The following is a 113,203-nucleotide window of genomic DNA, read 5'->3' on the forward strand; positions in this document are numbered from 1 at the left end:
GCCCCGGGCCTGGAGTCACCTGTTGGCCGTGGCCACCGGTGACCCGATCGACCCGGCCACGCTCACCCCACCCGCGTGGCGGGACCTGGTCGCCTCCCGACGTCTGGGCCGGGAGATACCGCTGCGGATGACCGACGACGCCGACCCGTCGTACGAGCCGTGGCAGCCGACTGGCGAGCCGAACGCGGTGGACCGGGCGATCGCGGCGACCCGCAAGACTGTCTTCCCGCTGCTCGGGCTCGACCCGCACGATCCCCGGGACTGAGCCGGGCGGGGGGAGGGCGTTCCGGTGACGACCGTGGACCAGCCGGTCGACGTGCTGCTCAGTGATGGCAGCACCGTCCAGTTGCGACCGATCGACCCGGCTGACGCGCCGGGCATCGTGGCGATGCACAGCCGGTTCTCCGAGCGCACCCGCTACCTGCGGTACTTCTCGCCGTACCCGCGCATCCCGGAACGGGATCTGATCCGTTTCGTCACAGTGGACCACCACGACCGGGAGGCGTTCGTGGTGCTGGCCGCCGACCAGATCGTCGCGGTCGGCCGGTACGAGCGGCTCGGCCCGCAGGCCCCCGAGGCGGAGGTGGCCTTCGTGGTGGAGGACGCCTACCAGGGGCGGGGCATCGGCTCGGTGCTGATGGAGCACCTGGCCGACGCGGCCCGCCGCAACGACATCATGAGCTTCGTCGCGGAGGTGCTGCCGGCCAACGGGACGATGCTGCGGGTCTTCGCCGACTTCGGCTACCAGGTCCAGCGCGAGTACGCCGACGGCGTGGTCCACCTGAGCTTCCCGATCGCGCCCACGGAGGCCAGCCTGGAGGTGCAGCGCGGCCGGGAGCACCGGACCGAGGCCCGCTCGATCGCCCGGCTGCTCGCCCCGCGGGGCATCGTCGTCTACGGAGCCAGCGCCACCGGCCAGGGCGTCGGCGCGGCGGTGCTCGGGCACCTGCGCGACGGCGGGTTCACCGGCGCGGTGGTGCCGGTGCATCCGAGCGCGTCGACAGTGGCGGGCCTCCCCGCGTACCCGTCGGCGGTTGACGCCGGAGCGCCGGTGGACCTGGCGGTGGTGGCGGTCCCACCGGAGGCGGCGACCGCCGTGGTGGCCGACGCCGCCGCCGCGGGGGTGCACGGCCTGGTGGTCATCTCGGCCGGCTTCGCCGAGGCCGGCGGCGAGGGCGCGGCCAGGCAGCGGGCGCTGGTCCGCGCGGCGCACGCGGCCGGGATGCGGGTCGTCGGCCCGAATTGTCTGGGCGTGGCCAACACCGATCCGACGGTACGCCTCAACGCCACCCTCGCCCCCGCGTTGCCGCCGGCCGGCAGGGTCGGCATCTTCAGTCAGTCCGGTGCGTTCGGAGTGGCGCTGCTCGCCGAGGCGGACCGGCGGGGCCTCGGGTTGTCCAGCTTCGTCTCGGCCGGCAACCGGGCCGACGTCTCCGGCAACGACCTGCTGCAGTACTGGCAGGACGACCCCGGCACCGACGTGATCATGCTCTACCTGGAGACCTTCGGGAACCCGCGCAAGTTCGCCCGGCTGGCCCGGCGGATCGGCCGCGCCAAGCCGGTCGTCGCGCTCGCCTCGCCGGCCCGCCCGCCCGGGGTCGGTGACGCCGCCGGGCCGGACGAGGTGGCGGTGGCGGCGCTCTTCGCCCAGTCCGGGGTGATCCGGGTGGACACCGTGCCGGAGCTGCTCGACGTGGGTGTGCTGCTGGCCAACCAGCCGTTGCCGGCCGGCGGCCGGGTCGGTGTGGTGGGCAACTCCTCGGCGCTCACCGGGCTCGCCGCGACCGCCTGCCTCGGGCACGGCCTGAGCGTGGCCGACGGTTATCCCCGCGACGTCGGGCCGAGCGCCGGTGCCGCCGAGTTCGCCGCCGCGCTCGCCGAGACGGCCGCCGACGAACGGGTGGACGCCCTGGTGGTGGTCTTCGCCCCGCCGCTACCCGGCCAGCTGACCGAGGTGGACGCCGACGTGACCGCCGCGCTGCCGGCCGCCCTCGCGTTGGGCAAGCCGACAGTGGCGACGTTCCTGGTCGGGCGGCTGCCGCCGGGGGTACCGGCGTACGGCGGTGTGGAGGAGGCGGTCCGCGCGCTCGCCCGCGCGCACCGGTACGCCGAGTGGCTTCGCCGCCCGCCCGGGGTGGCACCGGAGCTGCCCCGGCTCGATCGGGCTGCCGCGCAGGCCGCGCTCCGGGCCGACGCCACCGACCCGGATGCGCTGCTGGCCGCGTACGGCATCGACGTGGTGGCCTCGGCGTCCGTCGATTCGGCCGACGCGGCGGTCGACGCGGCGGCGCGGTTGGGCTTCCCGGTGGCGCTCAAGGCGGCTGCCCCCGGGCTGCGGCACCGGCTCGACCTCGGCGCGGTCCGGCTGGACCTGCCCGACGAGCCGACCCTCCGCCGGGCGTACGCCGACCTGGCGGCGACCTTCGGCGCGGACGCGCTGGTCCAGCCGATGGTCCCGCCCGGGGTGGCCTGCGTGGTGGAGGTGGTGGAGGACCCCGCGTTCGGGCCGGTGGTCGGCTTCGGCCTGGGCGGGGTCGCCACCGAGCTGCTCGGCGATCGGGCCTGGCGGGCGGTGCCGCTGACCGACCGGGACGCGGCCGAGCTGGTCGACGAGCCTCGGGCGGCGCCGCTGCTGCGCGGGCACCGGGGGGCCGCGCCGGTCGACCGGGCGGCCCTGGCCGATCTGCTGCTGCGGGTGGGTCAGCTCGCCGACGAACAGCCCCGGGTGCGATCCCTGACCCTCAACCCGGTGCTCGCCCGCCCGGACGGCATCTCGGTCCTGCACGCCCAGGTGGGGACGGGTGGCATCGTCGCCCGCCCGGACACCGGCCCCCGCCGCCTGTGAGCGTGCCCGGTCAGGCGCGGCTGGAGATCTGCTGGACGCCCCAGGTGTTGCCGTCCGGGTCGGCGAAGAAGACGAAGCCGACGTTGTCCAGCGGATCCGGCACCGGCCGGGGGTTCTGACCCACCACCTGGATCTCGCTGACCTCCACACCCCGCCCGACCAACTCCTCGTGGGCCCGCTTCAGATCGGGCACCACCAGTTGCAGGCCCCTGAGTGAGCCGGGCGGCATCTCCGGCACGACGCCTTTGCCGATCACGATCGAGCATCCCGAGCCGGGCGGCGTCAGCTGGACGATGCGCGCCTCGTCGTTGATCACGGTGTCGTGGTCCACAGTGAAGCCGAGCTGGTCGGCGTAGAACTTCTTGGCCCGGTCCACATCGGAGACCGGCACGATCACCACTTCCAACGTCCAGTTCATTGTTGTTCTCCTCCTGTCGTCGCTGTCGCGCGCAGCAGCTCGGCGAGCCGCGTGAAGCTCTGCCCGGCGCCCCGGGCCATCGGGTACCGCAGCACGGTGTCCCGCCCTCCTGCGGTGGCGTAGAGCAGGGTGGTGGTGACTGTCGTTCGCCCGGCCACCTCGGAGAACTCGTGGCTGACCAGCGTCTCGCCTGGATAGGACTGGTCGTCGAAGAGTTCGGTGTAGACCAGCCGGCGCGTTGGCTCGACGTGCCGGTAGACCCCAGCCTGGACCATCCGGGCGCCCTCCGGGCCCAGCGACACGAACCGCCACCGTCCCTCGACCCGCAGGTCGATGTCGCACTCTGCCAGCCTCCAGCCGCGCGCGCCGTACCACCGGACCAGCAGGTCGGGTTGGGTGAAGGCGCCGAACACCAACTGCGCCGGTGCCTCGAACAGCCGACTCAACACGATCCCCCGGTCGCCCGAGGTGTGGACGACGAGCGGATCCTCGACGCCGGTCACCCTCCCGTCCCGTCCGGTCGGTCGGGCCGACGCTCGACGTCGGTGCGGTCACCGGCGTGGAGTTCGTCGAGAAGCGCGTCGAGGCGTTGGTAGCTCTCCGCCCAGTAGTCGCGGTAGTCGGCGAGCCAGGCCGTCGCCTCGCGCAGTGGTCGGGCCTCCAACCGGCACGGCCGGCGCTGGGCGTCCCGCCCCCGGCTGACGAGGCCAGCGCGTTCCAGCACCCTGAGGTGCTTGGAGATGGCCGGCTGGCTCATGTCGAAGGGCTCCGCCAACTCCGTCACTGTGGCCTCGCTGCGCGCGAGCCGGGCGAGGATGGCCCGCCGGGTCGGGTGGGCCAGCGCAGCGAAGGTCGCGTCCAGCAGCTCCGCACCCATCGCTCATAACCTCCTGGTTAAATAACCACTTGGTTCTATCAGGGCTCGAAGGTCGCCGTCAAGCACCGCACAGCACGGAAGGCCCCGGCGAACCGTCGGGGCCTTCCGTGGGAACCGGGTGCGTCAGCAGGCGTACGCCTCGAGGCGCTGAGCCCGCTCCGGGGCGCGCAGCTTCAGTAGCGTCACCTTCTCGATCTGCCGGATCCGCTCCCGGGACAGGCCGAACTCCCGGCCGACCTCGTCCAGGGTGCGCTGGCGGCCGTCGTCGAGGCCGAACCGGAGGCGGATGACCGCCTGCTCCCGCTGGGACAGGGTGGAGAGCACGACGCTGACCTCGTTGCGCAGCTCACCCTGGGCGGCGGCGTCGCCCGGCTCGGTGCGCGGGTCCACCGAGGCCACGAAGTCGCCGAGGGCACTCTCACCGTCGTCGCCGACGGCCTGGTCCAGGCTGACCGGTTCCCGGTCGTAGGAGATCAGCTCGATGACCTGGATCTCGGGGATCTCCAGTGCGCGGGCCACCTCGGCGACAGTCGGTTCGCGGCCCAGCGTCACCGACAGTTCGCGGCGGGCCCGGACCATCCGGTTGACCTGCTCGACCATGTGCACCGGGATGCGAATGGTGCGGGCCTGATCGGCCATGGCGCGGGTGATGGCCTGCCGGATCCACCAGGTGGCGTACGTGGAGAACTTGTAGCCCTTGGCGTAGTCGAACTTCTCCACGGCCCGGATCAGACCGAGGTTGCCCTCCTGGATCAGGTCGAGAAACGCCATGCCACGGCCGGTGTAGCGCTTGGCGATGCTGACCACCAGCCGCAGGTTCGCCTCCAACAGGTGGTCCTTCGCCGCCCGACCCTGGGCGACGATCAGCTCCAGGTCGGCTCGCAGCTCCGCGGAGACCGGGGTGCAGGTGGCCAGCTTCTCGTCGGCGAAAAGGCCGGCCTCGATGCGCCGGGCCAGGTCGACCTCCTGCGCGGCGGTCAGCAGCTTCGTCCGGCCGATCCCGTTGAGGTAGGCCCGGACCAGGTCGGTGGAGATGCCGCGCTCGTCGGTGGCGTCCAGGTCGACGAGGGCTTCGGGGGCCCCGTCAGTGTCGGTCGTGGTGGCCGGGCGCGTCCGGTGTTCCGTCATCTGCAGGACCATCTCTGTCTCTCCCCGTTTCCACGTCGGTGCCGTGTTCCCGGCCCAGTGGTGCCGGTGTGACAACAGCTTGGCGGGCGGGGCGTAAAACGGGAGTGAGGCGATCGGGCACCCGACAGGAATTGCGTCGGATCGCTGGTGCGGTGTGTCGTCGGAGTGTGTGGTTGCCCGCCCCGGCTACCTTGCGGACGGCCGGCCACCTCTGGTCGGCCGAAACGACAGATGGAGGACGGTGTGGTCTTCAAGCGGCTCATGAAGGCGATGGGCGTCGGCGGCCCGTCGGTGGAGACGGTGCTGGCCAACCCGAACTGCCGCCCGGGCGGCCAGGTGGAGGGCCGCATTCAGGTGATGGGCGGCGACCACCAGGTCGACATCGACCACGTCGCCCTCGGCCTGGTCACCCGGGTCGAGGTCGAGAGTGGTGACAATGACTACGACACCACTCAGGAGTTCCACCGCCAGCAGGTCACCGGCGCGTTCCGGCTGGAGCCGGGGCAGCGCTACGACCTCCCGTTCCGCTTCGACGTGCCGTGGGAGACGCCGGTCACCGAGCTGTACGGGCAGCACCTGCACGGGATGACGATGGGCCTGCGTACCGAGTTGGAGGTCGCCCGCGCGGTTGACAAGGGGGACCTGGACGCCGTGTCGGTGCACCCACTGCCGGCGCAGGAGCGACTGCTGGACGCGTTGCTGCGGCTGGGCTTCCGGTTCGCACGCGCCGATGTGGAGCGTGGTCACATCTACGGCGTACGCCAGACGTTGCCGTTCTACCAGGAGATCGAGTTCAGCCCGGCGCCGCAGTACGCCCGCTCGATCAACCAGTTGGAGGTCACCTTCATCGCCGACGCGCAGCAGATGCAGGTGGTGCTGGAGGTCGACAAGCGCGGCGGTGTCTTCACCGAGGGCCGGGACGCCTTCGGCCGCTTCACTGTCGACCACGCCACCGCCGACCGCACCGACTGGACCGCCGAACTCGACAACTGGCTCCGCCAGTCCCTGTCCCGCCGAGGCCTCTTCTCCTGACCCACCCCGCACCCCTGGGCCGGCCTCCGCTGATCATGGGGTTGGCCGGCGATTCGATCTTCCAAAGGCCCGTCAACCTCATGATCAACCGGGCTGGGCGGGGGTGGGGGTGGGTGGGTCAGAGGTCCAGGAGGAGGGTTTGGGGGCCGATGTTGATGCTCTCGACCAGCATGTGGGTGCGGAAGCGGCCGGTCTCGACCTTCGCTCCTCGTTCGCGGAGGGCGTCGACCACAGCTGTCACCAGTGGCTCGGCGACCTCGGCGGGGGCGGCGGCGGTCCAGCTCGGTCGGCGGCCCTTGCGAACATCGCCGTAGAGGGTGAACTGGCTGACCACCAGGATCGGCGCGCCGGTGTCGGCGGCGGACCGCTCACCGTCCAGGATGCGTACCTCGTGCACCTTGCGGGCCATCGTCTGAGCGGTCTGCGCGGTGTCGGTGTGGGTCACCCCGAGCAGCACCAGCAGGCCGTTGTCGATGGCACCGACCACCTCGCCGTCCACAGTCACGCTGGCCCGGCCGACGGTCTGCACCACCGCCCGCATCAGGCGCTCACCGGCTCGATGAAGCCGCGCTCCACCAGATGCGCGACGATCGGGCCGGCGGCCTCGGCCATCTCGTCGGGCTCGACGTCGTGCGCGGCGGCGAGCAGGGCGAGCTGGTCACGCAGCGGCAGCCGGCCGTCGGCGCCACCGACAAGCGCCAGCACCAGCGGATCGATCTCCTCGGTCCAGCGCAGGCCGTGCGGCATCGCCAGGACCTGCCGGTCCACCCCCCAGCCCTCGTCGCCCATGGTGGCCTCCTGTCGCAGCTGAAGGCCCTCGGCGGCCCGGTAGCGCTCGGCGAGCAACGCCTCGGTGTCGCGTACCCGGAGGAAGTCCTGGCGGTCGAACCAGGCGGCGACCTGGTCGCCCAGCGGTGGCTGCACCCGCTGGCGCAGGTCCTCCACCCGGACCACCGGGTCGGCGTGCCCCCCTCGACGCAGTGACACGATGCCGAAGCCGATGCCCTCCACCTTGTGCGCGTCGAACCAGTCCAGCCAGGCGGCCATCCGCTGCGGGTCGGCGGTCTCGCCGACGTCGGTGAGCCACAGGTCGACGTACGCCATCGGGTCGGCCACCTCGCGCTGGATCACCCAGGCGTCCAGGCCGGTCCCGGCGAACCAGCCGGCGACCCGCTCGTCCCACTCCTCGCCGGCGACGTGCACCCAGTTCGCCAGGTACTGCATGGTGCCGCCCTCGGTGAGCAGGCCCGGGGCGGCGGCGGCCAGTTCGGCGCCGATCGCGTCACCGACCCGGCCGGAGTCGCGGTACACGTGCGTGGTCGTGCCCGGGCCGACCACGAACGGTGGGTTGCTCACCACCAGGTCGAACCGCCGACCGGCCACCGGGGCGACCAGGTCGCCGCGGAGCAGTTCCCAGTCCTGACCGTTGAGGGCGGCGGTGGTCGCGGCGAAGCGCAGCGCCCGCTCGGAGAGGTCGGTGGCGGTCACGGACCTGGCGTGGGTGCCCAGGTGCAGGGCCTGGATGCCGGAGCCGGTGCCCAGGTCCAGTGCGGTGTCGACCGGCCGGCGCATGGTCGCGCCGATCAATGTGTGGGTCGCCCCGCCGACGCCGAGGACGTGCTCGGCGTGCAACGGGCGGCCCGGGCGGGCGCTGGCCGGCACGTCGGCGAGCACCCACCAGTCCTCGCCGTACGGCTCCAGGTCGACGCCGGCACGCAGGCCGTCGCCGTACCGCTCGACCAGCCCGCCGGCGAGGGCCTCGTCCAGGCTCAGCGGTGCCAGCGCGGCGGCCACCGCCGCCTCCGACTCGGTCTGGGCGCAGATGAACACCCGGATCAGGGTGCCGAGCGGGTCGCCGTCCTCGGTGGCGCGCAGCGCGGCCCGGTAGTCGTTGCGGGCGACCGCCGCAGTCGCCTGGGCGCCCAGCCGATCGGCGATGCCGTGGCTGGTGAAACCGGTCCCGGTCAGCGCGGCCCGCAGCGCGTCGACACCGGCGGGGGAGAGCAGCAGGTCGTGTTCGTCCACCCCGACATCCTGCCTGCCGTCGCGTCCCGGGTCAGCGTCACCCGCCGGTTGGTGTCGGAGCGTCGGTGTCCGTCCCGTTCGGTACGCCAGGCAGGATGGTCCGCATGACGCTTGTGCTGCCCATCGACCCGGAGGCCAACCGGCTGCTGGAGCGGAGCCCGCTGGCCCTGTTGGTCGGCATGGTTCTTGATCAACAAGTGCCGATGGAGAAGGCGTTCTCGTCGCCGTACGTGCTCCAGCAGCGGCTCGGCCATGAGCTGGACGCGGCGGAGCTGGCCGGGTACGACCCGGAGGCACTGGTAGCGCTTTTTGCCCAGCCGCCCGCGCTGCACCGGTTCCCGAAGGCCATGGCGGCCCGGGTGCAGGAGGTCTGCCAGGTGCTGGTGGAGCGGTACGACGGGAACGCGGCGCTGCTCTGGGCCGAGGTCGCCGACGGGCCGGAGCTGCTGCGCCGGGTCTCCGCGCTGCCCGGCTTCGGCAAGCAGAAGGCACAGATCTTCGTGGCCCTGCTCGGCAAGCGGTTCGGGGTGACCCCGCAGGACTGGCGGAAGGTGGCCGGAGACTACGGCGACCCGGGCGCGTACCGGTCGGTGGCCGACGTCACCGACGCCGACTCGCTGCGCCGGGTGCGGGAGTTCAAGCAGCAGATGAAGGCGGCGGCCAAGGCGAAGACCGCCGGCGGCTGAGCCGCCCGCTGGCGAAGGGACGGTCTGCTCAGGCGGCGGTGGGGTGCGCCAGTGAGGCCAGCGCGCGCCGGACGTCGGCCAGCGAGACGGTGGCCGAGTCGTCCAGGTCGGCCAGGCCGGTCTCGATCCACTGGCGCATCAGCGTGGTGACCCCGATGCCCCGGGCGTCGGCGGCGGCGCGGACCCGCTCGTAGGTGTCCAGTGGCAGCCGCACCGAGCGGCTCACCATCGGCACGTCGCTGTCGGGGGTGGGCAGCTCGGCCGCCGGGCTCTCGTCGATCAGCTCGGCGATCCGGTCGCCGCCGTCGTGGAACTGCTTGGTCGCGTCGTTACGGTGCATCGTCACGGCCTCCTCATCTACCGAGATCTCCGCACGGCCTCGTCGTAGCGCTTGGACTCGACGTCGCTCAACTCGCGGGCGGAGAGAATGTCCCAGTCGTTGTCGGTGCCATCGGCCTCGGCGAGCAGCACCGCCAGCCGGCGGCCCCGACGGGCGGCGGCGTAGACCACCATCACGTCGTCACCCAGATGGCGGATGACCCGTCGGGCGCTGTGCAGCGCCTCCCAGACTTCCCCAGGTGTGACGTCGTAGACCCTCAGGTTGGCCAACGCCTCGTCGGTGAAGCTGAACCTGCTGCCCACATCGCGGAGCGTACCACGGGCGTAACACGCGGCGGGATGAGTCGAAGTTCGCTGATCACGGACCTGCGGTGACAGGATGAGGCGTAACCCCCTCGAGGAGGTCCATGGTGAAGCGTCAGGCGTACCAGCCGATTCTGATCACCGACGCCTCGCGCAGCCAGGACGATCAGCTCAACAGTCGCCAGCGCCGCTATGTCCTGATGATGGGCATCCGAGTGTTGTGCATCATCGTCGGCGCGATCCTGGTCGGTGCGAACGCCCCACTGCTCTGGCTCTGGCTGCCACTGTGCGGCCTCGGCATGGTGCTCATCCCCTGGCTGGCCGTGCTGCTGGCCAACGACCGGCCGCCGAAGGAAGAGCACCGGCTGGCCAACCGGTTCCACCCCCGCCAACAGGACGACACCCCGCCGATGAGCCTCACCGCCGAGGAGCGCCCACACAAGGTCATCGACGTCGAACCCTGACCCGCGAACGGGCCAGGGTTCGAGCAGTCGGGGCTGCGGCCGTGTGACGGCCGCTACGCCTGTGGCCGAGCCCCGGCGGTGGAGACGGCCAGCGCGCCCAGGTCGGTGGCGCGGCTCAGCGCCGCGGTCGGAGTGGTGCCGGCGAGCCACGCGGTGAGCAGACCGGCAGCGAAGGCGTCGCCGGCGCCCGTGACGTCCACCACCGCCACCCGGCGGGCCGGAGCCACGCAGACCGGCGTGGTGCGGTCGACCCAGACCGCGCCCGCCGCGCCGCGCTTCACCACCACCCGCCGAGCCGTCGCCGACAGCGCCCGCCCCTGCGCCGCCGGGTCCAGCCCGCCGGCCAGCACCGTGGCCTCGTCCGCGTTGACCAGGAGCAGGTCGATGCCGCGTACCCAACTCAGGAACGCCGCCGCGCCGACCCGCCGCAGCGGCGCCGCGGAGGCCGCGTCGACGCTGATGGTGAGCCCGCGCTCGCGGGCGGCGGCCAACGCCCGCAGCCCCGCGCCGCGCGACTCCGCGTCCAACAGGGTGTACGCGGACAGGTGCAGATGCCCAGCGTCGGGCGCCGCCGCGAGGGCCTGCTCGACGTGCGCGGCGCTCAGCCGCAGGTTCGCGCCCCGCTGGCTGACCATGGTGCGCTCGTCGTCGGCGGCCAGCACGATGACAGTGCCGGTCGGTGCGCCCTCGACCCGCTCGATGGCGCAGTCGACGCCGGCCCGGTCCAGCTCGGCCACCCGGTCCCGTCCGGCGTCGTCGTCACCGACGGCCCCGACGAGCGTGACGTCCACCCGCTGCGCGGCGATCCAGGCGGCGGTGTTGGCCGCCTGACCGCCGCCGCCGAGACTGATCGCGGCCCCGGTGTCCGAGCCGGCCGCGAGCGGCCCGGACAGCACGGCGACCACGTCGGTGATCACGTCCCCGACGACGACCACCCGGGCCGGTCGGGTCATGCCGGGACGGCGGTGCCGCGGGCCACCGAGGCGACAGCGATCCGCGCGGCCAGGTCGGCGTTGCGCAGGATGATCCGCACGTTCACCGCCAGGCTGGCGCCCTCGGTGGCCGAGTGGAAGTGCGCGAGCAGGTACGGGGTGACGGCCTTTCCGGTGATTCCGTCCCGCTCCAGCAGGGCCAGGCCCTCGGTGAGCGTCCGGTCGTGCAGCTGCGGGTCGAGCTGCTCGTCGACCGGCAGCGGGTTGGCGATGAGCAGCCCGCCGGTGTGCACGGCGTGCTCGTCCCGGGCGGCGAGCACCGCGGCGACCTGCTCCGGCGAGTCCACCGACCAGTCCAGGTCGAAGCCGGCGTCGGTCAGGTAGAAGCCGGGGAACCGGCGGGTGCGGTAACCGACCACGGCGACCCCGAGGGTCTCCAGGCGTTCCAGCGTCGCGCCCACGTCGAGGATCGACTTGACCCCGGCGCAGACCACGGCGATCGGGGTCTGCGCCAGAGTCACCAGGTCCGCCGACTCGTCGAAGGTGTGCGCGGCCTCCCGGTGCACCCCACCCAGCCCGCCGGTGGCGAACACACCGATCCCGGCGGCGGCGGCCACCGCGCTGGTAGCGGCCACCGTTGTCGCACCGTCCGCGCCGGTCGCGGCGGCCACAGCGAGGTCGCGGACGGAGAGCTTCGTCACGCCGTCGACGGTGGCCAGCCGGGTCAGCTGCGCGTCGTCCAGGCCGACCACCAGCTCACCCGCGATCATGCCGATCGTCGCCGGAACGGCGCCGGCGTCCCGAACCGTCCGCTCGATCTCCCTGGCCACGCGCAGGTTCTCCGGCCGGGGTAGACCGTGCGAGACGATGGTGCTCTCCAGGGCGACGACGGGCCGGCCGTCGCGCTGGGCTTCGGCCACCTCGGTGCCGTAGCTGATGCGAAAGTCATTCACACGGGCACCGTACGGGGTGGGGCCTCGGCCGGCCTCAAGTGGACCCGGCCGTGATGACCTGCCAAACTTGTCGGTTGGAGGTGCAGACGTGAGCACAGAGGTTCTCGAGCGTCCGGAGCTGAAGGACGCCGATACCGGTCCCGAGATGTTCCACTACGTCCGCAAGGAGAAGATCGCCGAGAGCGCCGTCATGGGCACTTTCGTCGTCGCTCTCTGCGGCGAGACCTTCCCGGTCACCAAGGCGGCCAAGCCGGGTTCACCGGTCTGCCCCAAGTGCAAGGAGATCTACGACTCGTACCGTGAGTGAACCTCGGCCGGTGCTTCGGCCGGCGACGTAGCCTGCGGCGGTGACCACCTCCACCGCCCTGCTCCTCGCTGACCTGACCGGGGTGGCGGTCTTCGCCGCGTCCGGGGCCTCGGCGGCGGTGGCCAAGCGACTGGACCTGTTCGGCGTCGCGTTCGTCGGCTTCGTGGCCGCCCTCGGCGGTGGGATCTTCCGGGACCTGGTCATCGACGAGGTGCCGCCGCTGGCCTTCGCCGACTGGCGGTACGTCGCCACCGCCGCGATCACCGCCCTCGCCGTCTTCTGGCTGCACCCGCAACTGGCCCGACTGCGCACCACGGTGCTGGTGCTGGACGCGGCCGGTCTGGCGCTGTTCACCGTCACCGGCACGCTCAAGGCGCTCGACGCCCGGGTGCCGGCCGTCGGGGCCTGCCTGATCGGCATGCTCACCGCGATCGGCGGCGGGCTCGGCCGAGACCTGCTCACCGCCGAGATCCCCGTCGTACTGCGCCGGGAGATCTACGCGCTGGCCGCACTGGCCGGTTCGGTCCTGGTGGTGCTGCTGTACGTCACCGGGCAGACCGGGCCCGCACCGCTCACCGCCGCCGCCGTCCTGGTCTTCGGGCTGCGCCTGATCGCGCTACGGCGACGCTGGTCCGCGCCGGTGGCCACGCTGCGCCCGCCGCGCGCCGACGGGGCGGATCCACGCACCGACCGGGAGTGGTGAGACGGTCGGGCCGCTGTTCGGTTGAGTGCGGGATTGTGACCAGCGTGGCGTCGCCTGGGCCCGCCGGCCCGCGCTGGTTATGCTGAGTCGGCCTTCGCGGCAGCTTCTGCGCGGAGGCGTTTTCATGGGCGGCGGATCCTCGTGGCCCTCGCCCGGGGTCCGCCATCGTGCGGTCGGAGAGGAGCTTCGCGTGGCAGCCCGGACGCCGGTGCTCGAGACGTTCCCGGCACTACGCGCCTGGCAGCGCAAGGCCCTGGTGGAGTACCTGCGTCGCCGTACCGACGACTTCACCGCGGTCGCCACGCCCGGTGCCGGCAAGACCACCTTCGCCCTGCGGATCGCGGCGGAACTGCTCGGTGACGGCACCATCGAGGCGGTCACAGTGGTCGCACCGACCGAGCACCTGAAGAACCAGTGGTCCGACGCCGCGGCCCGGGTGGGCATCCAGCTCGACGCCGCGTTCCGCAACGCCGACCTGCACTCCGCTGCCGACTTCCACGGCGCGGTGGTCACCTACGCGCAGGTGGGGATGGCCCCGCAGGTGCACCGGCGGCGCACCATGACCCGACGCACACTGGTCATCCTCGACGAGATCCACCACGCCGGCGACTCCCGATCCTGGGGCGACGGGGTGAAGAACGCATTCGAACCCGCCGTACGCCGACTGATGCTCACCGGGACGCCGTTCCGCTCCGACGACAACCCGATCCCGTTCGTCAGCTACGAGCGGGGCGGTGACGGCCTGCTGCGTTCCCGCGCCGACTCGGTGTACGGCTACTCCGACGCGCTGCGCGACGGCGTGGTCCGGCCGGTGCTCTTCCTGGCGTACTCCGGGGAGACCCGCTGGCGTACCAACGCGGGGGAGGAACTGGCGGCCCGGCTGGGCGAGCCGATGACCCAGGACCTGGTGGCCCAGGCGTGGCGTACCGCCCTGGACCCGGCCGGCGACTGGATGCCACAGGTGCTGCGGGCCGCCGACGCCCGACTGACAGTGCTGCGCAACGCGGGCATGGCCGACGCCGGTGGTCTGATCATCGCCACCGACCAGCAGACCGCCCGCTCGTACGCCAAGCTGATCGAGCAGGTGACCGGTGAGAAGGCCGCCGTGGTGCTCTCCGACGACCAGGGCGCGTCCGCCCGGATCGCGACGTTCGCGGCGTCCGAGCAGCGGTGGCTGGTAGCGGTGCGGATGGTGTCCGAGGGGGTCGACATCCCGCGACTGGCGGTCGGGGTCTACGCCACCAGCGCCAGCACGCCGCTCTACTTCGCCCAGGCGATCGGCCGGTTCGTGCGGGCCCGCCGGCCCGGGGAGACCGCGTCGGTCTTCCTGCCCAGCGTGCCGCACCTGCTCGGGTTGGCAAGCGAGATGGAGACCGAGCGCGACCACGTACTCGGCAAACCCAAGGAAGCCGACGGTTTCGACGACGACCTGCTGGAACGCGCGCAGCGCGACGACCAGGCCAGCGGTGAGCTGGAGAAGCGCTTCGCGGCGCTCTCGGCCACCGCCGAGCTGGACCAGGTGATCTTCGACGGTGCGTCGTTCGGCACTGCGGCGCAGGCCGGCACCCCCGAGGAAGAGGAATACCTCGGCCTGCCCGGCCTGCTCACCGCCGACCAGGTTTCACTGCTGCTGACCAAGCGGCAGGCCGCACAGCTGGCCGCCCAACGCCGTCGTACGGCCGACGGGGCCGCTCAGCCGGCCGCTGCGGCCACAGCAGCGCCACCCGCACCCATGAGCGCCGCCCAGCGTCGCGTGGCGCTCCGACGCCAACTGAACGCTCTGGTGGCCGCCCGACACCACCGCACCGGCCAGCCGCACGGCAAGATTCATGCCGAGCTGCGCCGGCTCTGCGGTGGCCCGCCCAGCGCCCAGGCCACCATCGAGCAGCTTGAGGAACGCATCGCCACCGTGCAGACCCTCTAGACCGCCCAGCTCTGAACCCGCCCAACCGGCATTGCGCCCGACCAAGCGGGCTGACCGGTCCGGACCAGGCCTTGGGGCGTGGGGTGCGCCCGTGCTTGAGGCGCGATCGGGTTCGTGCCTATGTGCGTGGCCTGTGGTCGGTGTCCGTACCCGCCCGGAACGGCCGCGGGATGCCCTATCCGGGCGTCCCGACCTCAAGATCGCGCAATAACCAGGATGCAGTGGTATCGGCGCGTCGGTGATGCCACTACATCCTGGTTCGAGCGTGACCTTGGCGGCGGTGCGCGCCCCGAACCTCGCGCTCGGTCGGTTATGCAGGGGGTTCGTCGTCAAGATCCGCGCAGTACCGGGGATGTTGCTGTCTCTGGCGTGTCGGAGGCAGCAACTTCGGGGAAGTTGCGGTGATCTTGGCGCGGGGCGCGGGGCGCGGGGCGCGGGGCGCGGGGCGCGGGGCGCGGGGCGCGGGGCAGCGGGGCAGCGGGGCAGCGGGGCGCGGGGCGTTTGGGCAAAAAGCTGGCCGGAGGCACCCTCGGGGTGCCTCCGGCCAGCTATGTCGGTTTGCGGATTTAGTTCGCCATCAGATCGGCGCCACGCCAGCTGAAATCGGGCTCCGTTGCGAACCGCTCGGTGATCTTCACGAGATCCTCCGCGTACTTGTTCGCGTGATGCCCGCAGAACACCAGCTCGCTCCCACCCACCAGAGTGATTCGGAGCTTCCCGGCAGCATTGCAGCGGTCGCACCGTTCATCGGCGGCTGGGGGCGCCACCGTCTCGGGCGGCGGCGTGAGGGTCGAGTTCATCGCCTTCCTCCTCTGGTCGTCACCGATGAACAATCTCTTCGGTCGTTGCTCACCTATCGTGCAACACCCTTGCTAGGCACTGCCTTCCCTGTGTGCCCGCGGGGGACCGAGGTCACACATGGCAGGGACAGTGTGCCGTGTACCAAGGGTGCCACGTCAACGATCACATTCGTGCAACCGGACGATCACCATCTGGCGTTGCACCCCAGGTGATCAAAACGACACGTTCGGTTGACGAAACCCGCTCAGTCCAGGTAATCCCGGAGGACCTGCGACCGGGACGGGTGACGCAGCTTGGACATCGTCTTGGACTCGATCTGCCGGATTCGCTCCCGGGTCACCCCGTAGACCTGACCGATCTCGTCGAGCGTCCGAGGTTGGCCGTCGGTCAGGCCGAAGCGCAGGCGTACCACACCCGCCTCACGCTCGGAGAGCGTCTGGAGCACCTGCTGGAGCTGGTCCTGCAGGAGCGAGAACGACACCGCGTCGACAGCGACAACGGCCTCGGAATCCTCGATGAAGTCGCCGAGCTGGCTGTCGCCCTCGTCGCCGATGGTCTGGTCCAGTGAGATGGGCTCCCGAGCGTACTGCTGGATCTCCAGCACCTTCTCGGGTGTGATGTCCATCTCCTTGGCCAGCTCCTCCGGAGTGGGCTCGCGGCCCAGGTCCTGGAGCAGCTCACGCTGTATGCGGCCGAGCTTGTTGATGACCTCGACCATGTGCACCGGGATGCGGATGGTGCGGGCCTGGTCGGCCATGGCGCGGGTGATGGCCTGCCGGATCCACCAGGTGGCGTACGTGGAGAACTTGTAGCCCTTGGTGTAGTCGAACTTCTCCACGGCCCGGATCAGGCCGAGGTTGCCCTCCTGGATCAGGTCGAGGAAGGCCATGCCGCGGCCGGTGTAGCGCTTGGCCAGCGACACCACCAGTCGGAGGTTCGCCTCCAGGAGGTGGTTCTTGGCCCGCTCGCCGTCCCGGGAGATCCAGCCCAGGTCACGGACCATGTCCCGGACGAGCTTCTCTTCGCCCTCGTCGGCAGCCCGCAGTCGCTCGGCGGCGTAGAGCCCGGCCTCGATCCGCTTGGCCAGCTCCACTTCCTGCTCGGCGTTGAGCAGCGGAACCTTGCCGATCTGCTTCAGGTACGCCCGGACGGAGTCGGCGGAGGCGGTCAGCTCGGCGTCACGTCGCGCCTGCTTGAGGGCCTCGGACTCCTCGTCGTCCCACTCGAAGTCGTTGTCGGTCGCCGAGGCGGCGGCGTCGGTCTCGGCGGCCTGGGCCAGCTCGGCCGGCTCCTCGACCACCACGTCCTCGATCGCGGCGGCCAGCTCCTCCGGGTCGATCTCGCCCTCGGCGCCCTCGCCCTTTGCCTTGCCGCCAGCCTTGGTCGGCTTGGCTCCGGCAGCTGCGGCCACCGTCGCCTTGGTGGCTCGGGTCGACCGGGTCGCCTTCGCGGGCGTCACACCGGCAGCCTCGGCGGCGGTGCCGGTCGCCTTGCGAGCGGCCACCTTGCGCGGGGCCGACGTCGCCGCGGCGTCGTCGGCGGCGGGCGCCTGCTTCGGGGCCGGCGCGGCGGCCTTCTTGGTGGTCTTGGCGGTGGTGGCCCGGGACGCTGGCGTGGTCGAGCGGGCCGCGGCGACGCGGCGACGGGTGCTCGCCGAGCCGTCCACCACGACGGTCACTCCCGCCTCGGAGAGCGCCCGCAGGATCTTCTTGGCCTGGGCCGGAGTCACCTCGGCGGACTCGACGGTGCGCGCGAGCTGAGCCGACGTGAGCTGACCACCGGCGCTCTGCGCGTGGGCGATCAGGGTGTCGGTGAGCGAGCGAACGTCGGCGCCGGGCTGGCGGGGTTCTGTCACGAATGACCTTCCGGAGGCGAAGAGCGGGCACGGCGGGTTCGTCCAGCGCAGCGAGGGTTACCGTGCCGGGCGATGTGGTTGAGGGACCCTCGTGTCACGGTCCGGCCGGTGGTCGGCGGTCCGTGCCGCGTGGGCAGGGGTGAATTGTAACGCCGTCTGCGGCGATCATCCTGCTCCGCACCGCGTACCGCCGGTGGGGACCGTCGGTGGGGCGGGGATATGGGCTTCGCGGTAATGATAGCCGCGCGGCCGGCGAACTGCTTCCGTCGTCGAGCCCGTTGGCGCGTAGATCGTGTCCGAACTGCCGTTTGAGCAGGCAGTACGAGGTCAACGTGGCGGTTGCGAGGGTGCGCGTGTGGATCACCGAGGTCGCTGTTGGTGCGGCCGGTGACGTCCCGACCAGGTCGCGGTTGGGCAACGGTTGTGAGCCGAGCATGGGTGGGGCGGTAGGCACTTAAGCGACATTACCAACCTAAAGGGGCATCTTGTCGAAGGTCGGCCGCTCAAGCCGTGCGGACGGCGCGGGTGCACCCGCTCGCAGCGGCAGGCCAGGCACCAAAGATCCCGGTCTGGTGCCGTTGCGCGGCGTCGGGAACGATGATCTTCGGAGGCCGGGTCGGTAGTTTCACCCACCCACATGCACTCGAACTGCGGAAAGAGGCGAATCATGACCAACTCGGCTACGGCACCGTCGGAGCTGCTGACCATCGCGGTGCAGGTGGCTCGGGACGCGGCCGACACCGCGTACCGGATGCGCGCCGAGGGAGTCGTCGTCGCCGCCACCAAGAGCACCGTCACCGACGTGGTCACCGCCGCCGACCGGGCGGTCGAGCGGCAGATCCTCGGCGCGTTGGCCGCGCTGCGCCCGGACGACTCGGTGTTGGGCGAGGAGTACGGCGAGGGGACTTCCGGCGCGGCGCCCAGCGGGGTGCGCTGGATCGTCGACCCGATCGACGGCACTGTGAACTACCTGTACGGGCTGCCGTACTCGGCGGTCTCGCTGGCGGCCGAGGTGGACGGGGTGGTGGTTGCCGGCGTCGTGCGCAACGTGAGCACCGGCGAGGAATGGACCGCCACGGCCGGCGGCGGGGCCTGGCGCGACGGTGTCCGGCTGCGCTGCTCCGGCGAGGTCGATCTGGGGCAGGCGCTGGTCGGCACCGGCTTCGGCTACGACGCCGGCCGTCGGGCGCACCAGGCGCAGGTGGTGGCGGGGCTGATCGCACACGTACGGGACATCCGCCGGCTCGGCGCCGCGGCGCTGGACCTCTGCCTGGTCGCCGAGGGGCGGCTCGACGCGTACTTCGAGAAGGGTCTTGCGGCCTGGGACCTGGCGGCGGGCGGGCTGGTGGCCACCGAGGCGGGGGTTCGGGTCGCCGGTCTGGCCGGTCGGCCGCCGGGACCGGACCTGGTGGTCGCGGCCCCGCCCGCGCTCTTCGCGCCGCTGCACGACCGGTTGGCCGCGCTGGACGCCTCCGGCGGTCCCTGACCGGCGGAACCTGACCGGTGGAACAGGCCGGCCGGCCCTGGCCGGCAGGGCGGGTCGGTGCCGGCTTCGCCGACCTGGCGTCGCGTGGGCCCGGTTACGCCGTCACTTGGCGGGTGGGGACGGGCAGGAGCCCTTGGGAGCCTCCGGCGGGCCCGAGTCGCCGAGTGACTGGTTGACCTCGGTCGTGGTGGCGAGCTGCTGGAAGTTGTTGCCCAGCACGACGTCCACGGTGTCGTCGGTGCGCTTCTCGTCGTAGCCCGGGGTGGCGTTGTTGAGGAAGTACGCCTGGAGCAGGTGCGCGGACCCGACGCCCTTCGGGCCGTACCGCAGCACCGCGACGCTGTTGATCTTCTTCTCGTTCCCGGTCTTCTTGACCTGGAACTGTCGATTGCTGAACTCGTCGGCGACGGTGTGGGCGAGCCCGGGCTGATCCGTGGCATTGAACACGTTGATCTTGACGTCTTTGCGCTCGCGCAGGGTCAGATCCGCCAGCGGCCAACCCTCGGGGCAACCCGCCGCGGTGCCCACGTTGCCCTGGCTGTCGCGGACCACGGCCACGACGACGAAGACCAGGGCGATGATCGCCAGCAGGCCGACGACGACGAGTGCTCGCACGCGCGCAAAACTCATCAGGGCACTCCCCGGACCTCAGTGGGTGGTGGCGGCCAGAAACGATCGCTCAGGCCGCCGGCCGTCGAATACGCCGCTGAGGTTAACGGTTGTCCGGCCGTCGCGTGGAAACAGCCCGACATGCCGGCGCGCCGACCGCGAACCGGGTACTACTACCCCTATCTTCGTGTCGCCTGAATCACATTGGGAACAACTTCGCGTGCGGGGGCGTACATCTCAGCCGCAAGGGCGGTATACATGCCTCGCCCAAGGGGGGGTAAGGTTCCGCGCTCGCAGGGGAGTCGCCCCGGCGAGCTCGACCCGTTCGGTCCTCGGGTCGGGTGCCCGACACAAGTGGTGGCCGGCCAGCGGAACCGAAACAGCGTCGTCCGGCGTTACAACCGGAAGCGACAACATCGATATGGGAGAGTGAAACCGATGGCCACCGACTACGACGCCCCGCGTCGCGACGAGGTCGACCTCGGCGAGGACAGCCTGGAAGAGCTCAAGGCACGGCGCGTCGACTCACAGTCGGGCGCGGTGGACGTCGACGAGGCCGAGGTGGCCGAGAGCTTTGAGCTGCCCGGTGCCGATCTGGCCGACGAGGAGCTCACGGTCAAGGTGCTTCCGATGCAGCAGGACGAGTTCCGGTGCGCCCGCTGCTTCCTGGTCCACCACCGTAGCCAGCTGGCGGTCGAGCGTAACGGCGAGCTGATCTGTCGCGAGTGCGTCTGACAACCACAACAACACCGGCGGCGGCCTCCTGAACGGGGTCGCCGCTGCCGGTGTAGGCATGCGGCAGCGGTGGGTACCTGCTTGACTCGTAGCGGGTAGCCACAGCACCGGGAGGTCCGATGAGCGATCGAGGCGGCACCACCGATGGCGGCACGGACGGCCTCGGCGCCACCCGTGACACGGACGACCTCGGTGCCACAGTCGCGGCGCTGACCGCTGACGACATCGCGCCGGCCCGACGCCGTCAACTGCTGACCCGGATGGTCGGGCAGGCCCGTGCGCGAGGTATCTCCGACCTGTTCAAGCCGCGCGCCGCCGTGCGGTGGATGGTCGACGCCGTCGCCGAGATCGCCCCGCACGTGCCGGTACGGGACCTGGACACGCTGCGCCAGCACTTCCCCGGCCTGGACGACGCCGCCCTGGCCGACCGGCTCATCCGCAACGCGTCGAGGACCACCGCCGCGATCGGCGCGGCCGGTGGGGGCGTCGCCGCCGTCGAGTGGACGGTGGCCCCGACCCTGCTCTCCGCGCCGGTGCTGCTCGCCGCCGAAACCGTGGCCGTGGTGGCGGTGGAGCTGAAACTCGTCGGCGAGCTGCACGAGATCCACGGCGTGGCGCTACCCGCCGCCGGCAGCCAACGGGCGGTCGCGCTGGTGCACTCCTGGGCCACTCAACGCGGCGTCAACCCGATGGTCCCCGGCGTGGGAGTGGGAGCGGTGCTCGGCACCGCCGCCCGCAAGGAGTTGCGGGACATGCTGCTGCGGCGCTTCGGTCGCAACCTCACCACGCTCGGGCCGTTCCTGACGGGAGCGGCGGTGGCCAGCTTCCTCAACCGCCGGGCCACCCAGCAGATGGCCGACCAACTCCAGGTCGACCTGCGTCGGCGGGGCATCGCCCGGCCCGCGCCACCGGCGGCCCTCCCGGGCCCACCAACCGGCACCTGAGCGGGCCCTCGCCGTCGGATCAGCCCGGCTCGCCCGCCGTCGGGTGGGTAGCCGCCAGGGCGTCCCGTGCGGTCAGCACCGCCTCGGCCAGCTCGACCGGGTGGCGGGTGCTCACCACCCAGAACGGGGTCGGATCCGCGGGATCGTCGAGGATCACCTGCACGGCGCCGCCGATCCACGGTCGCTGCACCACGAAGGCGAGCGGGTCCGCGCCGACGCCGAGCACCTCACGTCGGCCGGCCACGTCCAGCGGCACCACGTCGGCCACGAAACGGACCGGCAGGCGGGCGTCGTCCACCCGCAGCTCGGCGTCGGTCACCCCGACCCGGATCCGGCCCAGCCACCACAGCCCGACAGCGGTCAACGGCACCAGCACGGCGAACGGCAGCCAGGCGCGGACGCCGGAGGCGCCCATCCAGATCTCGACGGCCAGCAACGCGGCGGCCACCAGCCCGGCCAGCCACAGCCACCAGGGCAGATTCAGTCGCTCGGCGTACGCCGAGCGGGCGGCGACCGGCGGCTGATCGGCGGACGGGGAGGGCGACATGCTCACTCCTGCGAGGGTACGGCGCACGGCGGCTCGACGAACCGGCAGGATGGCAGGGTCACCCCGCGAACCGGACGGAAGAGGGGACCCGTGACCGACGTCGTACCCGTGCCTGTGCAGCTGCTCGACCCGGAGCTGCCGCTGCCCACGTACGCCCATCCCGGCGACGCCGGGGCCGACCTGGTGGCGGCCGCGGACGTGGAGCTGCCACCCGGCGGCCGTGCCCTGGTGCCCACCGGCGTGGCCATCGCGCTGCCGGAGGGGTACGTGGGCCTGGTCCATCCTCGCTCCGGTCTGGCGGCCAGGCTCGGCGTGACGGTGCTCAACGCGCCCGGTACGGTCGACGCCGGCTACCGGGGTGAGATCCTGGTCAACCTGATCAATCATGATCGGGATGTGCCGGCGAAGATCTCCCGCGGCGACCGGATCGCGCAGCTCGTGGTCCAGCAGGTCGCGCGGGCGCGGTTCGAGCCGGTGGTCGAGCTGCCCGCGTCCCGGCGCGGGACCGGTGGGCACGGGTCCACCGGTGGGCACGCCGGGCTGGTGCCGTCGCCGACGGGCCAGGACCGGGTCGAGCGGCGGCCGAGTGAGCCGGGCCGCGGGCAGACGGAAGAGGTGGCAGGGTGAGTGTGAACAGCGGAGGGCAGGCGCAGTGATCTTCTCCCGAAAGCGGGCCGATGCGGAGCGGCAGACCCGTGACGAGCGGGCTACCCAGGTCCCGGACCAGGGCGATGCGACGCCGACGCTGGAGCGCGGCCCGTACGACATCTCCGAGAGCTACGACGACGTGCAGCGACTCGACCTGGGCAGCCTGCACATCCCGGCGATCGCCGACGTCGAGGTACGGGTGCAGGCCGACCCGCAGGGTGTGATCCAGCAGGTGGTCCTGGTGCACGGTGACAACGCGCTCCAGTTGGGCGTCTTCGCCGCCCCCCGGTCCGAGGGGATCTGGGACGAGGTGCGCGAGGAGATCCGGCAGTCGCTGCTCCGCGACGGTGCGAGCGCGCAGGAGGTCGCCGGCGAGTACGGCCCGGAGCTGCACGCCCAGGTGACCACCCCGGACGGCCCGACGAACCTGCGGTTCGTCGGAATCGACGGGCCGCGCTGGATGGTCCGGGGTGTGTTCCAGGGCCCGGTGGCCACCGACCCGGCCATGGCCGGTCCGCTCGTCGAGTGCCTGGACGGCCTGGTGGTCGACCGTGGTCAGGAGGCGAAGCCGGTCCGCGAGCCGCTGCCGCTGCGGCTGCCCCGGGAGATCGCCGACCAGGCCGAGGCCGAGGCGGGCGACGCCACGGCCGCGCCGCGTCAGGTCTGACCCGCGCGCACCGGCCCGCCGGAACCAGCCCCGTCGGCGTACGCTGGCGGCACGGTTCCGGCGCCGCCGGGGCCGGCCGGGGACGGCGAGCGTGGAGAGGGTGACGCGGAGGTCATGACGACCGACGAGGGCCGGGTGTCGCTACGGCGCATCCTGCAGAGGTTCACCGCCAGCGAGGCCGAGATCGACGCGCAGGAGCTGCGTCGGGAGAGCGCCCAGTGCGGCGGGATCCCTGCCCAGCAGTGCTCCCGGGGTCAGCTGGTCTCGGTCGCCGGTCGGCTGCGCACAGTGGTCTACACGCCGCGCACCAATCTGCCCACCCTTGAGGCCGACCTGTACGACGGCAGTGACGTGGTCACCCTGGTCTGGCTGGGGCGACGGCACATCGCCGGGATCGAGCCGGGCCGGCATCTGACCGCCCGTGGCCGGGTGGCCGTGCGGGACGACCGCAAGGTCATCTACAACCCCTACTACGAGCTGGACTCGCCCAAGTGACTGCACTGCGGACGGAAGGCCGGCGATGACGACGGGACAGGACCGGGCGGCACAGCCGGATACCGACCCTCAGGACGAGGAGCCGCTGCCGACGATCGCCGAGCAGATGGCCGACCAGCTCGGCGGCTGGCGCGGGCTGGTCGAGTCCAGCATCCCGGTCGTGGTGTTCGTCGTCGCCAACATCATCGGCGAGCTGCGGCCGGCGGTGATCGCGTCGATCACTGTCGCCGTGCTGATCGCCGGGCTGCGGCTGGCCCAGCGTCGGCCGATCCGGCACGCCGTCAACGGGCTCTTCGGCGTCGGCGTCGGCGCGGCCATCGCGTGGCGTACCGGCGACGAGCGTGACTTCTACCTTCCCGGCATCCTCTACGGCATCGGCTACGGCATCGCCCTGCTGGTCTCGGCCGCGATCCGGCAGCCGCTGGTGGGCTGGATCTGGTCGGTGTTGGTGGCCAAGGGCCGTTCGGAGTGGCGGTCCGACCCGAAGCTGGTGCGCACCTTCACCCAGCTGACAGTGCTCTGGGGCGTGGTCTGGCTGGCCAAGGTGGGCGTGCAGGCCGGGCTCTACCTGGCCCACCAGGACACCGCCCTGGGCGTGGCCCGGCTGGCGCTCGGCTACCCGCCGTACGCGCTGCTGTTGCTGATCACGGTCTGGACGGTGCGCCGGGTCACCCGGGAGTCGCCGCCGGCCCCGCTGCCCAGCGCCTGAGCGACGCCGGGTCACCCGGCCCGTTCAGCGCGCCCGTCGGGGTCAGCGTGAGCCGCGGGTCCGTTCGACGCTGTCCGGCCCGAGGATCACCGCGCGGACCTCGTCCTCCACCTCGGCCGTGCAGACGAAGATCAGCTCGTCGCCGGCCTCGATCGGGTCGTCCGGGCTGGGCACCAGGACCCGCTTGCCGCGCAGGATCGCCACCAGGGCGGAGTCGCGGGGCAGCGGCACGGCGTGGATCGGCTGACCGACGTAGGGGGCGGTCGGCGGCAGGGTGATCTCGACGAGGTTCGCCTCGCCCTGTCGGAAGGTCATCAGCCGGACCAGGTCGCCGACGGTGACAGCCTCCTCGACGAGCGCGGCCATCACCCGCGGCTTGCTCACCGCGACGTCCACGCCCCACTGCTCGGTGAACAACCACTCGTTCTCGGCCCGGTTGACCCGGGCGACCACCCGGGGCACCGCGAACTCGGTCTTGGCCAGCAGCGACAGCACCAGGTTGGTCTTGTCGTCGCCGGTCGCCGCGACCACCACGTCACACCCGGCGATGTTCGCCTCCTCCAGGCTGGCCACTTCGCACGCGTCGGCCAGCACCCAATCGGCGGCCGGCACCCGGTCCGGGCGCAGCATCTTGGGCTGGCGCTCGATCAGCATCACCTGGTGGCCGTTGTCGATCAACTCCTGGGCGATCGAACGGCCCACGTTGCCCGCGCCCGCGATGGCGACCCGCATGGCTCAGTGCCCTCCTTCCGGCGGCGTCGCCGCCACCGACGTGACAGTCGCCACGATGTCATCGCTGACCAGCATGAACACCTGGTCGCCCTCCTGAATGACGGCGGAGCCGGTGGGCAGTGTGCCGATGCCGAAGCGGATCAGGTAGGCCACCCGCGCCCCGGTCGCGTCCTCCAGCGTCCGCACCGGTCGGCCGATCCAGTCCTTGTGTACGGGCACCTCGACGATCGACACAGTGCTCGTGGGGTCGCGGAAGATCTCCACGTTGCCCTCCGGCACCAGGTGTCGCAGCATCCGGTCCGCCGTCCACCGCACTGTCGCCACGGTGGGGATGCCCAGCCGCTCGTAGACCTGCGCCCGGCGCTGGTCGTAGATGCGGGCGGCGACCCGGGACACGCCGAACGTCTCGCGGGCCAGCCGGGCCGAGATGATGTTGGAGTTGTCGCCGCTCGACACCGCCGCGAAAGCGTCCGCGCGCTCGATGCCGGCCTGTCGGAGCACCTCGCCGTCGAAACCGGCCCCGGTCACCGTGATCCCGGCGAAGTCGGGGCCGAGCCGGCGGAAGGCGTCGGCGTCCTGGTCGATCACCGCCACCGAGTGCCCTCGGGACTCCAGGCTGTGGGCGAGGGTCGATCCGACCCGACCACATCCCATGATCACGACGTGCACGCTGTCCCTCCCAAGGTGCGTCCCGCTCCCGCTGCCGGTGGCCTTCGAGTGCGAGCCTGCCACGTCCCGGTCACGAGCGGGGACCGACCGTACCCCGCCGCCGTGAGCAGCGGTGATCGCCCACCCCCGCGCTCCCGCTGAGGTGGTCGTACTCTTGGCGTTCGTGGCCAGTCCCACCTCGCTGCTGAAGCGGCTCCTTCTCGGTCGACCGTTCCGGTCCGACCGGCTTCAGCACACCCTCCTGCCGAAGCGCATCGCGCTGCCCGTGTTCGCCTCCGACGCGCTGTCCAGCGTCGCGTACGCGCCCGACGAGATCCTGCTGACCCTCTCCATCGCCGGTGCGTCCGCGTACTTCTTCTCGCCGTGGATCGCGCTGGCCGTGGTCGTGGTCATGCTCACCGTGGTGGCGAGCTACCGGCAGAACGTGCACGCCTACCCGTCCGGTGGCGGCGACTACGAGGTGGCCACTGTCAACCTGGGGCCGAAGTTCGGCGTCGGGGTGGCCAGCGCCCTGCTGGTCGACTACGTGCTCACGGTGGCGGTGTCGGTCTCCTCGGGAGTGGCCAACCTGGGCTCCGTTGTGCCGTTCGTGGCCACCCACAAGGTCCTGATCGCGGTGAGCGCGGTGGTCCTGCTCACCGCCGTCAACCTGCGTGGGCTGCGTGAGTCGGGCACGGCGTTCGCCATCCCCACCTACGGCTTCGTGATCGTGATGCTCGGGATGCTGCTCACCGGGCTGTTCCGGGTCTTCGTGCTGGGCGACGAGCTGCGCGCGCCGAGCGCCGACTTGGTGATCCAGGCCGAGCACAGCGTGACCGGTTTCGCGCTCGTCTTCCTGCTGCTGCGGACGTTCAGCTCGGGCGCCGCCGCGCTCACCGGCGTGGAGGCGATCTCCAACGGGGTTCCGGCGTTCAAGGCGCCGAAGAGCCGCAACGCCGCCACCACCCTGCTGCTGCTCGGCACCATCTCGGTGAGCATGCTGGTCGGGATCATCTGGCTGGCCCGGCTGACCCACCTCCAGTTCGTCGAGGATCCGAACCTCCAGATCGTCTCCGGCCCCGAGGGGTACGTGCAGAAGACGGTCACCACCCAGCTCGGGGAGACGGTCTTCGGTTCCGGGTCGATCCTGCTCTACGTGCTGGCCGGGGTGACCGCCCTGATCCTGTTCCTGGCCGCGAACACCGCGTTCAACGGTTTCCCGGTGCTCGGCTCGATCCTGGCCCAGGACCGCTACCTGCCCCGCCAGTTCCACACCCGGGGCGACCGGCTGGCCTTCTCCAACGGCATCACCTTCCTGGCCCTCTTCGCGATCGTGCTGATCGTCGGCTTCCAGGCCGAGGTGACGAAGCTGATCCAGCTCTACATCGTCGGGGTCTTCGTCTCGTTCACCGTCTCCCAGGTCGGCATGATCCGGCACTGGAACCGGCACCTGCGCACCGAGCGGGACCCGGAGGCACGTCGCCGGATGCACCGCTCTCGGGCGATCAACACGTTCGGCGCGGGCCTGACCGGCGCGGTACTGGTGATCGTCCTCATCACCAAGTTCCTGCTCGGCGCGTGGATCGCGATCGCCGCGATGGCGGTGATCTACGTGCTGATGCTGGCCATCCGGCGGCACTACGACCGGATCGCCGTCGAGCTGACCCCGCCGGACGAGGGCCGGGCCGTGCTGCCCGCCCGCAACCACGCGATCGTGCTGGTCAGCAAGGTGCACCAGCCGACGCTGCGGGCCATCGCCTACGCCCGCGCCACCCGGCCGGACACACTCACCGCGGTGACCGTCAACGTGGACGAGAAGGACACCCGGGACCTGCAGGCCGACTGGGAGCGCCGGGAGATGGCCATCCCGCTCACCGTGATCGACTCGCCGTACCGGGAGATCACCCGCCCGATCCTGGACTTCGTCGCCTCCACCCGCCGCAAGTCGCCCCGGGACGTGGTCACCGTGTTCATCCCGGAGTACGTGGTCGGCCGTTGGTGGGAGAACCTGCTGCACAACCAGAGCGCCCTGCGCCTCAAGGGCCGGCTGCTCTTCGAACCGGGGGTGATGGTGGTCAGCGTGCCGTGGCAGCTCGCGTCGACAGCGAGCAAGAACCTCGACCGGCTGGACGCCACGCTGTCCCGGACCCCGGCGCGGGGGCCACGCAGCGCCGCCCCGCCGCTGGTCGCCACCCCGCCGGTGGCCCCCGCGCCGCCCGGCGAGGGCGGGCCCGAGAACAGCGAAACGATGGGAAACACTCGTGACTGAGCCGGGCGGTCAGCGGACCGCGACACCTGGGACGCCGTCGGCGACGCCGGCATTCGAGCGGGGCCTGGCCGAGGCGGACCGGGTCGAGCTGACCGTCGACGCGGTCGCCCCCGGCGGGCACTGCGTCGCCCGGGTGGACGGGCAGGTGGTCTTCGTCCGGCACGCGCTGCCCGGCGAACGGGTCATCGCCGAGGTCACCGAGGTGCACCGGGGGTTCGTCCGAGCCGACGCGGTGACCGTGCTGGAACCCTCACCGGACCGGGTCGAGCCGCCCTGCCCGTACGCGAAGCCGGGTGCCTGCGGGGGCTGCGACCTCCAGCACGTCGCTCCGGCCGCGCAGCTGGCCTGGAAGACCGCCGTGATCCGCGAGCAACTGGTCCGCCTCGGCGGGCTGACCGACGTCGAGCTGGACCGGCTCGGCGTCCGGGTCGAGGCGTTGCCCGGTGGGCTGCTCGGCTGGCGCTCCCGGGTCCGTTACGCGGTCGACGCCGCGGACCGGGCCGGCCTGCTCAAGCACCGCTCGCACGAGGTGGTGCCGATCGACCGCTGCCGGATCGCCCACCCGGCCATCCAGCAGCTGCCGGTGCTCACCCCCACCGGTGCGCGCTGGCCGGCCGCCGACGCGGTGGAAACCGTCGCCAGCACCGGCGGGGACGTGACCGTCACGGAGATCCGCGACGGGGTGCCCACCCCGGTCAGTGGTCCTACCGAGGTCCGCGAGGTCGCCGCCGGACGGGACTGGACGCTGCCCGCGTCCGCGTTCTGGCAGGTGCACCCGGCCGCGGCGGACACCCTCTCCACGGCGGTGCTGGAGTTGCTGGACCCGCAGCCCGGCGAGATCGCCTGGGACCTCTACGGCGGCGCTGGGCTGTTCGCCGCCGGGTTGGCCGAACGGGTCGGCGCGACCGGCCGGGTGACAGTGGTCGAAGCGGCGGCGCAGGGTGTCGCCGCCGCCCGGGAGAACCTCGCCGACCTGCCCAGCGTCGAGGTGGTGTCGGCCCGGGTGGAGACCGCGCTAGCCCGCCGACGGATCACCGGCCCGGTCGACGTGGTGGTGCTCGACCCGCCGCGCTCCGGGGCCGGCGCCCCGGTGGTCCGCGCGCTGGCTGCCGCCGGCCCGCGGGCGGTCGCGTACGTGGCCTGTGACCCGGCCGCCTTCGCCCGGGACGTGCGTACCTTCGCCGAGCTCGGTTGGCGGCTGGCGGCGCTACGGGGCTTCGACCTCTTCCCGATGACGCAGCACGTCGAGCAGGTCGGGCTGCTGCTTCCGCCGGACGCGCGGTAGCACACCACGCGTCAGCGCCTGACCGGGTGCTCAGCTGCCCACTTCCCGCCCGGCCCGGGTGCGTGGGGCTCGGGCCGGGCTGCGGAGTACCGGGGGGCCGATAGACTCTCCGGTCATGAGTGTTGAAGAGGACACGGCCAACCACGGCCGGCTGCTGGGGACGGTTCGCGGTCCGCAGGACGTCAAGCGGATGTCCGGCGAGGAACTGGACGTCCTCGCCGCCGAGATCCGGGACTTCCTGATCACCAAGGTCTCCCGTACCGGCGGGCACGTCGGGCCCAACCTCGGTGTGGTCGAGCTGACGCTCGCCATGCATCGCGTCTTCGACTCCCCCCGGGACCGGCTCCTGTTCGACACCGGCCACCAGGCGTACGTACACAAGATCCTTACCGGGCGTCAGGCCGGCTTCGACAAGCTCCGCCAGCGCGGTGGCCTCTCCGGCTACCCCAGCCAGGCAGAGAGCGAGCACGACCTCATCGAGAACTCGCACGCCTCCACCGCGCTGTCCTACGCCGACGGCCTCGCCAAGGCGTACGCCCTCCGGGGCGAGGCACGCAGCGTCGTGGCCGTTGTCGGTGACGGCGCGCTGACCGGCGGCATGTGCTGGGAGGCGCTGAACAACATCGCCACCGCCGGCAACTCCCTCGTGATCGTGGTCAACGACAACGGCCGGTCCTACTCGCCGACCATCGGCGGTCTGGCCGACCACCTCTCCTCGCTGCGGCTCAACCCCGGCTACGAGAAGGTCCTCGACACCGTCAAGGACGCCCTCGGCTCCACGCCGCTGGTCGGCAAGCCGATGTACGAGGTGCTGCACGCGGTCAAGAAGGGCATCAAGGACGCTGTCGCCCCGCAGGCCATGTTCGAGGACCTCGGCATCAAGTACGTGGGCCCGGTGGACGGGCACGACGTGACGGCGGTCGAGGCGGCGCTGCGCGCGGCCAAGAACTTCGGCGGCCCGGTCATCGTGCACGCCGTCACTCGCAAGGGCTACGGCTACCGTCCGGCCGAGGAGGACGAGGCGGACTGCCTGCACGGCCCCGGCAGCGCCTTCGACGTGGAGACCGGCGCCCTGCTGGCCGCCCCGTCGGTGAAGTGGACGCACGTCTTCGCCGACGAGCTGCTGGCCATCGCCGACGAGCGCCCGGACGTGGTGGGAATCACCGCCGCCATGGCCGAGCCGACCGGCATCGCCAAGCTGGCCCGCAAGTACCCCGAGCGGGTGTACGACGTGGGCATCGCCGAGCAGCACGCGGCCACCTCGGCCGCCGGGTTGGCGCTCGGTGGGCTACACCCGGTGGTCGCGGTCTACGCCACCTTCCTCAACCGTGCCTTCGACCAGGTCCTGCTGGACGTGGCGATGCACAAGCTGCCGGTGACCTTCGTGCTGGACCGGGCGGGCATCACCGGCCCGGACGGGCCGAGCCATTACGGCATCTGGGACATGTCGGTCTTCGGGGTGGTGCCGGGGCTGCGGATCGCCGCTCCCCGCGACGCCGCCACCCTGCGGGAGGAACTGCGCGAGGCGATGGCCGTCGACAACGGCCCGACAGTGGTGCGGTTCCCGACCGGTGCTGTCGCCGCGGACCTGCCGGCGCTGCGCCGGGTCGGCACTGTCGACGTGCTGGCCGAGTCCGCCCGTACCGACGTGCTGCTCGTCGCCGTCGGCTCCTTCGGCCAGTTGGGCATGGAGGTGGCCGCCCGAGTCGCCGAGCAGGGCTACGGGGTCACCGTCGTCGACCCTCGCTGGGTGCGTCCGGTCCCGGCGGAGCTGGTCGACCTGGCCGCCCGCCACCGGCTCGTGGTCAGCGTCGAGGACGGCGTCCGCGTCGGCGGGGTGGGCGACGCGCTCGCCCAGGCGATGCGCGACGCCGACGTCCGGGTGCCGCTCAAGGACCTGGGTGTGCCGGCCGAATGGCACCCGCACGGCACCCGCGCGCAGATCCTCGCCGACCTGGGCCTGACCGCTCAGGACGTGGCTCGCAACGTCACCGGCTGGATCTCCGGCCTGGACGCCGCCCCGGACCGCCTCACCGCCAGCGACGCGGCCGCACAGAACTGACGAGAACGAACAACGGCGGGCGTCCCGAGGGACGCCCGCCGTCGTCTAGCCCCGCCCACCCTCCCTCGTCGATCAAGGACTTATGGTGGGCGGTGAATGGTGGTTCGCGCCTTTTGCGAGGCACCACAACTCCATGATCGACCAAATCAAGGTGCGGGGGTCAGCGGGGGGAGATTGAGCGGTAGTGGGTCTTGTCGGTGTTGGCGAGGCTGTAGGTCTGGGAGCGGGACGGGGTGGGGATGACCGCCAGGCCGGGGCGCTCGACCAGCAGGGGAGTGCCCGGCGGGACGGACAGGGAGCTGTCCCGGGTGGGCCGCCAGCTCAGCACCACCAGCGGCTGACCGGGCACCGGCAGTTGGTACGCCTGCAACGGGGTGGCCCGGTCGGCGGGTGAGACGACGGGTGCGCTCCCGTCGGCCGGTCGGTAGATCACCGCCGTCATCGCTCCGGCGTCGGTGTCCCAGCTGAGCTGCTGCAACTCGGCCGGCTCGCCGCCGCCGAGGGCGACTTCGCCGAGCGAGCGCACGGTGAGCTTCGCCATCGGCCAGGACGTCGGCACCGAGCGTGGGGCGTCCCGGTCCCCGATCCGGCGCGGGATGCTGCCGAACGGGCCCCGGTCGCCGGACAGCACGCAGGTGTCCAGGCCGGTGAGCGCCCGCCGACCCGTGCCGGACTCGTCGCGGACCAGCGGATAGCGCGGGTCGACGGTGCCGGTGCCCAGGTCGAGCAGCCGGTCGGCGGCCCGCCCACGGGGCAGCGACTCCGTGGTCCGCAGGGTCGCGGTCACGCCGACGGCCGAGCAGGACGGCACGTCGACAGGTGCGCTGAGACCGTCCGCGATGGTCAGCGTCCGGTCCTGTGGCCCGAGGAGGCTCTGCACCCGGGCCGAGACCAGGTAACGCCGGCCGCCGGCCGTCTGCACCGGCAGCACGTCGGAGTAGACGAGGTAACCCGGATCGGTGTACTCGGTGGCGCGGGTCACCGCGTACCGGTCGCCGTCGCGGGTCAGTTGCAGCAGCCAGGACGCGCTTTCGCCGGGTACGTCGGCGGCCACCAGCGCCACCGGTGCGCCGTCGACCCGACCGGAGAAGAGGATGCCGGACGAGGGCAGGTGCGCGCGGTCGTCGGCCGGCGACCGCCAGCCCCGGACGGCCACGGTGACCGCTGCCGTCGCGGTGGCGTCCCCGGAGAGGTCACCGCGGGGCGGCCACACAGCGAGGGTGCCGTCCAGGCTGTCGTACCCGACCTGGAGGTTCTGGGGCTTCCGCTCGGCTACCGGGCCGCAGGCCGTGCCGGCCAGCAGCGCGCTCAGCAGGACGGGAAGCGCCCTGCCGTACCGACGGCCTGGAGTCACCTGGCCCGCCCCCGATCGCCTCGCCGTCGCTGTCGGAAAGCGCCATAGTACGAGATGTCCGGTGCGGAGCCTCAGCTGGCCGGCACTCGAACCACCACAATGGACACCACCGGGGGTTTAGGGCGTTTTGGTTGCTCCGGTAGACTCCGCCGACTGTGACGCCTGCCGAGTCCCGCGCCCTGCCCGCGCCGCACCCGGAGGCGGCAGCCGACTCCGCCGAGCTGGTGAGTTACCGCACACCGGCCGGCCTCTTCGCCGGCCCGCCCGCGCTGACGGCCCCCACCACAGAACCGGCCGGCCCCGAAGCGCCAACGGAGCCCGGAGCGCCGGCCGAGCCCGAAGCACCGGCGGAGAGCACGGTGCCGACGCGGGCGCGGTGGCGTCGGTGGACTCGGCGGCGGCAGCACCTGGCGGTGGGCGGGCTGTTCCTGCTCGCCGCACTATGGGTGACCAGCCGGATCTGGCTGGACCCGTCCGGCCGGGTGGCCTCGCTCTACACCGGTGACCCGGCGCAGGTGCAGTTCTTCCTCGCCCACTCGGTCCGCGTGGTGCTGCACGGCGAGTACCCGTTCTACACCGAGCAGTTCAACTACCCGGACGGCGTCAACCTGATGGCCAACACGGCCGTGCTGGCGCTGGGCATCCCGATGGTCCCGGTGACGCTGCTCTTCGGGCCGGCGGTCTCCTTCGTGGTGCTGGTCACGCTCGGCCTCGCCGGCACTGCCATGGCCTGGTACCTGATGCTCTCCCGCCACCTGGTGCGTACGCCGCTCGCGGCGGCGGTCGGCGGCTGGTTCTGCGGGTTCTCGCCCGCGATGCTCTCGCACGCCAGTTGGCACCCGAACATCATCAGCCAGTTCCTGCTGCCGTTCATCGTGTGGCGGGTGCTGGTGCTCACCCGCTCCGGAAAGCCGGTTCGGGACGGGGCCCTGCTCGCCCTGCTGGTCGCCGCGCAGGCATTCATCAACGAGGAGATCCTGCTCTTCACGGCGATGGCCTGCGGCGTCTTCCTGCTGGCGGTGCTCGCTCAGGAGCCGGCCCGGTGGCGGGCGGCGTGGCGACCCCTGGGCGTCGGCGTGGCGACCTGCGCGCTGCTGGCCGGGGCGCTGCTGGCGTACCCGCTGTACGTCCAGTTCGCCGGGCCGATGGCCTACCACGGGCTCAGTGACGCGGTGCAGGACTACGGCAACGACATCGCCGCCTTCTTCGCGCCCGGCTCGCCCACCCTCGGCGGCAACCAGCGGGCCAACATCAACCTGGCGCCGAACTACTCCGAGGAGAACGCCTTCTTCGGCTGGAGCCTGTCCATGCTGGCCATCGGCATCGTGGTCTGGCTTCGCCGGGAGCTGATCGTCCGGGCGCTCGCGGTGACCGGCCTGTTCTTCGCCGTGCTCTCCCTCGGCGAGCGGGTCTCCTGGTGGGACCGCGAGCTGATCACCGGGCCGTGGCAGTGGTTGGTCCACCTGCCGCTGCTGGACGCGGTGGTGCCGACCCGGTTCGGGCTGATCACCAGCGTGGTGGTGGGCCTTCTGCTCGCGCTCGCCGTCGAGCGGGCCTGGGCGCTGCGCCCGGCCGACCGCCGTACCGTCCACGTGCTCACCGCCGCGGGCCTGGCCTTCGCGCTGTTGCCGATCGCGCCGATGCCGCTGCGGATGGTCTCCCGGCCGCCGGTGCCGGACTTCATCACTGCGGACCGTTGGCGGGCGTACGTCGGGCCGGATCAGACGCTGGTGCCGATCCCGGTGCCCAGCATGGGCAACACGCACGGCATGCGCTGGGCGGCGACCACCAACCTCGACTTCAAGATCCCCGGCGGTTACTTCCTCGCGCCCCGCAACGGCAACACCGGTGACGCGGGCCGGTTCGGCGGTCGTCCCAGCGGGGTGGGCCAGATGCTGGAGGAGGTGGCGACCACCGGCCGTACGCCCAAGCTGGACGACCGGCAGCGTCGGCGCTTCACCGACGAACTGCGGCACTGGCGGGCGGCGATCCTGGTGCTGCCGGTGCGGCAGCAGAACGCCGAGCCACTGCGACGTACGGTCGAGGAGCTGGTCGGCCCGGGCCGCCAGGAGTTGGATGTCTGGGTCTGGGACGTCCGGACGCTCACCGACCGTTCGGTCTGATGACCACCGGGACGACGTCCCCGAACATTTCGCCCCCGGTGACGGTCGGCGCGTCCCGTCCGGCCTGGCTGCGGGACGCGCTGGTGGTGGCCGGCTATCTGGGCCTCGCCGTGCTGGTGACCAGCGGGCAGTGGGGCCGCCCGGGGCGGTTGTTCCACCAGGCCGGTGACCAGATCCTCTTCGAGTGGATGTTGGCCCACGCGGCGCATGCGGTGGTCGAGGGAAAGAACCCGCTCTTCAGCACCGCGTTGAACGCGCCCGACGGGGTCAACCTGATGGCGAACACCTCGGTGCTCGGCCTGGGTGTCCCGCTCACCCCGGTCACAGTGCTCTTCGGCTCGCAGGTGGCGTTCTGCGTGGCGGTCGTCTGCTGCCTCGCCGGGACCGCCGTCGCCTGGTACGTGCTGCTGCGCCGCCGGCTGGTCGGCACCCGGGCCGCGGCCGCGGTGGGTGGGCTGATCTGTGGCTTCGCCCCGGGCATGATCGCTCAGGCGGGCGCCCACCTGCACATCGCCGCCCAGTTCCTGGTGCCCGCGATCCTCGCCCTGGTGTTCCGGCCCGCCTCGGGGACGACGCGTCACGGGGTGTGGCGGCCCGGCGTCGGCCTGGGGCTGCTGCTCGTCTGGCAGGTCTTCATCGGCGAGGAGGTGCTGGTCTTCCTGGCGCTCGCGGCCGGGGTCTTCGCGCTGGGTTACGCGCTCGCCGACCGGGTGGCCGCACGGCGGCTCGCGCCGGCTCTCTTCGGCCGGCTGGCGGTGGCGGCCGGCGTGGCGGTGGTGCCGCTGGCGTACCCGCTGTGGTTCCAGTTCCACGGCCCGCAGCACTACTCCGGGATGGCGTTCGCCACGCAGGGCTTCCAACTGGACGTCGCCTCGTTCACCGCGTCGGCCCGGCAGACCGTGCTGGGCGACGACTGGCTGCCGGGGCTGCTCTCGCCGAACCCGACCGAGGAGAACTCGTTCTTCGGCCCGGGTCTGCTGGTGCTCGCCGTGGTGATCGTGATCTGGCAGTGGCGACGACCACTGGTTCGGGCACTGGCCGCCTGCGGCGTCGTCTTCGCCCTGCTTTCGCTCGGCGACGAGCTGCGGCTGGACGGTGAGGCCACCGGCATTCCGGGGCCGTACCGGCTGGTCGGCGGGCTGCCGTTGCTCGATCTCGCGGTGCCGGCCCGGTTCGCGCTGGTCTGCGTGCCGGTGCTGGGTGTGCTGGTCGCGCTGTCCCTGGACCGGGTGCGGGCCGCGCGCGGGCCGAACGTGGCGCCGGGTCTACCGGTGCGGCTGCTGTGGGCCGGAGCGGTCGCCGCCGCGTTGCTGCCCCTGATGCCGACGCCGATCCGCGTGGTGCCGGTCGCGCCGGTGCCGGCGTTCCTCGCCGCCGCTGGTTGGCGTCCGCTGGTGCCGCCCGGCCGGACGGTGGTCGCGGTACCCCCGGTCACCGGTGCCGGGCGCAGCCCGGTGATGCTCTGGTCCGCCCGTACCGGTCTGGCGTTCGCCGCGCCGGGCGGTTACTTCATCGGCCCCAGCGGCCCGGACGACCCGGCGGCCCGCTGGGGCGCGCCGGACCGGCCCACGTCGGTGCTGCTGCGGCAGGTGGCCGACACCGGGGCGGTGCCGGTGCTCACCGACGCCGACCGCCGCCGGGCCGTCGAGGACCTGCGGCACTGGCGGGCCGCCGTGGTCGTACTCGGGCAACTGGAGCACGGTGACCCGGTCCGCCGCACCGTCGACGACCTGCTCGGCCCGGGCCGGCCGGTCGACGGCGGATGGTTGTGGGACGTCCGGGACCGCGTCGGCTGAGCCGACCGACGGACTAACCCACCAGGGTGCGCACGTCCCAGACCCAGACGTCGTCGACCCGCTGCGGTGGCCCGATCAGGGCGGTGACCAGCTCACGGAGCACCGCCTCGCGGGGGTGCGCCCCGAGCACCACCACCGACGCCCGCCAGAACCGCAGGTCCTCGACGGCCTGGCGGCGGTTCTCGTCGGTCAGCGCCGGAACCGTGCCGCTGTCCATTGTGGAGTAGATGAGGGAGCTGGTCGGTCGGTTCGGCGCGCCGAAGACCCCCTCACCCAGCTCGTTCGGGCCGATGAAGTAGCCGCCCGGAACGGGGAACTCCTGCTCGGTCAGCGCACTCCACCGCAGCGTCGGCAGACCGTGCACGTTGCTCGGGATCGGCACCGGCACCAGGGTTCGACCCGCCGGCACGTACGGTCGCCAGCCGCCAGCGGTGATGAAGTGCGGCGGCGGGTCGATCTGCTGGGAGGGAAGCGGGCGGGGGAAGAGCGGCAGCACGGCGAGGGCGACCGCCGCGTACCCCACCGGGCGCAGCCACCGACGGCGCGACGCGACCGGCGCGGCGGGCTTTTCGTCGGACGTCGCCGGGGTGGCCTCGGCCACCCGCTGGGCCGGCACCCGCGGCCGGTCGGCCACCGGGCGCCCCTGGCGGTGCGCGGCGTCCCAGGTCAACGCGAGCAGTACGCCCACAGCGGCGGCGACCACCAGCGTCAACCGGGTCGGCATCATCATCTCGACCAGCGGCAGGTCGTCCGACACGTAGGACCAGGGTCCCTTCACGCCGGTCTCGACCCCGTTGAAACGCACCCACGGACCGATCGCGGCGACGCTGAACACCACGATGAGCACCGCGGCGATCCGGGCGGCCAGCGAGCGGCGTACGAGCAGTACCAGAGCCACCACCGAGAGCAGCACCAGCGGCCAACCGAACCAGGTGTTCTGCTCGGTCAGGCCGATCGTCTTCTCCACGGCCGGGTCACCGGCCCAGGTGTCCCTGGCGAAGGTGACGAAGGCGACCAGGTCCTCGCCCCAGTTGTGGAACACGCCGCCCTGCAGGCCCCGGTAGGACTGTGGGCCGTTGAACTGGAACCAGATCGGGTATGCGGTGAGCACCAGGGCCAGCCCGCCGGCGACGCCGAGTCCGGCCAGGAAAGTGCCGGCGGCGGCCCGAGTTGCCCGCGGCCGCTGCACGGCGTAGGCCAGCACGATGACCAGGCAGGCCAGCGCGGTGAGTAGCAGCATCTCCTCGTTGATGAAGATCTGGTACGCCACCAGCGCGCCGAGCACGAGACCGTTGCGTCGCCAACGGCCCGGCTCACCCAGGGTCAGCACCCGCACCACGATCAGCGGCAGCAGGAAGTTGGACACGAAGTTCGGTTGGCCGTTGGCGTGGTGGATGATTCCCGGCGCGAAGCCGAGGAACGCGCCGCCGACGAACGCCGCCGCCCGGGAGCGCACCAGGTGGCGGGAGAGCATCCAGTAGCCGGTGCCGGCGGTGGCCGCCAGCGCCGCGCCCAGGTAGAGCGCGTACATCACCTGGGGGCCGAGCAGCATGGTCAGCGGGGCCAGCGGCAGGGTCACGCCGAGCAGCGAGGTGTTGGCCATCATGTTCACCCCGTCCGGGGCGTTCTGACGGGCCGTGAACAGCGGGTTCTCCAGGTGCCGCACCGAGAACGCGCCGTGCGCGAACAGCCACTCGAACCAGCTGTGATCGGTGGGCAGGTGCGAGGAGACCCGGCCGTTGACGTCACCCCAGTAGTTGAGGCAGACGAAGACGCCCAGCAGCACATAGGCTCCGAGGGCCAACAGGTCGGCTCGAGCCGGACGGCGTCGAGGCCGCCGTGTCGACTCGGCCTCGGCCGGGTCGGCGTCGGTCACGGGTTTCAGCGAAGGGTCTACCACCGGCACAGCCACGACGCGCCATCGTACAGGCGGGGTTCCGTCGCTTTTGCCGGGCCGGTGCGCCGACGGTCGGTTTGCCGGACGGTGACCCGTCGGCCAGCCTTACCTGGTGACGGAAGGACGGTCGTTGTCGATCATCGAGCTGGGCGAGATTCGGGACGAGCCCACGTCGGCGCCTCCGGTTCGCCGCCCGCGCGCCGCCGGTCGCCGGCTGCGCAGCGCGACGGTGCTGTTGCTCAGCCTGGTGGTGCTTTCCGGTGCGACGCCGCCACCGCAGCGAGCGGTGAGCGTGGTGCCGGCGTCGAGAACGGCCACCGCCTACCTGGCCGGGGACGGCGTCTTCGTTGTCGATCCGCCTACTCCCGACGGGGCCCGGTACCTGACCGCGTACGCCCAGCCGGCACCGACCGGCGCCGGGGTGCGGCGGCGGTGGCAGGCGCCGCTGGCCCGCACCGGTGACTACCTCGACGTCCGGGTCGAGCAGGGGTTGGTGCTGGCGATGGCGGTCAACGCCCCGAACAGGCTGTTCCAGACCACCGCCTTCGACGCCGCGACGGGCCGGCAACGCTGGCAGCATCCCGGTGCCCCCCAGCCGACAACCGGCGGTGGCCTGCTGGTGACCGACGGCCGGGAGGACGGGTCGGGCGCGATGAGCGGGGTCGAGCCCGACACCGGCCGAATGCTCTGGTCGGTGCCGATCCCGCCGGCCGCCAGCCCCACCTACCACCTCACCCCCGAGGGTCAGGTCGACCGGTTCGTGCTCCTGCAACCGACCGGCGAGGTGCAGGTGTACGACGCCGGCGCCGGCCAGCTGCTGCGCAGCATCGACACGCTGACCGGTGACCGGTCGGCGTACCAGCGGGTGCAGGTCGTCGACGACCTGCTGCTGCTCGTCCCGCCGGGCAGCACCCGGCTGGTGAGCTTCGGGCTGGCCGAGTTGGAGCCACGGTGGACGGCGGAGGTGACGCTGGTGTCGCATGTGCTCGAGTGCGGCGGTCTGCTCTGCGCGGTACCGCAGACCGGTGGCCTTCAGGTGCTCGACCCGGCCACCGGCGCGGTGCGGTGGTCGGAACCGGGTCAGGACAACCTGGCCGACGTCCGGTACGGCCGGCTGCTGATGGCCAGGCCCGGCCAGGGGTACACGGTGCGGGACGCGGCCACCGGGCAGGTACGGACCGAACTGGGCGCGTGGAGCCTGCTGCCGGTGCTCCGGGCGGACGACCCGCTGGTCGGTGTGCGGCGGGGCGACGACGGTCGGATGGTCGTCGCCGAACTGGACCTGGCCGCCGGCCTACCGCGGATCGTGGACGTGCTGCCGGGCATCGCCGGCAGCTGCCAGGCGTCCCTGCCGGTCCTGCTCTGCCAACGCCTCGACGGCACTACTGCTCTGTGGAGGTTGACGCGGTGACCGACTCGGTGATCGACCTCGGCGAGCTGCGGCACGATCCGGACCCGGACCCGCAGGCCCGCCCACCTCGCGCTCACGGTCGCCCGCTGCGCTGCGCGCTGGTCGTGGTGCTCGCGCTGGTCACGCTCGCCGCCTCCGCCGTCGCACCACCCCGGCGAGCCCCGGTGACGCTCCCGGCCCGGCCCGGGTCCGACGTCATGATCGATGGTGACCTTCTCCTGGTCGTCGAGCAGACGAACCCGACGCGGCAGGGGCGGCTGGCCGCGTATCGGCTGCCCGGTGGCGAGCCGGTCTGGCAGGCGCCGCTGTCGGCCGAGGCCCGGTACTGGGGAATCACTCCGCTGGCCGGGATGCTGATGGCCACCGGTTACGAGATCGGCCCGGAGGGTCGGGACACACTCACCATCGCACTGGACCGGGCGACCGGGGCGTACCGGTGGCAGCAGCCGGGCACCGCCTCCCCGCTGACCGACGGTAACCTGCTGCTGCGCAGCGGCGGCGATTCCTTACCGTCCAGTCTGCGGGCGGTCGATCCGTGCTGCGGCACCGTGCGCTGGCAGCTCTCCGGCATCAGCGCCGACGTGTTCGTGCGGGGGGACGAGCTCGGGGTGGACCGGGTGGTGCTCAACCAGTTGAAGGGCCCGGCAGAGGTACGCGACGCGATCACCGGCGCGGTGCTGGCGCGCGCCGACCTGCGTCCGCCCGACGGTGGTCCGATCAGCGTGGACCTGACAAAGGACCTGCTGCTGGCCATCGACAGAGGCTCAGGCACTGTCACCGCGTACGAGCTGGACCAGCTCGAGCCCCGCTGGACCCGCGCCAGGGTGCACATCGATTTCGCGCTGGACTGCGGCCCCGTCCTGTGTGTGCGCACCGGCAACAACGAACTACAGGCGCTCGACCCGGCAACCGGGGAGGTGCGCTGGCGCAGCAGCCAGTGGGGGTGGGCCTGGCCGGCCGACGGCCGGCTGATGGCCAACCTCAGCGGTGTCGGTCCGTTGGAGCAGTACCTCGTGCTCGATGCGCTGACCGGCCGGCAGTTGGCCGACCTGGGCCGGTGGGAGCTGTACCAACTCGGTGCCGGCGGCCGGCTGGTCGGCATACGCCGGCATCCCGACGGAGGGGTGATCGTCGGCGAGTTGGACATCGCCGCCGGAAAGGTGCGCATCGTGGACGTGCTGCCCGATGCCACCGGGGAGTGTCAGGCGATCACCGGCTACCTGGTGTGCAGTGACACCCCGGCCGGCTCGTACCAGCTCTGGAAACTGACCGACTGATCACCAGTTCGCCTGGGCGGGCGGCGGGGGCAGCGGCACCGACGCGGGTCGCAGCACGTACGCCACCCCGCCGCTGCCGCGTTGCCAGACCGCCTCGAACCCCTGCCGGGGCACTGTGCGACGGACCGCGTCGTCGTCCGGGGCGTACGGGTCGTTGAGCACCGGGTCGCCGTCAGCGGTGAAGCCGACAAGCACCATCAGGTGCCCTCCGGTGTCGTACCCGAGCCCCGGCACCTCATCGGCCCGGAACGCGGCGGAGACGATCAGGGGGATGCCGGCGGCGACGAACGCCTCCGCCTCGACCAGCGACCGCAGCCGGGTGACGAACGCGTCCACCCCGTGCAGACCGGCGTACGCGGTGTTGAACGGCCAGTTGCCGGCCCCGGCGTACGCGTGGTCGTAGCAGTGCCGGGCGGCGTGCACCACCACCGGACGCGGCCCGGACGGCTCCACCCAGGCGTAGCGGTCCGGAGTCGGCTCGGCGCCCCAGTAGGCGAGCACCATCGAGGTGCAGGTGGGGCTGCACCAGGAGTCGCCCCCACCACCCCATTGCGGGTACTGGCCGGCGTGCAGACGCTGCGAGTAGCGGGGCACGTCCAGCACCCGGCCCCGGGCAGCGGACGAGGCGGGCTCCCACGCGTACACCTGATCAGCGGTCGTGGGCCCGGTGGCGACCGCACCGATGCTGCGCAGCACCGGGCCGCTCGGGCTGCCGGCGGGCCGACACAAGGTCACCCGCGCCTGCCAACCGGTGACCGTCGCTCCGGTCACGATCAGGGTGTCGGTGTCGACCCGGGCGGCACTGTCGCGCTGTCCGGGCAGCGAGGTGCGCCGTACCGTCTGGTCGCCGGCGGCCCAGCGGGCCAGCCGGTACCAGTCGGTGCTGGGCTTGTCGTCGTGCCAGCCGCGCAGGTCGACCTCGATCCAGCAGCCGTCCGGGGTGTCGGCCGTCCAGGACGGCACCACCTCGGCGACGGCGAAGCCGACAGGTACCGGCGGCGACGTCCAGGTGCCCCGCAGGGCGACGCCGTCGAGGGCGAGCCCCGGACCGCTGGCGAGCAGGCCGTCGCCGCTGCCGCTGGTCGTGTCGGCCGGCAGGTGGAAACCCCGGTAGGCGATGTCTCGCCGGGTGGGTGGTGCCGCAGTGGTCATGCCAGGTCCGTCCGTCGCTCGATACCGCCGGCCAGCATCGCGTACGCCGCGGTGGCCCGCAACGCCGGCCGGCGCGGACGGCGAGGGACGATGGTTGCCGGCCGGCACTAGGTTGTCGGTGGTCAGCAGCGAGGAGGCCGGGATGCGGGTACTGGTGGTCGAGGACGAGCGCAACCTCGCCGACGCGATCGCACGAGGGTTGCGCAAGCGGGGGATGGCTGTCGACGTGGCGTACGACGGCGACGCCGGACACGAGGCGGCGTTCGTCACCCGGTACGACGTGGTGGTGCTCGACCGCGACCTGCCGGGTGTGCACGGCGACCAGATCTGCGCCGACCTGGCTGCCTCCGGCGCGTTGACCCGGGTGCTGATGCTCACCGCCAGCGGCACAGTCGCCGACCGGGTGGAGGGGTTGCAGCTCGGAGCGGACGACTATCTGCCCAAACCGTTCGCCTTCGACGAGCTGGTCGCCCGGGTGCAGGCGCTGGGCCGGCGGGCCACCCCGGCCGCGCCGCCGGTGCTCGAACTGGCCGACCTGGTGCTCGACCCGGCCCGCCGGGTGGCCACCCGCGCCGGGGTGCCGGTGGACCTCACCAACAAGGAGTTCGGGGTGCTCAGCGAACTGCTCAAGGCGCGTGGCGCTGTGGTCTCCAGCGAGGAGCTGCTGGAACGGGTCTGGGACGCGAACACCGACCCGTTCACCACCATCGTCCGGGTCACCGTGATGACGCTACGCAAGAAGCTCGGTGACCCGCCGTTGATCGAGACGGTGGTCGGTGCGGGCTACCGCACCGCCGAGGTGGGCGCATGAGCCGGCGGCTGCGACCCACCCTGCGGCTGCGGCTGACACTGCTCAACGGGGTGCTGCTGATCGGGGCCGGGGCGATCCTGGTGTTGCTGGCCTGGCTGCTGGTCCGCGACGCGTTGCGACCCACCGACGAGTTGGTGCCCGGCACGATCGTGCTGCTCTCCGACGGCCGGCAGATGGACGCCGCCCAGTGGCAGCGGCAGTTGGTCGATGCCGCCTCCGGGGAGCTGCTGGCCAAGGGCCTGGTCGCGCTGTTGGCGATCAGCGTGGTCGGGGTGGCCGGCGCGTACGCGGTGGCCGGTCGGGCGCTGCGCCCACTGCACCAGGTCACGGCGACCGCCCAGCGGCTCGGTGAGGCGACCCTGGACCAGCGGATCGGCTACTCGGGCGCCGACGACGAGGTGGCCGAGCTGGCCAAGACGTTCGACGCCATGCTGGACCGGATCGCGTCCGCGTTCGAAGCCCAGAAGCGTTTCGTGGCGAACGCCTCGCACGAGCTGCGTACCCCGCTCGCGGTGATGCGCACGGAGATCGACGTGACGCTCAGCGACGACGACGCGGACGCCGCCGAGTACCGACGGATGGCGACGGTGGTCCGCGACGCCTCCGAGCGGGCCAACGGCCTGGTGGACGCGCTGCTGGTACTGGCCCGCAGCGAGGCGCAGACCGGTCGGCAGCTGGGCCGGCGGACCGAGTGTGACCTCGCCGCGGGCACCGTGAACGCGCTGTCGGCAATGCGCCGCGAGGTGGAACGGATCGGCCTGCGGGTGCAGACGTCGCTGGAGTCCGCGCCGGTCGTCGGTGACCCGGGGTTGCTCGACCGGCTGGCCGGAAACCTGATCGAGAACGCGGTCCGCTACAACCACCTGCACGGCCGGCTCTGGGTGCGTACCGGCACCGACGGTGAGCGGTCCTGGCTGGTGGTGGGGAACACCGGTTTCGAGGTGGACCAGGCCGACGTACCGGGGTTGTTCGAGCCGTTCCGCCGTGGTGGCCGGGAACGCACCGGCGCTCGTGGCTCCGGCCTGGGGCTGTCCATCGTCCGGGCGGTCTGCAACGCGCACGGCGGCGCCGTACGGGTGGTCGCGCAGCCCGGCGGCGGCCTGGAGGTGACGGTCACCCTGCCGTCGGCGGACGCTCCAGCGGTGCCCGGATCGGTGGTGCCCGCCGGCTGATCGGGGTTGCGCGCCCCGCTCGGCCGGTGGCAAGATCGCCGGGTCAGCTCGGAGTGAAGGGGGGTGCGTCGATGTCCATCAGTCAGGGCTCCGCACCCCGGGTCTTCGCAGGCTGACCCCCGGCGGCGGAGCGTCCCCATCCGAAGGTAGAGGGACCACCCGTGTATCCACGGATCCGCAACATCAGTTTCGACTGCCACGACACGTACACCCTGGCCGGCTTCTGGTCGGCGGTGCTCGGCTACGCCCGGCTCCCGGAGGACGTTCCGGGTGACCCGGAAGCTGCCCTGCTGCCGCCGGACGGTGCCACGCCGAACATGTTCTTCCAAGCGGTGCCCGAGGACAAGGTGACCAAGAACCGGGTCCACATCTGCCTGGAACCGGTCGACCGGACCCGCGACGAGGAAGTCGAGCGGGTGCTCGGCCTCGGCGCCACCATGGTCACCGACCGGCGGCGCACCGACGGGACGGGCTGGGCGGTTCTCGCCGACCCGGAGGGGAACGAGTTCTGCGTGCTCCGCAGCGCCGGGGAGCGGGCCGACACCACAGTGGAGGACCAAGCATGAGTTCGACGATCCACAACATCAGCATCGACTGTCACGACACGTACGCACTCGCCGGCTTCTGGGCACAGGTCTTCGACTGCCCCCGGCAGCCCGACGACTTCCCCGGCGACCCGGAGGCGATGCTCCTGCCGCCGGGTGGCCCGGAGGTGCTGTTCATCGCGGTGCCCGAGGGCAAGACGGTGAAGAACCGGCTGCACCTTGATCTGCAACCCGCTGATCGGACCCGGGCCGAGGAGGTCGAGCGACTGCTCGGCATCGGCGCGACGCTCGTCGCCGACCATGTCGGACCGACCGGCGGTGGCTGGGTGCTGCTCGCCGACCCGGAGGGCAACGAGTTCTGCGTGCTCGGCAACGCCGCCCAGCGGGCGGCCGCGGCAGCGGCGCGGGCCGCCGCAGCGGTTGCCGAACCGGCCTGACCCGTCGACGTACGGCACGGGGCCCCGGCCACCCTCGGGTGGCCGGGGCCCCGGTCGCGTACGGATCAGGACTGCTGCTCGACCTGGCCCCGGATCGTGGTGAACTCAGCCTTCGCCTGGTCGGCGGACTTGAAGTACATCACCACCATGCCCAGGCTGCCCCGGTCGGCCCAGACGCAGATGCCCAGCGGCACGGTCTCGGCCTTGCCGTCGCCGCAGCGCGCCTCGCCGCCGAGCGGGCCGGCGTCGACCGCCGTCATCTTGTCCACGGTCAGCTGCTTGGACAGGCCGTCCACATAGGCGTCGAGCTCCTTCTTCGGGTCCGACAGCAGCCCGGACACGCCCGTGATCATGACGAGGTCCTGCTTGGCCGGGTCGCCGTAGAAGGCGGCGACAGTGCTCGTCTCGTTCCCCGCCGCCGTCTTCATCCCGCTGACCGCCTGGTCGGCGGCCGATTGGAGCTCCGGGGTGGTGAGCTTCGGCCGGCCGGCGAGGGTGGTCGGCGCGGTCACCCGGGTCTTGCTGGCGTCCACGACGGCGCCCACGTCGTCCTTGACGACGAACCAGGTGATCGCCACGCCGCCGAGGCAGAGCACCAGCACCACTGCCAACACGATCAGCACGATCTTGCCGACGCTCGACTTCTTCGCCGGGGGCGGGCCGCCGGCCAGGTTCGGGTCACCGTACGGCTGGGCGGGCGGGAAGCCCTGCTGCGCGGACGGGAAGCCCTGCTGCGCGGACGGGAAGCCCTGCTGCGCGGACGGGAAGCCCTGCTGCGCGGGCGGGAAGCCACCGGGCTGCTGCGGCTGCCCCTGCTGCTGCGGCGGCGGCCAGCCGCCAGGCTGCTGGCCCGGCTGCTGCGACGGGTCGGGGGAATCGTGCGGCGGGCCGTAGGGATTGGCCGGCGGCTGGGACATCAGTCAGCTCCAAGATGGGGGTGCAAAACGCGTGATCCTAACCCGGCGAGGAGCCCGCCGTTGTCCCTGCGGAATCCGCAACCGGCGATCGTCTGATCACAAACGGTCGCGGTGGCCGGCCCGTCCACCGGGGACGGTCCGACCACCGCGATGGTGGTGCTGCTATTCCTCAGGCCGGCAGGCTCGCCGCGCCGGGCGGCAGGAACCGCTGGCCGGTGACCCGCTCGGAGGTGCCGGTCCGGTCCAGGTACGGCGTGACGCCGCCCAGGTGGAACGGCCAGCCGGCGCCCAGGATCATGCACAGGTCGATGTCCTGCGCCTCGGCGACCACACCCTCGTCCAGCATCAGCCGGATCTCCTGCGCGAGCGCGTCGAGCGCGTTCTGGCGTACCTGCTCGGCGGTCAACGGCTGGTCACCCACCACCAGCAGCTTGGCGACCTCCTCGTTGACCTGGTCGTCGACCACGATCGGCTGGCCCGAGTCGGCGATCCGCTTGAGGTTCTCGCTGACGCCGAACCGGTCCGGGTACGCGGCGTGCAGGGTGCCGCCCACGTGGTACGCGACGGCCGGCCCGACCAACTGGAGCAGGGCCAGCGGGCGCATCGGCAGGCCCAGCGGGTCCAGTGCGCTGTTCGCCACGTCCAGCGGGGTGCCGGCGTCGACGGCGGCGAAGACGGTGCCCAGGAAGCGGGTGAGCAGCCGGTTCACCACGAACGCCGGAGCGTCCTTGACCAGCACGCTCGACTTCTTGAGCTGCTTGCCGACCGCGAACGCGGTCGCCAGGGTGACGTCGTCGGTGCGCTCGCCCCGGACGATCTCCAGCAGCGGCAGCACCGCCACCGGGTTGAAGAAGTGGAAGCCGACCACCCGCTCCGGGTGCTCCAACTCGGCGGCCATCTCGGTGATCGACAGCGAGCTGGTGTTGGTGGCGAGCACCGCCTCCGGAGAGACGATCTTCTCCAACTCGGCCCAGACCTGCTTCTTGACGCTCAGGTCCTCGAAGACCGCCTCGATGACGAAGTCCGCGTCCGCGAACGCGCTCTTGTCGACAGTGCCGCTGACCAGGCCGTACAGCTTGGCGGCGGTGCCCTTGTCCATCCGGCCCTTGATGACGGCCTTCTCGATCTGGGTGTGCACGTAGCCGACGCCCTTGTCCACCCGGGACTGGTCGAGGTCGGTCATCACCACCGGCACCTGGAGGCGGCGGGCGAACAGCAGCGCCAGCTGGCTGGCCATCAGACCCGCGCCGACGATGCCGACCTTGGTGATCGTGCGGGCCAGGCCCTTGTCCGGTGCGCCGGCCGGGCGCTTGGCCCGCCGCTGCACCAGGTCGAACGCGTACAGGCCGCTGCGCAGCTCCTCGGAGAAGACCAGGTCCGCGAGGGCCTCGTCCTCGGCGGCGGTGCCGGCGGCGAAGTCGCCGTCCTTCGCCGTCTCCAGCAGGTCGAGCGCCTTGTACGCGGCCGGGACCGCGCCGTGCAGCCGCTGGTTCAGCGTCTCCCGGGCGAAGTAGAGCACGCCCGCCCACATGTCCTTGTCGACCTCGGGCCGGGTCACTGTGACCTGACCCCGGACCACGCCGGCAGCCCACTCCAGGGACCGCTCCAGGAAGTCCGCCGGCTCCAACAGGATGTCCGCGATGCCCAGCTCGGCTGCCTGCTTCGGCTTGAGCATCTTGTTCTGCATCAGCGGGTTCTGGATGATCACCTGGGTCGCGGCGGGGATGCCGATCAGGTTCGGCAGCAGCTGGGTGCCGCCCCAGCCGGGCACCAGACCGAGGGAGACCTCGGGCAGCGCGAGGGCCGCCGCGCCGCCGGAGAGCGTCCGGTAGTGGCAGTGCAGGGCCAACTCCAGGCCACCGCCCATGGCCGCGCCGTTGACGAAGGCGAAGGTGGGGACGGTGCTGTCCTTCAACCGGGCGAAGACCCGGTGGCCGAGCCGGCCGATCTCCAGCGCCTGCGCGCGGTCGGCGAGCTGTGGCAGACCCACGATGTCCGCGCCCACACAGAAGATGTACGGCTTGCCGGTGACCGCGATGAACGCCGGGTCGGCGGCGAGCGCGGCCGTGATCGCCTCGTCCAGGCTGGCCAGCCCACCCGGGCCGAAGGTGTTCGGCTTGGTGTGGTCGAAGCCGTTGTCCAGCGTGATCAGGGCGGCGGGCCGGTCCAGCCCCGGCACGTTCACCTGACGCAGCAGCGCCCGGGTGACGACCTCGTTCGGTGCCTTCACTTGTCGCCCTCCCAGTGCGGGTTCTCCCAGATGACCGTGCCGCCCATGCCGATGCCGATGCACATCGCCGTGACGCCGTAACGCACCTCGGGGTGCTCGGCGAACTGGCGGGCCAGCTGCGTCATCAGCCGCACGCCGGAGGAGGCCAGCGGGTGACCGATCGCGATCGCGCCGCCCCACGGGTTGACCCGCGCGTCGTCGTCGGCGATGCCGAAGTGGTCGAGGAAGGCGAGCACCTGCACGGCGAACGCCTCGTTCAGCTCGAACAGGCCGATGTCGTCGATGCTGAGCCCGGCGAGGCGCAGCGCCTTCTCTGTCGACGGGATCGGGCCGACGCCCATCACCTCCGGCTCGACTCCGACGAAGCCGAACGACACCAGCCGCATGGCGACCGGCAGGCCCAGTTCGCGGGCGGTGGCCTCGTCGGCCAGCAGGCTCGCGGTGGCGCCGTCGTTCAGGCCGGCCGCGTTGCCCGCGGTGACCTTGCCGTGCGGGCGGAACGGGGTCTTCAGGGTGCCCAGCTTCTCCAGCGAGGTGTCCCGCGGGGCCTCGTCCACTGTGGCCAGACCCCAGCCGCCCTCCGCGTCGCGGATCGACATCGGCACCAGGTCGTCCTGGAGCTTGCCGTTGGCGTACGCCTTGGCGGTCTTCTGCTGCGAGGCGAGCGCGAACGCGTCGGTGCGAGCCTTGGTGATGTGCGGGACCAGGTCGTGCAGGTTCTCCGCGGTGGAGCCCATCACCAGCGCGGACGGGTCGACCAGCTTCTCAGCGATGATGCGCGGGTTGGGGTCGACGCCCTCACCCATCGGGTGGCGGCCCATGTGCTCGACGCCTCCGGCGATGGCGATGTCGTACGCGCCCATGGCGATGCCGCTGGCCACTGTGGTGACAGCGGTCATCGCACCCGCGCACATCCGGTCGATGGCGAAGCCGGGAACGGTCTTGGGCAGCCCCGCCAGCAGGGCGGCGGTGCGGCCGATGGTGAGGCCCTGGTCGCCGATCTGGGTGGTGGCCGCGATGGCGACCTCCTCGACCCGCTCCGGCGGCAGCTGCGGGTTGCGACGCATCAGTTCCCGGATGCAGCGGATCACCAGGTCGTCGGCGCGGGTGTTGGCGTACATGCCACCCGCCTTGCCGAACGGGGTACGGACGCCGTCGACGAAGACGACGTCGCGAACTTCACGGGGCACTTGAGCCTCCTATTCGACCGTGATTCGGCCTTCGCGCCGGGCGGCACGCCGGACCGGAACAAGGGTCGCCGACACGGGCACGTTTCCCTCGGATGCTACTCGCCAGTAACCAACCCCGTCCCCACCCCCGGCTGTGGCCCACCCCACACCCGGGGGTCGGGTCAGGCGGCCGAGGCCGCCGGAGCCAGGGCTTCGGTCAGGTTGGGGGTGAGGAGGCCGATCTGCCACTCGCGGGCGTTGAGGCCGCGCAGGGTCTCCGCTACCGACTCCTCGGTGATCTCTCCCGGCGGTGTCCAGGCCAGGCGACGGACCGAATCCGGAGTGATCAGGTTTTCCGGCGGAAGGTTGTGCTCGCCAGCGATGCGGATCACGACCTCCCTGCAGCGGGCCAGCCGACCGGCCGCCACCGGGTCCCGTTCGGCCCACCGGTGCGGCGGGGGCGGACCCTCCACGGCCGGCGAGACCGGCAGGGAATCCTCCGGCAGCTGCCGGGCGTCGTCGAGCGCGGCGAGCCAGGTGCGGGCCAGCCGACGGACCGACCGACCACCGAAGCCGGGCAGGGTCAGCAGGGTCTTCTCGTCCTTCGGGTCCAGCTCGGCCGCGGCGATGATCGCCGAGTCGGGCAACACCCGACCGGGAGCGGCGTCCCGCCGGGAGGCGATCTGGTCCCGGGCGTACCACATCGAGCGGACCCGGGCCTGGGCCCGCGCCCCCCGCAGCCGGTGGATGCCCGAGGTACGCCGCCACGGCTCCGCCCGGACCCGCGGTGGACGCGCCCCGGTGCGGACCAGCGCCGCGAACTCCTCCGCGGCCCAGGCCGACTTGCCCTGCCGGGTCAACTCGGCGTCCAGCGCGTCGCGCAGGTCGGTGAGCAGCTCCACGTCGAGGGCGGCGTACGTCAACCACGACTCGGGCAGCGGTCGGCTCGACCAGTCCGCCGCCGAGTGGTGCTTCTCGAGGGTGAACCCGAGCAGCTGCTCGGTGAGCGCGGCCAGCCCGACGCGTTCGAAGCCGGCCAGCCGAGCCGCCAACTCGGTGTCGAACAGTCGGCGCGGGCGCAGCCCCACCTCGGCCAGGCAGGGCAGATCCTGGCTGGCCGCGTGGAGGACCCACTCGGCCTCGCCGATCACCGCGTCCAGCGCGCTGAGGTCGGGCAGGGGCAGTGGGTCGATCAGCGCCGTGCCCGCACCTGCTCGGCGCAGTTGCACCAGGTACGCGCGTTGGCTGTAGCGGTAGCCGGAAGCACGCTCGGCGTCCAGGGCGACCGGGCCGGTGCCCGCCGCGAAGCGGGCCACGACCTCGGCAAGCTCGGCCGGGGCGGCCACCGGATCGGGGGTGCCGTCACGCGGGGCGATCAGCGGAACGGGCCCACCGTCGGCCGGGTCGGCCCCCGCGTCCGCCGGCTGCGGCTGGGCCGACGGCGGGTGCTGGAGTGCGTTTCCCGGAAGTTCTTCGGTGGGCCGACGGCGCAGGGGTGGTTCGTCGGTCACCTGACAACCCTAGTGCGCGCGGAGATCCGGCGGGTGCAGCCGGTCCGGCGTGTGTCGATCAGGTGTCCGCAAAGTGTCCTCCCGAGGGCCGAACGTCAGGCTGCGCCGGCCGGGCGGCGGTCGGAGAGGGCGGTGACGCCGGGTGGGGGAAGACCGGCGGTGGAGGCGAGCAACGCGCACCAGCCGAGCAGGTGTGGGGTCAGGTCGTCGTCGATCGGCGTCCAGGACGCGCGGATCTCGATGTCACCGATGGTCGGTGGCCCGGCGAGATCGCCGAACCGGGTCGACATGGTCTGCGTCACCGTTCCGCCGATCGCCCGGTGGCCGGCGTCCTGGGCGTCCAACGCGTCGGTCAGCCACGTCCAGCCGACCCCGGGCAGCAGCGGGTCGGCGGCCAGATCGACCTCCAACTCGGCGGTCACGTAGGTGACCAGCCGCAGGGTGCCCTGCCACGCCTCGTGCCCGACCGGGTTGTGCAGCAGGATCAGCCGGCCGGTCGCCACCTCGTCGTCGTCGCGCAGAACTGTGGCGGCGAGCGCGAACGCGTACGGGGCCAGCCGCTGGGGAGCGCCGACCTCCTCCAGGGTGATCTCCGGCCGGGGGGCGGCCGACCGCAGCCCGGCGACCGCTCGGGCGAACGTCTCCGGGAGCGCGATCGGGGGGGCCATGTCGGCAGCCTATGCCGACGCCCGCCCCCCGCTTCGACGGCGCGCCGACGCTCACCGAGGGGCCCTCGCTTCGACTCCGAGGTAAGGAACGGTGCCCTTCCTCTCACCCCCACCCGGTTGGGGGTGGCGGGCGTGGCACGATTGCGGCGATGACCACGGACACCACGGGCACTGTCGCCCGAGACGGAGATTCCCGCCCCGGCGGACCGGCCGACTCGCCCTTCATCCGGGCCTGCCGACGTCGGCCCGTCCCGCACACCCCGGTCTGGTTCATGCGCCAGGCCGGCCGCTCCCTGCCGGAGTACCGGGAGATCCGGGCGAGCGTGCCGATGCTGGAGTCCTGCCGGCGCCCGGAGCTGGTCACCGAGATCACCCTCCAGCCGGTGCGCCGCCACGGCGTGGACGCGGCGATCCTGTTCAGCGACATCGTGGTGCCCGTCGCCGCGGCCGGGATCGACCTGGACATCGTGCCGGGCACCGGCCCGGTCGTCGCCGAGCCGATCCGCACCGCCGCCGACGTGGAGCGGATCCGCCTGATCACCCGCGACGACGTCTCGTACGTGGACGAGGCCGTCCGGCAGTTGGTGGTCGAGCTGGGCGACACCCCGCTGATCGGCTTCGCCGGTGCGCCGTTCACGCTGGCCAGCTACTTGGTCGAGGGCGGTCCGTCGCGCACCCACGCGAAGACCAAGGCCCTGATGTACGGCGACCCCGAGCTGTGGCACGCGCTCTGCGCCCGGCTGGCCGATGTGACGCTGGCCTTCCTGCGGGTGCAGATCGAGGCCGGAGTCTCCGCCGTGCAGCTGTTCGACTCGTGGGCCGGCGCGCTCTCCGAGGCCGACTACCGCCGTTTCGTGTTGCCGCACTCGACCGCCGTGCTGAGCGGGCTGGTGGACGCCGGGGTGCCCCGGATCCACTTCGGGGTGGGCACCGCCGAGCTGCTCGGCGCGATGGGCGAGGCCGGGGCGGACGTGGTCGGCGTCGACTGGCGTACGCCGCTGGACGTGGCCACCGGCCGAATCGGCGCGGACAAGGCGGTGCAGGGCAACCTGGACCCGTGTGTGCTGCTCGCGCCGTGGCCGGTCGTGGAGGCTGAGGTACGCCGCATCCTGGAGCAGGGCCGGGCGGCCCCCGGGCACGTGTTCAACCTCGGCCACGGGGTGATGCCGGAGACCGACCCGGAGGTGCTGACCCGGGTGGTCGCGCTGGTGCACGAGCTGTCCAGCCGCCGGGCCGACCAGGGCTGACCGGGAATGCGGCAGCCCTGGCGGGTGGCGGTGGTCGGCGGCGGGATCGCCGGGCTGGCCGCCGCGGTCCGCCTGCGCGACCGCGCACCGGCCGGCACCGAGATCACTGTGTACGAGCAGTCCGGCGCGCTGGGCGGAAAGCTGCGCACCGGGGAGCTGGCTGGTCAGCCGGTGGAGTTCGGCGCTGAGTCGTTCCTGATGCGCGACCCGACCGGCGCCGAGAGCGCGGCGGTGGCGTTGGCCCGCCGGCTCGGGCTGGCCGAGAAGATCGTGCACCCCACTGTGGGGCAGGCCGCGCTGGTCATCGACGGAGGGCTGCGCCCCATCCCGGGCGGCACCCTGGTGGGCGTACCCGGGGATCTGGAGCGGGTGGCCACTGTCGCCCGCCCGGCCGCGGACGCCGACACCGACGGCGGTCGGCCGCTGGTCGGGCCGGACGCGGACGTCTCGGTGGGCGCGCTGGTCCGGTCCCGCTTCGGCAACGAGGTGGTCGAGCGACTGGTCGACCCGATGCTGGGCGGCGTGTACGCGGGCCGAGCCGACGATCTCTCCCTGGTCACGACGATGCCGGCGCTGGCCCGGGCGGCCCGGGTGGAGCACACCCTGGTCGGCGCGGTCCGGGCCGCGCAGGCCGCCGCGCCGCGTGCGCCCGGCGCCCCGGTCTTCGGCACCCTCGCCGGTGGGCTGAGCACCCTGGTCGAGGCGGCGGTGACGGCCAGCGGCGCGACGGTACGACGGGACGCCGCAGTGCGCGAGCTGACGCCGACCGGCACCGGTTGGCGGCTCACCGTCGGCCCGACCCGCGACCCCGAGTTGGTGGACGTGGACGCCGTGGTGCTGGCGGTGCCGGCGCGACCGGCGGCGCGGCTGCTCGCCGGCCCCGCGCCGGCGGTGGCGGTGGACGTCGGCGTGCTGGACTACGCGAGCGTCGCCCTGGTCACCATGGTGTTGCCGCAGCCGCGACTGCCCGAGCTGTCCGGCTTCCTGGTGCCGAGCACCGAGGGCCTGCTGATCAAGGCGGCGACCTTCTTCACCACCAAGTGGGGGCACCTGCGCAGGCCGGACGGGTTGGCCCTGGTGCGCGCCTCGGTGGGCCGGTACGGCGAGGAGGCGCACCTTCAGCGCCCCGACGCGGACCTGGCGGCCACCGTGCACCGGGAACTGTCGGCGGTGCTCGGCACCCCGCTGCCCGCCCCGGTCGACGGGCACGTGCAGCGGTGGGGCGGTGCGCTACCGCAGTACGCGCCGGGGCACGCCGACCGGCTCGCGGCCGCGCGGACGGCGCTGCGGGCCGCACACCCCACACTGGTCCTCGCCGGCGCCGGCTACGACGGCGTCGGCATCCCGGTCTGCGTCCGCTCCGGCGAGACGGCGGCCGAAGAGATCATCACAGCACTGGGAGGATCGGCGAGATGACCGAGCAGACCAACGCAGCCCGGTTGCGGGAGCTGAACGACAGCATCCGCTACACCATGTGGTCGGTGTTCCGGGCCAGCTCCCCGCTGCCCTCGCTGCGGGACAACGTCACCGGCGAGGTGGTGTCGCTCTTCGACGAGCTGGCCGGCAAGGACGTGGTGGTCCGGGGCGTGTACGACGTCTCCGGGCTGCGCGCCGACGCGGACGTCATGATCTGGTGGCACTCCGCGTCCCCCGACGCGCTCCAGGACGCGTACCTGCGGTTCCGCCGCACCACGCTGGGTCGGGCGCTGACACCGGTGTGGTCGCAGATGGCGCTGCACCGCCCGGCGGAGTTCAACAAGAGCCACATCCCGGCGTTCCTTGCCGGCGAGGAGGCCCGCCCCTACATCTGCGTGTACCCGTTCGTCCGCTCCTACGAGTGGTACCTGCTGCCCGACGCCGAGCGGCGCGAGATGCTGGCCGAGCACGGCAAGATGGCCCGCGGCTACCCGGACGTGCGGGCCAACACTGTCGCCTCGTTCGCGCTCGGCGACTACGAGTGGATGCTCGCCTTCGAGGCCGACGAACTGCACCGGATCGTCGACCTGATGCGGGACCTGCGCGCCTCCGGCGCCCGCCGGCACGTCCGCGAAGAGGTCCCGTTCTACACCGGCCGCCGCCGCTCGGTAGCCGAGATAGTCAACTGCCTGGTCTGACGCCCGCCGGCCGGCGCCGCACCCCCGCCCGGGTGCGGCGCCGGACGGGGATCAGCTGGTCGTCGTACAGGAGACCAGCGGAACCGGGTTGCTGCCGTTCCACGAGCCGAGGAAACCGAACGTGGTGCTCGCTCCGGCGGCAAGGGTGCCGTTGTGGTTGGCGTTACGTGCGGTGACCAGCGTGCCGTTGGTGCCGACCGTCGCGTTCCACGACGAGGTGACCTGCTGGCCGTTGTTGTAGTTCCAGCTCACCGACCAGCCCTTGGTCGGTGAACCGCCGGCGGTCACCTTCACCTCGGCCTGGAAGCCACCGGACCACTGACCGGTCACCTGGTACGTCGCCGTGCAGGCACCGGCCGGCGGCGGGGTGGTCGGCGGGGGCGTGGTGGGCGGCGGGGTCGTCGGCGGGGGAGTGGTCGGCGGGGTGGTCGATCCGCCGCCGAAGTCGACGTCGCTGCACAGGTAGTACGACTGGTCCAGGTGGCTGGCCTGCCAGACGGTGTAGACGATGTGTCGCCCGGTGCGTCCCGGCGCGCTGACCGGGATCTGGATCGAGACACCACCGGTGTCCGGGTCCCACTGGGAGGCCGGGGTGTTACCGATCTGGCCGGCCAACTCCAGGTTGCCCCAGCCGAGCGGTTGGGTGGTGGAGTTGAAGCCCTGCTTGGTCACGTACACCCGGATGTAGTCGGCACCGTGGCTGGCCTGGTCGAAGAAGCGGAGCCGGAAGTTGTTCGACACCGCTGTGGTCTTCCAGGCGCCGACGGTGTCCAGCGCGTTGTAGCGGGGGCTCTGGGTGCGTCCGCCGCTGCACAGCTGACCGTCGGGGACGGCGGCCTGGTGGTTGCCCCCCACTCCCTCGCGGAACAGGCCGTTCCAGTTCCACATGGCGGCCGGGTCGGCCTGCCAGGCCTGCCAGCACATCGGGTCTTCGGTGGCCATCCGAGGGTTCTGGAAGTCGCCGCCCCAGCGTTGCCAGCAGCTGTAGTTACGCGAGGCCGGGTCGACGACCGAACCATGCGCCGAAGCGGGCTTGGGCAGCATGGTGGTCAGTGCGGTCGTCAACAGGAGCGTGATGGTCGCCGCGATGGCGAACAGCCAGAGCACGCGTCGTGGTCGGGTGGGAGTGAACATGGAGCCCCCGGGGGGATGAGGTCGGACGTCGACACCCGGATCGCCGGGAGTTGCCCACTCCCGTGCCTGATCGCTGGCTCCCGCGATGGCTCTACCCGGCACCATGCCAGCTCGATCGTCAGCCGTCAATGGCATCGCGTCGCATCGGCGTGTGCGGGATGCCGTCCTCGACGTAGTCGGGGCCGCTGACAGTGAAGCCGTGCCGCGTGTAGAACGCGACCAGATGCGACTGGGCGTCCAGCACGCAGGGCCGGTTGCCCACCACCTCCAGCGCCGCCGTCATCAGCCGGCCGGCGTGGCCGCCGCCGCGCGCCGCCGGGGCCACCACCACCCGACCGATCCGGGCGACGCCGTCCGGGTCGGCCAGGATCCGCAGGTACGCCAGGGGCGCGCCGCCGTCGGTGAGCCAGACGTGCCGGGTGCCCGGCTCGACGTCGCGCCCGTCCAACTCCGGGTACGGGCAGTTCTGCTCCACCACGAACACGTCGATGCGCAGCTTGAGCAGGTCGTGGAGGGTGCGGGCGTTCAGGTCGGCGAAGGAGGCCGTCCGGAGTTCGGTGGTCTGCTGGGGCATCCGTCGATGGTAGGTCGGGCGGGTTCACCGGGTTTCCGCCCGGTCGGGTGCGAGGTAGGTGGCGGCCACGGCGGTGAGCAGCAGGCCGCCGCCGACGATCACCGGCAGGGGGAGCGGTTCGTGCAGCAGCGCCACCGCCAGTGCCGCGGCGGTGAGCGGTTCGAGCAGGGTCAGCACGGCCGCGACGCTGCCCGGGGTGGTGCGCAACCCGGCGTAGAACAACGCGTACGCGACCGCCGTGGTGACCACGCCGAGGTGCAGCAGCAGCGCCACGGTGTCGAGGCGTACCGGCACGCTGACCCCGGCGACCAGGGCGAACGGTGCCAGGGTCAGCGCGCCGACAGTGGTGGAGATGGTGGTCAGTGCCATCGGCGCGGTGCGCTGCGACACCTGGCGGCTGATCAGGGTGGTCACCGCGTACCCGAGGCCGGAGCCGGCCGCCGCGAGCAGGCCGAGCAGCGGGGCGGGCGCCGCCGCGCCGGGGTGTTCGGTGGCGGCGGTGATCAGGACGAGGCCGGCCACCGCCGCTACCAGCGTGCCGAGTCGCAGCGGGCCGGGGAGGCGGCGGGCCTGCGCCGACTCCCAGGCCGCGGCGAGCACCGGGGCCAGGCCCAGGCTGACGATGGTGGCCACGCTGACCCCGGCCCAGGCCACGGCGGCGAAGTAGAGCGCCTGGTAGAGGCCGAGGCCGACGCCGGTGAGCAGCAGCGGTACGGGCGCGGCGCGCACTGTGGCCACGAGCGTGCGGAGCCGGCCGGCGGTGCACGCCAGCAGCACGAGCGCGGCGATGGCGAGGCGGTGGAAGCCGATGCTCACCGGGCTGAGTCCGGTGCTCTCTCGCAGGAGTTGCACCGCCACGCCGGTGGTGCCCCACAGCACGCCGGTGACGGTGATCTGGATCAGGCCGCTGCGGGCGGCGTGGCTGGCGGCCGAGGCGGCCGGCAGCGCGGTTCGGGTCGTGGACACGGGAGCGCTCCGAAGGGTGAGCCGTTGACGGGGACGACGTCGACGGAGCGCGTACGACAGAGTGGCCGAGCGGGGTCAGGTCACCCGGTCGGCGAGAGGCGTGGCGCTCCGCTCAGGAGCGCGGCGGGGGCAGGACGCCCAGGAATGGCCGCATGGCGACGACCGTACCCCAGCGTGGCGGTCCGGAGGGCCCGCGGCCGGGCTGGCGCGGTCAGGCCGGGCGGGCGCCGACGGCGTCGCGGATCTCGGCGCCCACCGCGCCCTCGACGGCTCGGGCGCAGTGTGCGCAGCAGAAGAAGCGGCCGTTGACCTCGACACCGTGCCCGACGATCTTGACCTGGCAGTGCTCGCAGATCGGCGCCATCCGGTGGATCGCGCACTCGAACGAGTCGAAGGTGTGCACGTCGCCGCTGACGGTGTGCACCTCGAACGCCATCCAGTAGTCGTTGCCGCAGACCTCGCAGGTTGCCACCGAAAACCTCCGTTAAGTGTGCAAGTGCCTACAGAATCCCCCGGTTGGCATCGACGTGGGGGCGGAACGTCAATGCCTGGCCATGACTGCGGCGTGTCGGCGTCGGCGTGTTGCCCGTTATGCCGGGTGAACCGCCGCAACCCCCGGAGGATCACCGTGATCAAGCGCAACAAGCTCTTCGGCAACCAGACCCGGGTCACCTTCTGCCTGCCCCGCGATGTCCCGCCCGGCCCGGTGAGCGTCGTCGGCTCCTTCAACGGCTGGCAGCCGGGTCGGCACGAGCTGGTGGCCCGCCGCGACGGCACCCGGACGGTGACACTGAAGCTGCCGCCGGGGGAGTACCGGTTCCGTTACCTCGGCACCGGCGGCGTCTGGTTGGACGACGAGTCGGCCGATCAGGTCGACGACCGGGGCAGCCTGCTCCAGCTCTGAGAAGAAAACTGCCGCCATCGATGGATTTATCGATGAGAGTCTTTACTGTTAACAATGTTTAAATTACCTTGAGGGCACCTCACCGGACCTGGAGAAGGAGCTGCCCGATGCGTCGAAGAATCACCGTCCCGCTGGTGGCGGCGGGCGCCGTCGCCGCCACCCTCACCGTCGCCGCCCCCGCGCAGGCGCACGGCTACGTCTCCGCCCCGCCCAGCCGGCAGGCGCTCTGCGCGCAGGGCCGGGTTCCCGACTGCGGGCAGATCAAGTACGAGCCGCAGAGCGTCGAGGGGCCCAAGGGCCTGCGCAGCTGCAATGCCGGAATCGCCCAGTTCGCCGTCCTCAACGACGACAGTCGGGGCTGGCCGGCCACCTCGGTGGGCAGCTCGCTGACCTTCACCTGGGTGAACACCGCCCGGCACGCCACCAGCAACTGGGAGTACTGGATCGGCAACACCCGGGTCGGCGTGGTCAACGGCAACGGTCAGCAGCCGGGCGCCACTGTGTCGCACAACGTGAATCTCGGCGGCTTCTCCGGCCGGCAGAAGATCCTCGCGGTGTGGAACATCTCCGACACGGCGAACGCCTTCTACTCCTGCATCGACGTGCAGATCGGCGGCGGAGGGTCGAACCCGACGCCTACCCCCACCCCCACCCCCACCCCACGGCCCACCCCGACCACCACGCCGACCACTCCGCCCGCGCCGGGCGGCAGTTGGACGACAGGTCGGGCGTACCAGGTCGGCGACCAGGTCACCTACGGCGGAGCGACGTACCGCTGCCGGCAGGCGCACACAGCGATCCCGGGCTGGGAGCCGCCGAACGTACCGGCGCTCTGGCTCCAGGTCTGACCGCACGGGTGCGGCCCCTGGTCGCACCCGTGTCGCCGCTCTCGCGTGAACGGAGCACCGGCATGCCCCGCCGTACCCCGCTGGCGACCCTCGTCGCGGCTCTGATGCTCACCGGAGCCTGCGCCGGACCGCCCACGTCGAGCCCGCCGACCCTGCCGCAGCCGGCCCCCGCGTCCCCGGCCGGCTCGGCGGCGGCCGGGTCTGCGGGCGTCGGGCCTGCGGGCGTCGGGTCCGCGATCGAGGCGGACGCGATGAGCGGGATCGACGTGGTGTTCCTGAGCACCATGGTCGGGCACAGCGAACGCACCCTGCAGATCGTCCGGCTGGCCCGGGACCGGGTGCGCGACGACGCGCTGCGCACCCTGGCCGCCGCCGTCGAGGCGACCGAGGCCGACGAACTGGCCGCGATGCGCGGCTGGTTGCCCACGACCGGGCCGGGCGCCAGCGCGGTCGCACACCACCACGACGGGCACGGCGACGACGCCGCGCTCGACCGGCTGCGGACCGCGCCGGACGCGGACGTCGACCGCGTGCTGCGCGAGGTGCTCACCGACCACCAGCGATCGGCCGCCGACCTTGCCCGATCCCACGTCGGCGTCGGCCGCAACGAGCGGGTCCGCGACCTGGCCCGCCGGATCGAGCAGTCCCGGACCGCCGAGGTCGAGCTGCTCAGGGGTACGCCCTGAGCACGGTCATGCCCTGAGCACGGTCATGCCCTGAGCACGGTCATGCCCTGAGCACGGTCATGCCCTGAGCAGCTGTTACGCCCTGCGCGTTGTTACGCCCTGGGTGCCGGGTCAGCGGGGTTCCAGCTTGATGGAGACCGAGTTGACGCAGTGCCGGGTGTCCTTCGGGGTGAAGCCCTCGCCGTGGAAGACGTGCCCGAGGTGACTGTCACAGCGGGCGCAGCGGATCTCCGTACGGGCCATGCCGAGGGTGCGGTCCTCGATTTCCTTGACCCGGCCCGGGATGGCGTCGTCGAAGCTCGGCCAGCCGCAGTGCGAGTCGAACTTCGTGTCGCTGGAGAACAGCTCCAGCCCGCAGGCGCGACAGTGGTAGACCCCCTGGGTCTTCGTGTCCACGTACTCGCCCGTCCACGGGCGTTCGGTGCCGGCCTCCCGCAGGACGTGGAACTCCTCGGGGGTCAGTCGGACCCGCCACTCTTCGTCGGTACGGGGCAGCTCATTGTCGTCAAGACTCACCCGTCAACGGTACGTCGAACGTCGGGGGCTTGGCATAAGGTCGCGGGATGGGTGGCACCAAGGCTGCGGCCGCCGAGGTCGAGGTAGCCGGGCACACCGTCCGGCTGAGCAGTCCGGATCGGGTGATCTTCCCGCAGCGGGGGTTCACCAAGGCGGACGTCTTTCACTACTACCTTGCGGTCGGCGACGGGATCATGCGTGCCCTGCGGGACCGGCCGACCACCCTGCAACGCTTCCCCGAGGGCGTCGAGGGCGAGGCGTTCTTCCAGAAGCGGGTGCCCACCCGGGGGGTGCCGCAGTGGGTGACGACCGCGCAGATCACCTTCCCGAGCGGCCGGAACGCGGCGGAGCTCTGCCCGGCCGATCTGGCGCACGTGGCCTGGGCGGCGCAGATGGGCACCATCGTCTTCCACCCGTGGCCCGTGCGGGCCGCCGACGTCGACCGCCCCGACGAGCTGCGCATCGACCTGGACCCGCAGCCCGGCACCGACTTCGCCGACGCGGCACGGGCCGCCGGTGAGGTCCGCGCGCTCCTCGACGAGCTGGGCACGACCGGCTGGCCGAAGACCTCCGGCGGCCGGGGCGTACACGTCTACCTGCGCATCCAACCCCGCTGGACGTTCACCGAGGTGCGCCGGGCCACCATCGCGCTGGCCCGGGAGATGGAGCGCCGCAACCCCGACCTGGTCACCACCGCCTGGTGGAAGGAGGAGCGCGGCACCCGGGTCTTCGTCGACTTCAACCAGATGGCGCGCGACCGCACGATCGCCTGCGCGTACTCGCTGCGGGCCAACGCGCGGGCCACCGTCTCGACCCCGGTCAGCTGGGACGAGCTACCCGACGTCGACCCGGACGACTTCGACCTGCGCACCGTGCCGGCCCGGCTCGCCGAGCGAGGTGATCCGCACGCCGGCATCGACGACGCACCGTGGGACATCACCCCGCTGCTGGAGTGGGCCGAGCGGGACGCCGCCGCCGGCCAGGGCGACCTGCCGTACCCGCCGGATCACCCGAAGATGCCCGGCGAACCCAAACGGGTGCAGCCCAGCCGCGCCAAGCGCACCCCGGACGACAAGACCGGCTGAGCGTCGGGCTGCCCGGGACAGGCACGTCGCCCTCCCCGAGCAGCCCAACGGTTTGCTACTGCTCGGGATCGCAGGGGTTGAACATCTTGGGATGGATCGGCTTACCGGCGGCCACCGTGTCGGCGATCTCCCAGAAGCCCTCCGCCCAGGCGCCCTCCTTGTCCATCTGCTGGAGCACCTTCCAGTTGTGGCTGCTGCGCAGCGCGTCAGCCGCCCGCCGGAGAGCGGCGTCGTCGCCACTCTTCTTCGCGCGCGTCCATTCGGTGATCCAGGCGCACCCGACCGGGCCGAGCACCTGGACGCCGAAGTGGTAGGGGGAGTTGATTCCCTCGACGTCCAGCGTGGCGGGGTCGAAGCCCGGGGGGAGCGGTACGTCGGCGAGTACTGCGGCCGCCCGCTCGTTCACCCGCTCCGGTGTGACGATCTCCGCCGGGAGCGCGGCCAGCCACGTACGTGCATCGACGCGGACCACGCTGGCGAGGATCTGGTCGAGATCGCTGCGGGTGAAGGGGCTTGAGGTCCGCAGCTCGACCATGGAGCCGTCGCGGGGCGGGAGAACGACAGTGAAGTCGCTCGCACTGTGTTGGAACAGCTCACCCGGCTGGCGGTCGACAGTCACCGGCTCCGCCTTGCCAGACTCAAGCCGACCCCGGCGGCGCTCGTCATATTCACTGGCCGCGTACCAGTCGATCGTGAAGAGCCGCCCACCGTTGCTGTAGGTGATGCTCCCGTCCTTCTTGGCGAACCCGTCGACGTCCTTTGCCGTCCAGCCAGGCTGGTCGATCAGCAGCCGCGGGTTCTCCTCGGCCGCCTTGAGCACCATCGCCGAATAGCCGGTCGTTCCTCCAGGGGCCGCCGAGGTCGAGGACGTCCCCGGGGACGTCTCGCCGCCCCCTGGCTGGTCGGGCTGCACGATCGCGATGCCGAAGGCGACGGCGAGGACGGCGGCCGCGACGCCCGCGGTGGCGAGGCCGCCCAGCAGGCGGCGGCGCGGCCGAGGACGCCGGCCCGGTGGCTCGGGTACGGATTCGAGGATCGGCGTGGACATGATCTCCTCCAGGAGGTCCTGCGCGGCCCCGTCGAGGTGCGCGATGACCTCGGGTCGGTACGGGTCGGCGTCGCGGACCCTCCTGTCGAACTGCTCGTCGGTCATCTGCCCTCCTCGGGGGCGCGTACGGCCATGACGTCGAGTACATGTCCGGGTGGACCGAGGTCGTCACCGACGATGTCTCGCAGACGGGCTCGGGCGCGGGACAGCCGCGTACGGACCGCAGCCGGGCTCACCTGGAGAACCACGGCGATCTCGCGTGGCTCCAGCCCCTCCCAGAAGGTCAGCATGAGCACCTCCCGGTCCATCTCGTTGAGCTGGGCCAGCGCGGCCCGGACGGTGAGTCGTTGGGGCACCTCGCTGCCCGGGTCGACGGCAAGGGCCGCCCGGAACCGTTGCCGCAGTCGGTCGCCCAGCCGCCCCCGGCGGCTGCCGCTGCGGTGGTGATTGGCCAGCACCCGACGGGCCACGCCGTGCAGCCACAACCGGGCCTCCGCCTCGGGCGGCATCTCGCGGCTGCGGCGCCACGCGACGAGGAAGGTCTCGGCGACGATGTCGGCGGCGTCCTCGGGCTGCTCGACGCGTCGCATCGCGTACGCCAGCAGTGGCGCGAAGTTGACCGCGTAGACGCGTCGGAAGCGTTCCTCGTGCTCAGTCCCGGAGCTCACGTCTACTCCATGTCCGGATCGGTGCCCGTCGTGACAGCCCAACGATCAGAGGCAGGACCCCGGGTCCACCGCCGTGCCGATGATCGCGAACAGCATTCGGCGGAACGTGTCGACCTCGGCCTGGCTGAAACCGGCCATCGCGTTCCGCTCCGCCTCCTCGCTGGCGCGGGCGACCCGCGCCCGTACCTCCTCGCCAACTGTCGTGATCGCCGGAATGCGCAGCCGGCGGTCGCGGGGATCGGAGTGGCGTACGACGAGATTCTTCTGTTCGAGTCGATCGAGTTGGGTCATCAGCGTGGTCTTGTCGAGCCCGAGCGTCCTGGCCAGCTCGACCTGGGTCAGCCCGGGTGTCTTGTCGAGCGCGCTCAACACGATGTAGTCCCGCAGGTGCAGGCCGTGTCTCTCGGCCTGTTCGCCGGTCACCACGTGCATCCGTTGGGCGGCGCGATGCAACAGCCAGGTGATCTCGGAGTCGAGCGACGGCGCCGGTCCAGCGGTCATCGCGCCGCCCCCGGCAGCAGCGGGATTCCCTCGTAGGCGCGCCGGTCGTGGGCGGGGACGACCTGCATCAGCTCGGTCAACGCGGCCGATCGCAGGATGCCCTGCCGTACCTGTTCGGAGTCGCTGTCGGCGAGGGCCCGTAGCAGCCAGGGGCGTTCCACCAGCCGGTGGACTCCGTCCAGTTGCCAGGTCAGGTCGCCGATGAACGCGTAGCGCTGCCCGGACGGAAGGGTCACGAACGCGACCACGGACCCCGTCGTGTGGCCGCCGGCCAACGCCAGCACGAGGGATCCGTCGCCGTGGACGTCGAAGCTCGCGGGGAAGCCGAGGTACGCGGGGCCGTCGAAGGAGTATTCGCGGATCTCGTGGCCGTGCGAGACGGCGCGGTAGACCTTTCCGTCACCGTCGCTGGCGGCGTACTCAAGCTCGCCCCCGTTCATCCAGATCGGGAGGTCGAGCGAGTCGAGGCCGCTCGCGTGGTCCCAGTGCGCGTGCGTCAGGAACACCCCGCGGAGCCTGGTGCTGTCGTAACCGCTGTCGTCGAGCTGCTCGCGCACCGTCCGGGTGCTCTGGAAGGGGGCGCGGGCGAACCGCGGCTGCATGGCGACGTGCGCGGCGACGTTGGCCCCGAAGCCGGCGTCGATGAGAAAGTCGCCCTTCGGGTGCCGCACGAGGATGGCGGTGGCGGCGAACTGCCGCTTGTCACGAAACGAGCCACCGCGAAGGGCAAATGCCGCTCGCGTCTCGTAGGTGCCCGTGGGGAGTTGATGGATCGCCATGTCGGGTGGCGGTGTCGCCTCGGGAAGGGCAGCTGTCCACGGCTCGGGGGCAGGAAGGGTTTTCACCACTCGATCGTACGACGTCAGATCGTCTGACACCAGACGAAGCTGCCCTCTCCAGGACTGTCGTACACCTGCTCTAAAGCCGACGGCGGCCCGACCACCGACCCAGGAGCACTGTCGGTTCGCCGTCGACCGCTCCGTTGGCGAGCGTCGCGGCGTCGGTGAGGACACTGCGCATGACCGACACCGGCAGGTGTGGGTTGGCGGCGGCTGCTCCGGCGGTTTCCGGATCGTCGAACAAGTCGAGCACGCGACTCGGCGACAGTCGGGGGTCACCGGCCGTCGAGTTCCGCACCTCCGGACGCGGGTCGTGGCTGAGCCGCTCGATGAGCTGCGGTGCTGCCTCGGGATCGCTGACCACCAGGGCTCGGGCCCAAGGGTCCGGCGACTCTGCCAGCTGGGCCAGTCCGACCCGCTGGAAGCTGGGGTGGTCGAGGAGGCGGCCTCGGGTCGCCGTCGTAGCCTCCAGGTAGGTGTGGAGCACCGGCTCGTGGGTGACGCCCGAGTGGCGTTCGCACAGCAGGAGCCGTACGGCGAAGTCGTCGTCGTTCTCCAGCGCGGCGACGTGGTCGGCGGTGAGGTGGGGGTTGCAGGCGACACTGCGACGGAGCCCGATGTGCGCCGAGCGCACGCAGCGGCTCTGGATTTCCGGGTCGCGGGTCTTGGTCGCCCAGGCGGCCGGTTGGATCCGGTCGTCACGTCCGACGTGGTAGTCGATTGCCGCGCGTTGCTCCTCAGTGAGCTCGGGGCGCATCGACACGGCGAGCCGGACCGTGGGTGACGGGTCCACCGCCAGCCGGGCCACGAGGTCCGCACGCAGGTCGGGGTCGGCGGCGGCGGTGCTTCGCACCCATTCGTTGTCGTCGCTGGCCTTCGCTTCGAGCTCCCGACGGTCCGGCGGTGGCTGTTCGGCCGGCGCCGTTCGTGATTCGCCCGGCCACAGCCGGGTGCGGAGTTCCTGCGGCACCCACGGCGAGTCGACCATGATCAGGTCCAGCATTGGGTGCCGTTCGAGAAGTCGCTCGTACGCCCAGACGGGGAGCGCCGCCGTCACCGTCCACGTCGACGCGAGGAGCGAGATCGGCCCTTCGGCGAGCGCCCACAGCACGGAGCGTTCCGGGTCCTCAACCAGCGTGGCCCGTTGTTCGGGGGTGACGTGCACCGCCTGCGCCAGGATCTTGCGCACCTTGTGGTCGGGTGGTTCACCAGTGCCTCGAACTGCTCTTTGGTCCATTCCGGACGGAACATCAGGGCGGCCTCCACCTCCCGCAGGTGCTCCTCGGCAAGCTGCCGCAACAGGTCGGCGGGGATGGCGGGGTTGCGGACCAGGCCGCGTAGCCGAGCCCGTGCCGGGTTGTTGTAGTGGGCGAGGAACGCGTCGTTGACGTACAGCGGGACCTCCAGGGTTTGCGGAGCCGCAGTGTCGGCGCCAGCGGTTAACCTGCCGTCATGGCGAGCACAGAGCTGGATGAGTTGATCGTCGCGGACGCCGACGCCCTACGCGCGTGGTTGTCGGCCAACCACGCCACGTCGCCGGGCGTGTGGCTCGCCCTGACCAAGAAGGGTGGCACGGTCACGACGCTGACCTGGCAGCAGGCGGTCGACGAGGGCCTGTGCGTCGGCTGGATCGACGGGCAGGCCCGCAAGCGGGATGAGGAGTCGTCCTGGATCCGGTTCACCCCGCGTCGGCCCCGCAGTTCCTGGTCCCAGCGCAACGTCGGGCACGTGGCCCGGCTGGAGGAGCAGGGACGGATGTTGCCGGCGGGCCGTGCCGCGGTGGACGCCGCGAAGGCCGACGGGCGATGGGCGGCCGCCTATGCCCCGCCGTCGGAGGCGGAGGTGCCGGCCGACCTGCTCGCCGCCATCGCCGCCGAGCCCGCCGCCCAGGCCATGCTCGACGTGCTCACCAAGGCCAACCGGTTCGCTCTCATCCATCGCCTCAATGCCGTCAAGCGGGCGGAGACCCGCGAGCGCAAGATCGGCGAATTCGTCGCCATGCTGGCCCGTCACGAGACGTTCTATCCCCAGAAGGCGAGGCCGGCGCCCGGGCCGACGTCGTACTGAACTCGGAGCGGACGTTCCAGCAACCGATTGACTTTCGATAGGTAACGAGCGAAACTCGATGCATGGTTACGGAGCATCGAGCGGTTGCCGCTCTCAGAGTCTTCCTCGTGGTGCTGTTCGGAGTCCTGGTCCTGTTTCAGACCTTCTCCCTGCCCGGACAGTTCGCCCACATGGCCGCGGAATCGCCGCAGGACGCCTACCTCCGGTGGCCGGCCACGGTCGTGGCGGTGTTCTGGGTGCTGTGCGTCCAGATCGTCATCGTCGCGACCTGGAAGTTGCTCAGCCTGGTCAAGAGCGACCGCATCTTCACCGAAGCGTCCCTGAAGTGGGTGGACGCGATCGTGTGGGCCATCGCCGCCGCGTGGGTGGTGCTCGTGGGTGTCTTCCTCTACGTGGGGTTCAACGCGGACGATCCGGGGCTGCCGCTGCTGCTGTTCCTGCTGACTGTGGGCGTCAGCGTGCTGGGGCTCCTCATGGTGGTGATGCGGGCGCTGTTGCGGCAGGCCACCACCCTGCGGACCGACATGGAAGCGGTGATCTGATGCCCATCGTCGTCCGCATCGACGTGCAGTTGGCCAAGCGCAAGATGAGCGTCGGTGAGTTCGCCGAGCGCGTCGGGCTCACCCCCGCCAACGTGGCGGTGCTGAAGAACGGCCGCGCCAAGGCGGTCCGCTTCAGCACCCTCGAAGCGATGTGCCGAGTGCTCGACTGCCAACCCGGAGACCTGCTCGAGTGGGTCGAGGAGGAAACCCCATGAAGTACACCCTGACCGTCGCCGCCATTCTCGTGGTCGCTCTCGGCGTCGCCGGCATCGTGCACGGGGAGGCCGACGACTCGCCGGGCCTTCAACTTCTGGGTGTCGTGCTCGTGCTCGGCGCGGTGGTTTTCGGCATCCGCAACCTTCGCGGCGGCAGTTAGCCGCCAGGCGCGCTGGTCGGTCTGAGCTGACCCTCCCCGTAATAACGATCATGTAACGGGCGCGAACCTTTCCCGGTAGGTGGCCTGTCTTGATGGTCGTCGGCCCGCCAGGGCCAGGGGAGGCGTCGTCGGATGAAGCTGGTGTGGAGGCGGGCCCGCGAGGCGCGAGGGTTGCTGGTCGCGGCGGTGATCGCTGCCCTCGTCGCCGTCGCGTTGGTCACCGGGCTGTCCGACTACAACCGTCGGGCGGTGGACGCCGGGCAGCGAGCTCTGGTCGCCGCCTCGCCCGCCGAGGAGCGCGGCCTTCTGGTCAGTGGCTCGGGTGGGCGGGACGCGGCCGAGTTCGCCACCCGGGACAAGGCGGTCCGAGCCGAGTTCGCCACCGGGCTCGGCGGCGTCCCGGTCAGCGTCACCGCCGCCCGTTACGGCACCGGCCGGGAGCTGACCGGCGACCTCGGGCAGATCCCGCGTACGGCGGACGAACCGGTCTTCGCGAACCTGGCCACGCTCGCCGATCTCGCCGGCCACGCGGAGCTGACCAGCGGAGCCTGGCCCAGCCCCGGAGCGAACCCCGTCCAGGTGAGCCTGCCCGAGCGGGTCGCCGGCGCCCTCGGCCTGACCGTCGGCGAACGCGTCCCGGTGCGCGACCGGGCCACCGAACGACGCGGGGAACTGATGCTCGCCGGCACCTGGCGGCCCCGCGACCCGGCTGACGCGTACTGGCTGCTGGCCCCCGGCGTGGGGGCGGGCAGTGCTGGTTCCGGCACCTCGTACGGGCCGTTCACGCTCGACCCGGCCGACTTCGCGGCCACCTTCCCGGGCTCGGTGTCGGCGTCCTGGCTGGCCCAACCGGACCTCGGCACCGTCGACACCGCCGACCTGCCCGCCGTTCGGAAAGCCCTCACCGAGGCGGTCTCGGCCGTTCCCGAGGCCGCCCAACTGGGCAGCTCCGGGCAGACGGTGACCAAGATGCCGCAGCTGCTGGACCGGATCGCCCGCGCCGACCTGGTGGGTCGCTCGTCGCTGGCCACCCCGCTGCTGCTCATCCTGGTGCTCGCCGGGTACGCGCTGGTGCTGGTCGCCGCGCTGCTGCACGAGGACCGCCGCCCACAGACCGCGCTGCTGCGCGCCCGAGGCGCCGCCCGTCGGCAGTTGGCCGGCCTGGCCGCCCGTGAGGCGACCCTGGTGGTCGCCCCGGCCGCCGTGCTCGGTCCGCTGATCGCCGGTGAGGCGCTGCGGTACATCCGACCCGGCGGGTCGGGTGACCTCTCCACCGCCGGCGGCAACACCACACTGGTCTGGGCGGCGGCAGCGGCCACCGCGGCCGGCTGCCTCGTCGCCATGGTCCTTCCGACGCTGCGCGGCGCCGGAACGTACGTCGCCGACATGGCTGCCCGATCCCGGCCGAACCGGGCCGCGAGCGTCCAACGCGCCAGCGTCGACCTGGTGCTCGTGGCGCTCGCCGTGCTCGCCTGGGTGCAGTTACGTCGGTACGCCTCCCCGCTGGCCGGCTCGGGTGGTCAGCTCGGGCTCGACCCGCTGCTGGTCGCCGCTCCGACGCTCGGCGTGCTGGCCGGTGCCGTGCTGGCGTTGCGGGTGCTCCCGCCGCTCACCCGGTTCGCGGAGCGGTTCGTCGACCGACGTCCCTGGACCGCCACCATGTTCGGCATGTGGCAGGCCGGCCGGCGTCCCCACGCCGGCCCGGTGTTGCTGCTCGCCCTCGCCGTCGGCGGCAGCACCCTGGCCTGGTCGCTGATCAGCACCGGCGAGCGGTCCCAGGTCGAGCAGGCCGGCCACACGGTCGGCGCCGACCTGCGGGTGACCGAACGGGCCGGAGGCGCCCCACCGACCCGGGCCGGCGAACTCGCCGCGCTGCCGAGCGTGGACCGGGTGCTGCCGGCGTGGCGGGACGAGATCCGGGTCGGGCGGGAGAACCTGCCGGCGACAGTGATCGCTGTCGACCCGGCCAGCGCCCCGGGCGTCGTCCGGCTCGCCGACCGCCTCGGCGACGGATCGGCGTCGGAGCAGTACCGGAGGATGGTCGGCGCGCGGGGAGAACCCGCCGGCGTCGAACTGCCCGCCGGGGCGCGTGAGATCACCGGCACGATCCGTACCCCGGTGAGCAACGCCGCCCGGTCATTGAAGGTCGCGGTGACGCTGCTGGTCACCACCCCCGACGGGCTCGCCCTGCGGCTGCCGGCGGCCAACGCCGACAGCGACGGCCGGGCCACCCCGTTCACCACGCGACTGCCCGACCTGGGCGGGGCGCGGCTGCGGCTGGCCGGCTTCGAGGCAGACGGTGGGTTGGCCGCCGGCAACTCCTACGAACTCCAGGTGGACGGGCTGACGGTGGTCAAGGCCGACGGCACGAGCCAACCGACCGAATTGAGCGGCGACTGGGCCGTGACCGCCCTCGGGCAGAAGCCCACGCCGGTACGGACCACCGGCGCCGGCTTCGCTGCGGCCCGCGCGGTCGAGGTGATCCCCGGCGGGCAGTTCGCGTACCAGCCGCCCACCCGGTTCGCTGTCGTGCCGGGCGGGGGAGACGTCACGTTCGTACCGGCGTTGATGACCCCCGGGGTCCGCGACGCGCTGAGCCTGAGCGTCGGCGACACCGTCGACCTGACCCTCTCCGGGGCGACGCTGCCGGTGCGGCTGGTCGGCGAACTGGCCGCCGTGCCGGCCACCACCGGGGAAGGCGTCCTGCTGGACCTGCCGGCCGCGGTCGACGCGATGATCCGGAGCAGCGGCGCGGTGCGACAGGTACCGGAATGGTGGGTCGGCGCCGGCGACGCGAACGCCGCCGCCCAGTCGGCCAGCGCGCTCCCGGGCGTCACAGTGCTCAACCGGGAAGCGGCCATCAAGGCGGCCGCGGACGACCCGTACTGGCGCGGCTCGCGTACCGGGATGCTCGCCGCCGCGTTCGGCGCGGTGCTGCTCGCCCTCGTCGGCCTGATGGTGGACGTGTGGGCCACCGCCCGGCGTCGGCTCGGCGAGTTCGCGGTCCTGCACACCCTCGGCGCCACGCCCCGGCTGATGGCCCGGGCGCTGCTGGCCGAACAGACGTTCCTCGCCGGCATCGGTGTGGGCGTCGGGTTGTTGCTCGGCACCGCGGTCGGCGCGACGATGGCCCCACTTGTCATCCTCACCCCGGCCGCCGGCCGGCCGATACCCCCGGCGGCGTTCGTGCTGCCCTGGGTGCCCATCGGCCTGACCGCGGTCGGTCTGCTGCTGGCGGCGCTCGCCTTCAGCGCGTTCATCGCCACCGGCATCCGTCAGCGGGTGGCGGCGGTGCAGCTGCGAATCGGGGGAGAACGATGAACGTCGGGGCGGCCGTCCGGCGGGTCCGGGCGTACGGGGGGCAGTTCCTGCTGCTGGCGGTGCTGACCCTGGTGGTCACGCTGCTGATCAGTGGAGTGCCCCGGCTGGTCAACCGGCTCGCCGAACAGGGGCTGCGAGCGCAACTCAACAGCGAGCCGGCCGCCCGCCGGGACATCTCGTACGCCACCAGCCCTGCGGCGGTGACGTCACAGCGGACGGCGATGGGCAGTGCCGCCGAGCGGTTCGACGCCCTGGCCGCGGAGATGCCGCCACAGGTGCGATCGGCGGTGACCGAGCGGTGGTACAGCGTCGAGACCACAGAGGCCCGGGTGGTCGGGCCGGACCTGGCGGCCCGCAACCTGCTTGTCGACATGGGCCTGCGGGCCATGCCCGACATTCAGGGGGCGAGCACCCTCGTCGACGGGGCGTGGCCGAGCGAGACGTACGTTCCCGACCGGCCGATCGAGGTGGCGCTCGACGTCGACGTGGCCCGCAAGCTCAACCTGCGCGCCGGCAGCCAACTGCGTATCGGCACCACCGATGACAAGGGCAGGCTCGTCGACGGCGTCCCGCTGACGGTGACCGGGCTGTTCCGCCCCGTCGACAGCGCGAACGGCATCTGGGACGGGCTCCCACAGCTGCTGCGGATCATCGAACCGCAGGGTGATGGCCAGCCGTTCGTCATCGTCGGCGTTGTCGCGCAGTCGCCCCTCAACAAGCGGGCCGCGGAGGGCTGGCCGATCCAGTCCAACTGGCGGTACCGCCTGGGCGTCGACCGGATCGACGCACGCGAGCTGGACCAGCTGATCGACGGCCTTCAGGTGATGCAGCGCAACCAGCCGAAGGACCTGAGCCTGACCCAGGGCGTCGACGTTCCGCTGCGCGCGTTCGCCGCCCAGATCGACGCCGTCCGGACCCTGCTCGCGGTGATCGCGGCCGGCGTACTGGCCACCCTGGCGGGACTCATCGTGCTCGCGGCCAGTCTCGCCACCAGGCGGCGTCGCTCGGAGTTCGCGTTGCTGCGCGCCCGTGGGGGCGGGGCCACCGCCGGCGCCCGGCGCAGCCTCGCCGAGTCGGTGCTGGTGGTGCCGATCGCCGCAGTGCTGGGCTGGTGGCTGGGCACCCTGTTCCCCGGTGCACCGGATCCGACCACGCCGTACGTCATCGGGGCGGCCGTGCTGGTCACGCTGGCACTGCCGTTGGCGACGCTGGCCGTACCGGCCGGCGGAGCGGCTCGCCGGGACCTGATCCGGGTGCGCCCGTCGGCCCGTCGGCTCACCGTCGAGGTCTCCCTGCTGCTCCTGGCCGGGCTCGCCGCGGTGCTGCTGCGTCGACGTGGTCTGACTCTCGGCGAGGTGGACCCACTGCTCGTGTCGGTGCCGGTGCTCCTCGCGATCGCGGCGGCGGTGCTGGCGCTGCGCGCGTACCCCTGGCCGTTGTTGCTGGTCAGCCGGCTGGCCGCGCGGACCCGGGGCAGCGTGGCCTTCCTCGGCACGGCCCGCGCCGGCCGAGCGGCGGTCGCCGCCCCGCTGGTCGTGGTGGTGCTGGCGATCGGTACTGCGGCGTTCTGCGCGGTCGTGGCCGCCGGCGTCGACGCGAGCCGGGAACGGGCCGCCGCGCAGATCGTGCCCGCCGACGCGGTGATCCGCGGGGAGCGCTTCGCACCCGACACCATCGACGAGCTGGGCCGTCTGCCCGGGGTCCGGGCCGTCACAAGGGTGCTGTACGAGGACGATGAGCGGTTGGCGTCCGACGAGGTCGGCACCGACGCCTTCATCGGGCAGGCGGACGTGCTGCTCATCGACGGCTCGGGGTTGGCCAAGGTGGCCCGCGACTCGCAGGTGGACCTGTCGATTCCCGCCGCGCTGCGCACCGCCGCGCCCGGCCCGGGTCCGCTGCCGGCGATCGTCTCACCGGCGGTCGCCGGCGACCTGGCCAAGGCCGGGCTGGACGACTCCGCCTTCATCTCGGTGCAGGGCCAGCGGTACGAGTTCCGGGTGGCCGGCACCGCTGACGGTTTCCCGATGCTGGCGGCGAACGCCGGCCGGTTCGTGATCCTGCCCTGGCAGGCCCTGCCGACGCGTAACACCACACCCGTGCCGACCAGCCTGCTGATCGCGGGGGACCCGCTGGATGCCGAGGCGCTACGCGTCGCCGGCGACCAGGGGCAGGAACGCTACCAGCGGGACGGCACGGTCACCGGTCGGGAACGGATGATCGGGGTCACCGTCGACACCCGGGCGGAGGTCCGCCGGGATCTCGGCGAGGGCGGGGCGAACGGGGTGCTGGCCTTCGGGTTCGTGGCCGGCGCCGCCGGCGGCACGGTGCTCGGGCTGCTGGCCATCGCGTTCACCGTCCTGGCCGGCGCGCGCGCCCGGGGCCAGGTGCTGTCCCGGCTGCGCACCCTCGGCCTGTCCCGCCGGCAGTGGCGAGGGCTGCTGCTGGTCGAGTTGACCCCGCTGGTCGCGGTGTCGGTGCTGACCGGCGCGCTCGTCGGCGCTGTGCTGCCCCTGCTGCTCAACCCGGTGCTCGGCCTGTCCGCGTTCACCAGTGGTGTGCCCGTCCGGGTGGCTTTCGAGCCCACTCTGGTCGCCGCTGTGCTCGCGCTCGGGGCGGTCGCCCTCGGCTTCGCGGTCGCCGTCGAGGCCCTGAACAACCGCCGGTTGCGCCTCGGAGAGGTGCTTCGGCTCGGAGAGGAGAGCTGAGATGACCGCTACCGCCCAGACTCCACTGGTGCCTGACCTGGCCGCCCTGCAACAGCGGGCAGCGCTTCGCGCCGCCGAGCGGGCCGGCGGGCAGGACCGCCTCCGCGGGCACATCGTCTGCGACGGCCTGGTGCGCATCTTCAAGACCGAGGGGGTGGAGGTGGTCGCCCTGCAAGGGCTCGACCTGGTCATCGACCGGGGTGAGCTGGTGGCGATCGTCGGCGCCTCCGGTTCGGGCAAGTCGACACTGCTCAACATCCTCTCCGGCCTGGACACCCCGACCGCCGGTATCGCCCGGGTGGCCGACTACGACCTGCTCTCGCTCTCCGCCAAGCGACGGCTGAGCTACCGCCGGCAGCTGGTCGGGTTCGTCTGGCAGCAGACCGGCCGCAACCTGCTGCCGTACCTCAGCGCGCTGGAGAACGTCGAGCTGCCGATGCAGCTGGCCGGCAAGCGCAGCCGCAAGGCCCGCCGGGAGCGGGCCCGGGAACTGCTCGACCTGGTCGGCGTGGGCTACTGCGCCGATCGGCGCCCCGGGCAGCTCAGCGGCGGCGAACAGCAGCGGGTCGCGGTGGCGGTGGCGGTGGCCAACGACCCGGAGGTGCTCTTCGCCGACGAGCCGACCGGTGAGCTGGACGAGGCGACCGGCGCGGAGGTCTTCGCGGCGCTGCGCACCATCAACGCGGAACTGGGCGTGACCATCGTGGTTGTCACCCACGACCACGCCGTGGCCACGCAGGTCCGCCGGACCGTCGCGATCCGCGACGGCCGGACCGCCTCCGAGGTACGCCGGACCGCGCGGATCGACGCGGACGGCAACACCGAGCTGGTCAGCGAGGAGTACGCGGTGCTGGACCGCAACGGTCGGATGCAGCTGCCGGCTGCGTTCGTCGACGCGCTCTCGCTGAAGGAGCGGGTCCGGCTCGACCTGGAGCCGGACCATGTGCAGGTACGGCCCGGCAACCGGGCCTCGGAGGAGCGGGGAGCACGGGCATGAGCCGGCAGGACATGGTGGTGACCGGCGCGGCCGGGTTCGGCGGCGCGTCCGCGGCGTACCCCGACGAGGTGGTCCGGGTCAGTGGGGTCAGCAGGACCTTCGGCCGTGGTGAGCACGCCGTGCACGCGGTGCGGGACGTCTCGTTCACCGCCAACCGGGGCGAGTTGGTCGCCATCCGAGGCCGGTCCGGGGCCGGCAAGACCACGCTTCTGAACCTGATCGGCGGGCTGGACCGGCCGGACAGCGGTCAGGTGGTGGTGGCCGGGCACGAGGTCACCTCCGCCGGGGAGGCGGAGCTGCTGCGGCTGCGCCGGGGCACCGTCGGGTTCGTGTTCCAGACCTTCGGGCTGGTGCCGATCCTCTCCGCCGCCGAGAACGTGGGCGTGCCGTTGCGGCTGGCGCAGGTGCCGGCCGCGCAGCGGGAAGAGCGCGTAGCGGTGCTGCTGGAACTGGTCGGCCTGGGCGGGCACGCCGCGCAGCGCCCGTACGAACTCTCCGGTGGCCAGCAGCAGCGGGTCGCTGTGGCCCGTGCGTTGGCCAACGAGCCGGACCTGCTCATCGCCGACGAGCCCACCGGTCAGCTCGACTCGGAAACCGGTCGATCCATCATGGACCTGCTGCGCGCGGTGGTGCACGCCCGCGGCATGACGGCCCTGGTGGCCACGCACGACCCGGCCCTGATCGACCTCGCCGACCGGGTGCTCGTCCTGCGTGACGGACGCCTGGTCGACGGCTGACCTTTGCCGAGGCTGCGGGCGGCGGATGGCGGGCGGCGGCGGACGCTGCCGCCCGCACTGTCAGCGCAGCTGGTCAGAGCGCCAGCTTCATGCCCTCGTGGCTGGCCACGAAGCCGAGGCTCAGGTAGAAGCGGTGCGCGTCCTCGCGGGTCTTGTCGGTGGTGAGCTGCACCAGCGCGCAGCCGCGCTGCCGGGCCTGGTCGACCGCCCAGATCATCAGGTCCCGGCCCAGCCCCTGGCCACGCCGGTCGGAGCGGACCCGGACCGACTCGATCAGCGAGCGCTCGCTGCCGTGCCGACCCAGACCCGGGATGTAGGTGATCTGCAGGCAGCCGACCAGTTCGCCATCCTGCTCGGCCACGATCAGCTGGTTGCGCGGGTCCGCGTCGATGTCAGCGAACGCCCTCTCGTACGCCTCGTCGATCTCGGTGAAGTCGCGGGCCTTGCCCAGGACGTCGTCGGCGAGCAGAGCGATGACGGCGGGTAGGTCGGTCCGGACCGCCTCCCGGTAGATCACGTCGCTCATGCCGGTGATCCTGGCACAGCGAAACCGGCGAATGGGTCTGTGCCGGTTGCGGGCGACGGGCAGCATGGCGGCATGGAGCTAGTGCTGCTGCCGTTCCGCTGGGTGTACCGGGCGTTGGTGTGGTTCGCGAACTCGCCCCGCACGCTGATCACCTCGTACCTGTTGATGATCGTGGTGGCTGGGGTCATCTACGGGGAGGTCGAGCAGCGCAGCCCGGCCGACGCCGTCTGGTGGGCGGTGGTGACCGCCTCCACCGTCGGATACGGCGACATCTCGCCGACCACCTGGGCGGGCCGCACACTGGCCGCGCTGCTCATCTCGACCATGGTGCTGCTGGTCATTCCGCTGATCACCGCGCACTTCGCGAGCCGGCTCATCGTCGACGACGACGCCTTCGAGCATGAGGAGCAGGAGCAGCTCAAGGCGGACGTGCGCCGGATGCGGGCGCTGCTGGAGGAGTTGGCCGCCCGGCAGGGGATCGATCTGCCCCCACTGCCGCCGACCCAGCCGGTCAGCGGGCCGGGCAGCGCTGCCCCTCCGGTGGCACGGTCAGGTCGATCAGGTAGGCGTCGACCGCGTTGGTGATGCAGGACGTCTGCGGGTACGCGGTGTGCCCCTCGCCCTCCCAGGTCAGCACCCGACCGACGCCCAGCATCGACGCGAGCCGTGGGGTCTGCTCGTACGGCGTCGCCGGGTCGCCGGTGGTGCCGACGACCACGATCGGCGGTGCGCCGTTCGCCTTCCCGGTCGGGTACGGGTCGCGCCCGCCCGGCCACTCGACGCAGCTCAGCATGCCGACCGCCAACGCCGGCCCGAACAGCGGGTATTTCCCGCGCCACTCGGACTGCAACTGCCGGATCTGCGCCCGGCTCGGCTTCTCCGTCTCGTCGGCGCAGTTGATGGCCAGGTTGGCGTCGAACAGGTTCGAGTAGTGCCCGTCGTCCTCCCGGCCGGCGTAAGCGTCGGCGAGCCGGAACACGTCCTTCGGGTCGCCCTCGGCCAGCTTGTCGATCGCCTGGGCCAGCTCCTGCCAGCCGGATTCCGTGTAGAGCGAGGAGATGACGGCGTAGAACACCCAGCCCGCGGTGGCCTCCCGCCCGTCCGCGCCGCGTACCGGGGAGACCTTGGCCTTGTCGATGGCCGAGGTGACAGCGGCACGGGCGTCCGGGGCGATCGGGCAGCGGCCGGCGTTCGCCGCGCACCAGCGCGTGAAGTTGGTGAAGGCCCGTTCGAAGCCGCGAGCCTGGCTCTCCGAGCCCTCGACCAGCCGCTGCTGCGGGTCGACAGCGCCGTCGAGCACCAGCGCCCGCACCCGCTGCGGGTAGAGCTGGGCGTACGTGGCACCGAGCAGGGTGCCGTAGGAGTAGCCCAGGTAGGTGAGCTTGTCGTCGCCCACGGCGGCGCGTACCGCGTCCATGTCACGGGCGGCCTGCTCGGTGCCGTACAGCGGCAACTGGTCGCCGTAGCGGTCGCCGCAACCGCGCCCGATCCGCTGGCTCAGGCCGACGAAACCGTCGAATGCCGACTGGCTCGCCGGGTCCGGGTCGAACCCGAAGCTGGCGTCCAGGTCGGCGTCGGAGATGCACTTCACCGGGCTGGACCGGGAGACCCCGCGCGGGTCGAAGCCGACGATGTCGAAGCGTTCGGTGATCGAGGCGGGCAGCCCGCCGAACTGGGGGCCGAAGGAGAGGTAGACGGCGGTGTCGACACCGGAGCCGCCCGGGCCGCCCGGGTTGATCACCAACGAACCTATCCGGTCGCGCTGTTTGGTGGACCGGGCGCGCAGCAGGGCGATCTCGAAGGTCTGCCCGACGCCCGGGCCGGCGCTCGCCCCGCTGCCGGTGCCCCAGTCGCGGGGCACCGCGATCCGGGTGCACTCGTAGCGCATGTTCGGTGCGCTCCGACCGACCAGCTCGTCGGGCACCTCCGGGCAGGGCCGCCAGTTCGGTGCGCTGCCGGTCGGGGCGGCCGCGCCCTCCACCTCGGTGCGCGGCGCGAACGCCGGCAGCGTGCAACCGGCGGTGAGCAGCGCGGCGACGCCGAAGGCGGCCAGAGTGCGACGGACCCGGCGGCTGGTCGCCATCCGAGGCTGGTCGGCGGTGCGGGTCACGTGGTCCTCCGGAATCGGGTCGACGGCCAGGCTACGCCGAGCCGGTGGCGGCTCGGTCCACGGTGGCCGTCGGGTCGCCGCGCAGCACCTGGTCCACGTCGAAGCGGATCGGCCGGTCGAGCTGGTCGTAGCGGCAGGATCGGGGGTCGCGGTCCGGGCGCCACCGCACGAACTGGGCGGTGTGCCGGAACCGTTCGCCCTCCATGGCGTCGTAGCCCACCTCGACCACCAGCTCCGGGCGCACCGGCTCCCACTCCAGGTTCTTCGTGCCGGTCCATCGGCTGACCCCGCCCGGAATGCGTTGGCCACGCTCGTGGTCGCCGTGCACCCACGGGTGCTCGCCGCCGGTGTCCCGATAGGGCGCCAGCTCGTCGAGCAACTCGGCCCGTCGGGCCATGCTGAACGACGCGCTCACGCCCACGTGGTGCAGGACCCCGGCGTCGTCGTACAGGCCGAGCAGCAGCGAACCCACCACCGGCCCGGACTTGTGCCAGCGGAAGCCGGCCACCACCGCGTCGGCGGTGCGGGCATGCTTGACCTTGAACATCAGTCGCTTGCCCGGCTCGTACGGCAGGTCGGCCGGCTTGACGATCAAACCGTCCAGCCCGGCGCCCTCGAAGACGTCGAACCAGCGCCGCGCGGTGTCCGGGTCGGTGGTGACCTGGGTGACGTGCACCGGCGGGCGCACCCCGGCCAGCGCCTCGACGAGCCGCTCCCGGCGGCGCGGGTAGGGCTGGTCGAGCAGGGCCTCGTCACCGATCGCCAGCAGGTCGAACGCGACGAAGTCGGCCGGGGTGGTCTCGGCCAGCATCTTCACCCGGGACGCGGCCGGGTGAACGCGCTGGGCCAGCAGCTCGAAATCCAGCCGGGGCTGGCCGCTCGGCCCGTCGCGCCGAATCACGATCAACTCCCCGTCGACAGCACACCGCTCCGGCAGCTGCCGGCGGGCCTGCTCGACCACCTCCGGGAAGTAGCGGGTCATCGACTTGCCGCCCCGGCTGGCCAACTCGACCTCGTCGCCGTCGCGGAACACGATGCACCGGAACCCGTCCCACTTGGGCTCGTAGGTCACCCCGGGCGTGACGGGCAGCTTGGGAACGCTCTTGGCCAGCATCGGTTCGACCGGCGGGTTGATCGGCAGGTCCACGCCGACCAGTCAATCAGACGGTGCCGACAGTCGTGAGGCAGATCACCGTGCATGGCGGGGCGGCGTGTCCGGCTACGCGCCGCTCGTCCCCACCGGGCGAATCGAATAACCCCAGGTCAGAGCTATTTTCGCGAGGTGTCCGAGTGGGTCTGTGGCTGCTGCGGGCGGTGGCGGGTGAGCGTCGAGCTGATCCGGGGCCGCCACCGCTTCCGGCTGACCCGCCGCTACCCGGAGCGGTACGGCGGCGGTCGGAACGTGCTCGGCGAGGTCGGCTCGGTGCCCGAGCTGGAGGAACTGCTGCGTCGGCGTACCCCGCTCACCCTGGCCGACCTGCACGAGGCCGCCTGATCGGCGCGCGACGGCGTGTGGTGTGCGGCCGGAACTGCGGGTTGCAGGACCGAGCTACCTCCACTGAGGAGGGTCGGACGGGATCGAGCGTCGGTGTCACAATGCTCCCGGCGGCCTCGTCTGCACCCGTGGCGGTGCCGAGCGGCGCCGCCGGGGAGGGGACACGATGCGGTTCGAGGCCGACACGAAGATCGCCGCGGACGCCGAGCCAATCTGGGCGGTGCTGGTCGACGTGCCCCGCTGGCCCGAGTGGACGGACTCGGTCACCCGGGCCGAGCGGGGGGAGCCGGGGCCGCTCGCCGTCGGCGCGACCGCACGGCTGACCCAGCCGAAGCTGCGGCCGGCGGTCTGGCGGGTCACCGAGCTGACCGAGCGGCGGGAGTTCGTCTGGGCCTCCGACGCCCCCGGTGTACGGACCACGGCGGAGCACCGGCTGCTGCCGCTGCCCGACGGGCGTACCCGCGTCGAGTTGGCCTTCAGCCAGTCCGGCCCGCTGGCTGGCCTGATCGGCCGGCTGTACGGCGGGCTGTTCCGCCGCTACGTGCGGATGGAGGCCGACGGGCTCAGGCGTCGCTGCGAGCGGGGCTGACGGCCGGCTTCTCCAACACGGCCAACGAGATGCCGTTCGGGTCCGGGCGGTGCGCCACGATCCGGTAGCCGTGCCGCTGGTACAACAGCAGGTTGCGCGCGCTGTCCGCGCCGGTGAACAGGGTGAACCGGGCCACCCGGCCGGCACAGGCCCGCTCGATGGCGGTGAGCAGCTGCGCCCCGACACCCCGCCCCTGCTGGTCCGGGGCGACCGAGAGACGGCCGACGTGCGCCGTGTCCCCGTCCAGGTGGGCCCGCACCGAGCCGACCAGCCGGTGCCCCAACCGGGCGGCGAGCACGATGCTCGGGCCGGCCAGCACCGCAGCGACCTCGTCCAACGTCTCGGTCAGCGGAGGCAGGAACGGATCGGCGTAGTGCTGCGCCTCGCTCAGGTACGCGGCGCGCTGCACGGTGAGGATCTCGCCGGCGTCCACGACACCGGCCGGAACGATGCTCGCCTCTGCGTTCATCGGGGCAGCACACCACAGCCGTCGTCGCCATCGACGGGCGGCCCGACCGCACCGGCCGTACCCTGACCCGTGTCCGGTCGAGGTCGAGGGGGCAACGGTGGCCGAGCTGACGTACCCGGAGGTGGGGTCGACCCGGCACGGGCCGCTGCCCGGCGGGTACCACCACCTGAGCCACCGGTATCCGTTGCCCGGCGGCTGCTTCGACACCGCCGCCGACGCGGTGTTGAGCTGGCGGCTGCACCGCGCCGCCGGCGTCCGGATCCGGACCGCCGCGCCGCGGGCCACCGCCGGTGTGCTGGTGACCTCCGGCCTCGGGGTCGGCCCGGCCCGCCTCTGGGGGCCGTGTGAGGTGGTCTGGAGCGCGGACTCGCCCACCCTCGCCGGCTTCGGCTACGGCACCCTGCCCGGGCACCCGGAGCGGGGCGAGGAGGCGTTCGAGGTCGTCCGCGACGACACCGGTGCGGTCTGGTTCGAGGTCCGCGCGTTCAGCCTGCCGGACCGCTGGTTCACCCGCGCCGGAGGCCCGGCGGTCCGGGCCGTGCAGCACACGTACGCCTGGTGGCTCGGCCGCACCCTGCGTCGGCTCTGCGCCGGTCGCTGACCGCCGTGGCGCCGGCGAGACTCTAGAACCGGGCGAACGAGCGGATCGGGGCGCGCGGGCCGTACTTCGGTGCCCGGATGCCGGCCGCCTCCAGCAGCAGACACACCCGACCCCGGTGACCTCGGAACGGCTCCAGCAGGGCCATCATCCGGGCGTCGTCGCCCCTCGGTTCGCCAGCGAGCGCCCAGGCCACGGTGTTCGGGATGTGGTAGTCGCCCACGCTGACCGCGTCCGGGTCGCCGTAGGCGATCCGGACCACCTCGGCGGCCGTCCACGGCCCGATGCCGGGGATGGCGGTCAGCCGGCGGGTGGCGTCGGTGGCGTCGGTGCTGCGCTCCAGGCGGTCGGCGAGCGCCGCGGCGCGACGGAGCGTGTCGGCCCGGCGCTGCTCCACCCCGAACGGATGGAACACCCAGTACGGGGTCGCGGCCACAGCGGCTGCCTCGGGCGGCAGGAGCAGCGGCTGCAACGGGCCGGGAGCTGGCTCCCGGAAGTGCCGCACCATCGCCGCGTACGCCCGGTAGGCCTCCTTACCGGTGACCTTCTGCTCGAAGACTGCGCGCAGCAGCCGAGGGAAGACCTCCCCGGTGGCGGGCATCCGGAGCCCCCGGTGCTCCCGGGCCAGCCGGGCGACCAGCGGGTGCGCCGCGGCCAGCTCGGTGAAGCCGGTCAGGTCGTCGCGCAGCCCCGCGATCGCATCGGCGCGGGCGACGACGTGCTCGGCGCCGGGCCCGTACCCCTCCGCGAGCAACTCGCCGCCAGCCGGTCGCAGCGCGAGCGTGGCCGGACCGTCCGGGGTGCGCGTGGCCCACCAGAAGGTGCCGGCCGCCACCCGGGCGCACGGGTCGTACGGGCTGAAGGTGAGCGCGCGGACCGAGGCGGTCAGCCGGTAGCCGACCGGCGGGTGCAGCACCCTGGTCGCGGCGGGCTCCGTGGCGGTCACTCCGCCACTGTGCCAGGCACCGAGGCGGCACGGGTAGCCGGTATACCGGTACACGGCCGGATCCGGCAGCAGCGGGAAGACACCATCGGTCCACCGTTGTGCCGCATTCGCACCAACCGAACGGACAAAATTAATTGGGCGAAATGGTGCAAGACTATTATATGTGACGATTGCTGGTGGGCCGGGGCATCGATCGTGTGGTTGTTTGGTGACCAGTAGGTGAACGGTGCTGCTTCGGGCTCACCTGCGGCGGCTATACCCGTCCGGAACGGGCAGGCCCGGGGTTGGGTGGTGGTCGGTGATCCGCGGCAGTCGCTGCGTGCGCCTCAACCCTGCCCGGCTCGTCGCGCAGCGTCACGGGGAGCTGTGGAGAGGCATGCGGTGATGGCTGCGCGAGTGAACGTCCGTCCAGAACGGCCTCCCGCATGATCGCTTTACGGATCTACCGCGCGCTGCCCCCACCTGTGCGGCGCCGACTGGTCAACCTGCTTCCCGCGCACCGGCGGATGGGGGTCGTTCGTGCCCTCTCCGGGCCGCGCGGGGGCGGCACTGTCCACCCGCTGGGTGCCCGGGTGACGGTTCCTGACGGCGGCGTCCGTACCCGGGCCGAGGTGGTCGCCACGGCCACGCCGTTGGAGCTGTGGCACCGCAACCTGACGGCGGTCACGAGTGCCCTGGAATCGGCCGGCATCGACTACCACTGCCTGCGTAACGATGACTTCCTCCGCAGCTCGGTAGCGGTTCTCGACGACCACCGTGCCGCCGTCAGTCGGCTGGTGCGGTCGGCGCCCGCGCTGGCGGGCGCGCACGTCCGGGTCGTCGAGGTGCTGCCCGGCCGGGATCAGCCGGAGGCGGCGCCGGCAGAGGTGTTCCAGATCTGGTTCCCGATGACCGACGCCCGAGCGGGTGTGGTCCTCGGCGCGCAGTTCGCCTGCGAAGTCGAGTTCTGGACGCGACACGACGACGTGGTCCGCGCCCCCCGGCACAACGCGGTGATCGACGAGGCGCCCGTCGGGGCGGAGCCGGTCCGGGTCGCCGCCGCGCTGCTCAGCCACTTCGTGCCCGAGGCGGACGACCACACGTACCGCACCCGGCGGGATCTCACCGTTCGCGCCCCCGACCGGGTGGGCTTTCCGATCGACGCCGTCTACACCTGGGTGGACGGTTCGGACCCGGAGTGGTTGAAGCGGAAGATGGCAGCACTCGGCACCCCCGATGGTCCGCTGCACGCGATCGCGGCGAACACATCGCGCTACCACAACCGCGACGAGCTGCGGTATTCGATGCGCTCGCTGCACAGCTTCGCGCCGTGGCTGCGCCGGATCTTCCTGATCACCGACAGTCAGTTGCCCAGCTGGCTCGACCCGACGCACCCGATGGTCACCGTCGTGTCGCACGCCGAGCTCTTCGCCGACCTCGGCGGTCAGTCGTCGTTCAACTCCCACGCCATCGAGGCCCGGCTGCATCGCATCGACGGTCTGGCCGAACACTTCCTCTACCTCAACGACGACGTCTTCCTGGGCCGGCCACTGCTGCCGACGCACTTCTTCCACGCCAACGGGATCGCGAAGTTCTTCCTGTCACCGGCGCAGTTCGGGCTGGGTGAGGCGAAGCCGACCGACGCGCCGGTGAAGGCTGCCGGGAAGAACAACCGCCGGCACATCCAGCGGCAGTTCGGCGTCACGATCACCCAGAAGATGAAGCACACGCCGTTCGCACTCCGGCGCAGCATCATGCGCCAGATCGAGGTCACCCTGCAGGCGGACGTGACGGCGACCGCCCAGCACCGTTTCCGCCACCACGGCGACCTCTCGATCCCGTCGTCGCTGCACCAGTACTGGGCGTACCTGACCGCACAGGCGGTCCCCGGGGACATCGAGTACGAGTACGCCGACCTCGGTCATCCCTCGACGCCCGCCCGCCTCACCGAGTTGCTCGCTCGTCGGCACCGTGACGTCTTCTGCCTCAACGACACCGACTCGGACCCGAATGCGTTCCAGGAGCAGGAGAGCATGCTGGCCGACTTCCTGCCGCGCTACCTGCCCTTCCCGGCGCCGTTCGAGCTGCCCGACGAGGTGATCGCCGAACGCCGGAAGTTCGGGGCCACCGACCTGTGGCGACAGGCTCGCGGCGCCGACCGGCGCGGCAGGCAGTTGGACGCGCCGACGACCCCCGCACTCCGGGTCGGCCGGCATGTGGACTCGGCTGTGGTGCACAAACCCCGGGTAGGACCGCGGCTGGACGCGCCGACGCTACCCTCGGGCCGCATCGCCTCCGGCCGGCATGCCGCCCAGCAGGCGGAGGATCGCCGCCCGGGACCGGACCTTCCGCCGCGGTAGACCCGAAGTCGAGGTTCCCGCTGAGCGGGAACCTCGACAGGGCTCCGCTCAGCGGGCCCGGTTGCGGATGCTGCCTCGCTCGAACTGACTGGCCACGGGGAAGTAGCTCTCGAGGAAGGTCATGACGATCCGGCCCTGCTCCGCCGCGTCGAGGTGACCGTGGTGAGTGTCGTTCAGGCAGAACGAGTCGTAGCTCCGGGTCGTCATGATCTGGGTCAGCTGCGGGTGCTCCGACGGCTCGCCGGTGTTGACGTAGCTCATCCGGATGCTGCCCGGCACGGACCGCCCGGTGAGGTAGCCGACGTAGTGGTGCAGCGAGGACGCGACCGAGACGTCCGAGTGGGACCGTAGCTGGGACGAGGCGGTGAGCTTCACGTCATCGGCGAACTGCCGATCCAGGTCGTTGGCGATGCTGCGGGTCATCGCGTACGGCGCGTGTAGCAGGCCATGGGTCAGCGTACGACCGAACGCGCTCCGGATCAGCTGGCGGTTGTTCTTGGCCGCGCTGAAGTTGTAGTCGTCCTCCGCCGCGACGTCGAGCATCGGAATCGGTGTCGGCGACAGGAAGAACTTCGCCAGGCCGGTCGGGTCGAAGAACAGCGTCTGCCGGATCGGGCGGCCCAGGAAGAAGTCGTCGTTGAAATAGATGAAGTGCTCGGCGAGGCCCTCGATGTGGTGCAGTTGCGACTCGATGGCGTGTGAGTTGAACGTCGGCAGGGTGCCGCGTCCACCGAACAGCTCGCGGTGGTCGACGACGGAGACCCGGGGGTGGTCGGTGTCGAGCCAGGCCGGCGTCTGCCCCGCCGTCACCACGTAGATGTTGCGGACCCACGGCGCGTACATGTCGATGGAGCGCAGCGAGTAGCGCAGCTCGTCGCGGTCCCGGAAACGAGCCGATCCGTCCGCCGCGGCGAGTGGCTCCCGCCCCAGCTCCGCGAGGACCCGGTCCTTGGCCGCGCGCCACTGCGGGTCGTCGCCGTCCACCCAGGTGTAGACGACGTCGACCGGGAAGTCCAGATCGGATACGAGTCGGTGGGTGAAGGGCTCGATGGTGGGATGCTCCCGACCCCGCACGGTCAGGGTGGCCGGTGTCATGGCCGCCACCGGGACGCTGGGGCCGAGCAGTGTGGGACGAGTGGCGACCAGCGCCGAGCCGTCCTGGGACGGGGTCCAGAACTCGACGTCACAGCCGAGCGCGGGCCCGTACCGGAGGGTCCGCGACGACGACACCACCGGGCGGAACAGCCGCAGGCCGATGGCCTCGGCGGCCTGACTCTCGCTGGTGAGGCACGCGGCGAGGGTCACGGCCGTGACCTTGGCCCCCGTGGTGAGGGTCTCGGCGTAGAAGGGCGCGGCGGAGAACTCCTCAGCGAAGGCGGCGAAGACCGCGTCGCGATGCTCCGGGGCGACCACCACCCGGTATCGGACGCCGTGGTCGCGCGCCACCCAGTAGGAGATGCCATGGCGCCAAAGGAGATCGGTCACCGCTGTGAAGTTTTCGTGCGCGGCGTCGGCGGGTGTCAGGTTGTCCCGGACGACGCTGAGGCGACCGCCGGAGCGGACCAGCCCCGCGACGGCCTCCTGGATGCGCTCCTCGACGGTCGCCACGTCCAACCCGCTCGTGACATGAGCGGGACGGGGAGCGGCGGGAGCGAAGCCGGCTCCGCCGGTGCGCCCGATCCACGCCGCGAGCCGGTCGGCACGCGCCTGCTCGCCCTCGGCCCGCCCCGCGATCAGGTCCGCGTAGAGCTGCTCCCAGCGGTGCATGATCGGATCGATGCGGTAGTCCTCGGCGGCGCGCAGGGCACTGTCACCGAAGTCCTGCCGCCGCTGATCATCCGCGATGAGCTTCATCATCGCGTCGGCCAGACCGTCGATGTCGCCCGAGCTGACCAGGAAACCATTCGCGCCGTGGGTGATGATCTCGGCCGGACCGGTCTGGATGTCGTACGCCACCGCCGGCACGCCGGCCGCGAACGCCTCCAGCAGCACCAACGGCAGCGCCTCACCGTCGCGCGAGGAGAGCAGCGCGATGCTGGTCTTCGACCACTCCTCGACCATCCGGTTGGTTGGTCCGAGCACCTGCACGTTGTCGCTCAGGCCGAGGTCGGCGGCGAGGCCGCGCATCTCCCCGAGCAGCGGGCCGTCGCCGAAGATCCGCAGCGTCCACTCCGGGTACGTGTCGGCGACCGTGCGGAAGGCGCGGATGGCGTGGTCGATCCGCTTCTCCGGCACCATCCGGCCTGCCACGCTCACCACCGGGTTGCGGAGGGTGGACCGGGGACGGAACCCGTCGGGGATGCTGTTCTGGATGACCTCGATCCGCGGGCAGGACGAGGCGAAGGTGTCGACGAACCAGTCCCGGGTGCGGTCGGTCAGCACCACCAGCGCGTCCAGTCGCGGGGCGAACTGGAACAGCGGCTCGCCGGTTCCGCCCCGCAACTGCGACGGTCGATGCTCCTGGTGCACGGTGACCACGGAGGGCGGCGCCAGTGTGGTGGCCATGGCCATCAGCGCCGGCGAGGAGGAGACGAGCACGTCGGTGTCGAGCGACCGCAGCGCCCGGTCGATCTCCAGGTCGGCCAGGCGGCTGCCCTGCTTCTCCCACCGGGCCGGCATCAACCGGCTCGGGCTGCGGTGCAGCGCCGCGTACGCCTCGTCGTCGACGCTCGTCGGGCGGATCGGCCGCGGGGCCGGGCCGGTCAGGTCGACCAGGTACCGCATTTGTACCCGCTCGTCGGCCTGGAAGAAGCCCTCGTCGCTGGTGCGGTAGACGCTGATCACTTCGACCGTGTGACGTCGCGCGAGGTGGTCGGCCTGCGTGAGGATGGCGCGTTCCGTGCCGCCCATGGCATCGGCGGTCAGCAGGAGGAATGTGATCTTCAACTCGGGGTCCCCGTGAAACGTGTGAAGCGGAGGCAGGCCACCGCCAAATTGCCGGCTGGGGTGTAGTACGGGCGGTAACCAGCGAACTGGTCGCCGTCGAGCGGCAGAACGGCCCGGCTGACGCGGAGGACCGTACGCGGGTCGGTGAGGTCGTGCAGGAACCGGCCGAGCCGGACCATGCGGGTGGCGGAGGTGCGCACCCACGCTTCCCAGATGACCTCCTCGCCCAGTTGGTCCGGCGCCAGGTCGGCGAGGGGCACGACGAACTCGAAGTCGTCGCCGACCGGCGCGATGGGCACGACCACGTCGGTGCCACCGCCTCGCGGCGTGAAGACGATCGCCGGAGCGTCCTGCGCCCGTACGCCGACGAACCGGGCCCGGATCCGGGCCTCGGCGTGGCCGGTCGCGAGCTGGACCACCTCGGCCCTGGCGCGCGCGCCGGTGACGGTGAGCTGTGCGAGCCCGTCGCCGCTGCGCCCTGGTCGGTACGACCAGCCGGACACCGGGTGCGGCGGGTTGCCCACTGTCGGTCCGTCCCGATCCGGGGTCTCCTCGACCGTCAGGGAGAAGCGACGTTCACCCGCCGGGCCGGCGTCCACAGCGAGCCCCATCGACCAGATGCCTTTGTCCAGCGCGATCTCGTCGGTGGAGTCACCGAGACGGGCCACCGCCTCCACGGCGAGCCGACCGGCCTCCCGCCGGACCCTCGCCGGGCAGTGGAGCGTGTCGCCGTCGCGGACGAAGAAAATCACGGCCTGGTCGGTCGGTTCGGTGTCGGCCGGCAGCACCGCGTGTACGTGCAGCGTGCGCCCGTCGAGGACGGCGAAGAAGTCGCACTCGGCCGGCGGCAGCCCAGCCACCGGGTCGTGCCGCAGGCGGGTGACCCGCTCGACGAGCCGGTCGGTGACCAGACCGGCGCGACGGCGGGCACCGTGCATCGCCTGCAGCAGGCGGGGCTGCGCCATCCGGTTGGCCGGGTTCATCGGACCCACTCGGGTTCGTCGGTCGTCCCGTCGACCCCGCCCGCCGTAAGGGGGTGCTCACCGGCGACCGCGGCGGCCTCCGGAAGGTACGTCGCGGCCCGCGCCGTCGCCGTCATCCTCGCCCGCTCCGCCTCGACCTCGGCCGGGAGCTCGAACGGCGCTCGGAATGGGAAGTACGCCGAAAGGAAGTCGGTCAGCATGGCGAGCTGCTCGGAGAGCAGAACCTCGCCGGAGTCGGTGTCGTTCAGGCAGAACACGTCACAGTGCCGCCGGGCCAGCAGGTTGGCCAGCTTCACCGGGGTGGACGGTTCGGCCAGGTCGGCGTACGTGTAGCGGATCGACCCGGGCACCGCCTGACCGGAGAAGAACGACCAGTAGTGCTGCAACGAGGACGGGATCGAGAGATCTTTCGGGTGCCGGAACTGATGCCCGGCGGTACCCACCACCTCGGCCGGCAGATGCCGCTCGATGTCCTCCAGCACGCTTCTGCGCAGCGGGTAGGGGACGTGCCGCATCTTCTGCGTGATGGTGCGTCCGAACCGTTCCTCGATGTGCCGGCGGTTGTTCTTGCCGGCCGCGGTCACCGGTGCGTCGTAGACGGTCGCCGGGCCGACGTCCAACTGGGCCGGCGACGGGAAGAACTTCGCGATGCCGTTGGCGTGGAAGAACGTGGTCGGGAGCAGCGGGCGCCCGAAGAACATGTCGTCGTTGACGTAGATGAAGTGCTCGCTGAGGCCCGGGATGAGGTGCAACCGGGACTCGATGGCGTGCGAGTTGAAGGTCGGCAGCTGGCCGGTGTCACCGAAGATCTCGCGGTGGCGCACCACCCGCACCGTCGGGTGCTCGACGTCCAGCCACGGCGGGACCTGGTCGTCGGTCACCAGGTAGATCTGCCGGACCCACGGCGCGAACGACACCACGGAGCGCAGTGAATACCGCAGCTCGTCGCGGCTGGCGTAGCGGGAGGAGTGTGCGCCGACCAGATTGATCTCGGCCTGCCCGTGCTCGCGCAGGGCCGCGTTCTTCCGGGCCTGCCAGTCGCTGTCGTCACCGTCGACCCAGGTGTAGACGAGGTCGATCGGGAAGGTGATGTGCTCGTGGCCCAGGCCGGCGAACTCGGAACGGGTGCGGTAGGTGGCCGGCCCACCGGCCGGCACGAAGCGGCTGAGCTGGGACGCCGGGATGCGGATCATTTCGCCCGTCTCCGGTACGGCGGTGGCCACCTGGTTGCCGCGCGGCGCTACGAGGTCCGCCTCGGGCTTCTCCTGCGGCGAGACCGTACGCCAGAACTCGACCTCGCAGGCAAAGGCGCTGCCGAGGACTGTGTGACCGAAGGGGTCGGTGACCGCGTGGAAGACCTGTGCGATGGCGTCACGGTGGCTGGCGCCGACCTCACGGCGGGCGGAGTCGACGAATCGCAGGGTGACCCCGTCGGTCGACGTGGCCCGGGCGAGCACCTTGAGCACCTTCACCCGGTGCTTGCGCGGCACGGCGATCGCGCTGCGCAGGTCGTCGGCGTGCCGCACGTGGAAACCGTCGATCCCGGCCTTGTCGAACGCCCGGGTGACCAGGTCCAGGTTGCGCTGCCGGAGGGCCAGCGGCGTCGCCTCCTCGACGACCCGGGCCTGCACCCGGTGGCCGTCGACATCCCGGACCTGACGCACCTCACCGGGCGCGGTCCGGGATCGGCGGGCGGCGGTGACCTGGGTCAACCGACGGACGAGCCAGAGCTGCCGCTGAGGCGGCACGAGCTGGATGAGCTTGTCCCGGTACGCCTTCGGCACCACCCGGTGAGGGCGCAGCATCATGCTCGACCGCCGTTCCGACGCGTACGCGCGTCACTCGCGATCCGGCGGCGCGGGCGGGCCGCGCCACTCCGTTCCGACCGCGGAAGGGCAACGATCACCCTGCGTTCCACGCCTTGCCCCCGTTTCCTGTCGTCGACCGGCGAGCGGTCGGCGTCGTCCCACCGCCTGTGCGGGCATGCCGCATGGGCGGCCGCCTCACCCCGCCGGTCGCGCAGCGGAAAGGTACCAGTGCGATCTCCGCGGGAACACCCTCTCCTCACCTCGTGGTAACTGTCCGTTCGGATTACATCTGGCAAATGGTGCATTTACCATTCACGACGTACCGTCGGTGCCGACGGCGAAACTCACTGCGCGGACGAACAGGCCCGACCCGCATCGGTGACCTGGTAGATCCGCACGTGGCCCTCCCGGTGGACCAGGGTCACCCGTTTGCTGTCGTCGAGCCGCTTCTGCTCGTAGTTCGCCCGCCAGCCCTTGTAGTCGCGGCCGCCCACCACCACGTACTCGATACCGAACCGGCGTACCGTGCAGCCCTGGTTCTTCGGCCCCTTCTGGTTGACCAGCCAGGTGAACGCCCGCCACCGGTCCGTGTAGTTGTCCCGGCCCACCTTCTCCAGCGGCGGTATCCCGAACAGCGTCGGGACGCCGTAGTCGGCGTGAGCCCAGGACATGAACTGCCGGTGCCGGTCGTACGCGACCACCTTGTCCGGCGGCGTGTGCTCGGCCAGCCACTCGAACGTCCGGGTGTACTCCTGCCCGACCGGTGCCCGCTGCACCATCGTCTTTCGCAGCGGACGCCACGTGTCGGGCACCAGGGCGAGCGACGCCAGACTCGCGACCACGACCGAGGCCGCGACCGCGGTGGGGACAGCGGATCCGCGCAGTGTCCCGGCACGGGCGACGAACCGCACGAGCAACCACTGGACTCCCAACCCGATGACTGTCGCGCCCGCCACTGTCAGCACCCCGTACACCGGGAAGATCATCGAACGCGGTCGTTCGGCGTCGCCGTACCAGAGGCCGGCCAGGGCCTGTGCGGCCGACGAGCCTGACGCGACGGTCCAGATCCCCAGGAGCGTGAACAAGACGCCGGCCAGCAGCCACGGGCGGGCCCAGCGCACCTGCGGCAGCACCAGCGACAGGGGAGACGCGAGCAGGCAGGCGATGACGATCCAAACGCCGACCTGAACGGCCAGCCCGTCGAGCTGGGCATTGTTGCCCGGCACCGGGAAGCCCCACAGCACGTAGCGTTGCGGATCGGTGACCCAGTATTCGATCGCCTTGCCCCACTGGCCGAGCAGGTCGGGCGGCTCGGTGATCCGCTCACCGCCGGCGCCCAGGATGACGCCGATCAGGGGCAGGATCGGGACGAGGCCCGCGACGGCCGCCGCGCCGATGCCCGCCCCGCTGCGGCGCCAGGTCAGGGCCCCCGGCACCACCAGGAGGAAACCGAGCGCGAGCACGCCGACGAAGAGGACGTCGTACGAGTGCATCATCACGATGCCGGCGCCCCCGAGGCCGGCCAGCAGGCCGAGCCGTACCGGGTGTGGGCCGCGCAGGGAGAGTGCGAGCAGCAGGGCGACCCCACCGGCCAGACAGGGAGCCGTCTGCTCGTTGACCCGACCGGTGATCAGTGAGGTCCACATCGGGCCCAGGAAGGCCGGAGCGGTGGCGGCGGCGGCCGCGATCACCGGTCCCCCGCGGAGGATCCGGACGGCGGCGTAGATGCCGGCGACCAGGGCGAGCGGCCCGATGACTATCGCCCACGCGGTCATCGTCGTGCTCAGCAACCCGCCGGACAGGTGGGTCGCCTGCGCCCAGGCGACGTTCTCCGCCAGCGGGTAGAACTCGCACGAGGTGACCGTGTCGGTCGAACCCGAACTGCACACCGAGGGAATGTCGACGCTGTTCGTGTCCAGAATGCGCCTCGCCATGTACCCGTGGTTCATCGCGTCCCAGCCGGGAGTGGCGGCGAGTCTCCCCACCATCGCCCAGCCGTACGCCAGGGTCACCACCGACGGCACGGCGACGGCGATCAGGTCGGCGCGGCGCGGCAGGACCGGCCGGATCCGGAAGCGCGACACCTTTGAGCGGCGTTGGTCGCCGTTCGTGTCGTCGTCGGTGCCGCGCTCGGCGGCTGGCTGCTGGTCAGCGGCCTTGCGCCGGTACAGCAGTTGGGAGAACGCGACAGCGGCGCCGGCCACGAGCAGCTCCGCGACGAGCGCCGCCGAGGCGCTGTCGGGCAGCCCGAGCGCGGGCAGCCAGGCCATCGCCAGCGCGATCAGGCCCAGGGTCAGGGCGGGGGCGGCCGCCCAGGCAACCCAGCGGTACCGCCCCGGCGGAAGGGCGAAGCCGAGCAGCGCCCCGGGCACGACGGCCACGAGAAGGGCGATGAGTGTGGTCAAGATTGGTTCCCTCCCATGTCGCCGCGCAGCCGCAGCGGCCGGAAGAGTACCGGAATGAGGGCGGTGGGCGGTGCCCTCCCATTGCCGAATGTTGGCGCTGCCGTTGGGACGGCTGATGCCGCTGAGCCCCGAAGGTCCCTCAGCACGACGGTGGCCGGTCGCGCCCTCCCCGGCGACGACCGACCACCGTGCCCTCGTGGGCGACCAGGCTCAGTACGAGTAGCCCGAGCCGCCAGCGTCGTTCGAGCCGCTGTCCGCCGGCGGTGCGACCGCCTTCGGCGTGCCCTTGGGCAGGCAGCTCAGGTTCTTCTTGCCATCCGGCTGGACCACGAACCAGGTGCCGCCGACAGCCTGGCCCTTCCACTGGCCGGGCTTCTTGTCACCGATGTAGCGGTAGACCGGCCAGCCAGCGATGGTGAGCTGACGGGTGCCGTCCTGCCGGGTCACGCTGCCGACCTTGTCGTCAGAGACGCCGGTGAGCTCCGGGTTGCCGTCGGTCAGTGCCGGGGGCCACACCTCGGCGCACTTGTCGACGCAGTTCGACGACGGCGGGTCGGCGGTGTCCTTGTCGAAGCGGTACAGGATCCAGCCGTCCTGGTCGGTGACCACCTTGCCCATCCGGGCGACACTCTTACCGACCAACTTCTCGGTCAGGTCGACGTCCGCGGGCGGGGCGTCGGCGGCGGGCGCCTCCGGGGAAGCCGAGGCCTCAGGTTCAACCGTCGCGGTGGGCTCGGCCGCGGCGACGGCGACCGGCTCGGCCGCGCTCGAGTTCGCCCCGTCGTAACCCGCGGGAGCGCAGGCCGTTAGTGCGACCATCGCGCTCGCGACGATGACGGTCCGCTTCATCTGTGCCACGTGCCCTCCTCATTCTTGACAGTTCACCCATAGGTACGGCGGGCAGGCTGTCAAGGTTGAAGTAGTAACAGTGGTCAATTTCACGTAAAACGATTGAACCGTTTCCGGCCGCCATGCGTACGCCCCGCGAGGGGCCCCTTCGCGTAACGACAGATCGGCGCCGGCCATTGTGACAATGGCCGGCGCCGATGCGGTAGCCGCGCTTACATGGGTACGGTGACCAGCGGACTCGCCACGCCGTTGGCATCCACCGACTGCACCTGGAGCTGCTTGATGTCCTTCGGCAGAGCCGACGTGGAGGCGCTCAGTTCGAGACCCTGCGGTCGGGTGTTGGTGCCATAACCGCCTTCCGGCACCGACCAGCTCGAGATGACCTCGGTGCTGCCGTTCTTGCGCACCACCACCAGTCGGCAGACGCGTGGGCCGGGCAGCTTCCGCAGGCTGAAATTGATCCGGGTGCCGTAATCCTTCGTCACCAGGAACATGGTGGTCTGCACACCGGTGGTCGGGTCGGTCGCCTCGACCTGGTCACCCTCCACCTCGGTGCCGCCCACACCCGGGCCGCTCGGCGCGGCCGTCGGCACGCTCGTCGGCGGGTCGTTGGGTGCGCTCGGCGTCGACTCGGCGAGCACACCCGGCGGCTGCTCGTTGCCGGTCACGCTGACGAAGCCGTACCCGGTCAGACCGCCGAAGACCACCACCGCGGCGGCCGTCGCGAGCAGGTGACGAAACCGGGTACGCCGCCGGTCCGCCCGGACCGCGCCGAGCGTCCGGTCCAGCAGGGCCGGGTCGGTCGCCGTCTGCTCCAGCGCCATCATCGTCTCGCCGTCGATGTCGGAGAGCAGCCCGACCACCGGCACCATCGTCTCCAACTCGGCCGCACACGCCCAGCAGGTGGCGAGATGCTCCTCGAACCGCTCAGTGTCCTGCTCGTCGAGCACACCGAGCGCGTACGCCGCGACGTCCATGTGGTCCGGCCGGCTCATTCTGTCACCCCCCGCTCCTGCAGAGCCGTGCGCAGCGCGCGCAGCGCGTAGTAGACCCTCGACTTGGCGGTGCCGAGCGGCAGGCCCAACTCCTCGGCGGCCTCCGGCACCGTCCGCCCCCGGAAGTACGTCGAGATCAGAATCTCCCGGTGCGACTGACTGAGCGTACGCAGCGCGTCCGCCACCGTCATGGTCCGCAGCACCCGGTCGGTGCTGTCCGCCTCGGCGAACGCGGTGAGGTCCCGGTCGTACGTCTCCGGCGGCCGGGCCTCCTGGCTGCGGTGCTCGTCGATGGCGATGCGACGGGCCACAGTGACCAACCACGGCCGCAGCGAACCCTGCCCCTGGGTGCCGAGGCGGTGCGCGTTGCGCCAGGCCCGCAACAGCGTCTCCTGGACGATGTCCTCCGCGCGCTGCCGGTCCCCCCCGGTGAGGCGCATGACGAACATCAGCAACGGGCCGGCGTGCTCGGCATAGAGCTGACGGATCAACTGGTCGGAGTGGCTGGCCTCGGTTGTCGTCGCCTGATGGCGCCCGGGCGCCGGTCGCGGCGTCACCGGACCATTCTGGCGAGGCGTCGCCCGCGCGTCGACCCCCCGGGCAGACGAGGTTGACCGTGACGAGGGTCGCGCCGACAACCAGTCAGCGCGTACCGCGTCGCCATGCCAACCGGCCGCCACCGCGTGCATGCAGACCTCCGGGATGTCCGTGACCAACGCCGACCCACGAGGTGGGCCGCCCGGTGGTACGCAGCGCCGGTCCCAGCGGATCAACGAACGACGAAAATAGTTCCCCGCCGCTGTCGAGTGGACGGTCAGCGGCGTACCGAGAAGAGCCCCGGCGGTGGCGGATCGGAGCCGGTCGCGTCGGCGTCCCGCACCACCTGCGCGCCACCGACGAAGCGGTCCAGGTCGTCGCCGGCCACCACCCGGCCGGGGAACCAGTCGCCGGCAGCGCGTCTGGTCAGCTCCGGCACCGGCGGTGTGGACCGCCCGGCGACCAGCACCAGATTTCCGTACCGGCGCCCACGCAGCACCGCCGCGTCCCCCACCAGACAGGCCTGCGGCAGCACCGAACGGACCGTGGCGACCTGCCCACGGGCGTGCCGCAGCGGCGGACCGTCGGCCAGGTTCGCCAGGTACCAACCGGCGGGGCGGAGCACCCGGGCCACCTCGGCGGCGTACTCCACCGACGTGAGGTGAGCCGGAGTACGCGCACCGGCGAACACATCGGCTACCACCACGTCGTAGCTGGCCTCCCGGGTGGACGCCAGCACCGCCCGGGCGTCCTCCACCCGGACCCGCAACCGTGCGTCGGACGGCCACGGCAACGCCCGACGGACCAGCTCCACCAGCGCACCGTCCACCTCGGACACCCGCTGGGTGGACCCGGGTCGGGTGGCGGAGACGTACCGGGGCAGGGTCAGCGCGCCGCCACCCAGATGCAGCACCCGCAGCGGCTCACCGGCCGGTGCGATCAGATCCACCGCGGCGGCCAACCGCCGCACGTACTCGAACTCCAGGTGGGTGGGATCGGTCAGGTCGACGTGTGACTGCGGCGCGCCGTCCAGCAGCAGCGTCCACGAGCCGGCCCGGTCCGGAGCCGGGACGAGCTCCGCCAGCCCGGTGTCCACCTGCTCGACCACCCGGTCACCCGCCCGTTTACGCCCCACCGGAACCAGTATCCGCGCTCATCGGGCGGCGCGGGCCGCGGCGGTCAACGCCCGGTGCAGCAGCCGGGAATCGCCGAGCAGGGCCCGCAGTCGGCGCTCCAGCCCGGCGATCGGGATCAGGTTCTGCGGGGCCCGCGGATCCTTGTACGGGGTGGACGCGAAGCGCGGCAGGGTCACCAGCGACAGGTCGGCCAGCTCGATCGCCGCCTCGACGGGCAGGTCGGCGGAGCACTCCACCCGGACGACGCCCGCCCACGGAGCGCCGATCGCCACCGGCAGCCGCAAATACCACGACCAACCACCCCAGGCGGTGCCGAGCCGGAACACCGGGGACCGCTCACCCGACGCCATACCCGTCACCACAGCTGTCAACCGGGCATCCAGATACTGACTGTGCTGCGTCTTGATGTAGCCCAGGGTGCGCGGCAACTGCCGACGACTACGCAGCGGGCCGTCCACCACCAACAGGTCACCGTCGACCCGGGCGGCGTCGGACACCGCCACCTCCAACGCGGTCAGCGGGCCCTGCACGGCGGCCGGCAGCTTCGCCAGCTCACCGGTGCCACCCACCCGGTGCACCGGGTAACGGATCGCACCCGCCACCACATCCTGCGCCGACGGGCTCGCGGTGAACAGGCCCCGGCCAACCCGGGTGCCCGCCAACTGCGCCGCACCCCGCCCCAGATCGCACCGGACCACCCCGGCCGCGTACGAGGCGGCCAACCCGGGAAACGACAGACCGTCGGTCTCGGCCGTCCAGATGCTCGCGTCGATGCGGCGAACCCCGTCGACCAGCAACACCACGTCGGGCGCCCGCACCCCCGGGCGTACCCCGATCGCCCGCCAGTCCACGGCGGGCACCTCCACGTCCGCGTCGACCTGGGCGCTGCTCGGCGCGGCCGGCCCGGCGGCGGACGCCTCGAACGACGCCCCGTACGCCGGATCCCACGAATCCACGAAGAACGCGGCGTCACTCACCGGCCGGACCGTCCCATCCGCGCTGCACTCCTCGCGCTCACCGGCCCGTCCGCTCTACCCGCGCCGAACGCGCATCCTTGCGCACCTCGAAGCGGACCGGAATCCGCTCGGCCAACGCCGGCACGTGGGTGACCACGCCGACCATCCGATCGCCCCGGGCCGCCAGGTTCTCCAGGGTCGCCGCCACAGTGTCCAGGGTGGCGGCGTCGAGCGTGCCGAAACCCTCGTCCAGGACGATCGACTCCAGGCTCGCCGCCGTGGTGGACATCCCGGCCAACTGCTCGGAGAGCGCCAACGCCAACGCCAGCGACGCCTGGAACGTCTCACCGCCGGACAGGGTGCGCACGCCCCGCCGCAGCCCCGCGTCGTGGTGGTCGACCACCACGAACTCGCCCTTGTCGTGCACCAGCTCGTACTGCCCGGAGGACAACTCCCGCAGGATCCCCGACGCGCCGTCGACCAGCAGGTCCAACGCCTCGGCCAGCAACCACCGCTCGAAGTTGTTGGCCCGCAGGTGCCCGGCGAGCGCGCGCGCCACCTGCGCCTCCCGCTCGTGCCCCGCCCGCTGCTCGCGCAACGTCCCGGCCTGCTCGCGACGCTCGTGCAGCCGCCGCCGGTCGGCGTCGGCCCGCTCCACCGCCACAGTCGCCGCGTGCACCGGGTCGTCCCCGACCGGCACGTCGGCGGCGGCGAAGATGCCCGCGATGGCCCGCTGCACCCCGTCGGCCACCGACTCGGCCTCCGCCACGGCGGCGGCCCGACCGGCCCGCTCGGCGCGGCGGCGGTCCGCCTCGGTGGTCGCCCACCCGGTCAACGCAGCCCACGCGGCAGCCACGTCGTCCCGGTCGGTCGCCGGTGGGCCGAACCGGGCCAACCCGTCACGGGCGGTGTCGAAGGCCCGCCACGCCGCCCGCAGCCGCTCCTCGGCGGCGTCCACCCCGGCCCGGGCCTGCCGAGCGGTATCGCGGCCGGCCCGGACCGCCGTCGCCGCCTCCTCCAGCGCGCGCCGCAACCGGGCGTGCTCGGCCAACTCCCGGCGCAGCACGGCCGGCTCGGCCGCGCTGGAGAGCTGCCCGTCCAGCTCGGCCAGCCGGGCGTCCATCTGCTCCTGCCGGGCCCGCGCCTGCACCAACAGCCGCTCCAGCTCCCGCGCCGCCGTGTCCCGCTCCTGCACTGTGGTCTGCGCGGCCTTGGTCGCGGCCCGCGCGGCCTTTCCCGCCGCCGTCGCGGCGGCCACCGCCGAATCGGCCGGCACCGCCGGCACCTCGGCCACCGGCTGCTCGCACACCGGGCACGCCGCACCGGCATGTAGGTGCACCCGCAGGCTCACCGCCAGGTCGGTGGCCTTCGCCTCCTCGTGGGCTCGGAAGGCCGCCTCCAGCTCGGCGTCGGCCCGCTCGGCGACCACGCGGGCGGCGGCCAGGGCCGCCACCGCCGCGGCGTGCTCGTCGTTCGCCGCGCGCACCGTCGCCCGGACCGTGTCGGCCTCGCCGGACAGCCGACCCCGATCGTCGTACGCCCGCAGTTGCAGTCGCAGCGCGCTCTCGTCACCGGCGGCGGCCAGCTCGCCGCGCAGCTTGTCCTCCCGCTCCTCGGCCAGCGACACCGCGGTCGCCGCCGCCTCGGCGTCGGCCCGCGCCGCGGCGACCGCGCGAGCGACAGCGCTCACCCCAGCCGGCGCGCGTACCCCGGTCAGCACTGTCAGCTCGTCGTCCAGCGCGGTCAGCGCCGCCGCAGCCTCCCGTGCGGTGAACCGGGCCGCCGCCAGCTCCGGCACCGCCTCGGCCACCGCCGCCGCCAGCTCGACCATCCGGTCCACCCGGGCGTCGGCCTCGGCCAACGCCTCGTCGTCGACGCCGGTCAACCCGGCGAGCACCTGGTCGACCGCCTCCAGCCGGGCCTCCGCCTGGGCGGCGCGCGCCGTCGCCTTCTTCTGCACGTCCTCGTAGACGCCGAGGCCCAGCAGGTTGACCAGGATCTGTTGCCGCGTCGCCGGCTTGGCGTGCAGGAAGTCGGCGAACTGCCCCTGTGGCAGCACCACACAGCTGGTGAACTGCTCGTACGGCAGCCCCACCGCCTCCAGCACCGCCTGCTCCATCTCGGCGGGGGTGCCGGCCACCACCTCGCCGAGGTCGTCCGGGCTCAACCCGGTGTCCAGTTTGGTCACGTCGAAGCCGGCCGGCATGAGCTGCAACCCGGCGTTCGCGGTCTTCACATTGCCCCGGCCGTCCCGGCGGACCACCCGGGTCGCCACGTACCGGGCGCCGCCGGACTCGAAGACCAACCGCACCCGCGCCTCGGTCGCCGACGGTGCGAGCGCGTTCGCCAACCCCCGGGCGCCACCCCAGCGGGGCACCATGCCGTAGAGGGCGAAGCAGATCGCGTCCAGCACTGTCGACTTGCCCGAACCGGTCGGGCCGATCAGCGCGAAGAAGTCGGCGTCGGTGAAGTCGACTGTGGTCTCGTCCCGGAAGACCGTGAACCCGGCCATGTCCAACCGCATCGGACGCATCAGTGATCGACCTCCTCGAAAAGCTCGTCGAAGAGCTCCCGGACACCCTCGTCGGCGTGGCCACGGCTGTCCAGGTAGTCGGCGAACAACTCCCGGGGCGAACGCCCCGAGCGCTGGGCGATGCGCGCGCCGCTGCCCGGCGCGGCCAACAGCTCCGGGTCGATCCGGATCTCCAGGGCCCGGGGGAGCAGCTCCTGGATCTCCTCGCGCAGGCCGGCGCGGGGCTGCTCCCGCACGTACACCCGCAACCAGGCGTCCGGTGCCTCGATCTCGGCGAGCTGGGCCAGCGTGCCCCGCACCGTCCGCAGCGCGCTCGCCGCCGTCACCGGCACCTCCCGCACCCGGGCGGCGGTGCTGGCCGTCACCTCGACAATCGTCACCGAGGGGATGTTCTCCTGCTCACCGAAGTCCACAGCGAGCGGGCTGCCGCTGTACCGCACCGGGCAGGGGCCGGCGACGCGCTGCGCCCGATGCAGGTGACCCAGCGCCACATAGTGCGCGGTGGCCGGGAAGACGGTGGCCGGAACGGCGTAACCCAACACGGTGTGCGCGTCGCGCTCGCCGCCACCGGTGGCCGCGCCGGTCACCGTGAGATGCGCGGTGACCAGGTGCACCCGGTCCGGTTCGGTGAAACCCTCGGTCAGTCGCCCCAGCACCCGGCCCAGGTGGTCGGCGTACGTCTGGTTGGTCTCCGCGGCGGTCAGCTCGTACATCTCCAACGCGCGCACCGCGTACCGCTGGGACAGGAACGGCAACGCGGCCAGCCGCCACCGCTCGCCACCGGCGGTCGTGCCGTCGATGACGTGCTCGTCCGGATTTTCCCGCACCCCTCCGCGCAGCGTGATGCCGGCGGCATCGGCCCACGGACGCAGCGCGTCGAGCGCCGGGCCGTTGTCGTGGTTGCCGCCGATCGCCACCACGTCCGCGCCGGTCCGCCGCAACGCCGTCAACGCCCTGGTGACCAGGCGGGTCGCCTCCGAGCTGGGCGCGGCGGTGTCGTAGAGGTCACCGGCGACGATCACCAGATCCGGCTGTTCGGCGCGGGCGATCTCGATCACCCCGGCCAGCACGGCCTTGTGCTCGTCGGCCCGGGACTGCCCCTTGAGCACCTTTCCCACGTGCCAGTCGGAGGTGTGCAGGATCTTCATGGCTGTGCTGGCCTTCCGTTCGCGACTGCGGGGCTCGCAAGCTCACTCCTCGCGCTCACCTGTGCTGGCCTTCCGTTCGCGACTGCGGGGCTCGCAAGCTCACTCCTCGCGCTCACCTGTGCCGGCCCTACCTAGAACGGGATGTCGTCGTCGGTGCCGCCGCCGGAGCCCACCACGGCGAACGGGTCGGCGGACTGGGTGATCGAGCGCAGCGTCTCCGATGGTGCCCGGCCCGCCTCGGAGACCCGGGTGGCCCAGGCCGGGAACGGGAACTCCAGACAGAGCGGCACCGGGATGTCCGGCTGGTTGACGAACATGGTGCCGGGCTTGGCCAGCAACGCGCGCTGGCGCTGCGCGGGCGGCAGGAAGCCGTACTCCGGGCGGGATGCCTCGGCCGGGTCGAGCCGGCCGACCACCCGGATCGCCGAGTTGGTGACGATTCGCCGCTCCACCTCGCTCGCCGTCTGCTGCGCGCCGATCAGGATCACCCCGAGCGAGCGGCCCCGCTCGGCGATGTCCAGCAGGACCTCCTTGATCGGCGAGGAGCCCTCCCGGGGGGCGTACTTGTTGAGCTCGTCGAGGACGACGAAGAGCAGCGGCTTGGCGGTGCCGGACTTCTCCTTGCGCTCGAACTCGCTCTTGAGCGTCACACCGACCACGAACCGCTGCGCGCGGTCCGGAAGGTTGTGCAGGTCGACCACAGTGACCTGCGCCGACTCGCTCGTGTTGATCGAGTGGGGGCGACGGGTGGCGAGGTCACCGCGGATCAGCCGGGCCAGGTCCTTCTTACTGCCGATCAAGCGTCGCGCGAACGCGTTGACGGTGCCCAGACCCACCGCGCTGCCCGCCCAGTCGGAACGGGTCTCGTCGTCGTTGAGCTGATCGACGATGTGGTCGACCAGATCGCCGTAGGAGCCGAGCCGAACCCCGTCGATGCTCACCCCACCGTCGGCGGGCTGGGCGTAGCGGGCCAGGTGCGCGGCCACCGAGTGGACCACCATCGTGTACTGCTGGCGCTCGTCGTCGGCGTCGGCGAAGACGTACGGCAGCAGACGGTCGGTGCAGAACTCACTCAGCGTCCAGTAGAAGGCGTCGACGCCGGTGAGCCGGCTGCTCACATCCGGTGTGCCGGCCGCGTCGCCGACCCGGGGAGGGGCGTACACGCGCACGTCGGGGAAGGCGCCGGCGCTCAGGCCGAGCTTCGCGTACGCCGCGCGGGTGGGCTCGTCGAGGCGGGTGTTGGGGTGGTCCAGGAAGAGCAGATCCTCACCCTTGACGTTGAAGATCAGCGCCTTGGCGTTGACCGCGTCGCCGCCCAGCACGCCGGAGCGGAACACCGAGTAGAGCAGGAAGGTGGCGAAGCTGGTCTTGGTGGCCACCCCGGAGATGCCGGAGATGGAGACGTGCGCGCCCCGGCTGCCGTCGAGGAAGTCGGCGTTGAGGTAGACCGGGACCCCGTCCCGACCCATCCCCATCGGGATGCGTCGCTCCATCCGGTCGAAGTGCAGCGCGCGCGCCCGGGCGTCGCCCTCGGCCCGGTGCACCACCGCGCCCGGGGTCGGCGGCACGTACAGCTCGGGGTCGACCCGGGTGGTGGTGATCTCGGCCGCCTCCTGCACCTGGGCGGGTAGCGTGCCGTCGGCGATGGCGAAAACGTCGGAGTCGAACTGGGCGCCCTCGTGCCGAGCGCGGACCTGAGTGACGACCCCGGCGATCGTCACCGGCTCCCGGTTCGGCAGCTCCCGGCGGGTGACCACCACGTCGTCGAGCTGGAGGTAGCTGCCGGGTGCCACGGCCGTCCAGAACTGCAAGGGGGTGGCGTCGGCGGTGCCCAACACCCGCCCGACCGCCTCGCCCGGGCTGTCGAGGTCGGCGTCGGTCATCGGGCGACTCGGGTCGGTCGGGCATCACGGTCGGCACGCATGAGGTGCATCCTGCCCGAGGAGTACGACAGGTCGCCACGCGACGCGGCGGACGACACCATGCGCCGTCACACTCATGACGCTGAGTGCTCGGCCGAGCGCACGAGGTGGGCGGGAGGCATGTCGCGTGCACCGCGCGAGGCCGGCACTCAACCCCCCGGGCGTCGGTGGCGTTACCTAGGCATGGAGCACCCATGAATGACGACTTCGGCGCCTTCGTCGCAACGAGCGGCCCGCGGCTGCTCCGCTTCGCTGTGCTGATCACCGGACAGCGGGCGGATGCCGAGGACCTGCTGCAGGAGGTGTTGGAGCAGGCGTACCCGCGTTGGCAGGCGGTCCGACAGCGGCAGCCGGAGGCCTACCTGCGTCGCGCGATGACCAACCGGCTCGTCAGCCGGTGGCGCTCGCCGTGGAACCGGCGTCGGGTCGCCGGCCTTCCGGGCACGATGCCGCAGCAGGATGAGACGAGCCGGGTGGACGACCGGGAGCTGCTGCTGGCGGCGCTGCGGGAGCTTCCGCCGCGAATGCGGGCAGTGGTGGTGGTCCGGTACTGGCTTGGCTTCTCCGAGTCGGAGGCAGCTGCCGAACTGGACTGTTCCGTGGGCTCGGTGAAGAGCCAGGCTTCCCGTGGTCTGCACCGCCTGCGGGCCCGACTGGAGGCTGCCGGGGTTTCCCCACTCGACCTCGACCTTGCGGAGGAGAACCATGCGTGACCACGAGATGGCCGGCCTGCTCGACCACGCTGTCGCGATCGTGGAACTGCCGCCCGGTCTCGTCCAACGGGTCATCAGCAGAAGCCGGGCGCGTCGCCGCCGGCGTCTGTTGCTGTCGGGCGGCGCGGCAGCTGTGGTGGTGGCCGCCGGGGCGCTGGTGCTCCCGCAGTTGGGGCCGGCCGGTGGCGAGGACGCGGGCACCGGGCCGAGCGCCGCCGTCGACGTCCCAGCCGAAATCGTCGGCCCTGACGGTCGACCGGTGACGCCGGCGCAGGTCCTGGCGGTCGGCCGGGTCGGAACGGAGACGCTCGTGCTGATCCGACGGGAATCGCGCGCCGAGGAGCGGGCCGCCGGGGGACAGGCGGCCGAGGTCATCGTCGCCCCGGACGCGGGCGAACCGCGCCGGTTGCTCGACCACCTCTCGTACGACCTGGCCTGCGTCGAGGGCGATGTGGTCTGCGCGACCGTCAGATCCACCGGCAGCGGGCTGGGCGTTGCCGTGGCCCGACGCTCCGGCGGCCGGCTCTACGTCCTGGTCCAGGCGCCGCCGGGGCGTACCGTCGAGGTCGTCGCCAACGGCGTGCCGCATCCGCTCGGCGCGGCGCCGCGGGGCGCGGTGGTCGAGGTGGTCGCCGCCGAGCCGTACGAAGAGGTGCAGGTCTGGGCGAGCATCGAGGACGGCCGGCGCTACCAGATACCGTGGGCTCCCGGGGCGGTGCTCGTCGACTGAGGTCTCACGGGCGGGCGTGGCGGAGCAGGAGGACACCGTCCTCGGCGGCGAGCACATGTCGCAGGGGCAGGTGCCGGGGCGGCGCGGCGGCGCCGGCGGTGATCCGGCCCGGTCCGGGGCCGGCCAGCAGCGGTGCGACGGTGAGACACAGCTCGTCCACCAGGTCGGCGGCAGTGAGCGCGCCGAACAGGTGCGGGCCGCCCTCGCAGAGCAGTTGGGTGAGCCCGCGGCGGTGCAGTTCGGCGAGGCCGGCGGCCAGGTCGACCCGCTCGGTGCCGCAGCGCAGCACGTCGGCGACGTCGGTCAGCCCGGGCGGCGGTTCGGCGTCGGCGTGGGTGAGCACCACCGGGCGGGTCGGCGCGTCGGCGAAGGCGGCCTGCGCCGGATCCAGGTCGAGCGAACCGGAGACGACCACCAGTGTTGGGTATTCGGCCAGCCCGTTGGCGCGGCGCCACGCGCGGCGGCGCTCGTCGAGGCGGACCGCCCGGTACCCCTCGTGGCGAAGCGTGCCGGCGGCCACCACCAAGGCGTCGCAGACCATCCGCAGCAGGCCGAACACCCGCTTGTCCGGCTCGCCGGAGAGACCGGCGGAGTAGCCGTCCACGGTGACCGCGCCGTCCAGGCTGGCCACGAAGTTCACCCGCAGTAGCGGCTCGTCGGCGCGGCCGTAGAGAGAGGTCAGCGCGGCGTCGTCGAGCGGCTGCGTCGACGGCTCGGGCCAGAGCCGTCGGATCGGAATTCCGACGGTCATTCGCCGGCCGGACCGGTGACCGGAGGGGTGGGTTCGGCGGTACGGTGCTGGCAGTCGCACCAGTTCCGGCCCGGGCAGTCGTCGTGTCGCCGGGCCCGGCACGCTCGGCAGATCATGCTCGCAGCCTAAGCCGCGGGAGGACAGGACAGCATGTCGCGTCAGATCTTCCAGCTGAAGATGTCCCTCGCCGGGACCCGTCCGCCGGTGTGGCGCCGGGTGCTCGTGCCGGCCGGCTACACGCTGGACCGGCTGCACCGGGTGGTGCAGCACGCGATGGGTTGGCGGGACTGCCACCTGCACTCGTTCGAGATCGACGCGATGCAGTACGGCGAGCCGGACCCGGACGGGGAGTTGGCGTTGCACGACGAGCTGGATGTGCGGCTCGACGCGGTGCTCGGCAAGGGCAGCCGGTTCTCCTACACGTACGACTTCGGCGACTGGTGGGAGCACGACCTGGTCGTGGAGGACGCGTTGACCGCCGACCCCGACGAGCGGTATCCGGTCTGCCTGGCCGGCGAGCGGGCCTGCCCGCCGGAGGGTGCCGGCGGGCCGTTGGGCTACCAGGCGCTCCTGGACGATCCGACCGTCCCGGCCGACCCGGCCGACCTGGTCAGCCCTAGCCACGGGCTGTTGCACGAATGGGCGGGCTCTTCCTTCGACCCGTCCCGCTTCGACCCCACCCGCGCAACCACCCTTCTCCGTCACTTCTGCTGACCGCCCCCTGAACTCCGGAACCGGGGCGTAGTTGATCAAGAGGTTTGCGTCTGCGGGGCGCCCTTTCCTGACCGAAACCTCTTGATCACCAGGGCTGGGGCGTGGGGTGTGATTGGGGTGGGTGCGGTGTGAGTGATCAGCGGTAACGATCTGGGAACGCTCCCAACGTCCTATTGACACTCCCGTTACCCGCCGGCAATCTCATGGGAGCGCTCCCGGAGGTGGTGTGTGTCACTCACGGACCCCGGCCCGGCGCGATGAGCACCCCCCACCACACACATCAGCCTCACCACCGGAAAGAGGGGTCAGCGAATGAGTGTCACCACGCGGCGTACCCGCCTGGCGGCCGCTGCCCTGGCCGCGATCACCGCGGTCAGCGGTCTCGCAGCCTGCGGCAACGACGACGACAAGCCGGCGGCCGGCGAGAAGCCGGCCAAGCTGGTCGTCGACACCTTCGGCGAGATGGGCTACGACGAGCTCGTCAAGCAGTACGAGAAGGACACCGGCATCAAGGTCGAGCTGCGCAAGACCGCACAGCTCGGTGAGTACCGGCCGAAGCTGGTCCGCTACCTGGCCACCGGCAAGGGCGCGGCGGACGTCACCGCCCTGGAAGAGGGCATCCTCAACGAGTTCAAGCCCAACGCGCGCAACTGGGCCGACCTCACCCCGCTGGTCGCCGACCACTCGAAGGAATACCTGCCCTGGAAGTGGGAGCTGGGCAAGGCGCCGGACGGCCGGCTGATCGGCCTGCCGACCGACGTCGGCAGCCTCGCCGTCTGCTACCGCAAGGACCTGTTCCAGGCGGCCGGCCTGCCCACCGAGCGCGACCAGGTGTCGGCGCTCTGGCCGGACTGGAAGGGCTTCCACGACGCCGGTCTGAAGTACAAGCAGGGCACCGGCGGCAAGGCGTTCATCGACTCGATCACCGCCGTCTCCAACGGTGTGCTCTTCCAGGGCAACGGTGACCTGTTCTACGACAAGGAAGACAACATCATCGCGGACACCAGCCCCGCGGTGAAGAACGCCTGGGACACTGCCACCTCGATGGCGGACATCTCCGCCAAGGCGTCCACCTGGTCGCCGGAGTGGTCGGGTGGCTTCAAGCAGGGCACCTTCGCGGCCACCTTCTGCCCGTCCTGGATGCTCGGCATCGTGTCGGACAACTCCGGTCCGGCCAACAAGGGCAAGTGGGATGTCGCGTCCGTGCCGGGCGGTGGCGGTAACTGGGGCGGCTCGTGGCTCGCGGTTCCGGCGCAGAGCAAGTACCCGAAGGAGGCGGCGAAGCTCGCCGAGTACCTGACCAACGCGAAGAGCCAGGTCGAGGCCTTCAAGCTCAAGGGCCCGCTGCCGACGAACCTGGAGGCGCTAAAGAACGACGCGTTCATCAGCTACACCAACGAGTACTTCAGCAACGCGCCGACCGGCAAGATCTTCGGGGAGAGCGTCGCCAAGATCCAGCCGACCCACCTGGGTCCGAAGCACCAGGCGGTCAAGGAGAACGCACTCGAGCCGGCTCTGCGGGCGTTCGAGAACGGGCAGGCCGACAAGGCGAAGGCCTGGGAGCAGTTCACGAAGGACGCCAAGACTCAGGGCGCATTCTGAGTGATTCCCTGCCGGTGGCGTTCGGGGTTTCCCGGACGCCACCGGCCGGTCCCCTCCGCGTAGCGCCCTGCGCGAGGGCCCCCGGGCCTCGCCGGAAAAGGAAATTCGCATGAGCCTGTCGGCCACGACGGCACGGCCGTCGCCAGCAGCACCGCCTTCTCCCGACGTCGATCGCCGACGTCGACGGGGAAGGTTACTCAACCGCCTTGATGTCAAGTACTCGCCGTACCTCTACATCGCCCCCTTCTTCCTGATCTTCGGCGTATTCGGGCTGTACCCGATGCTGCGCACCGCGTGGATGTCGCTGCACGACTGGGACATGATCGGCGAGCACACGTTCATCGGCTTCGACAACTACACCCGGCTGGTGTCCGACGAGTACTTCTGGAACGCGCTGGTCAACACGTTCGGCATCTTCGCCCTGTCGACCATCCCGCAGTTGTTGCTCGCTCTCTTCCTGGCGAACCTGCTCAACCGGACCCTCCTGCGCGCCAAGACCTTCTTCCGGATGGCCATCTTCATGCCGAACGTGGTGTCGGTGGCCGCTGTCGCGATCGTCTTCGGGATGTTGTTCCAGCGGGAGTTCGGCCTGTTCAACTGGCTGCTCAGCTTCGTCGGTGTCGACCCGGTCGACTGGGACGGGCACCGGTGGAGTTCCTGGACGGCCATCTCGTCAATGGTCAACTGGCGGTGGACCGGGTACAACACCCTGATCCTGCTCGCCGGCATGCAGGCGATCCCGAAGGACCTCTACGAGGCCGCGGAGATCGACGGTGCCGGTCCGTGGCGACAGTTCTGGCAGATCACCCTGCCCATGCTCAAGCCCACCTTCATCTTCGTGGTCATCCTGTCCACGATCGGCGGCATGCAGCTCTTCACCGAGCCCCTGCTCTTCGGCAACGGCAACATCATCGGCGGCAACCAGCGGGAGTTCCAGACGCTGGCCATGTACATGTACGAGATGGGCATCGTGAACCTGAACACCGCCGGCTACGGAGCCGCGATCGCCTGGGCGATCTTCATGATCATCATCGTGGTGTCGCTGTTCAACTTCCTACTCGTCCGCCGCTCGGCGAAGTGAGGAGAGATCGATGATCTCGGCTTCCCAGCGCCTGTGGCGCACCAGCCCGCTGACCTACCTGGCGCTCCTCCTGGCGGCGCTGCTGTCGATCTACCCGTTCTACTACATGCTGGTGATCGGCAGTCGCAGCCTGGACAACATCAACGACGTGCCGCCGCCGCTGACCCCCGGTGGTGCGTTCGGTGACAACTTCGGGCGGGTGCTCGACAACGACGCCGCCAACTTCCTCACCGGCATGATGAACTCGATCATCGTCTCCTCGGTGGTCACCCTGTCGGTGGTGCTCACCGGTTCACTGGCCGGGTTCGCCTTCGCCAAGCTGAAGTTCCGCGGCAGCAACGCCCTCCTGCTGGCGATCATCGTCACCATGATGATCCCGACCCAGATGGGGCTCATCCCGCTGTGGGGCATGATGCAGGACCTGGGGTGGTACGACACCCTCTACGCGGTCACCGTGCCGTTCCTGGTCACCGCCTTCGGCGTGTTCATGATGCGGCAGTACGCCAGCCAGGCGATCTCCGACGAGCTGATCGAGGCCGGCCGCGTCGACGGCGCGAGCACGTTCCGGATCTACTGGAGCATCGTGCTGCCCGCGCTGCGTCCCGCCGCCGGCGTCCTCGGTCTGCTGACCTTCATGGAGACCTGGAACTCGTTCCTCTGGCCGTACGCCATCCTCACCCCGGAGAACCCGACCCTGCAGGTCTCGCTCTCCTTCCTCTCGTACGCCTACTACACCGACTACTCCCAGGTGTTCGCCGCCACGGCGATCGGCACCATCCCCCTGGTAATCGTCTTTCTCGTGTTCGGCCGCCAGATCATCGGCGGGATCATGGAAGGTGCCGTCAAGTCGTGAGCAACCCCGCCAGCCCACCCGCCGTCGACGTCCTCGACGAGCGCCCCGGGCTGACCTTTCCACCCGGATTCCTCTGGGGGGCCGCGACGGCGGCGTACCAGATCGAGGGGGCGGCAGCCGTGGACGGCCGCGCCCCGTCGATCTGGGACACCTTCAGCCACACCGAGGGTCGGGTCGTCGCCGGGCACACCGGGGACGTCGCGTGCGACCACTATCACCGCCTCGGCGACGACGTCGCGCTGATGGCCGAGCTGGGCCTGAAGTCGTACCGTTTCTCGGTCTCCTGGTCCCGGGTGCAGCCCACCGGCAGCGGCGCGGCCAACCGGGGCGGCCTGGACTTCTACCGGCGACTGGTGGACGAGCTGCTGGCCAATGGCATCGAGCCGTGGCTCACCCTCTACCACTGGGATCTGCCGCAGCCGTTGGAAGACGCCGGCGGCTGGCCGGCTCGGGACACCGCTGCCCGCTTCGCCGACTACACGACGCTGGTGGCCGACGCGCTCGGTGACCGGGTGCGCTACTGGACCACGCTGAACGAGCCGTGGTGCTCCGCGTTCCTCGGCTACGGCTCCGGCGTGCACGCCCCCGGTCGCACCAACGGAGCGGACGCGGTGCGCGCCGGACACCACCTGATGCTCGGTCACGGCCTGGCCGTGCAGGCACTGCGGGCCGCCCGGCCGGCCGCCGAGGTGGGCGTGACCGTCAACCTCTACCCGGTCGACCCGGCCACCAACACGTCTGCCGACCGGGACGCCGCCCGGCGGATCGACGGGCTGGCCAACCGGTTCTTCCTGGACCCGCTGCTGCGCGGGTCGTACCCGGAGGACCTGGTGGCCGACCTCAGCACGGTGACCGACTTCGACCACGTGCGCGACGGCGACCTGGCGACCATCTCCACGCCGCTGGACCTGGTCGGGGTCAACTACTACAGCCGGCACGTGGTCGCCGCGCCGGTCGAGGGCGTCGAGGCCGACCCGGCCCCCTCGTGCTGGCCGGGCAGCGAGGACGTCCGGTTCGTCACCCGTGGCGTCCCGGTCACCGACATGGGCTGGGAGATCGACGCCCCGGGCCTGACCGAGACGCTGCGTCGGGTGAACGGCTACACCGATCTGCCCCTGTACGTCACCGAAAACGGCTCCGCGTTCGTCGACTCGGTGGTCGACGGGCAGGTCGACGACGTCGACCGGCTGGCCTACTTCGATGCCCACCTGCGCGCCGCCCACCAGGCGATCGACGCCGGAGTGCCTCTGCGGGGATACTTTGCCTGGTCGTTGATGGATAATTTCGAGTGGGCCTGGGGTTACACCAAGCGGTTCGGCATGATCCACGTCGACTACGACAGCCAGGTCCGCACCCCCAAGTCCAGCGCCAAGTGGTACGCCTCGGTGATCCGGCGCAACGGTCTGGCCGCACAATAGGCTCGGGCCAGCCATCAGGACGGCCCCGGCGTCCACCTCTCGCAGGTGGTGCCGGGTCCGCCCGCCGTCGGAGGAGCAGACGATGACAACGCAGCGCACCCGGTCGCTCGGGCGCCCGACCCTCGACGCGGTCGCGGCGCGTGCCGGCGTCGGTCGGGGCACGGTCTCCCGCGTGGTCAACGGCTCGCCCCAGGTCAGCCCCGAAGCCCGGGCCGCGGTCCAACAGGCCATCGCGGAGCTGGGGTACGTGCCGAACCGGGCCGCCCGTGCGCTCGTCACCCAGCGCACCGACTCCGTCGCGCTCGTGGTGTCCGAATCCGGCGAGCGGGTCTTCACCGAGCCGTTCTTCGCCAGCATCGTGCGGGGGATCAGCTCCGGGCTGCTGGAGACGCCGATGCAGCTCTGGCTGGCCATGGCCCAGTCGCCTGTCGAGCGGGAACGGGTCGAGCACCACCTCACCAACCAGCACGTCGACGGCGTACTTCTGCTGTCGTTGCACGACTCCGACCCGCTGCCGACGCTGTTGGAGGAGCGCGGCCTGCCCGCAGTGCTCGGCGGTCGGCCCGCCCGGATGCTGCAACCCGGCGCCCAACCGGCCTGGTTTGTCGACGTGGACAACGTTGGCGGGGCTCGGCAGGCGGTGGAGTACCTGGCGAGGCAGGGGCGGCGACGCGTTGCCACCATCGCCGGTCCGCAGGACATGGGTGCCGGCCTGGCCCGCTTGGCCGGCTACACCGACGCGGTAAAGGCCACCGGTGCCAGCGTCAACCCCGACCTGATCGCGTACGGCGACTTCAGCGAGGGCAGCGGCGCGGCCGGAATGCGCCGGCTGTTGGAGGTCTGCCCGGACCTGGACGCGGTCTTCGTCGCGTCCGACCTCATGGCGTTCGGCGCACTGCGTACCCTGCGCGAGGCTGGCCGGCGCGTCCCGCAGGACGTCGCGGTGATCGGCTTCGACGACGCGACGATCGCCCGACAGGCGGAACCGCCGTTGACCACTGTCTTCCAGCCGGTGGAGGAGATGGGCCGGCAGATGGCCCGCCTGCTGGTGGCCCGGATCCGTGGCGAGGAGCTACCCGCCTCCCACATCCTCCTGGACACCCAGTTGGTCCACCGAGCCTCCGCCTAACCTTCCCCCGGGTTCCCCAGGGACCCGGACGGCGCGCGTCGATCATGGAGTTGGCTTGGACATTCCGGCCATCCCGGCTCGCCAACCTCATGATCAAGAAGGCCGGCGGGCAAGATCGTGCTCGATCCTGGATCGAGTGGCCTCCCGGCGACCGCACGCCACTACATCCAGGATCGAGCGCGATCGTGGGGGTAGTGGCGCGCGGGGCGCGGTCGGGCAGGACTTGTTGCTCGGCGGTCAGTCGGGGGTTATGAGGCCCAGCGGCGGAGTTCGCGCTTGGCCAGGGAGTTGCGGTGCACCTCGTCGGGGCCGTCGGCGAGGCGCAGGGTGCGGGTTTGCGCCCAGAGGGCGGCCAGTGGCGTGTCCTGGCTGACGCCGGCGCCGCCGTACCCCTGGATGGCCTTGTCGATCACCCACTCCGCCATCGCCGGCGTGCCGATCTTGATGGCTTGGATCTCGGTGTGCGCGCCCTTGTTGCCGACGGTGTCCATCAGCCAGGCCGTCTTGAGCACCAGCAGGCGGGCCTGCTCGATGCGGACCCGGGACTCGGCGATCCACTCCCGGACCACGCCCTGCTCGGCCAGCGGTCGGCCGAATGCGATCCGCCCGAGCGCCCGCTTGCAGAGCAGTTCCAATGCCCGCTCAGCCATTCCGATCAATCGCATGCAGTGGTGGATCCGGCCCGGCCCCAGCCGGGCCTGGGCGATGGCGAAACCGGTGCCCTCGGCGCCGATCAGGTTCTCCGCCGGCACCCGGACGTCGGTGAAGTCGATCTCCGCGTGCCCGCCGTGCGAACCGTCGGTGTAGCCAAAGACGGTCATGCCGCGACGCACTGTCACTCCGGGGGTGTCCCGGGGGACCAGCACCATGCTCTGCTGGCGGTGCCGGTCGGCGGTGGGGTCCGTCTTGCCCATCACGATGAAGATCTCGCAGCGGGGGTCCATCGCCCCGGACGACCACCACTTGCGTCCGTTGATCACGTACTCGTCGCCGTCGCGGGTGATCCGGGTGGCGATGTTTGTGGCGTCGGAGGACGCGACGTCCGGCTCGGTCATGCAGAACGCAGAGCGGATCTCACCCTCCAGCAGCGGCATCAGCCACCGCTTCTGCTGCGCCTCGGAGCCGAACTCGGCCAGCAACTCCATGTTGCCGGTGTCCGGAGCCGCGCAGTTGACCGCCTCCGGCGCGAGGTGCGGGCTGCGCCCCGTC

General features: G+C 71.8%; 107 protein-coding genes (2 of these 107 cut by a window edge). 54 read left to right on the forward strand and 53 right to left on the reverse strand.

Features of this window, described 5'->3' with window-relative positions; translation table 11 throughout:
• On the forward strand, positions 1–265 hold the 3' portion of the coding sequence (locus ACLJOK_RS23935) for an acetoin utilization protein AcuC (protein ID WP_410820865.1). Its footprint begins 917 nt before the window's first position; 265 of the gene's 1,182 nt are visible here — the last part of the coding sequence; its start codon lies beyond the left edge, outside the window; the stop codon is at positions 263–265.
• A 24-nt stretch (positions 266–289) separates the two neighbouring features.
• Entirely contained in the window at positions 290–2,845 is a 2,556-nt protein-coding gene (locus ACLJOK_RS23940; protein WP_410820866.1) for a GNAT family N-acetyltransferase, read from the forward strand.
• A gap of 10 nt (positions 2,846–2,855) precedes the next feature.
• On the opposite strand, the gene ACLJOK_RS23945 is transcribed toward ACLJOK_RS23940, so the two are convergent.
• The 4 genes from ACLJOK_RS23945 to sigB form a co-directional block, all read right to left on the reverse strand.
• Positions 2,856–3,263: a VOC family protein gene (locus ACLJOK_RS23945; RefSeq protein ID WP_410820867.1), complete on the reverse strand. Its 408-nt coding sequence runs from the start codon at positions 3,261–3,263 to the stop codon at positions 2,856–2,858.
• Entirely contained in the window at positions 3,260–3,766 is a 507-nt protein-coding gene (locus ACLJOK_RS23950) for an SRPBCC domain-containing protein (protein WP_410820868.1), read from the reverse strand. The genes ACLJOK_RS23945 and ACLJOK_RS23950 overlap by 4 nt, the downstream gene beginning before the upstream one ends.
• On the reverse strand, positions 3,763–4,140 hold the full coding sequence (locus ACLJOK_RS23955; protein WP_410820869.1) for an ArsR/SmtB family transcription factor: 378 nt from the start codon (positions 4,138–4,140) through the stop codon (positions 3,763–3,765). The genes ACLJOK_RS23950 and ACLJOK_RS23955 overlap by 4 nt, the downstream gene beginning before the upstream one ends.
• A gap of 123 nt (positions 4,141–4,263) precedes the next feature.
• The gene (gene sigB / locus ACLJOK_RS23960; RefSeq protein WP_410820870.1) at positions 4,264–5,280 is read right to left on the reverse strand and encodes an RNA polymerase sigma factor SigB; all 1,017 of its coding nucleotides are present in this window, start codon (positions 5,278–5,280) and stop codon (positions 4,264–4,266) included.
• Between the two features lie 231 nt (positions 5,281–5,511).
• On the opposite strand from sigB, the gene ACLJOK_RS23965 reads away from it, so the two are divergent.
• Positions 5,512–6,300, forward strand: coding sequence for a sporulation protein (locus ACLJOK_RS23965; RefSeq protein ID WP_410821577.1), 789 nt, complete (start codon positions 5,512–5,514; stop codon positions 6,298–6,300).
• 118 nt (positions 6,301–6,418) lie between these two features.
• Here ACLJOK_RS23965 and dtd read toward each other — a convergent pair whose 3' ends face one another.
• Together dtd and ACLJOK_RS23975 are read right to left on the reverse strand one after the other, a co-directional pair.
• Positions 6,419–6,841, reverse strand: a complete 423-nt coding sequence (gene dtd, locus ACLJOK_RS23970) for a D-aminoacyl-tRNA deacylase (protein ID WP_410820871.1) — start codon at positions 6,839–6,841, stop codon at positions 6,419–6,421.
• Complete coding sequence (locus tag ACLJOK_RS23975) at positions 6,841–8,325, reverse strand: methyltransferase (protein WP_410820872.1); 1,485 nt, start codon at positions 8,323–8,325, stop codon at positions 6,841–6,843. The genes dtd and ACLJOK_RS23975 overlap by 1 nt, the downstream gene beginning before the upstream one ends.
• A 95-nt stretch (positions 8,326–8,420) precedes the next feature.
• Between ACLJOK_RS23975 and ACLJOK_RS23980 the strand changes: the two genes are divergently transcribed.
• Positions 8,421–9,011, forward strand: a complete 591-nt coding sequence (locus ACLJOK_RS23980; protein WP_410820873.1) for an HhH-GPD-type base excision DNA repair protein — start codon at positions 8,421–8,423, stop codon at positions 9,009–9,011.
• A gap of 28 nt (positions 9,012–9,039) precedes the next feature.
• Here ACLJOK_RS23980 and ACLJOK_RS23985 read toward each other — a convergent pair whose 3' ends face one another.
• Positions 9,040–9,351 (reverse strand): BrnA antitoxin family protein, encoded by a 312-nt coding sequence (locus ACLJOK_RS23985; protein ID WP_238681291.1) that lies wholly within the window; start codon positions 9,349–9,351, stop codon positions 9,040–9,042.
• 17 nt (positions 9,352–9,368) lie between these two features.
• Entirely contained in the window at positions 9,369–9,653 is a 285-nt protein-coding gene (locus ACLJOK_RS23990) for a hypothetical protein (RefSeq protein WP_030489374.1), read from the reverse strand.
• A 104-nt stretch (positions 9,654–9,757) separates the two neighbouring features.
• Between ACLJOK_RS23990 and ACLJOK_RS23995 the strand changes: the two genes are divergently transcribed.
• Complete coding sequence (locus tag ACLJOK_RS23995) at positions 9,758–10,117, forward strand: DUF3099 domain-containing protein (protein WP_030337423.1); 360 nt, start codon at positions 9,758–9,760, stop codon at positions 10,115–10,117.
• Between the two features lie 53 nt (positions 10,118–10,170).
• Here the strand turns inward: ACLJOK_RS23995 and ACLJOK_RS24000 are convergent, their stop codons facing one another.
• Together ACLJOK_RS24000 and ACLJOK_RS24005 are read right to left on the reverse strand one after the other, a co-directional pair.
• Positions 10,171–11,070 carry a carbohydrate kinase family protein gene (locus ACLJOK_RS24000; protein ID WP_410820874.1) on the reverse strand — a complete coding sequence of 300 codons (900 nt, stop codon included), beginning with the start codon at positions 11,068–11,070 and terminating at the stop codon, positions 10,171–10,173.
• Complete coding sequence (locus ACLJOK_RS24005; RefSeq protein WP_410820875.1) at positions 11,067–12,002, reverse strand: pseudouridine-5'-phosphate glycosidase; 936 nt, start codon at positions 12,000–12,002, stop codon at positions 11,067–11,069. The genes ACLJOK_RS24000 and ACLJOK_RS24005 overlap by 4 nt, the downstream gene beginning before the upstream one ends.
• Positions 12,003–12,090: 88 nt before the next feature.
• On the opposite strand from ACLJOK_RS24005, the gene ACLJOK_RS24010 reads away from it, so the two are divergent.
• From ACLJOK_RS24010 to ACLJOK_RS24020, 3 genes are all read left to right on the forward strand, one after another.
• The gene (locus ACLJOK_RS24010) at positions 12,091–12,309 is read left to right on the forward strand and encodes a DUF3039 domain-containing protein (RefSeq protein ID WP_007456912.1); all 219 of its coding nucleotides are present in this window, start codon (positions 12,091–12,093) and stop codon (positions 12,307–12,309) included.
• A gap of 40 nt (positions 12,310–12,349) precedes the next feature.
• A complete protein-coding gene (locus tag ACLJOK_RS24015) occupies positions 12,350–13,012 on the forward strand; it encodes a trimeric intracellular cation channel family protein (protein WP_210785165.1) in 663 nt (220 codons plus the stop codon).
• 190 nt (positions 13,013–13,202) lie between these two features.
• The gene (locus tag ACLJOK_RS24020; protein WP_410820876.1) at positions 13,203–14,936 is read left to right on the forward strand and encodes a DEAD/DEAH box helicase; all 1,734 of its coding nucleotides are present in this window, start codon (positions 13,203–13,205) and stop codon (positions 14,934–14,936) included.
• Positions 14,937–15,502: 566 nt separating this feature from the next.
• Here ACLJOK_RS24020 and ACLJOK_RS24025 read toward each other — a convergent pair.
• Positions 15,503–15,736: a hypothetical protein gene (locus ACLJOK_RS24025; RefSeq protein ID WP_007456919.1), complete on the reverse strand. Its 234-nt coding sequence runs from the start codon at positions 15,734–15,736 to the stop codon at positions 15,503–15,505.
• A gap of 245 nt (positions 15,737–15,981) precedes the next feature.
• Entirely contained in the window at positions 15,982–17,592 is a 1,611-nt protein-coding gene (locus ACLJOK_RS24030; RefSeq protein WP_410820877.1) for an RNA polymerase sigma factor, read from the reverse strand.
• 667 nt (positions 17,593–18,259) lie between these two features.
• Here ACLJOK_RS24030 and ACLJOK_RS24035 point away from each other — a divergent pair.
• Positions 18,260–19,078: an inositol monophosphatase family protein gene (locus ACLJOK_RS24035; protein WP_410820878.1), complete on the forward strand. Its 819-nt coding sequence runs from the start codon at positions 18,260–18,262 to the stop codon at positions 19,076–19,078.
• 102 nt (positions 19,079–19,180) lie between these two features.
• Here the strand turns inward: ACLJOK_RS24035 and ACLJOK_RS24040 are convergent, their stop codons facing one another.
• A complete protein-coding gene (locus ACLJOK_RS24040) occupies positions 19,181–19,693 on the reverse strand; it encodes a LytR C-terminal domain-containing protein (RefSeq protein ID WP_410821578.1) in 513 nt (170 codons plus the stop codon).
• Between the two features lie 432 nt (positions 19,694–20,125).
• On the opposite strand from ACLJOK_RS24040, the gene ACLJOK_RS24045 reads away from it, so the two are divergent.
• Complete coding sequence (locus ACLJOK_RS24045; protein WP_007075406.1) at positions 20,126–20,422, forward strand: DUF4193 domain-containing protein; 297 nt, start codon at positions 20,126–20,128, stop codon at positions 20,420–20,422.
• Between the two features lie 119 nt (positions 20,423–20,541).
• A complete protein-coding gene (locus ACLJOK_RS24050) occupies positions 20,542–21,366 on the forward strand; it encodes a hypothetical protein (protein WP_410820879.1) in 825 nt (274 codons plus the stop codon).
• Between the two features lie 19 nt (positions 21,367–21,385).
• On the opposite strand, the gene ACLJOK_RS24055 is transcribed toward ACLJOK_RS24050, so the two are convergent.
• A complete protein-coding gene (locus ACLJOK_RS24055) occupies positions 21,386–21,919 on the reverse strand; it encodes a DUF3093 domain-containing protein (RefSeq protein WP_410820880.1) in 534 nt (177 codons plus the stop codon).
• Between the two features lie 84 nt (positions 21,920–22,003).
• Here ACLJOK_RS24055 and dut point away from each other — a divergent pair, with 84 nt between their 5' ends.
• From dut to ACLJOK_RS24075, 4 genes are all read left to right on the forward strand, one after another.
• Positions 22,004–22,540 carry a dUTP diphosphatase gene (gene dut / locus ACLJOK_RS24060; protein ID WP_091400603.1) on the forward strand — a complete coding sequence of 179 codons (537 nt, stop codon included), beginning with the start codon at positions 22,004–22,006 and terminating at the stop codon, positions 22,538–22,540.
• Positions 22,541–22,565: 25 nt separating this feature from the next.
• The gene (locus tag ACLJOK_RS24065; protein ID WP_410820881.1) at positions 22,566–23,228 is read left to right on the forward strand and encodes a DUF3710 domain-containing protein; all 663 of its coding nucleotides are present in this window, start codon (positions 22,566–22,568) and stop codon (positions 23,226–23,228) included.
• A 114-nt stretch (positions 23,229–23,342) separates the two neighbouring features.
• Positions 23,343–23,723 (forward strand): OB-fold nucleic acid binding domain-containing protein, encoded by a 381-nt coding sequence (locus tag ACLJOK_RS24070; protein WP_238671853.1) that lies wholly within the window; start codon positions 23,343–23,345, stop codon positions 23,721–23,723.
• 25 nt (positions 23,724–23,748) lie between these two features.
• Entirely contained in the window at positions 23,749–24,432 is a 684-nt protein-coding gene (locus ACLJOK_RS24075) for a DUF3159 domain-containing protein (protein ID WP_410820882.1), read from the forward strand.
• 42 nt (positions 24,433–24,474) lie between these two features.
• Here the strand turns inward: ACLJOK_RS24075 and ACLJOK_RS24080 are convergent, their stop codons facing one another.
• Together ACLJOK_RS24080 and ACLJOK_RS24085 are read right to left on the reverse strand one after the other, a co-directional pair.
• Complete coding sequence (locus ACLJOK_RS24080; RefSeq protein WP_238659247.1) at positions 24,475–25,164, reverse strand: potassium channel family protein; 690 nt, start codon at positions 25,162–25,164, stop codon at positions 24,475–24,477.
• A 3-nt stretch (positions 25,165–25,167) separates the two neighbouring features.
• Positions 25,168–25,833, reverse strand: a complete 666-nt coding sequence (locus tag ACLJOK_RS24085; RefSeq protein ID WP_091400613.1) for a potassium channel family protein — start codon at positions 25,831–25,833, stop codon at positions 25,168–25,170.
• Positions 25,834–25,996: 163 nt separating this feature from the next.
• On the opposite strand from ACLJOK_RS24085, the gene ACLJOK_RS24090 reads away from it, so the two are divergent.
• From ACLJOK_RS24090 to dxs, 3 genes are all read left to right on the forward strand, one after another.
• Positions 25,997–28,081 (forward strand): APC family permease, encoded by a 2,085-nt coding sequence (locus tag ACLJOK_RS24090; RefSeq protein ID WP_410820883.1) that lies wholly within the window; start codon positions 25,997–25,999, stop codon positions 28,079–28,081.
• 64 nt (positions 28,082–28,145) lie between these two features.
• Positions 28,146–29,366: a class I SAM-dependent RNA methyltransferase gene (locus ACLJOK_RS24095; RefSeq protein WP_410821579.1), complete on the forward strand. Its 1,221-nt coding sequence runs from the start codon at positions 28,146–28,148 to the stop codon at positions 29,364–29,366.
• Positions 29,367–29,481: 115 nt separating this feature from the next.
• On the forward strand, positions 29,482–31,428 hold the full coding sequence (gene dxs, locus ACLJOK_RS24100; protein WP_410820884.1) for a 1-deoxy-D-xylulose-5-phosphate synthase: 1,947 nt from the start codon (positions 29,482–29,484) through the stop codon (positions 31,426–31,428).
• A 160-nt stretch (positions 31,429–31,588) separates the two neighbouring features.
• Here the strand turns inward: dxs and ACLJOK_RS24105 are convergent, their stop codons facing one another.
• The gene (locus ACLJOK_RS24105) at positions 31,589–32,782 is read right to left on the reverse strand and encodes a hypothetical protein (protein WP_410820885.1); all 1,194 of its coding nucleotides are present in this window, start codon (positions 32,780–32,782) and stop codon (positions 31,589–31,591) included.
• Positions 32,783–32,937: 155 nt separating this feature from the next.
• Here ACLJOK_RS24105 and ACLJOK_RS24110 point away from each other — a divergent pair, with 155 nt between their 5' ends.
• A complete protein-coding gene (locus tag ACLJOK_RS24110) occupies positions 32,938–34,905 on the forward strand; it encodes a hypothetical protein (RefSeq protein ID WP_410820886.1) in 1,968 nt (655 codons plus the stop codon).
• Positions 34,905–36,701 (forward strand): hypothetical protein, encoded by a 1,797-nt coding sequence (locus ACLJOK_RS24115; protein WP_410820887.1) that lies wholly within the window; start codon positions 34,905–34,907, stop codon positions 36,699–36,701. The genes ACLJOK_RS24110 and ACLJOK_RS24115 overlap by 1 nt, the downstream gene beginning before the upstream one ends.
• A gap of 13 nt (positions 36,702–36,714) precedes the next feature.
• Here ACLJOK_RS24115 and ACLJOK_RS24120 read toward each other — a convergent pair whose 3' ends face one another.
• Positions 36,715–38,586 carry a hypothetical protein gene (locus ACLJOK_RS24120; protein ID WP_410821580.1) on the reverse strand — a complete coding sequence of 624 codons (1,872 nt, stop codon included), beginning with the start codon at positions 38,584–38,586 and terminating at the stop codon, positions 36,715–36,717.
• 124 nt (positions 38,587–38,710) lie between these two features.
• Here ACLJOK_RS24120 and ACLJOK_RS24125 point away from each other — a divergent pair, with 124 nt between their 5' ends.
• Together ACLJOK_RS24125 and ACLJOK_RS24130 are read left to right on the forward strand one after the other, a co-directional pair.
• Complete coding sequence (locus ACLJOK_RS24125; protein ID WP_410820888.1) at positions 38,711–40,009, forward strand: PQQ-binding-like beta-propeller repeat protein; 1,299 nt, start codon at positions 38,711–38,713, stop codon at positions 40,007–40,009.
• Positions 40,006–41,286 (forward strand): PQQ-binding-like beta-propeller repeat protein, encoded by a 1,281-nt coding sequence (locus ACLJOK_RS24130; RefSeq protein WP_410820889.1) that lies wholly within the window; start codon positions 40,006–40,008, stop codon positions 41,284–41,286. The genes ACLJOK_RS24125 and ACLJOK_RS24130 overlap by 4 nt, the downstream gene beginning before the upstream one ends.
• Here the strand turns inward: ACLJOK_RS24130 and ACLJOK_RS24135 are convergent, their stop codons facing one another.
• Positions 41,287–42,438: a peptidase C39 family protein gene (locus ACLJOK_RS24135; protein WP_410820890.1), complete on the reverse strand. Its 1,152-nt coding sequence runs from the start codon at positions 42,436–42,438 to the stop codon at positions 41,287–41,289.
• Positions 42,439–42,580: 142 nt separating this feature from the next.
• Here ACLJOK_RS24135 and ACLJOK_RS24140 point away from each other — a divergent pair, with 142 nt between their 5' ends.
• From ACLJOK_RS24140 to ACLJOK_RS24155, 4 genes are all read left to right on the forward strand, one after another.
• Positions 42,581–43,249 (forward strand): response regulator transcription factor, encoded by a 669-nt coding sequence (locus ACLJOK_RS24140; protein ID WP_088951539.1) that lies wholly within the window; start codon positions 42,581–42,583, stop codon positions 43,247–43,249.
• Positions 43,246–44,421, forward strand: coding sequence for a sensor histidine kinase (locus ACLJOK_RS24145; protein WP_410820891.1), 1,176 nt, complete (start codon positions 43,246–43,248; stop codon positions 44,419–44,421). The genes ACLJOK_RS24140 and ACLJOK_RS24145 overlap by 4 nt, the downstream gene beginning before the upstream one ends.
• A 161-nt stretch (positions 44,422–44,582) precedes the next feature.
• The gene (locus ACLJOK_RS24150; protein WP_410820892.1) at positions 44,583–44,987 is read left to right on the forward strand and encodes a VOC family protein; all 405 of its coding nucleotides are present in this window, start codon (positions 44,583–44,585) and stop codon (positions 44,985–44,987) included.
• Positions 44,984–45,403: a VOC family protein gene (locus ACLJOK_RS24155; RefSeq protein ID WP_410820893.1), complete on the forward strand. Its 420-nt coding sequence runs from the start codon at positions 44,984–44,986 to the stop codon at positions 45,401–45,403. The genes ACLJOK_RS24150 and ACLJOK_RS24155 overlap by 4 nt, the downstream gene beginning before the upstream one ends.
• A gap of 65 nt (positions 45,404–45,468) precedes the next feature.
• Here ACLJOK_RS24155 and ACLJOK_RS24160 read toward each other — a convergent pair whose 3' ends face one another.
• The 5 genes from ACLJOK_RS24160 to ACLJOK_RS24180 form a co-directional block, all read right to left on the reverse strand.
• Positions 45,469–46,320 carry a hypothetical protein gene (locus ACLJOK_RS24160; protein ID WP_410820894.1) on the reverse strand — a complete coding sequence of 284 codons (852 nt, stop codon included), beginning with the start codon at positions 46,318–46,320 and terminating at the stop codon, positions 45,469–45,471.
• Positions 46,321–46,489: 169 nt separating this feature from the next.
• Entirely contained in the window at positions 46,490–48,550 is a 2,061-nt protein-coding gene (locus ACLJOK_RS24165; protein WP_410820895.1) for a 3-hydroxyacyl-CoA dehydrogenase NAD-binding domain-containing protein, read from the reverse strand.
• Positions 48,547–49,740 (reverse strand): thiolase family protein, encoded by a 1,194-nt coding sequence (locus tag ACLJOK_RS24170; protein WP_410820896.1) that lies wholly within the window; start codon positions 49,738–49,740, stop codon positions 48,547–48,549. Before ACLJOK_RS24170 ends, ACLJOK_RS24165 begins: the two co-directional genes overlap by 4 nt.
• A gap of 161 nt (positions 49,741–49,901) precedes the next feature.
• On the reverse strand, positions 49,902–51,230 hold the full coding sequence (locus tag ACLJOK_RS24175) for a ribonuclease D (RefSeq protein ID WP_410820897.1): 1,329 nt from the start codon (positions 51,228–51,230) through the stop codon (positions 49,902–49,904).
• A 95-nt stretch (positions 51,231–51,325) separates the two neighbouring features.
• Positions 51,326–51,898: a DUF3000 domain-containing protein gene (locus ACLJOK_RS24180; protein WP_091400652.1), complete on the reverse strand. Its 573-nt coding sequence runs from the start codon at positions 51,896–51,898 to the stop codon at positions 51,326–51,328.
• A gap of 149 nt (positions 51,899–52,047) precedes the next feature.
• On the opposite strand from ACLJOK_RS24180, the gene hemE reads away from it, so the two are divergent.
• The 3 genes from hemE to hemQ are packed head-to-tail and all read left to right on the forward strand — an operon-like array spanning position 52,048 to position 55,259.
• Complete coding sequence (gene hemE / locus ACLJOK_RS24185; protein ID WP_410820898.1) at positions 52,048–53,145, forward strand: uroporphyrinogen decarboxylase; 1,098 nt, start codon at positions 52,048–52,050, stop codon at positions 53,143–53,145.
• Positions 53,146–53,151: 6 nt separating this feature from the next.
• Positions 53,152–54,561 (forward strand): protoporphyrinogen oxidase, encoded by a 1,410-nt coding sequence (hemG, locus tag ACLJOK_RS24190; protein WP_410820899.1) that lies wholly within the window; start codon positions 53,152–53,154, stop codon positions 54,559–54,561.
• Entirely contained in the window at positions 54,558–55,259 is a 702-nt protein-coding gene (gene hemQ, locus ACLJOK_RS24195) for a hydrogen peroxide-dependent heme synthase (protein ID WP_196921722.1), read from the forward strand. The genes hemG and hemQ overlap by 4 nt, the downstream gene beginning before the upstream one ends.
• Positions 55,260–55,310: 51 nt before the next feature.
• Here hemQ and ACLJOK_RS24200 read toward each other — a convergent pair whose 3' ends face one another.
• The 4 genes from ACLJOK_RS24200 to ACLJOK_RS24215 all read right to left on the reverse strand — a co-directional run bounded on the left by ACLJOK_RS24200 (position 55,311) and on the right by ACLJOK_RS24215 (position 58,405).
• Positions 55,311–56,393: a lytic polysaccharide monooxygenase gene (locus ACLJOK_RS24200; protein WP_410820900.1), complete on the reverse strand. Its 1,083-nt coding sequence runs from the start codon at positions 56,391–56,393 to the stop codon at positions 55,311–55,313.
• A gap of 118 nt (positions 56,394–56,511) precedes the next feature.
• On the reverse strand, positions 56,512–56,967 hold the full coding sequence (locus ACLJOK_RS24205; RefSeq protein ID WP_410820901.1) for a GNAT family N-acetyltransferase: 456 nt from the start codon (positions 56,965–56,967) through the stop codon (positions 56,512–56,514).
• 24 nt (positions 56,968–56,991) lie between these two features.
• On the reverse strand, positions 56,992–57,933 hold the full coding sequence (locus tag ACLJOK_RS24210; RefSeq protein ID WP_410820902.1) for a DMT family transporter: 942 nt from the start codon (positions 57,931–57,933) through the stop codon (positions 56,992–56,994).
• Between the two features lie 211 nt (positions 57,934–58,144).
• Positions 58,145–58,405 carry a Prokaryotic metallothionein gene (locus ACLJOK_RS24215; protein ID WP_124815255.1) on the reverse strand — a complete coding sequence of 87 codons (261 nt, stop codon included), beginning with the start codon at positions 58,403–58,405 and terminating at the stop codon, positions 58,145–58,147.
• Between the two features lie 156 nt (positions 58,406–58,561).
• Between ACLJOK_RS24215 and ACLJOK_RS24220 the strand changes: the two genes are divergently transcribed.
• From ACLJOK_RS24220 to ACLJOK_RS24230, 3 genes are all read left to right on the forward strand, one after another.
• On the forward strand, positions 58,562–58,837 hold the full coding sequence (locus ACLJOK_RS24220; RefSeq protein ID WP_410820903.1) for an isoamylase early set domain-containing protein: 276 nt from the start codon (positions 58,562–58,564) through the stop codon (positions 58,835–58,837).
• A 107-nt stretch (positions 58,838–58,944) separates the two neighbouring features.
• Positions 58,945–59,685 (forward strand): lytic polysaccharide monooxygenase, encoded by a 741-nt coding sequence (locus ACLJOK_RS24225; protein ID WP_410820904.1) that lies wholly within the window; start codon positions 58,945–58,947, stop codon positions 59,683–59,685.
• A 62-nt stretch (positions 59,686–59,747) separates the two neighbouring features.
• On the forward strand, positions 59,748–60,371 hold the full coding sequence (locus tag ACLJOK_RS24230) for a DUF305 domain-containing protein (protein WP_410820905.1): 624 nt from the start codon (positions 59,748–59,750) through the stop codon (positions 60,369–60,371).
• A 111-nt stretch (positions 60,372–60,482) separates the two neighbouring features.
• On the opposite strand, the gene msrB is transcribed toward ACLJOK_RS24230, so the two are convergent.
• Positions 60,483–60,887, reverse strand: coding sequence for a peptide-methionine (R)-S-oxide reductase MsrB (msrB, locus tag ACLJOK_RS24235; RefSeq protein WP_091400676.1), 405 nt, complete (start codon positions 60,885–60,887; stop codon positions 60,483–60,485).
• Between the two features lie 47 nt (positions 60,888–60,934).
• On the opposite strand from msrB, the gene ligD reads away from it, so the two are divergent.
• Complete coding sequence (ligD, locus tag ACLJOK_RS24240) at positions 60,935–61,972, forward strand: non-homologous end-joining DNA ligase (RefSeq protein WP_410820906.1); 1,038 nt, start codon at positions 60,935–60,937, stop codon at positions 61,970–61,972.
• Positions 61,973–62,027: 55 nt separating this feature from the next.
• On the opposite strand, the gene ACLJOK_RS24245 is transcribed toward ligD, so the two are convergent.
• The 5 genes from ACLJOK_RS24245 to ACLJOK_RS24265 form a co-directional block, all read right to left on the reverse strand.
• Positions 62,028–63,125 (reverse strand): hypothetical protein, encoded by a 1,098-nt coding sequence (locus ACLJOK_RS24245; protein ID WP_410820907.1) that lies wholly within the window; start codon positions 63,123–63,125, stop codon positions 62,028–62,030.
• Positions 63,122–63,688 carry an RNA polymerase sigma factor gene (locus ACLJOK_RS24250; protein ID WP_410820908.1) on the reverse strand — a complete coding sequence of 189 codons (567 nt, stop codon included), beginning with the start codon at positions 63,686–63,688 and terminating at the stop codon, positions 63,122–63,124. The genes ACLJOK_RS24245 and ACLJOK_RS24250 overlap by 4 nt, the downstream gene beginning before the upstream one ends.
• A 45-nt stretch (positions 63,689–63,733) precedes the next feature.
• Entirely contained in the window at positions 63,734–64,189 is a 456-nt protein-coding gene (locus tag ACLJOK_RS24255) for a MarR family winged helix-turn-helix transcriptional regulator (RefSeq protein ID WP_410820909.1), read from the reverse strand.
• Positions 64,186–65,034 (reverse strand): MBL fold metallo-hydrolase, encoded by an 849-nt coding sequence (locus ACLJOK_RS24260; protein ID WP_410820910.1) that lies wholly within the window; start codon positions 65,032–65,034, stop codon positions 64,186–64,188. Before ACLJOK_RS24260 ends, ACLJOK_RS24255 begins: the two co-directional genes overlap by 4 nt.
• Before the next feature lie 73 nt (positions 65,035–65,107).
• Positions 65,108–66,217 carry a hypothetical protein gene (locus ACLJOK_RS24265; protein ID WP_410820911.1) on the reverse strand — a complete coding sequence of 370 codons (1,110 nt, stop codon included), beginning with the start codon at positions 66,215–66,217 and terminating at the stop codon, positions 65,108–65,110.
• 263 nt (positions 66,218–66,480) lie between these two features.
• Here ACLJOK_RS24265 and ACLJOK_RS24270 point away from each other — a divergent pair, with 263 nt between their 5' ends.
• The 8 genes from ACLJOK_RS24270 (at position 66,481) to ACLJOK_RS24305 (ending at position 75,773) form a co-directional block, all read left to right on the forward strand.
• Positions 66,481–67,095, forward strand: coding sequence for a YdeI/OmpD-associated family protein (locus ACLJOK_RS24270; protein ID WP_410820912.1), 615 nt, complete (start codon positions 66,481–66,483; stop codon positions 67,093–67,095).
• A 107-nt stretch (positions 67,096–67,202) separates the two neighbouring features.
• Entirely contained in the window at positions 67,203–67,637 is a 435-nt protein-coding gene (locus tag ACLJOK_RS24275; protein WP_410820913.1) for a DUF2975 domain-containing protein, read from the forward strand.
• Positions 67,637–67,852 (forward strand): helix-turn-helix domain-containing protein, encoded by a 216-nt coding sequence (locus ACLJOK_RS24280; protein WP_410820914.1) that lies wholly within the window; start codon positions 67,637–67,639, stop codon positions 67,850–67,852. The genes ACLJOK_RS24275 and ACLJOK_RS24280 overlap by 1 nt, the downstream gene beginning before the upstream one ends.
• Positions 67,849–68,013, forward strand: coding sequence for a hypothetical protein (locus ACLJOK_RS24285; RefSeq protein WP_410820915.1), 165 nt, complete (start codon positions 67,849–67,851; stop codon positions 68,011–68,013). Before ACLJOK_RS24280 ends, ACLJOK_RS24285 begins: the two co-directional genes overlap by 4 nt.
• A 132-nt stretch (positions 68,014–68,145) precedes the next feature.
• Positions 68,146–71,334 carry an FtsX-like permease family protein gene (locus ACLJOK_RS24290; protein WP_410820916.1) on the forward strand — a complete coding sequence of 1,063 codons (3,189 nt, stop codon included), beginning with the start codon at positions 68,146–68,148 and terminating at the stop codon, positions 71,332–71,334.
• The gene (locus ACLJOK_RS24295) at positions 71,331–74,039 is read left to right on the forward strand and encodes an FtsX-like permease family protein (RefSeq protein ID WP_410820917.1); all 2,709 of its coding nucleotides are present in this window, start codon (positions 71,331–71,333) and stop codon (positions 74,037–74,039) included. The genes ACLJOK_RS24290 and ACLJOK_RS24295 overlap by 4 nt, the downstream gene beginning before the upstream one ends.
• A 1-nt stretch (position 74,040) precedes the next feature.
• Positions 74,041–75,036: an ABC transporter ATP-binding protein gene (locus tag ACLJOK_RS24300; protein WP_354941715.1), complete on the forward strand. Its 996-nt coding sequence runs from the start codon at positions 74,041–74,043 to the stop codon at positions 75,034–75,036.
• A gap of 11 nt (positions 75,037–75,047) precedes the next feature.
• Positions 75,048–75,773: an ABC transporter ATP-binding protein gene (locus ACLJOK_RS24305; protein WP_410821581.1), complete on the forward strand. Its 726-nt coding sequence runs from the start codon at positions 75,048–75,050 to the stop codon at positions 75,771–75,773.
• Positions 75,774–75,846: 73 nt separating this feature from the next.
• Here ACLJOK_RS24305 and ACLJOK_RS24310 read toward each other — a convergent pair whose 3' ends face one another.
• On the reverse strand, positions 75,847–76,299 hold the full coding sequence (locus ACLJOK_RS24310) for a GNAT family N-acetyltransferase (protein WP_410820918.1): 453 nt from the start codon (positions 76,297–76,299) through the stop codon (positions 75,847–75,849).
• 72 nt (positions 76,300–76,371) lie between these two features.
• Between ACLJOK_RS24310 and ACLJOK_RS24315 the strand changes: the two genes are divergently transcribed.
• Positions 76,372–76,884, forward strand: coding sequence for an ion channel (locus ACLJOK_RS24315; protein ID WP_410820919.1), 513 nt, complete (start codon positions 76,372–76,374; stop codon positions 76,882–76,884).
• Here ACLJOK_RS24315 and ACLJOK_RS24320 read toward each other — a convergent pair.
• Together ACLJOK_RS24320 and ACLJOK_RS24325 are read right to left on the reverse strand one after the other, a co-directional pair.
• Positions 76,811–78,382 carry an alpha/beta hydrolase gene (locus ACLJOK_RS24320; RefSeq protein ID WP_410821582.1) on the reverse strand — a complete coding sequence of 524 codons (1,572 nt, stop codon included), beginning with the start codon at positions 78,380–78,382 and terminating at the stop codon, positions 76,811–76,813. The genes ACLJOK_RS24315 and ACLJOK_RS24320 overlap by 74 nt on opposite strands.
• A gap of 58 nt (positions 78,383–78,440) precedes the next feature.
• Positions 78,441–79,556: an ATP-dependent DNA ligase gene (locus tag ACLJOK_RS24325; RefSeq protein ID WP_410820920.1), complete on the reverse strand. Its 1,116-nt coding sequence runs from the start codon at positions 79,554–79,556 to the stop codon at positions 78,441–78,443.
• 135 nt (positions 79,557–79,691) lie between these two features.
• On the opposite strand from ACLJOK_RS24325, the gene ACLJOK_RS24330 reads away from it, so the two are divergent.
• Positions 79,692–79,904, forward strand: a complete 213-nt coding sequence (locus ACLJOK_RS24330; protein ID WP_410820921.1) for a hypothetical protein — start codon at positions 79,692–79,694, stop codon at positions 79,902–79,904.
• A gap of 166 nt (positions 79,905–80,070) precedes the next feature.
• Entirely contained in the window at positions 80,071–80,493 is a 423-nt protein-coding gene (locus tag ACLJOK_RS24335) for an SRPBCC family protein (RefSeq protein WP_410820922.1), read from the forward strand.
• Here ACLJOK_RS24335 and ACLJOK_RS24340 read toward each other — a convergent pair.
• On the reverse strand, positions 80,468–80,962 hold the full coding sequence (locus ACLJOK_RS24340; protein ID WP_410820923.1) for a GNAT family N-acetyltransferase: 495 nt from the start codon (positions 80,960–80,962) through the stop codon (positions 80,468–80,470). The two genes, ACLJOK_RS24335 and ACLJOK_RS24340, sit on opposite strands and share 26 nt — an antisense overlap.
• 97 nt (positions 80,963–81,059) lie before the next feature.
• Here ACLJOK_RS24340 and ACLJOK_RS24345 point away from each other — a divergent pair, with 97 nt between their 5' ends.
• Positions 81,060–81,563, forward strand: coding sequence for a DUF1990 family protein (locus ACLJOK_RS24345; protein ID WP_410820924.1), 504 nt, complete (start codon positions 81,060–81,062; stop codon positions 81,561–81,563).
• Positions 81,564–81,585: 22 nt separating this feature from the next.
• Here ACLJOK_RS24345 and ACLJOK_RS24350 read toward each other — a convergent pair whose 3' ends face one another.
• Positions 81,586–82,506 (reverse strand): DNA-3-methyladenine glycosylase family protein, encoded by a 921-nt coding sequence (locus tag ACLJOK_RS24350; RefSeq protein WP_410820925.1) that lies wholly within the window; start codon positions 82,504–82,506, stop codon positions 81,586–81,588.
• A 572-nt stretch (positions 82,507–83,078) separates the two neighbouring features.
• On the opposite strand from ACLJOK_RS24350, the gene ACLJOK_RS24355 reads away from it, so the two are divergent.
• Positions 83,079–84,845, forward strand: a complete 1,767-nt coding sequence (locus tag ACLJOK_RS24355) for a stealth family protein (RefSeq protein WP_410820926.1) — start codon at positions 83,079–83,081, stop codon at positions 84,843–84,845.
• 48 nt (positions 84,846–84,893) lie between these two features.
• On the opposite strand, the gene ACLJOK_RS24360 is transcribed toward ACLJOK_RS24355, so the two are convergent.
• From ACLJOK_RS24360 to ACLJOK_RS24415, 12 genes are all read right to left on the reverse strand, one after another.
• Positions 84,894–87,731, reverse strand: coding sequence for a stealth conserved region 3 domain-containing protein (locus tag ACLJOK_RS24360; RefSeq protein ID WP_410820927.1), 2,838 nt, complete (start codon positions 87,729–87,731; stop codon positions 84,894–84,896).
• Positions 87,728–88,714, reverse strand: a complete 987-nt coding sequence (locus ACLJOK_RS24365) for a hypothetical protein (RefSeq protein WP_410820928.1) — start codon at positions 88,712–88,714, stop codon at positions 87,728–87,730. The genes ACLJOK_RS24360 and ACLJOK_RS24365 overlap by 4 nt, the downstream gene beginning before the upstream one ends.
• Positions 88,711–90,522 carry a stealth family protein gene (locus tag ACLJOK_RS24370; RefSeq protein ID WP_410820929.1) on the reverse strand — a complete coding sequence of 604 codons (1,812 nt, stop codon included), beginning with the start codon at positions 90,520–90,522 and terminating at the stop codon, positions 88,711–88,713. Before ACLJOK_RS24370 ends, ACLJOK_RS24365 begins: the two co-directional genes overlap by 4 nt.
• 344 nt (positions 90,523–90,866) lie before the next feature.
• Positions 90,867–92,927 (reverse strand): DUF6541 family protein, encoded by a 2,061-nt coding sequence (locus ACLJOK_RS24375; protein ID WP_410820930.1) that lies wholly within the window; start codon positions 92,925–92,927, stop codon positions 90,867–90,869.
• 210 nt (positions 92,928–93,137) lie between these two features.
• Positions 93,138–93,785 carry a hypothetical protein gene (locus tag ACLJOK_RS24380; protein ID WP_238678867.1) on the reverse strand — a complete coding sequence of 216 codons (648 nt, stop codon included), beginning with the start codon at positions 93,783–93,785 and terminating at the stop codon, positions 93,138–93,140.
• A 203-nt stretch (positions 93,786–93,988) separates the two neighbouring features.
• A complete protein-coding gene (locus ACLJOK_RS24385) occupies positions 93,989–94,771 on the reverse strand; it encodes an anti-sigma factor family protein (protein ID WP_410820931.1) in 783 nt (260 codons plus the stop codon).
• Entirely contained in the window at positions 94,768–95,460 is a 693-nt protein-coding gene (locus tag ACLJOK_RS24390) for a sigma-70 family RNA polymerase sigma factor (protein WP_091400696.1), read from the reverse strand. Before ACLJOK_RS24390 ends, ACLJOK_RS24385 begins: the two co-directional genes overlap by 4 nt.
• Positions 95,461–95,585: 125 nt before the next feature.
• Positions 95,586–96,443: a spermidine synthase gene (locus ACLJOK_RS24395; RefSeq protein ID WP_410820932.1), complete on the reverse strand. Its 858-nt coding sequence runs from the start codon at positions 96,441–96,443 to the stop codon at positions 95,586–95,588.
• Positions 96,444–96,461: 18 nt separating this feature from the next.
• Entirely contained in the window at positions 96,462–97,421 is a 960-nt protein-coding gene (locus ACLJOK_RS24400) for a hypothetical protein (protein ID WP_238690924.1), read from the reverse strand.
• 37 nt (positions 97,422–97,458) lie between these two features.
• Entirely contained in the window at positions 97,459–99,933 is a 2,475-nt protein-coding gene (locus ACLJOK_RS24405) for an AAA family ATPase (protein WP_410820933.1), read from the reverse strand.
• Positions 99,933–101,081: an exonuclease SbcCD subunit D gene (locus ACLJOK_RS24410; RefSeq protein WP_410820934.1), complete on the reverse strand. Its 1,149-nt coding sequence runs from the start codon at positions 101,079–101,081 to the stop codon at positions 99,933–99,935. The genes ACLJOK_RS24405 and ACLJOK_RS24410 overlap by 1 nt, the downstream gene beginning before the upstream one ends.
• Before the next feature lie 131 nt (positions 101,082–101,212).
• Positions 101,213–102,964: an ATP-binding protein gene (locus tag ACLJOK_RS24415; protein ID WP_410820935.1), complete on the reverse strand. Its 1,752-nt coding sequence runs from the start codon at positions 102,962–102,964 to the stop codon at positions 101,213–101,215.
• A gap of 233 nt (positions 102,965–103,197) precedes the next feature.
• On the opposite strand from ACLJOK_RS24415, the gene ACLJOK_RS24420 reads away from it, so the two are divergent.
• Positions 103,198–103,716, forward strand: coding sequence for a SigE family RNA polymerase sigma factor (locus tag ACLJOK_RS24420; RefSeq protein WP_410820936.1), 519 nt, complete (start codon positions 103,198–103,200; stop codon positions 103,714–103,716).
• Positions 103,709–104,446 (forward strand): hypothetical protein, encoded by a 738-nt coding sequence (locus ACLJOK_RS24425; protein WP_410820937.1) that lies wholly within the window; start codon positions 103,709–103,711, stop codon positions 104,444–104,446. Before ACLJOK_RS24420 ends, ACLJOK_RS24425 begins: the two co-directional genes overlap by 8 nt.
• A gap of 4 nt (positions 104,447–104,450) precedes the next feature.
• Here ACLJOK_RS24425 and ACLJOK_RS24430 read toward each other — a convergent pair whose 3' ends face one another.
• The gene (locus ACLJOK_RS24430) at positions 104,451–105,197 is read right to left on the reverse strand and encodes a pyrimidine reductase family protein (RefSeq protein WP_410820938.1); all 747 of its coding nucleotides are present in this window, start codon (positions 105,195–105,197) and stop codon (positions 104,451–104,453) included.
• A gap of 150 nt (positions 105,198–105,347) precedes the next feature.
• Here ACLJOK_RS24430 and ACLJOK_RS24435 point away from each other — a divergent pair, with 150 nt between their 5' ends.
• The 6 genes from ACLJOK_RS24435 to ACLJOK_RS24460 all read left to right on the forward strand — a co-directional run bounded on the left by ACLJOK_RS24435 (position 105,348) and on the right by ACLJOK_RS24460 (position 111,994).
• Positions 105,348–105,911: a plasmid pRiA4b ORF-3 family protein gene (locus ACLJOK_RS24435; RefSeq protein ID WP_410820939.1), complete on the forward strand. Its 564-nt coding sequence runs from the start codon at positions 105,348–105,350 to the stop codon at positions 105,909–105,911.
• A 312-nt stretch (positions 105,912–106,223) separates the two neighbouring features.
• The gene (locus tag ACLJOK_RS24440; protein WP_238683298.1) at positions 106,224–107,513 is read left to right on the forward strand and encodes an ABC transporter substrate-binding protein; all 1,290 of its coding nucleotides are present in this window, start codon (positions 106,224–106,226) and stop codon (positions 107,511–107,513) included.
• Between the two features lie 109 nt (positions 107,514–107,622).
• The gene (locus ACLJOK_RS24445; RefSeq protein WP_410820940.1) at positions 107,623–108,594 is read left to right on the forward strand and encodes a carbohydrate ABC transporter permease; all 972 of its coding nucleotides are present in this window, start codon (positions 107,623–107,625) and stop codon (positions 108,592–108,594) included.
• A gap of 10 nt (positions 108,595–108,604) precedes the next feature.
• A complete protein-coding gene (locus tag ACLJOK_RS24450; RefSeq protein ID WP_410820941.1) occupies positions 108,605–109,447 on the forward strand; it encodes a carbohydrate ABC transporter permease in 843 nt (280 codons plus the stop codon).
• On the forward strand, positions 109,444–110,865 hold the full coding sequence (locus ACLJOK_RS24455; RefSeq protein WP_410820942.1) for a GH1 family beta-glucosidase: 1,422 nt from the start codon (positions 109,444–109,446) through the stop codon (positions 110,863–110,865). Before ACLJOK_RS24450 ends, ACLJOK_RS24455 begins: the two co-directional genes overlap by 4 nt.
• Before the next feature lie 82 nt (positions 110,866–110,947).
• Positions 110,948–111,994 carry a LacI family DNA-binding transcriptional regulator gene (locus ACLJOK_RS24460; protein WP_091400709.1) on the forward strand — a complete coding sequence of 349 codons (1,047 nt, stop codon included), beginning with the start codon at positions 110,948–110,950 and terminating at the stop codon, positions 111,992–111,994.
• A 248-nt stretch (positions 111,995–112,242) separates the two neighbouring features.
• On the opposite strand, the gene ACLJOK_RS24465 is transcribed toward ACLJOK_RS24460, so the two are convergent.
• Positions 112,243–113,203, reverse strand: partial view of an acyl-CoA dehydrogenase family protein gene (locus ACLJOK_RS24465; RefSeq protein ID WP_410820943.1) — the 3' portion only. Its footprint extends 251 nt past the window's final position; 961 of the gene's 1,212 nt are visible here — the last part of the coding sequence; its start codon lies off the right edge, out of view; its stop codon occupies positions 112,243–112,245.

It is taken from the genome of Micromonospora sp. 050-3, assembly GCF_046549335.1.
In the GTDB taxonomy this organism is placed as follows: domain Bacteria; phylum Actinomycetota; class Actinomycetes; order Mycobacteriales; family Micromonosporaceae; genus Micromonospora; species Micromonospora trifolii.

What these genes read in the sequence shown, in the direction of transcription:
- ACLJOK_RS24285 (WP_410820915.1), top strand. Translation starts at nt 67,849, where the DNA reads ATGAAGTACACCCTGACCGTCGCCGCCATTCTCGTGGTCGCTCTCGGC.
- ACLJOK_RS24270 (WP_410820912.1), top strand. Translation starts at nt 66,481, where the DNA reads ATGGCGAGCACAGAGCTGGATGAGTTGATCGTCGCGGACGCCGACGCC.
- ACLJOK_RS24410 (WP_410820934.1), bottom strand. Translation starts at nt 101,081, where the DNA reads ATGAAGATCCTGCACACCTCCGACTGGCACGTGGGAAAGGTGCTCAAG.
- dtd (WP_410820871.1), bottom strand. Translation starts at nt 6,841, where the DNA reads ATGCGGGCGGTGGTGCAGACCGTCGGCCGGGCCAGCGTGACTGTGGAC.
- ACLJOK_RS24225 (WP_410820904.1), top strand. Translation starts at nt 58,945, where the DNA reads ATGCGTCGAAGAATCACCGTCCCGCTGGTGGCGGCGGGCGCCGTCGCC.
- hemE (WP_410820898.1), top strand. Translation starts at nt 52,048, where the DNA reads ATGACCACGGACACCACGGGCACTGTCGCCCGAGACGGAGATTCCCGC.
- ACLJOK_RS24435 (WP_410820939.1), top strand. Translation starts at nt 105,348, where the DNA reads ATGTCGCGTCAGATCTTCCAGCTGAAGATGTCCCTCGCCGGGACCCGT.
- ACLJOK_RS24145 (WP_410820891.1), top strand. Translation starts at nt 43,246, where the DNA reads ATGAGCCGGCGGCTGCGACCCACCCTGCGGCTGCGGCTGACACTGCTC.
- ACLJOK_RS24000 (WP_410820874.1), bottom strand. Translation starts at nt 11,070, where the DNA reads ATGACCCGACCGGCCCGGGTGGTCGTCGTCGGGGACGTGATCACCGAC.
- ACLJOK_RS24420 (WP_410820936.1), top strand. Translation starts at nt 103,198, where the DNA reads ATGAATGACGACTTCGGCGCCTTCGTCGCAACGAGCGGCCCGCGGCTG.
- ACLJOK_RS24080 (WP_238659247.1), bottom strand. Translation starts at nt 25,164, where the DNA reads ATGCGGGTCGCCATCGCGGGCGCGGGCAACGTGGGCCGTTCGATCGCC.
- ACLJOK_RS24115 (WP_410820887.1), top strand. Translation starts at nt 34,905, where the DNA reads ATGACCACCGGGACGACGTCCCCGAACATTTCGCCCCCGGTGACGGTC.
- ACLJOK_RS24415 (WP_410820935.1), bottom strand. Translation starts at nt 102,964, where the DNA reads ATGACCGACGCCGACCTCGACAGCCCGGGCGAGGCGGTCGGGCGGGTG.
- ACLJOK_RS24075 (WP_410820882.1), top strand. Translation starts at nt 23,749, where the DNA reads ATGACGACGGGACAGGACCGGGCGGCACAGCCGGATACCGACCCTCAG.
- ACLJOK_RS24315 (WP_410820919.1), top strand. Translation starts at nt 76,372, where the DNA reads ATGGAGCTAGTGCTGCTGCCGTTCCGCTGGGTGTACCGGGCGTTGGTG.
- ACLJOK_RS24135 (WP_410820890.1), bottom strand. Translation starts at nt 42,438, where the DNA reads ATGACCACTGCGGCACCACCCACCCGGCGAGACATCGCCTACCGGGGT.
- ACLJOK_RS23985 (WP_238681291.1), bottom strand. Translation starts at nt 9,351, where the DNA reads ATGCACCGTAACGACGCGACCAAGCAGTTCCACGACGGCGGCGACCGG.
- ACLJOK_RS24365 (WP_410820928.1), bottom strand. Translation starts at nt 88,714, where the DNA reads ATGAACCCGGCCAACCGGATGGCGCAGCCCCGCCTGCTGCAGGCGATG.
- ACLJOK_RS24425 (WP_410820937.1), top strand. Translation starts at nt 103,709, where the DNA reads ATGCGTGACCACGAGATGGCCGGCCTGCTCGACCACGCTGTCGCGATC.
- ACLJOK_RS24160 (WP_410820894.1), bottom strand. Translation starts at nt 46,320, where the DNA reads ATGTCCCAGCCGCCGGCCAATCCCTACGGCCCGCCGCACGATTCCCCC.
- sigB (WP_410820870.1), bottom strand. Translation starts at nt 5,280, where the DNA reads ATGGTCCTGCAGATGACGGAACACCGGACGCGCCCGGCCACCACGACC.
- ACLJOK_RS23980 (WP_410820873.1), top strand. Translation starts at nt 8,421, where the DNA reads ATGGTCCGCATGACGCTTGTGCTGCCCATCGACCCGGAGGCCAACCGG.
- ACLJOK_RS24305 (WP_410821581.1), top strand. Translation starts at nt 75,048, where the DNA reads ATGGTGGTGACCGGCGCGGCCGGGTTCGGCGGCGCGTCCGCGGCGTAC.
- ACLJOK_RS24205 (WP_410820901.1), bottom strand. Translation starts at nt 56,967, where the DNA reads ATGCCCCAGCAGACCACCGAACTCCGGACGGCCTCCTTCGCCGACCTG.
- ACLJOK_RS24460 (WP_091400709.1), top strand. Translation starts at nt 110,948, where the DNA reads ATGACAACGCAGCGCACCCGGTCGCTCGGGCGCCCGACCCTCGACGCG.
- ACLJOK_RS24430 (WP_410820938.1), bottom strand. Translation starts at nt 105,197, where the DNA reads ATGACCGTCGGAATTCCGATCCGACGGCTCTGGCCCGAGCCGTCGACG.
- ACLJOK_RS24035 (WP_410820878.1), top strand. Translation starts at nt 18,260, where the DNA reads ATGACCAACTCGGCTACGGCACCGTCGGAGCTGCTGACCATCGCGGTG.
- ACLJOK_RS23945 (WP_410820867.1), bottom strand. Translation starts at nt 3,263, where the DNA reads ATGAACTGGACGTTGGAAGTGGTGATCGTGCCGGTCTCCGATGTGGAC.
- ACLJOK_RS24245 (WP_410820907.1), bottom strand. Translation starts at nt 63,125, where the DNA reads ATGACCGACGAGCAGTTCGACAGGAGGGTCCGCGACGCCGACCCGTAC.
- hemQ (WP_196921722.1), top strand. Translation starts at nt 54,558, where the DNA reads ATGACCGAGCAGACCAACGCAGCCCGGTTGCGGGAGCTGAACGACAGC.
- ACLJOK_RS24025 (WP_007456919.1), bottom strand. Translation starts at nt 15,736, where the DNA reads ATGAACTCGACCCTCACGCCGCCGCCCGAGACGGTGGCGCCCCCAGCC.
- ACLJOK_RS24140 (WP_088951539.1), top strand. Translation starts at nt 42,581, where the DNA reads ATGCGGGTACTGGTGGTCGAGGACGAGCGCAACCTCGCCGACGCGATC.
- ACLJOK_RS24390 (WP_091400696.1), bottom strand. Translation starts at nt 95,460, where the DNA reads ATGCACGCGGTGGCGGCCGGTTGGCATGGCGACGCGGTACGCGCTGAC.
- dxs (WP_410820884.1), top strand. Translation starts at nt 29,482, where the DNA reads ATGAGTGTTGAAGAGGACACGGCCAACCACGGCCGGCTGCTGGGGACG.
- ACLJOK_RS24340 (WP_410820923.1), bottom strand. Translation starts at nt 80,962, where the DNA reads ATGAACGCAGAGGCGAGCATCGTTCCGGCCGGTGTCGTGGACGCCGGC.
- ACLJOK_RS24335 (WP_410820922.1), top strand. Translation starts at nt 80,071, where the DNA reads ATGCGGTTCGAGGCCGACACGAAGATCGCCGCGGACGCCGAGCCAATC.
- ACLJOK_RS24155 (WP_410820893.1), top strand. Translation starts at nt 44,984, where the DNA reads ATGAGTTCGACGATCCACAACATCAGCATCGACTGTCACGACACGTAC.
- ACLJOK_RS24385 (WP_410820931.1), bottom strand. Translation starts at nt 94,771, where the DNA reads ATGAGCCGGCCGGACCACATGGACGTCGCGGCGTACGCGCTCGGTGTG.
- ACLJOK_RS23995 (WP_030337423.1), top strand. Translation starts at nt 9,758, where the DNA reads ATGGTGAAGCGTCAGGCGTACCAGCCGATTCTGATCACCGACGCCTCG.
- hemG (WP_410820899.1), top strand. Translation starts at nt 53,152, where the DNA reads ATGCGGCAGCCCTGGCGGGTGGCGGTGGTCGGCGGCGGGATCGCCGGG.
- ACLJOK_RS24290 (WP_410820916.1), top strand. Translation starts at nt 68,146, where the DNA reads ATGAAGCTGGTGTGGAGGCGGGCCCGCGAGGCGCGAGGGTTGCTGGTC.
- ACLJOK_RS24370 (WP_410820929.1), bottom strand. Translation starts at nt 90,522, where the DNA reads ATGATGCTGCGCCCTCACCGGGTGGTGCCGAAGGCGTACCGGGACAAG.
- ACLJOK_RS24295 (WP_410820917.1), top strand. Translation starts at nt 71,331, where the DNA reads ATGAACGTCGGGGCGGCCGTCCGGCGGGTCCGGGCGTACGGGGGGCAG.
- ACLJOK_RS24255 (WP_410820909.1), bottom strand. Translation starts at nt 64,189, where the DNA reads ATGACCGCTGGACCGGCGCCGTCGCTCGACTCCGAGATCACCTGGCTG.
- ACLJOK_RS24230 (WP_410820905.1), top strand. Translation starts at nt 59,748, where the DNA reads ATGCCCCGCCGTACCCCGCTGGCGACCCTCGTCGCGGCTCTGATGCTC.
- ACLJOK_RS24300 (WP_354941715.1), top strand. Translation starts at nt 74,041, where the DNA reads ATGACCGCTACCGCCCAGACTCCACTGGTGCCTGACCTGGCCGCCCTG.
- ACLJOK_RS24440 (WP_238683298.1), top strand. Translation starts at nt 106,224, where the DNA reads ATGAGTGTCACCACGCGGCGTACCCGCCTGGCGGCCGCTGCCCTGGCC.
- ACLJOK_RS24180 (WP_091400652.1), bottom strand. Translation starts at nt 51,898, where the DNA reads ATGGCCCCCCCGATCGCGCTCCCGGAGACGTTCGCCCGAGCGGTCGCC.
- ACLJOK_RS24045 (WP_007075406.1), top strand. Translation starts at nt 20,126, where the DNA reads ATGGCCACCGACTACGACGCCCCGCGTCGCGACGAGGTCGACCTCGGC.
- ACLJOK_RS24320 (WP_410821582.1), bottom strand. Translation starts at nt 78,382, where the DNA reads ATGGCGACCAGCCGCCGGGTCCGTCGCACTCTGGCCGCCTTCGGCGTC.
- ligD (WP_410820906.1), top strand. Translation starts at nt 60,935, where the DNA reads ATGGGTGGCACCAAGGCTGCGGCCGCCGAGGTCGAGGTAGCCGGGCAC.
- ACLJOK_RS24050 (WP_410820879.1), top strand. Translation starts at nt 20,542, where the DNA reads ATGAGCGATCGAGGCGGCACCACCGATGGCGGCACGGACGGCCTCGGC.
- ACLJOK_RS24280 (WP_410820914.1), top strand. Translation starts at nt 67,637, where the DNA reads ATGCCCATCGTCGTCCGCATCGACGTGCAGTTGGCCAAGCGCAAGATG.
- ACLJOK_RS24310 (WP_410820918.1), bottom strand. Translation starts at nt 76,299, where the DNA reads ATGAGCGACGTGATCTACCGGGAGGCGGTCCGGACCGACCTACCCGCC.
- ACLJOK_RS24450 (WP_410820941.1), top strand. Translation starts at nt 108,605, where the DNA reads ATGATCTCGGCTTCCCAGCGCCTGTGGCGCACCAGCCCGCTGACCTAC.
- ACLJOK_RS24405 (WP_410820933.1), bottom strand. Translation starts at nt 99,933, where the DNA reads ATGCGTCCGATGCGGTTGGACATGGCCGGGTTCACGGTCTTCCGGGAC.
- ACLJOK_RS24445 (WP_410820940.1), top strand. Translation starts at nt 107,623, where the DNA reads ATGAGCCTGTCGGCCACGACGGCACGGCCGTCGCCAGCAGCACCGCCT.
- ACLJOK_RS23955 (WP_410820869.1), bottom strand. Translation starts at nt 4,140, where the DNA reads ATGGGTGCGGAGCTGCTGGACGCGACCTTCGCTGCGCTGGCCCACCCG.
- ACLJOK_RS24070 (WP_238671853.1), top strand. Translation starts at nt 23,343, where the DNA reads ATGACGACCGACGAGGGCCGGGTGTCGCTACGGCGCATCCTGCAGAGG.
- ACLJOK_RS24200 (WP_410820900.1), bottom strand. Translation starts at nt 56,393, where the DNA reads ATGTTCACTCCCACCCGACCACGACGCGTGCTCTGGCTGTTCGCCATC.